The following is a 115,343-nucleotide window of genomic DNA, read 5'->3' on the forward strand; positions in this document are numbered from 1 at the left end:
GCTCCCACAGCTCCCTGTAAGTAGCGCGGTAATTTTGCGTGACCATGACGAGAGCTTCGCGGTCGCCAAACTTTTCTACTGTGTTGCGCAGGCTCTGTCCGATGGTTTCGCCGCGCAGCGGCGTGGTGCTCACGCCATGGCTATAGGAGGGGGTGCTGTTCATGAAATTTTACTTAAATTCTGAAGCGGATTATACCTGATGTGAGATAGAATCCGTGTTTAGACATTTAAGTTACAAATCGCCTTCCATAAAAGCACGTGAAATGTTGCTAATTTACTATAGCTGGATATATAAACGGCCTCTTCTTCTAATAGGAGCTTAATTTGTTGTAGGCATTTATAACCGAACGAAGGTATAGCAAAGCCAATCGGGCTGCACAAAGAATTCTAATCAAGCATAAGCTGCTGTTGTGCATCAGATGAGTATGGGATAGTAAATTAGTTTTTACTATCACGAGTACACATAATATACAACTATTGGAATAATAATTGCTTGTATAGAATATTAACAATACCTTGTATTTAACGTCCCACCTTTAACAAAACTTAAATCATGACAAAACTTTACAGATCTTCCCTAATCCTGGCTGGCTTAACGTTCATGTTCTATAGCTGCAATTCCGACAAAGACGATACAGCTATACCTATCGCGGAAGAAGTAGATTATGTTGTAATAGATGCCAACACCACTGATGTACCTGTCAAACCTAGCAAATACGATGATGTGGATGGGATTTTCAGATACATAGAAAATCATTTCTTTACATCTGGCCCACCTTCTCAATTTACGATTGATAAAGGGTACTTCATGGCCTCGTATCTAGGGAAGGATACAAATGGTCCCCATGTCCCGCTTCAAAGCAGCAAAATAAACGGGCAGCCCATGTGCACCGAGACCTATATTAATAGTATCTGTGACTCCTCCAAACCCTCTACATCCTGGAACTTATACGGGAACCAGCACGAGGTGAGAAATTTAAAATGGGAGTACTTAAATAGTGATAAGAGTAAGGGGTACAGGGTACAGATGACTGATGTTCCAGAAGCTGCTAAATGGCACGCAGCGCCCAAGCGTATTTCATTTGATGAAGAAATTAACTTTCAATTCGAAAGAAATTCTGTAAAAGACAGCATTATAGTCGGTCTGTTAATTGTCCCTAAAGCAGGCATTGGTAAAGTCCTTCCATCGCCCACTATTAATCGGACTCGACAAATCGGCTATTTAGTTAAACCGGGCGAAACATCTTTCACTATAACGAAAGAAAGGCTTGCAAACCTCTCACAATCAGCTTTTGGTATGCCCACAGCTGCTGACTCCATTTTTCTTAATTTAAGAACAACCCGCCACGTCGTCAAGGTTATTGATAACAGAGAAATATTAATTTCCTATATAGTAGATGAATTCAGACCCGTTACGGTAGACTGGTAAGTTGACTATACCTTAGCCTTCACCACCAACCGTTTCACCACCTTGGCCAGCTTCGCCGTCAGTTCACGCCTTGAAAACTGGGCGTGGTTGAGGTAGGGCAGGTCAAGGTTCGGGTTGATGGACCAGGCTTTGCTCATCAGCATCATATGGTCGAGCATGAGCTCGTGAGCGGTATAGTGGAATAATCGGCCGGCGCCGCACTCGTCAATGATACGGTCGGTGTCGGAGTGCACGGGGCCAAGGCAGATGATCGGTTTGTTCGAAGCCAGGTACTCAAACAACTTGCCCGGCACGTTAGAATACACAGCGGGCACATCGGCTATGGCCATGAGCAGCATCGTACTTTCCATCAGGTACTTGATGGCCTCGTTGTGTGGCACGTGCGCCACAAATTCTGTTATACCTTCCAGACCCGCCTTGCTGATGCGCTGCTTCACACCCTCCGATGCCTTTCCTACAAAGCGCAGTTTATACCGGATGTCGCTGTTCACTGATCGCAGTTGTGAAATTACTTTCAGAAACACATCGATGTTATAATTCTCGGTGATCGTGCCTGTGTACGTAATCAGAAACTCGTCCTGCGGTGGGGTAGAAGGGTAGATGAAATCATCCTCGTCATACCCGTTCGGAATCACGTGAATCTTATCGGGATCAATCTTAGCTGGTTTGTTGAGGAAAAGGCGCTTGGTATCTTCACTTGTCACAATAACAGCATCGGCCCGCTCCAGCACCTGCAATTCGTAATTCCGGTCGATGCGTTTGGCAATCGGGGTGTGGTAAAGCTGGTCGTAATAATGTATGTTCGTCCAGGGGTCGCGGAGGTCGACGATCCAGGGCATTTTATACCTTTCTTTCAACTTCAGGCCGATCAGTTGGGTGGAGTGCGGCGGACTGGTCGTCAGGATCGCCTGATATTGGCCACCCTTTAGCAATTCGTCAGCTTTTTTGAGGGCATGCTTGTTCCAGCCTACGCGGGCGTCCGGTATAAACAGGTTGCCGCGCACAAACTTGAATACTTTGTCCAGAAAGCCGGTCTTCGCTTCTTCGTTGGCAAAGCCGCTGTAGGGTATTTCTTTCTTGCCGGAGAGTTTCTTGTAATACTCAAAGGGCTCGGAAGTGGTGGTGCGGTATACGGCTGTACCCTCTGGCACTTCGCTCGCAAAGGTATGGTCGAGCACCGGATAAGAAGCCTGTTTCTCGTCAACGGTGAGCACGCTGGGCTGCACGCCAGCGTGTGGCAGGTATTTGCAGAACTTCAATCCACGCTGCACGCCCGGCCCGCCCGAAGGAGGCCAGTAGTAGGAGATGTATAGTAAATTGATCTGGTCTGTTTTTTCCAAAGCGATCGGCAAAATAACTTCTTTCCCAAAGATAGCAAATGCATATTTAAAATTTGCGCACAGCTGCTCCTCTATTTCAGCCTCAGGTATAGCGCAGGAAGTAAGCAGCGGGACTCCATAACCTACTCGATGACCTGGCTTATTGTTTCACACGTCTATTCTGCATTAATCATTTGTCATTCATCATTACTATAGCAACTATTCCTGATATTCCTTAGTTTTGTAGGTAAATCCAGAATTAGAGAGATGTTTGATAATTTAAGTAACAAACTAGACCGCGCCTTTAAAACCCTCAAAGGCCAGGGAAGCATCACCGAGATCAACGTAGCCGCCACCATCAAAGAGGTACGCCGTGCCCTGGTAGACGCCGACGTAAACTATAAAGTAGCCAAAACGGTAACCGACAAGATTAAAGACGAGGCCATGGGCCGCGATGTACTGATCTCCGTGTCGCCGGGCCAGTTGATGGTGAAGATCGTCTACGAAGAACTGACTGAGCTGATGGGTGGCAAGAAGCAGGACATCAACCTGAAAGGCGAGCCGGCCATCATCCTGATCGCGGGTCTGCAGGGTTCTGGTAAAACCACTTTTACGGGCAAACTGGCCAACTACCTCAAAAAGCAAGGCCGTGGCGTAATGGTAGCTGCCTGCGACGTGTACCGTCCGGCTGCGATCAACCAGCTGCAGGTGCTGGCCGAGCAGGTAGGCGTAGAGGCCTATACCGAACTGGAGAACAAAAACCCGGTTCAGATTGCCCTCAACGCCGTTGCGCACGCTAAAAAGACTAACAAGAAGGTAGTCATCATTGACACCGCCGGTCGTTTGGCCGTGGACGAGGCGATGATGAAAGAAATAGCCGAAATCAAGGCGGCCGTTAAACCAACCGAAACCCTGTTCGTGGTAGACTCCATGACCGGTCAGGATGCGGTGAACACAGCCAAAACCTTCAACGAGCGCATCAACTTCGATGGCGTGGTGCTGACCAAGCTCGACGGTGACTCACGCGGTGGTGCGGCTCTTTCGATTCGTGCGGTGGTTGAGAAGCCGATCAAGTTCATCTCGACTGGTGAGAAGATGGAAGCGCTTGACCTGTTCTACCCGGATCGTATGGCCCAGCGTATCCTCGGCATGGGTGACGTGATCTCCCTAGTGGAGCGCGCGCAGCAGGCATTCGACGAGGACGAAGCGAAGCGCATCAACAAGAAAATCCGAAAAAACCAGTTCAACTTCGACGACTTCCTGACGCAGCTCGAGCAGATCAAGAAGATGGGTGATATCAAAGACCTGGTAGGTATGATACCTGGCGTTGGCAAAGCATTGAAGGATGTCGAGATTGACGAAGGTGCTTTCAAGCCGATCGAAGCGATCATCAAGTCGATGACCCCGCAGGAGCGCGAGAACCCGGATATGATCAGCGGCAGCCGCCGTGCCCGTATCGCGAAAGGCTCCGGTACCGACATCACCCAGGTGAACAACCTGATGAAGCAGTTCAACGACATGCGCAAGATGATGCGCTCCATGAACAAGATGGCCGGCACCAAAGGCGGTATGGCCAACCTTGCCAAAATGATGGGCGGACGTCGCTAAACGATCTCAAGGTATAAGCAGAAAGGCTGAGCAGGTATACGCTCAGCCTTTTTCATTTATGGCAGTATGTGCTTTCAGCTATACCTCTACAGGTTCATCACCAAAGCTGAATCCCGCGCAGTTCTATACCTGCATAATCTCCAGGCTATACCTGAAACAGACTCAGTATACCTGCTTGTCTTCTTTCTTCGCCCATCTTTTAAAAGCTTCCTGTGCTTCCTCCCGCAGCAGTTGCTCCATCGGGATAGAGCGGTCGGGTGCGTCTTTGTCAATTTCATTGTATATGAACTGGTCGTCGAAGCCAGCCTTTGCGGCATCGTCTTTGGAGTTAGCGTAGTATACCCTGCGGGGACGGGCCCAGTAAATGGCACCCAGGCACATGGGGCAGGGTTCGCAACTCGTATAGAGCTCGCAGTCCGTCAGTTGGAAAGTGCCCAGTGCCTGACAGGCTTTGCGGATGGCGTCAACCTCGGCATGGGCAGTGGGGTCGTTGGTGGCCAGCACGTTGTTATACCCGCGGGCTATGATCTCGCCATCTCGCACGATCACCGCACCGAAAGGTCCGCCAAAACCAGCTTCCATTTTCTCAACGGATAGCCTGATGGCCTCCCGCATAAAGTCTTTTTGTTCTTCTGTCATAGGATACGCTTCACGTTGCACCATACGTTATACCGGAAGTGATCGGTTAAGGATTCCATCATGACAAGGGGCAAATTGTGAATGGGAAAATGTAGGAAATCTTAGCCAGAAGCTTATCCAAATCCTGACCAGGTAAGTATATATAATAGCAATAGCTTACACTACACTTGTGCCTTTTAACGCATACTCGTAGTGCAAGCTATTCTAGCTGTTGCTGCGCCCTGAGAGGAGAGCAGCCGATAATTTACTTTTATGTACTATCCGGTAATATGATTAGATAGTTTATAATTGGATTCTAACAACCTTTCAGAATTAATTACGAACCAATTATAGTATTAGTTTTGAATACAGTAAATACGTAGGTATATTTTCTTGTTCAAACTTCGGAAAACGGAAATACTTGATAACAAATGATTAATAGTTGTATGGCTTCAGATTTTCGATTGCGCTTGTCACGATTTTTTAAACTGGCAATGCCGCGCTTCAGGGGTGGCGCTCTAGTACTCTTTTTTCTCCTGTTTGTGAGCGGGTGCACGGCCACGCGCGAGCACGAGATAGAGGGGGACGTAAACGAATTCCGGTCCTGGGTAAATGCTCAGACCAGCAAACTGGAAGAACGGACGGAAGAGGATTGGAAAAAAACGAAAGAAGACTTCAAGCAGCGAACTGAAGAGCTGGATCGTAAGCAAGAGGGTTTTTCAGAAAAGCTGCGAACTGACTATGAGCAGATCAAAGCAGATTTCAAGGCCCGGGAAAAAGAGCGGGACAGCCTGGCAAACCGTGAGGCTGAGATAACGAAATGGGAACGCGATCTGCTGGGGCAGTACGCTAACGGCACTGCATTAACTGCAGCTAATATTGAGCAGGCCTACCAGAACTTTATGAGCAACGTGCGGGCAAGAAACAAAAACTGGGAGCAACAGGACTGGGAGATGGCTGCTGCCGTGCTCGAAGAGTTGAACCAGCGCAAAGAGGCCTTCGACGAACTGCCCGACGAGACCGAAGTCCGCATTAAAACCATCCAGATAGAGTTTGCCGCGCTGAAAGAAAGCGAAACGGCTAAGTAGTAAAATACTTTTTTAACCGCACACACCCTATGTCCGACACGCAGACCTTAACACCCGAGCTATACCTTGTCAAAGCCTTTACAGAGCAACCAAACGGAGGCAACACGGCCGGCGTGGTGCTTTTTGCAGACAGACTTCCACGTGAAAGGCGCCAGAAAATAGCCGCCATGCTGGGGCTTTCCGAAACAGCTTTTGTATCAGATTCAGAAGTAGGGGATGTGAAAGTGGAGTTTTACACACCTCTGAAGCAGATTCCGCACTGCGGGCATGCAACGGTAGCAGCCTTTAGCCTGCTGTGGCAAAAGGGACTGCTGCTAAACGGAAGCGCCGTGAAAGAATCCATAGAAGGCACCCGCCAGATCAGCTTCGAATCGGGTAAGGTATACCAGGCGCAATTGCCACCGCAGTACACACCAATCGAAGCGGCTGGTATTAATCTGCAACTGATTGCTGCAGTGCTTGGGCTTCCGGAAGGTTTTAGCTTTCCTTCAGTACCTGTCATTGCCAGCACGGGTGTTCCTTTTCTATTGGTGCCTGTGCCTGACGAGCGCACCCTGTACAATCTGCAACCTGACCAGGAGCTTATCCGCGCTGTATCAGACAAAGCGGGTCTGGTAGGCTTCTACGCCTTCACGACAACTACAGCTTTGGCCGATGCAAGCGCCCGCATGTTTGCCCCGAGTTACGGCATACCCGAAGAGTCAGCCACCGGCATGGCTGCGGGTCCGCTTGCCTGTTACCTGCACGATCATCTTCAGCAAAGCAAAGCAAATTTTTTGATACACCAGGGCTACCTGATGCGCCATCCGTCCCCAAGCCAGATCGAGGTGATGCTGCAGTTGGACGGAGAAGGTCACATCATGGGCTTGCGCGCAGGAGGAAACGGATTGGTGATCAGGAAAATGGAGTTAGGAGACTTTTAGGGCCCGCTACTGGAGCCACTGCCGACGCAGACGGGTTATCTGCCGTGCATGGTGACTGAAGTGATCCTGCAGGAAATCAAGTGTTTGGCAGATGTTGAGCATACCTGCGTAAGGGTGCCTGAAAACACACTTGTCCAGCTGTTGCTGGGGTAGCTCGGTCAGTGTATCTTCCAGTTGGTAACGGGCCGCGTCCCACTGTATGCGCAGCGAGTTTAAGCTGGCATAAGCGGGTACTTTCGCGACTGCAGCAGGTGCCTTAAACTTCATGCCCGAATGCAGCGCAACACGAAGCAACAGCGACCGGAGGCTGTGCGCCAGCGAGGCAGACTCCAGTTGTTCTTCCTGCACTTTGCGTTGTATGTAGCTGTTGGTTAGTTGCTCCACCTGAATCAGGTGCGCCACCGTTTGGTTGATGGACCACTTGCCAGCATAGGCGGGCCGGTTAAGAAGATCTTCATCTAACCCCTCCAACTCCCCGATCAGCTGGTTACGCGACTCTTCCAGTTTCAGGTATCGGCTTTCAAGCAATGGATTCATCAATTGAAGGTGGCTATAGGTGGTTGTGCTCATAGGTAAACGTAGGTTTAGGTCGATTATTGATTGCCAATCTACATAAATTTCTGATTAGTGCAACGGGTGGTGCTTATTTTTTATACCTAAATAGTTGATAATAAGGTCGGTGATTTAATATGGAGTAAAATATATAATTGGATAAGTTCAAATTTAGTGCAACAAAGGAGGATAATTCTTTTCTTTGCAGAAAATATACAAACAGAATGGAGATGACTAATGACCCTGTAGGGGCTGCTATACAGGACTTTATGGCCGGTAACCGAAAGGCAAAGATTGTGGTGGAGAGCAACCTGACAGAGGATGATGAGATAGAAGTGGCCTACCTGTTCCGGACACCCGAAGAAATGCCGGAGTTGGAACTGCTGGCGCTGGAGCAGTGCCGGGGAAGTGTGTTGGACGTAGGCGCCGGCGCCGGCTGCCATAGCCTGGCCCTGCAGGAGCGCGGAGCGGATGTAACGGCCCTAGATCTTTCGGCCGGTGCAGTGCAGGCCATGCGGGAACAAGGTATAAAACAGGTGCTGCAAGAGGATATCCTTAAACTGAGTGGTCAGCGCTTCGACACGCTGCTGCTGCTCATGAACGGCATAGGTATAGCCGGTGACCTGGAAGGGCTGGAGCGCTTTCTGGAGCATGCCAAAACGCTTCTTAACCCTGGAGGGCAGATCCTGCTCGAGTCCTCGGATATTCTATACATGTTCGAAGAAGAAGATGGCTCTGTTCTGCTTGACCTGAATGCAGGTTATTATGGAGAGGTCATCTATAACATGCGCTTCAAAACACACCAGACAGGCGAGTTCAAATGGCTCTTCATTGATCCAGCTATACTGGAAGACTATGCTACAACGCATGGCTATAACTGTGAGCAGCTGTATGAAGGAGAATACGGCAACTACCTGGCCCGTCTGTCGCTGCCAAAAGCCTAAGCCCGATTTATGCAGGAGGTTATACCTTTAGCAGCTGCTTTGCCGTATGCCTGTAGGGTATAGCAAAAAGGCAAACCTCATGCGGAAAAGGCTTACGACAACCTGGGAACTCACCAAACAGACCTTCAAAAAGTTTATCGATGACAACCCGCTCGACTATGCGGCCATCATCGGGTTCTACACCATTTTCTCCTTGCCGGCCGTGCTCATCATTACCATTCGCATCGCAGGCGCTGCTTTCGGGCAGGAGGCTGTGCGGGGTGAGGTGGTAAAGCAGGTCGGTGGTATTGTGGGGCGCAACAGTGCTGCCCAGGTGCAAAGCATCATCGAAAATGCCAGCCAATCGGAGGCCAGTACGATCGGTACAGTGATTGGGGTGCTCGTGATGGCGTTTAGTGCCACGACGGTGTTTGTGGCGCTGCAGGATTCGCTCAACGCCATCTGGAAGGTGAAAGCCAAGGTAGAAAAAGGCTTCATGAAACTCGTAATCGGGCGCCTGCTGTCGCTGGCCCTGGTGGTAAGTTTTGGCTTTCTACTGCTCGTTTCGCTGTCAATAGACGTAGTGCTCGGACTTGTGTACGATTACCTGCGCCAGGAGCTCTCAGGTATAGCCGTATACCTGGTAACTATTGGCAACATGCTGGTATCCATCGCCATCGCTTCGGTTATTTTCGCTGCTATCTTCAAAGTGCTGCCCGATGCCCGCATTCGGTGGGCCAATGTATGGGTGGGGGCCGTTGTCACAGCCATTCTGTTCACCTTGGGCAAATTCGTACTTAATATCTATTTCCAGCACGACCCGCTCGCCGATACCTACGGGGCTGCCGGTTCGCTGGTGCTCATACTGGTATGGGTGTACTATACCTCTATCATCTTTCTGCTGGGCGCCGAGTTCACACAGGTATACTCAGAGGCACACGACCGCGGCGTCAGGGCCTCTGACACAGCTGTAAAGGTAGAGAAGCAGGAAATAGAGCAGGACCAGGATACTGGCAAAGTGGAAGTGAAGCGTGATTCGGGTCTAAACTGAGGAGCCATACCTTGTTCTAATACCTGCGACAATAAACCCTGTTGGTTATTAATCCAATCAAGAAAGTCTTATGTCAAATGTCATCATCACGCCAGCCAAAGGCAAGGTATAATCCGGCAACATACATATTGTTTTACTTGTTGAGCAGCCGAATTCTTAGGAGGAGGTATACAAATAAAATATATAGCGTATAAAATGTGTTGCATTGCCTGCAGATGTAGTCTATGCTATGTGTGAACAGAAACCGTGATTATTAACCTAAATCCTATACCTTATGAAAAACCTGAAATCCTGGCTGGCTATGTTTGCCATCCTTTCCCTGTTTATGTATAGCTGCGATAGCGGCGGCACCGATGTGGTGGAGTCGGGCACATACCAGGGCAGTGTAAAGAAAGCGGTGCCTGAGAAAACAGAGATCTATGTGCAGACTGATGACAACAAGACCCTGGAACTCTACTTCACTGATGCTACTACGCTCACCCGCAATGGAGAAACCGTGGCTTTTGACCAGCTGAAGGAAGGCAGCAGGGTAGAAGTGCAGGTAGAGAAAGTGGGCCAGCGCCTGGACCCCGTGGCCGTGCGCATTTTGGACTAGACCTATGGAGGAGCTGCTGAGCTGGCGTACTGAGGCCTGGCATCCACTTACGGTGCATTTCCCGGTAGCGCTGTTGCTCTTCGCTACCCTGGCGAAGCTGCTTGCCGTGTTTCTGAAGCCGCAGCCAGCTGCCTTTTGGCACCGCATGGGCGCTTACCTACTCTATGCGGGTACAGTAGGTGCCTGGTTCAGCATCTACACCGGCGACCTGGCCGATGGTATTGTGTCCCGGAAACTGTGCGACCCTACCGTGCTGAAGAGCCACGAGCTGGCTAGTTACAACCTGGCCTACCTGTTTACAGGAGCCACAGTGCTCGATTTGAGTAGTATGTCGGATTGGGTGAAGCGGTATAGTAGGCTGCTGTCGGTAGTAGTGGTACTGCTCATGCTGGCAGGAAGCGGATTTCTGGCGTATACTGGCCACCTCGGTGCAAAGCTAGTATACGAACAAGCCGGAGGCGTGCAGGTCCCGCCATCTGATTGTGCCGGATTTTAAATCAAAACGGCCCCTGGTTCCAAGAACCAGGGGCCGTTTTCTTTATGAATTTCAGTTTAGCTTACGCTTTCTGATAAGTTACTTGCTTTACAGCTTCGATCGTACGCGCTACGTTTGGCAACGATGCTTCAATCAAAGTAGGAGCATACGGCAGCGGCACATCACGGCAGGTTACACGCTTCACTGGAGCATCCATGTAGTCAAACGCGTTGCTCTGGATGTGGTAAGCCAACTCAGCAGAAATAGAGGCCAGTGGCCATGCTTCTTCTACCACCACCATGCGGTTGGTTTTCTTTACAGACTCAATCAGTGTTTTGTAATCAATCGGACGCACGGTGCGCAGGTCGATCACTTCCGCATTGATGCCGTCTTTGGCCAGTTCTTCAGCGGCAGCCAGGGCCACTTTCATCATTTTGCCAAACGACACGATGGTCACGTCCGTACCTTCGCGCTTGATGTCAGCCACACCGATCGGGATCAGGTATTCTTCTTCAGGCACCTCGCCTTTGTCGCCGTACATCTGCTCCGATTCCATGAAAATAACCGGGTCGTTGTCGCGGATGGCCGACTTCATCAGACCTTTGGCATCGTATGGGTTTGACGGAACCACTACTTTAAGACCAGGTGTGTTGGCATACCAGTTTTCGAAGTTCTGGGAGTGTTGCGAAGACAGCATACCGGCGCTGCCAGTTGGTCCGCGGAACACGATGGGGCAGGAGTACTGACCACCTGACATGGACATCATTTTGGCGGCAGAGTTAATTACCTGGTCAATGGCCACCAACGAGAAGTTGAAGGTCATGAACTCAATGATCGGGCGCAGGCCATTCATGGAGGCACCTACGCCAATACCGGCAAAGCCAAGCTCGGCAATAGGAGTGTCAATTACACGCTCCGGACCAAATTCGTCCAGCATGCCCTGGCTCACTTTGTAGGCGCCATTGTATTCGGCTACTTCTTCACCCATCAGGAAAACGCTCTTGTCGCGGCGCATCTCCTCAGACATGGCTTCACGAAGGGCTTCTCTAAACTGTATACTTCGCATAGTAATGTTAAAATCTCTGTTCAGCTGGTAAAATTAAGATAACTCTTTCAATTTGCAATGTATAAGCGTCAACTTATCGTATCATCGCTTCCCGGAAGGCCTGTTTCCCGTGGTAGGCGGCAAATTCCGGGTCGTCGAAGGCGCGCTCCATGTAGCTGCTGTCGCGCTGGATGGCCCGGCGCAGGTGAATGCGCACCATGCCCTCGTTTTGCATGCGGGCACCCAACACGGCTAGTGAGTAATGCGCCAGCGGATCCTCCTCCTTCAATTCCAGGGCCTTTTCATAATACTGGCGGGCCCCTTCGTAGTTTTCCTTGAGCAGGTAGCTCAGGCCCAGGTTCATGTTGGTTTGGTAGTCGTCGCCGGAGTAGGTCAGGCTGTGAATGGCTTCGTCATATAGGCCCATTTCCATTTCCAAAGCTGCCTTGTCGGTAAAGATGCGGTGCAGGAGTTCTTGTTCTCCGCCCAGTTTGATGGCATAGTCATATATCTGCAGGGCTTTCTCTCGCTCGCCACGCAGGTGGTACGCACTCGCCAATGCATAGTTTACCTCGGCAGTCGGGTTGCGGAAGCCGGCAAAGTTCAGGTTGTGAATGGCTTTGTCGAGAAGTGCTTCTTTCGCCTTGGCGCGATATTCCTTGCGGGCCATCTCGGTATATACCACGCCCAGGTTGTAGTAAGCGGGCCATTTGTCAGTGGTCTTTACGGCAGCTTCGTACAGCTTGCGGCGCTCGGCAAGCAGGGGCGTCAACGTAGCGGCATATTGCAGTTCCTCGGCCGTGAGCACTTGCGCACTGATGCTGTCGTCGGCAATCCGGCGGGCCAGTAGGTATAGCTCGTAGTCGGGTTTGCGGGCGCGGTTATAGTCCACCTCCACGCGGGCTAAACGCATCGTTGGATAGATGTATTTGCGTATGTAGTCAAGGGCCGCACTCTGCTGCAGGGCGTCAGCTTTCTGCTTATCCGTCCCCGTGCCCTGTAAGATCGTGGAGACTTCCTGCTTCTGTGCCTTCGGCAGAGCCGATTTGTTTACGCGCTCTAGCAGGGTTTCCCAGTTGGTCGGTTCTGTCTCCGAACTGATCTCAATTTTTTTGCCGGAGTAGTCGAGCAGACTTGCCTTGCTGCGGTAGTAGTCGGCCAGGGCTTTGGCGCGTTTCCGGGCCAGTTCGGTGCCTTTCTCGTTTGGCGCCTGGCTGCCGATCACTCTGATGGTCTGCCGCTTGACCGTGTCCATGGCGTACTGGTCCAGCACCGGCAGGTTCTCACCCAGGTAGCTTTTGGTGGTGAACTGGTTCTCGTCGAAATAAAACAGGATGCTGGCCGGGCCCTCAGCAACGGTTTTGTAGTTGTCGGGCACATAGGTATAATCGTTGCTGCGCACCATCAGCAAGGCGGTGGTGTTCAGACCTGTGGCCACCTGTTCTTCCGGGGTATAGGCTACCCGGTCGCGTTTGCGCTTGTCGATGGCGGTGCCTTGTACCAGCAGTTTACCCTTGTTTTTATGCGGCGCATAGGGGAAAGCGAACTCCTGTGTAATGGTTGGGCGGCGGTTTTCATAGAGGTAGTTGCCTACATCGAAGTTGAGTGCGCCAAGGTGTTCGCGCTGCTGACCGGCGGCTTCGTATACCACATCGATCTTGTAACGGTAGTCCTCGTTCTTCCTGAGCATCTTCTCCGGAAGGGTGGCCTTCAGCTCAAATACCACCTCTTCGCCGTTGGCTACAAGGGGATTAGGCGTCACTTCAATTTCCTGTTTTTCGGCTTGTTTTACCATGCGCTGCAGGGTGCAGCCTGTGTTGACTGATAGCATCGCCACAGCCAGTGGCAGGAACAAAGCAACTTTTTTTTTGTTGTGTTTCATATCAGATTTGGGTAACCAACGTAAGATATAGCTGGTACAGGCGTTATTTAGCTGCTGTACCATGATTTTTGTCGATAATTTTTGACGAAAATCTATTAATTTCCTACTTTTAAATTTAAATCAAACGAAAGTGAAAAGGCTACAATACTTTATCGAATCTCAGGCTTTTGGTGTCTGCGCCATGTTGGGAGAGAAGCTTGGAATAGCCTCTAGCAGCATTCGCCTGTCCTTCATCTACATTTCATTTTTCACACTGGGCTCACCCATCATCCTGTACTTTATAATGGCCTTTTGGATGAACGTAAGCAAGCACCTGCGCCGCGAACGCAGCACTGTCTGGGACCTATAGCTCCTGCACCGTGCGCTGTTGGCGCACAAAGTACTGCCACACAATACTTCCTCTGTAAACGCCTGACATAGCCGGAAAAGTACCTTTCAGCTGCTGTTCTTTTCTGCGCTTGCGCCAATACTTGCTGTTACGCAGCAGATCGGTGTGCGCATTGAGCACCGCCTTGGCGTCAGATGCCTGGCCTGCTACCAGCATACGCAGGGCCGCTAGCCAATCCAGCAGTATGCGTATAACAAGGGTTGAAAACAACTCACCGGCTGGCAGGTTTTTATACAGCAGCGCCATTCCATTCCGGAAGTTCAGGTAGGTTTTGCGCGGATTTGACTTGTGCAGTGTGCCGCCTCCCACATGGTATACCTGGCTGTGCCCATTGTACATCACCTTATAGCCCACGTTCTTGGCGCGCCAGCAGAAATCGATCTCCTCCATGTGCGCGAAAAAAGCAGGCTCGAGCCCACCGAGTCCGTGAAACACGTTGGCCCGCACAAACATGCAAGCGCCTGTTGCCCAGAACACCTCGACTATATCATTATACTGCCCTTTGTCTTCTTCCAATGTCTCAAACATACGTCCACGACAATAAGGGTACCCGAGCGCGTCCAGCATACCTCCGCCCGCACCCGCATACTCGAAAAAGTCAGGGTGCTGCTGCGAAACGATCTTGGGTTGGCAAACGGCGATGTTCTCGTCTGACTCCATCAACTGGATGATCGGTTCCGTCCAGCCCGGTGGCACACCTACATCCGAGTTAAGCAGCACATAATACTTCGCTGCCACCTGGCGCAAGGCAATGTTATAACCTTCGCAGAAACCGTAGTTGTCGTCGTTTTGAATAATGCGCACCTGCGGAAAATGCTCCTGTAAAAAAGGGATGGAGCCATCGGTAGAGGCATTGTCGGCCACGATGACCTCACAGCCCGGACTGTTTTCCACAACCGATGGCAGGAACTCCTGCAGATAGCGGAGTCCGTTCCAGTTAAGTATGACAATAGCCGTGAGGCTGGGATTAGAGGCCAAAGTTTCCTAAATCTAAACCGGGGATGTTAGGTAAAAGGCCTTCGGTGCTCTTCTTCATTTCTTCCTGTGCGCGCTCGCCCGCCGTTAGCATGGCATTGTTCACGGCGGCTACCACCAGGTCGTTCACCATGTCGCGGTCATTGGTGTTCAGAATGGAGTCGTCGATCTCAATTTTGAGGAGCTTGCGCTGCCCGTTTACGGTCGCCTTCACAAGGCCGGCGCCTGATTCAGCGGTTACGGTAATGTGCTGCAGGTTGTCCTGCGCTTCTTTCATTTTGGCTTGGACTTCTTTCATCTTGCCCATCATGCCCATCATATCAAACATAGTCTATCTTCTTTTTGGTGTACTGTTCAGGTATAAACGTCCCCCGGCCGCCGGGGGTATACAAATATACAAGCATATCTTTTAATCGGGAAATAAAGGGAAGAGAAGGTCCTGCCGATAGTCTTGTACCTGAGGAGAATCATGCTGAAGTTATACCTGCCAGGTATGGCAAATATTCAACTCAAAGCTGGTCGATTACCTGGGGCAAGACCAGCGTTCAAGGTATAGCGGCTCAGGTAGAAAAATGACTAATATTTATTGGTGAGAAGGTATTCAAAAGCACCCTGCCCGCCTGTTTGATTAGCACAGCAATGTAAAGGTGCCAATTGCCCTTTTTATGAGCTCTAGCTGTAGTCTTCAATGGAAATGATCTTGTCCTGCTGAAAGCCGAAGATCGTCTTCCCCTTGAGCGTGAGAGTATCGCCTGCTTTCAATTCTTTGGAAATGTCCGTTGCCAGTACCGCCCTGTAAGCAATCGTGACTGCTGCCGCGTTCTCCTGCTCCTGATAGTGAAGCACCACTTGCTCCCGCTCCTTGAACAGCTTTGAAGCTTGCTCGGCCTGTTTCCGAAAGGCCTCTATACCTTGCAGCGATAGGTTGACTTCGCCATTGGAAATGTTTTTAAACTCTACCTCCTCGTGCAGGTACTGCAGCATACCCTGCACATCGAAGCTGTTATAAGCCCTGATGTAGTCTTCGATGATTTCTTTTCTGGTCATAGGCTGATTACTGATTAGCGCAGTAAAGTAATGGTTCCGATGCGTTGCTTTGGCTCCCCGGAGTTACTCACAATATTCACCTCGTAGGCATAGGCCCCGGCTGGCATTGGCTTGCCCTGGTAGGTGCCGTCCCAATTGGTGTTTCGATCGTCAGAGGAAAATACGACCTGCCCCATGTTGCTGTATACCTTGATGCTGAAGGATTTAATGAAGCGTCCTTTTACTTCGAGCACATCATTAAGCCCGTCGCCGTTAGGCGTAAAAGCGTTGGGGATGTGTACCTGCACAGGCTGCCGAATGATTACTGTGTTGGAAAAAGAGCTGGCGCTGCCATTGCCGGAAGTTACCCGGATGCGGTAACGCAGCTCCTGCAGTTCCTCGCTCGGGCTACGCTCCAGGTAGGTGTTTCCTGAAACAGGTATGCTGCGGACAACGCGGTTGTCGGCGTCCAACAGCTCCAGGGTATAGCCGCCCACCCCATCCGGAAAACCCACGTAGCCCATCCAGCCCAACGTGATGTTCGGGTTATTCTCCTGGGGCAGTGCGATCAGGTATACGGGGCAGGTGGTGTTGCTGAGAGTCGAGCTGCGCTCGCAGGGATTGGTATAGCCGGCGTGGTAACACACCGGACTCAAAGGCTGCAATGGGTCTGTAAATACCGTCTGCTCGCTGGTTACCAGATCAGTAAACGGCACTCCGTCAATGCTGCGCTGGTAGCGAACCTGTTGGGCTGTCTGACCATCCGGAATAGTCAGTTTAAGCTGTATCCGGTTGTTCTCATCATAGGTGCTGTAGAGGTAGCCGGCGGGTGGGGTGGTAGTAGAAGTGGCCTGCAGACAGCGGGAAGCAGAGATCGAGCGACTCTGCCCATTATTCAGGATACTATTGATTTGGTAGCAGTAGTTTTGTCCGCAGCTCAGGTTAGGGTCAGTGTATGTGGTCGTGCTGCTGTTCAACTCCGCAGTCTGATTGCCGTCGCGGTATACCTGGTACCCTTGCACAGCTCCTGCTATACTTGACCAACGGAGGTTTGCCAGTTCATTGCCTGCCTGCACACCCAATACGAGGCTGCTGACAGGTGCTGAAAATATCGGCAATTGTTTACCGCAATTATCAGCAGGGCGGATCCGGAACTGTATGGGTTGCCGGGTATCTACGTTGCCGATTCTGTAATCAGCCAAACTGGTTTGCGTAAGGGGTGAGGTTGTGTGGATGGCTTCGAAATTGCCGTTTGCTGTTGCGCGTCGTTCCAGCACATACCGGTAAACTGGCTGCAGATTTACGAACGTAAACAGGATTTCACCGTCTGCTGCCTCCCGCAGAACTTCCAGCTGTGCGATAACTGGTGTGGGAGGAGTCGGCAGGAGTGTAAGCGTGTTTGAACTGCTTGTCTCGCAGGAGCTGCCAGTGTACTTGCCGCGCAACGTGATGGTATAGGATGGCTCGGTACCTGGGTAGGTATAGCGCGGCTGATCCCCGGCTTTTACGTCTTTCACCAGTGTATTATCACCATAATCAATATCGTACAGGTCGTAGCCGATGTCGGAAATCGTTACCTGAACCGATCTGCTGGCGCAGGGCTGCACCGTAAAACTGGGAGCATGAGTTGCTACCACTTCAAACTCCATGGGCTCTATGGTGGTGCTGTTTCCACCTCCCCGGTTAATAATCTGCGTGATGATGTATTTGCCTGGCTCTGTGTAGGTAAACTGAAAACGGCCATCAGCACCACGATTCACTAATTCGCTCTGCTCAAAATTTTGAGGGTCAAATGCCGCGGGACCGGGGTCATAGAAAGTCGTGTACTGAGCGTTCTCATTTGCGTTGCAGTCCTCAAAAAAAACAGGTATACCTGCACAAATCACTTTCACTTCCTGCCCGTTCTGTATTGCCCGAAAACAGCCTTCCTGCCCCAGGACAGGTATAGCAGCCAGCAGAAGTGATATGAACAGCAGCAGTCTCAAATGATAGGTATAGGGTATGCTACGAATATAGGCAAGCAAGAAATAGGAGAAAAGCTTCTGCCTAAATTTCAGGTATAGGAGCGGGGGACTCGGGTTACTTTTTTTTCATTCTGTAATGATTTTGGTAAAGTAGGACTCTCTGCAAGAACATAGGTTTAACCTCCGGTGGAAGTATAGTTCAGCAAAGTTTCTTTGAAAGTGATGAAATGATACGTCTAGGTATAGGCAGGGATAAAAGGCTCCACCTACAAGTTCAACATGCAGGTATAGGTAAATTAAGGAGCTATTAAATGTAAAAGTGAGAATCAATTCTTGCAGGTATAAAATAGAAATCCGCAACAGCCCTAAAGACTATTGCGGATTTTTAGTGGTGTAACTTATAGTTTAAGCCTGAGCTACAGGCAAACGACAGGTTCTGATAAAGTCCACGCTGCGCTCCATGTCCGGATGCATCACGCGGTCGGTACTTACAAAAGGAATCTGCTCCCGGAAATCGGCCACTAGTTGTTCCAACTGAGGGGCGGTACGTAGCGGACGTCTGAATTCCATCGCCTGCGCAGCGTTCATCAGTTCAATGGCCAGCACGCGCTCTACATTCTGCACCACCTTAAACAGCTTCGTTGCCGCATTGGAGCCCATACTCACGTGGTCTTCCTGTCCGTTAGACGATGGGATGGTGTCGATGGAAGCCGGGGTGCAAAGCTGTTTGGTCTGACTTACGATAGATGCGGCCGTATACTGCGTGATCATAAAGCCGGAGTTCAGGCCAGGTTCTGCCACCAGGAAGTCCGGCAAACCGCGGCTGCCGGAAATCAGTTGGTACGTGCGACGCTCTGATATACTGCCCAACTCTGCCAGAGCGATCGCCATAAAATCCAGCGCCAGTGCCAAGGGCTGCCCGTGGAAATTACCGCCTGAAATGATCTCGTCCTCGTCCGGGAAGATGTTCGGGTTGTCGGTCACGGAATTGATTTCGGTCAGAATCACTCCTTCAGCATAGCTGATGGCGTCTTTGGAAGCGCCATGTACCTGCGGAATGCAGCGGAAAGAGTAGGGGTCCTGCACGTGTTGCTTAAACTGGCTGATCAGTTCGCTTCCCTGCAGCAGGTGTCTGAACGTGGCGGCCGTCTCCAGTTGCCCCAGGTGCGGACGCGCCTGGTGGATCAGGTGGTTAAACGGCTCGATGCGTCCATCAAAAGCGTCCAGCGACAAGGCGCCCACCACATCAGCTGTGCGGGACAAACGGCGACCCTGCAGAAGACAATGCACTCCATAGGCACTCATAAACTGGGTGCCGTTCAACAAAGCAAGGCCCTCTTTGGCCTGCAAAGCGACCGGTTCCCAACTGAACATCTCGAGCACATGGCGGCTCTCCAGTCGGTAACCCTGGTAATATACCTCTCCCAAGCCGATCAGCGGCAGGCAAAGGTGCGCCAGCGGAGCCAGGTCGCCACTTGCCCCAAGCGAACCCTGCTGGTACACGATCGGATAAATGTCGCGGTTATAAAAATCGATCAGGCGCTTCACTGTCTGCAGTTGCACCCCACTGTTGCCATAGGCCAGCGACTGTATTTTGAGCAGGAGCATCAGTTTCACCACTTCGGCCGGCACTTCGTCGCCCATCCCGCAGGCATGCGACATTACCAGATTGCGCTGCAGCTGTTCGAGGTTATCGTGCGAGATCTGCTTTTTGTAAAGCGATCCGAAACCGGTATTAATGCCGTAGATGCTCTTATCGGTGCTGGCAATTTTGCGGTGCAGGTAGTTGTAGCAGTGCAGAATGCGCTCCTCCGCCTCCTGCGGCAGGGCCAGGCTATACCTGCGGCTGATGATTTCCTCGATGCGCTCCAGGCTTAGGTGCTGGCTGGAGATATGGTGGATGTCGCTCATGTTGTTGTTTAGTTTGCTTCAGATTTCAGCTGGGCAATGATGTCGTCGATGTAAAGTTCGTCCTGTTCACCGGTCTGCATGTCGCGCAGCTTCAGTTTGCCGGATGCCATCTCTTCGGAACCGATCAGCAGCACAAACGGGATATTTTTCTGGTCAGCATAGCTCATTTGCTTCTTCAGCTTAGCAGTTTCCGGGTATAACTCCGAAGCTATACCAGCGTTGCGCAGTTTCTGAAGCAGCGGCAGGGCGTAGCGCTCCGATTCTTTATCGAATTGCACAATCAGCACCTTCGTACCAACCTCGCTGCTGGCCGGGAAAAGCTGCAGTTCTTCGAGTACATCGTAAATGCGGTCCACGCCAAACGAGAAACCCACACCCGATACGCCCGGCATGCCGAACATGCCCGTCAGGTTATCGTAACGACCACCGCCGCTGATGCTGCCCATGTTGGCATTGTTCACCTTCACCTCGAAGATGCAACCGGTGTAGTAGGAGAGGCCACGGGCCAGTGTAACGTCCAGCTGCAGGCGTGGCTGACCAGACGGGTTCTGTGTTGAGATGGCATCGCTGCCCAGATTGTCCAAGTACTCCCATACCTCCTGTAGGTCTTTCAATCCACGCTGGCCTTCTTCGGTGTTTCCAAGTAGGGTTTGTAATTGGTCTAGTAGTTCTTTGTTTGAGCCTTTCAGATCATAAAGCGGCTCCAACTTGTTCACAGCGTCCTCGGCTATACCTCGTTCCAGCATCTCTTTGCGAACACCTTCTGCCCCGATTTTGTCGAGCTTATCGATGGCCACACAAATATCGCCCTCACGGCCTTTCTCACCAATGGCTTCAGCTATACCTGCCAGTATACCCCGGTGGTTGATCTTGATCGTGAAATCTGTCATACCTAAGCTACCCAACACTTCGTCAATCATCTGCACAATCTCCGCCTCGCATAGAAGTGAATTGGTACCTACCACATCAGCGTCGCACTGGTAAAATTCGCGGTAACGGCCCCGCTGCGGACGGTCGGCACGCCAAACCGGCTGAATCTGGTAACGCTTGAAAGGGAAGCTGATCTCGTTGCGGTTCATCACCACAAAGCGGGCGAAAGGTACCGTCAGGTCGTAGCGGAGTGCTTTTTCGGAGATCTTGCGGGTGATGTGCTTAGAGCCCTGCTCTATGTCAGCGGCAGTGGTTTTGGACAGGAAATCACCTGAGTTCAGGATCTTGAAGATCAATTGGTCGCCTTCGTCGCCGTACTTGCCTGTGAGCACGGAGAGTTGCTCCATGGCGGGAGTCTCAAGTGGCAGGTAGCCGAATTTCTCGAAAGTGCGCTTGATGACGCCAAATATATAGTTGCGCTTGACCACCACGGCGGGGCCAAAGTCGCGTGTTCCTTTAGGTATAGAAGGTTTTTCCTTGCTCATGTTTTCAACTTTGAAGGCGAAGTTACTAAAACAGGAGCAAATGCACGGGCTGATTTTTAAAATGCGTTGTCTTCCCCGCGCACCATATTATACACAGTATAGAAGACAATTTTTAGATCCAGGAAGAAAGACCAGTTCTCAAGATAAAAGATGTCGAGTTTCACGCGGCCGCGGATCTGGTAGTTTGAGCTGGTATCGCCCCGATAACCGCGCACCTGAGACAAGCCCGTTATACCTGGTTTGATGAAATGGCGCACCATGTACTTCTCAGCCACCATGGCGTACTCTTCATTCACCTTGAGCATGTGGGGGCGTGGGCCAACGATCGACATCTGTCCCATGAACACATTGAAGAACTGGGGAAGTTCATCTAGGCTGGTTTTGCGTAGGAATGCCCCTACACGCGTAATTCGGGAGTCGCCACGCCGGGCCAGCAGCGAGTTCGCCTCATTGTTGACATACATGGAGCGGAGCTTCCAGCAGCGAAATGTTTTATAGTTGATACCAGAGCGCTCCTGCCCAAAGAAAATTGGTCCTCGTGAGTCAATCTTGATGAGCAGTGCCAGTAGTGGAATCAACCAGGAGAGAACCAGGATAATCACTACGGAGGAAAAAAGTATGTCAAAGGCGCGCTTAATGACCTTATTGAACGTATCATCGAGCGGGATGGAGCGGAACACCAGCACAGGAAGCATGTCGTGAAAGTCTAGCTTCATGCGGGTATGATGAAAAGTGCCCGGCTCTGGCAAGAACTTCATACGGATAAGGCGGTCGTCGGCATCGTTCATTAATCGGATGATCTGATTACGAGGAAGCTCAAAAGGGGAGCAGTAAATCTCGTCGATATGATTTTCCTCCAGATAACCCGCAATATCAGCTATTGAGCCGAGCACGTCCGGCTCACCTACGGCCTTGTCATCAAAGAAACCCATAAAATGGTAGCCATACTCCGGGTGAACCTCAAAAAAGCGACGAAGCTCTTTGCCGGCTTCTCCCATCCCCACAATCACTACAAACCGTTTGTTATAGCCTTTTCTTCGGAAATGCCGCAGCAGGATAAGCACTACAAAACGGTAGAAGGCTACAAAGCAAGCCAAAAAACCATAGTGGATGAATAGAAACTGGCGAGTTAAGCCCTGGAGGTCAAATAATTGTATGATAGTCTGAAACAGAAGGACATACAGCAATATAACCTGTAGAGCATTCAGCAGGAGTCTATTTATAGACACTGCACGATAAATTTTGAAAGTTCCTAGCAGAAGAGAGCACGTATACCAGGCAAATAGTGCATACAGCAAAAGCTGTATGTAGCCTGAAAATGTCAGTGTAGCAGTTTGCTCTCCTGTTACCTGATAGGCGAGAGCAAAAGATAGCGCGATAGAAACCGCGTCGCCGACCGCATGCAGCGGTCTGATGTATTTATTATATAAGCCGGACATAAAAAGATCGCTACAAATATATCAAAAGAATAATTTATACTCCATGTATGTTTTGTGTGCTTATTACTTATGTCCGTAAATAAGTAGTTTTACTGCATTTACCTGTAGCAAATTAGAAACAGGAGTAGCACTCGTATAATTTAATGTGACAGTTATTCAGCAACTCTAGAGCCTTTAAGTCAATCTAACGCGGGACATTATAAACTGTCCCATTAGTCGACCTATTGAATGCAGTGGCTTTCAGCAAAATGAACAAGAAAAAGCAAAAGAATATAACACCCTGCGCACTAGATAAAACTGATTCCGTGATCGAACAAGCTATGATTAATATAACAAAGCATCCTAACAGCCAACTCCTATTTTTGAGAGCGATAAAGAGGGGAAGCAGGTAGCAGCACAACAATACTGCTAAACCAGGTATGCCAATTGCAACAGCGGTGTCCAGAAATTGATTATGGGGATCGAAACGGTTCTCTGCAGCATAAGTGAAGTTCCTGTTTCGGTAGGCTTCTACTAATTCGTCTTTCACATCACCTGTGCCCACGCCAAACGGGTTTTGCCTGATCACATCAACAGCACATACCCATTTGGCTAGCCGTAGGTTTAACCCGTTCCATTTGGCCTCACTGTCTTCTCCTGAAAAGTGATAAATATCGGCTGTATTGGAGAAATCATAGCTTATGTTGCGCAGGCTCTTGAAACGTGACACCGTCTGGGGAAACACTATAGAAAGTCCAACTATAAATGCCAGTAAGGCTGCGACCATTGCTAGCGTATATTTAAGCCTACCATACCTGACACCAACACCGACCAGACTCGCGAATAGAATGAGAAGCAGGATGCCAAGGGAAGTTCGGGAGGCTAAAAGGAAAAGAAAGAACAGCAAAAATAGTATGACCACCACCGACAAAATCTTCCTCCTCCATCCTATACCTGAAAACTGCTCCCAAAGGTTATGGACGAGTATCAGGATCGAAAAAGCAACATAAATCGCATAGTATGCAGCCTGTTTTCCCATAATGGACACCAGCCCGTCGCTGAAAAAATAATTAAAGTCATTCTTCTCCAGCACGACAAAGGTTTGGTACACAAGTGCCACAAGGCTAAGTACTGCACAGGTATAAGCGAATGTGAGCAGGGACTTATGCAAGTAGTCCTGTCTGATGGTGGCTGAGCCAATCAGCAAAGGGAAAACTAACAATGAGGATCTGGTTTCCAAACTCTTGATACCGACTCCAAAATCCTCTGTGTAAAGAACGCCGACCAGGTATAGTGCGAACAGTGCTATAAATGAAACGGCTACCCGATTTGCAACTAATTTTTGATACTTCGCCTTGCAATTTCCCTCCAGGAGCCACACCAGCGCAAACAGTATGATGGATATGTTAGTAGGGGCCTGCTTTGGAGAAAAGAGCGACACCGCTATCAAAAGCAAGCTGAAGAAATAGCCTCTTTGAATGAGTTTTTCCTTTTTAGATGTCTGGATGAGTGCTTTCATTTAAGGAGTATGACCTTAGCTTTGGATACAAAGCTGTAGGGTAGGGCACGTAAGGTCAGATTTCTGAGCAGGCCAGCAACAAAGTATAAAGAAGGCGTTCTGTTATCTAATAATATTCTTATTTTACTTTTAAGCTGAATGTTTCGCTTCGTGTGTGAAATACCGCCCGGATTGATTTCACAGTACGTCAGCACTTCTTGTATGATATATGTTTTATACCGTTGTATAAACCTGAAAAAGAACGCGTAATCCTCGGCGGCTTTGTAGTTGATAGGGTATGGGCCTATTTCGTTCAGAGCTGCTGCACGGAACATCACAGATGGGTGTATAAAACTGCACTTCAGGTACATGTTTTTAACAATGTCCTTATGCTCGGAAGGGGCCTTGTAGGTATAGACTTTCTTCCCCTCTCCGTCTACAAACTCGACCCATGAGCCGATCAGGTATACCTCAGGATGCGCGTCCAGGTACTGCTTTTGTTTTATAAACCGGTCGGGAGCACAGGTGTCGCCACAGTCAAGCCGGGCAATGTACTGATATGGCATCTTCTCCTGTATATACTTCAGCCCATTGTTAAGCGTCCTTTCTATCCCTTCGTTTACCTTGTTATAAAGGAACGTAATCCTCAGCCTATTCCGGTACAATTGTTGGAGCCGATCTTCATCCGGCTTGGTATGGCTGCCATCATCCACTACCAAGATTTGGATAGGCGTAGGAAAGACTATTGAGTTCAACGAGCTTTCCAATCCTGCCGGATTGTTATAATGCGGAATCAGGACAACGATATCATTGCTCATTGGCAGCCAACTTAATTTTGTTTGTTTCAATCTTTAAAAACAGGCCGATATACAACCAGATCAACGCATCAGTGCCTCTGAACTGAATAAGAGATGCAATAAAATAAACCAGAATGATAATGGCCAAGGGATTACTTAACCGGGACTTGAGAGCCTTGATGCTGATATTATACACCACGATAAGGTATAAAAGCAAGCCAATAATGCCAAACTCGATCAGGAGCTGCATGTACAGGTTATGCAGGTTGTCTTCCTCATAGTCAATTCCTGATATCGACTCTAAGGCGTAAATGCCATTGCCGGCACCATAGCCCATAAATTTGCTATCCCAGAGCGCTGAACCATAATATTGCCACATCGCAAATCGGCCACCCATACCCTTGTCGGTACTGCTGCCGAACTCTGTGAACCGCTGCAGAGCGTATACCTTCTCGGCCAGGTTATCCAAATCAATGAAAAAAATGAAAGCCAGCACTGCCATTAAACCCAGCATAACAATAGCGCGTCGCTCCTGTTTGGAGGTTGTGGCAGATATAAATTTGAAACCGGCTACCAGAATAGCAATCACAACGCCAACTCTGGAGGCATAAATCATGCTAACTGCCAGTGTGACAATTAGCACCAGGTAGAAGAGCCTTTTCCGGTTAATGAAAAGGGCCGTGTTCAGCCCCATCCAGGTTGCTTCCAGGTTTGTGCCCCCTCCATAGAGGGTATAAATGTCTGGGTGACCGTCCGGGGCTTTCATAAAGCGCTTAATCTCCGGGATATGGAAGAAAAGTTTGCCAACAATGATGATGAAAACAAGCAAAGCCGCCTGCTGGAGGACTTTAAAGACTTGCTCTTGAGTAATGGTCCCTGCAATGTAGTAACCAATAACAAAAGCGTACAAGGCGAACAGGTGATTTACCAGAAGCCTGTTGAACGGGTATACCAGAAAAAGCAGCAGGGAAATTAACGTTATACCTGCAAAATACTCAAATACATAGGATGGAATTTTGAGCAGCTCGCTCTTTGGCTTGTAAAAAAGGAAAGGTATAAATAAGAGCGCAAAATAGTGGTAAAGCTTGATTGCTGTGCCCTCAACCAGTATCCAGCCCGTCAAACCCAGGTTCTGCAGGTTGAGAAACAGAAAGAACAGAAATAGATATAAACCGAAGCTGTTTACCGTGAGTCGCATCTTAGTTAATAGGATCAGCGCAATGTGCTGCAAAGTAGCTGACAAAATGTAAAATTAGGAAAATAATGTTCCCAAAAACTAATATTGCTTCTTTATAGGGGAGATACGGGTCCGGTAGAAATGGTTTATAAAAGACAAGGGCGTGTCAGTTAAAGCCTGCGAGATCTTGTACCGCATCATGGTCCAGTAGTAGTAAATCTGATGAGTGATCCTGTTGCCAAATACCTCGTTCTTTGCTCTAAGGACCTCGCGATAACATCCTTCTATATTCGCCGATACGCCGCCTAGCCTCATATTGGTGATAATAAGATCCACGTAAATGAACTTCGTCCCAGCATTGTAAAGGCGTAGTAACAGGTGGTAGTCCATTGCCAGTTTATAGTTGAGGTCAAAGACGCCATACCTGTCGTAGAGGGTCTTGCTGACGAATACAGTGGGATGGTTCAGGCTCATTTCCAGGGGCAGGATGTCCAGATTGGGCCTTGCCTGGTGCGCTTTGCTGCCGTCCTGGTTCCAATACTGCTTGTTGCCGTGCAACACACTTTCCGGCTCATAGTGGGCGACCATATTGGAGATGGCCTCCGGCTCATACCAGTCGTCGGCATTCAGTATACCCACCAAGTCTCCCGTGGCGAGGGTAATTCCTTTATTAAAGGCATCGCTTATACCTTTGTCAGGCTCGCTTTTCCAATAAGCCAGTTGACTGTCGTATTTCCTGATGATATCGAGTGTACCGTCCGTAGACCCACCATCTACTATAATATATTCTATGTTTTTGTAGCTCTGTGAAAGAACGCTTTGGATGGTTTGCTCTAAGTACTTCTCACCATTGTAGACAATGGTGATCACCGACACTAGAACACCCGTTTGCGATCTCGTTTCAGATTTATTTAGGCGGTATCCTCCTGACAACGTGTGGGCCATGGTATAGTAAACTTTGTAAACAGATAAGGCTAAGGCTCTACATCACCTTAATCATGTGGTCTTTACCTGCAATTTGGGCGTACAGGCGCTGGTACTCCTGGGAAACAATACGTATGTCATATTCTTTTTCACTCCATTCCCGGGAGTTTTGTTCCATTTGGCGAAGGTTCTCCCTGTTTTGCATAAGCCACTGTATTTTGCTGATGGCCTCTTCTGCTGTCAGAAAACTGAACCCGTTATAACCATCCTTTACCAGATCTCTGTTTCCCACGCAGTCTGACAGAAGTAGACATTTTCCTAAACTAAGAGCTTCCAGAACTGAAAAAGGCAAGCCTTCCCATAAAGAAGTGGACAGGTATAGGTCACCTGATCTAACGGTGCTCTCTACTTCTTGTTTTGACAGCCAACCCGTAATATCAATATTATCGGCACTCAGAATTTCTCGTTGTACTTTCTCTCCTTCGCCTATCCATACAAATTTTACATCCTGCTGGTTGGCAAAAGCCATGGCTATACGGTTAAACAGTAAAGGATTTTTCTGCTCAGTGATCCGGCCGCAGGTTACGATCGTGAAGGGCTTTCCCGGTTCAGTTGGCTGAACTGGGGTAGACCAGTCTGGTAGAGCAGTACCGTTGTTGATAAAAGACGTTTTGATGCCGATCTCTTCATAACTGTGCGCCTCTGAGGATGAGCAGCATACCACTTGGCCAGAAAGCTTGTTGGCAACTTTCTCCAGGAGGATGTAGAGTGATTTCTTTTTGGGAGAAACATCGGCACGGGCAAAGGGAGCGCCATTCGGGGTATAGATCACCTGCTTTTTACCTAACAGGAAGCAGGCTGCCCTGCCTATAAAACCAGCCTTGGAAGAATGTAGGTGAACAACATCAGCTCCTTCAATGCCTTTCAAAATTTGAATCAGTTCCGTCAAAGCTTTGAGGTCCTGACCAGGCCTGATTTCCCGCTGGGCATTTTTCCAGTGTATGAAACTGACTCCTTTCGGGAATTTAGCTTTAACTGCCTCAGCGCTGGTTTCATCCACCCGCTCTCCATGAATGACAACATGCTCGCAGGAAGTGTACTGTGTCAGCAGGTTAATAAAGTGTGCCGTGCCGGCTGCAAAACACTCAACTACATGGACTACTTTCATGGAAAGGGTGTGGTAAATAAGCTTGAACAGCTACAAAACTAAAGATTGTAAATGAAAGGTACGTTAGAATTGCCAATAAACTCCTTTGGTAAATATATAAGCAAGTTTCGTAACCTATTATGAACCAATGCCTAAAGCTTTTTTATACTGTTCTAAATAAGCCTGGATTACTACACTTACATCAAAAGCGCTCACCGCTTTCTCTCGTGCAGCACGGCCGGTGGTCTCATTGTTTTTATTTGAAAGCACCCAGTCAATTCCTTTTGCCAAATCAGCGGTGCTGTATGGCTCAGCAAGATACCCATTGGCTTTATGATCAACAATATCGAGAAGCCCCGTAGTTCCGAACGCGACAACAGGGGTACCGCAGCTCATGGATTCGGTTGCAGCTTGACCAAAAGCCTCCTGATAACTCGGGACAACCGTAACATCGGCCGCGCTGTATATTATTTGTAATGCGATGTTGTCGTGTATCGTACCCAAGTAGTGAGTTTCTATACCTGTTTCGAAAGGTATAGCTGGCTTGTTGCTACCGATGATCAATAGCTCTACATCTTCAGTTTGAATTCTGTTCAGGCTATCTAATAAAAGGGTGAAGCCCTTATTCTGGTCGCCCAATGCGTTTTTTGCGCCGAATAGTATGAACTGTTTCTTTTCCGGTAGGTTTAATATGTTTCTTGCTACCGACTTAGCAACAGGCGAGAAGGAGCGGGTGTCGAGAGGTATAGGTATAGGAACCACTTTTCTTTCGCCGAGTAACTTACTTGCTGCAGCAGATTCTGCCAGCCATTTACTAGGTGCGGTGATGGAAAAGTTCTTAATTTTGGAATAGGTTCTTTTCTTGCGGTTAAAAACGATACTGCTTAAGTCGCGTTGCCGCCTAGAACCTAGAACAGGGCAGCTACCGCAGCCATCCAAATACCTTTCGCAGCTAAGCCTTACGTGACAACCACCTGTAAATGCCCAGCTGTCATGCAACGTCCAGATTATAGGAGACTTGATCCGTGCGATTTCTTCGATGCTCATCATGCCCTCGCCTATCCAATGCAGATGCACAATATCAGGCTTCAGCGCATTAATTCTGTTAGCTATGCCGCTCATAGGAACCCAGGCAGCCGAAAAGTGGGCTTTTGGACCGTTTTTATAGAAGAGCTTTGGCAACTTGTCCAAAAAAGGTCTAATAATAGCTGCCGCCTTTTGCATAGACGTACCAGGCCCCATTACAGTGCAGTCATCAGTTTCTTTTGACTGCACGAGCATATGGCTGTCTATTCCTGTTTGCAATAGGGCCTTGTGAATTCTGGATGCAGCACGTGCGGCACCCCCTTGCGTTTCAGATGTATTTACATGCACTACCCTCATCCGCTACATCCCCAATACAAGCCTGCGCAATTTGTTGAAAGCCCGCGTTGTGGCAGACTTGCGGTTAAAAGCATGAGTATAAAGCCACTGGTCATACCCATTGTCAACAAATTCACTCAAGTCAACTTCTACTTCATGGGCAGGTATAGCACTATGTGTTGGATCAACGGCTACTAAGTGAGTTGAGTCTTCCCCAAAACCTATATTGGACACCATATTGGTGTTAGGAGAAATGAATTTGGCATTATTCATCAACATCTGAAAAGAAAGTTGGTAATCCCATGTGTTTATTTCTCCAATGGCTGTTTTATGAAAGGATCGCTGAAAGTATCTTCTAGTATCTTCAGGTGCATCTCGCAGCGCAGGGACATCATCAATATTGCCCGTCCAGTTTTTCATCTGTCTATCGTACTTTTCCCAGACACGCCTCCAGGTTGCCCATCCCCAGATCAAAGGAAAACTGACCAAAGATGCTTTGTCGGCAATAGCCTGACTTACAGGAGCCCGGTAATCCCCGGTTATACCATATATGTTTTCGTGGTCTTTGTATTTAATCAAAGCTTCCTCTGCATACCTAAAGAAGCTCTGGCTTGGTAAACAATCATCTTCCAGGATAATGCCGCATTCTTCGTGTTCAAAAAACCAGGAAATTGCGCCACTTACGGCTCTTCCACATCCAAGGTTTGTGAGTCGGAATAGGGTTTTTACCTCACAGTCCCAATCAACATTGTCTGTAATAAATGTTCTTACTGCCTGCACCTTCTCAAGTTCGCCAGCTACATTTTCTCTGGGGCCATCCGAAGCCAGGTATAGCCTGGGCGGTCTTGACTGACGTATAGATTCAAAGACTTTCCGGGTGGTTTCGAGTCGGTTAAAGACAATGAACAGAACTGCGGTATGCAGTGAATTGCCAACAATAGGGTTTTGGGTACTTTCCATCTTAAAATGAGTAGCGCAAAATAGCCTGTGTATTTATGTTAAGAAGCGTCTTTTAGCGCTAAGAATAATATGCAAATGTTAATCTCTATTTCGTGTTTTCTCTCCTGTCCAGCTGCTTGTTTTTATACAACAAGGTATTAGGTGTCTTACAGTAGATCCCATAATTCTTTTCGGTGAGGAACATATGGACAGGCGATTCAAAGATATCCTCCATCGTTGAATGGAGAATTTCAATCAGAACAACAGCAGGTCTGTATTTCACCCAATCGTTTGATTCCAGCACCTCAAGGTCTAAGCCCTCAACGTCTATGGACATAAATGATATTTCCACTCCCGGGGGAATGTAAGTGTCAAGCAACTCGCCAAGCGGGAGAGTCTGTACATCTTTTTTGTCTATAATCTTATAGCTGGTCTTATTGTCCCGTTCCTCAGAGAGTTTTTTGTCGAAGCCATTAAGAGCAGGCTCATCAAACATGTAGTATGTTAATGTTTGCTTTGTTTTAGAGATGCCGAGCTCTAAATTGATGTCATGAGGACGGGTTTCACGAAAGAGCTTCATGCTATCAGGCATTGCATCTATGTTAATACCCCGCCAGCCTTTTTTATAGAATATGTATGTGTTAGAGAACCGTTTGGGATGATGAGCGCCCACATCAACAAAAAAGCCAGTGGGAGCATACTCAAATATCCTGTCAAGCAACAGATCTTCCCCTTCCTGAGAATAAGATACTCTTCCATATCTTAAATCAATGACTTTGTTTATGTAACGCTTAACTCTCTGATACATATTAAATATTGTTTATTTCCCTGGGAGGAAGTATACCTTTAAGGTATAGTAAGTTTATGGATTGTGTGCTTCTGAAAATAAAATTACTTAAAAAAGAAGAAATTGCATAAGAGATCAATGTAGCTATGGCTGCTCCATTAATGCCATAACCTGGTATTAGAATTACATTCAAAATGATGTTTGATGTAAGGCCGAGCACGGTTCTATAAAGCGTTACTTTCGTCTGACCCTCTATCACCAGTTGCTGACTACTTGCCACGCCCAGGAAAATAAAGATAGTAGACCAGACATGGATAGTCAGAACCGGTGTTGCCTCCTGGTACTGCTGCCCATATAACAAAGAAATTATCAAAGGGCTGAGAAAAGTCGTCACGATTGCCAGGATAATACTACTGTAAATCAAAATGCTGTAGAGCTTCACTAACTTTTTGTGATACAGCAATGTGTCTTTGTATGCACTTACTAAGGAGGGAAAAACAGAATTGGTAATGACTACCGGCAAAATAGAGAAAAGCTCAGTGATACGGACAGCTGCTGAGTAATTACCGACAGAAGCAGAGCCTAACATATTCTTTATCATGAGCTGGTCAACCCTCATGTAGGCTATTACGGTTAAAGCTGAAATAATGAGAGGCCAACTCGACTGCATTAGCGATTTAGCAATAGTAGCATCCCACTGCCATGAGCTTAACCTGACTGCTAAACTTTTATAAGAGTAGCCTAGTAAAAACATGGCGGCTAGTCCCATATCTAATAAAATGGCCAGCGCAAAATAGCTTACCGGATAATCATTAAGAAGGAGGTATACTTTAAATAATGAAGATAGAAGTAGCGCTGTGTTCTTGAGTATTACCGAAATTTTTGATCTCAGATGGGCCTGCAAATACAGGTCTACCACATCCACGGATTGAAAAATCAGGCCAAATCCAAGAATCAGTATTATCCCAAAAGATTGCTGGTCTTGAGCATATTCTAATCCGAACGCTGCAGCAATAACGATGATAAGCGCGATGACTGCACCAAAAAGTCTAAGTAAAAAGCCGGTACCAAGGAGCTTGCTTTTCTCATATTCTCCTCTGACAATCTCTCTTACCAGCGTAGTGTCAAGGCCGAGGCTTACAAAAGCGGAGAATATGGCGATAAAAGCTTGCCCATAATTCAGTTTACCAAATTGGTCGGGCCCCAAATGCCTTGCTATCCAAATTCCGATAATAAGTCCAGAACCTATTCTTAGTCCCTTATCAAAAAGTAGCCAGAGGATGTTCGTAGCTATTTTGCTGGAGCCCAGTCTTAAAAATTTATGTACAATGGTAGTCATCAGGCACCTCGGCCTATTTACATCATCTAACATAAGAGTAATGTTGTATGGGCCTTAGCAAAATTATGTTTTCAATATGTCAAGTTAGAGTAAATCAGATGTCTACTAATGCTTGTTGTTCAGTACAGCGCGGAATCTACTAATCTTCGAAGACAGCTGTTTTTAAGTAAGCTCCTGAGGCACAAATAGCAATTTAGATTAGTCCCATTAATGTTTCTGAAGTCGTGATGTCACACTTCTAATTGTAATAAATGCAAAGCTATTAAAAATATTTACCTTTTAATATGGTAAATATTGCATCTGAAATTTTAGCGGTATATTTGGCAAATTTTGATGGTATGCAACAATTCAAAGAGCGTGAGCAAATGCCCAAGGCAAACGATGAGGTAGATCTGATTGTTTTATTTGATTTAATAAGAAGATTTTTCAATAAAGTCTCCAGAGGCATTGCGTTTACTGCTAGGGCTGCGAAAAATAATATAGGATTACTTCTGATTTTCATATTGTTAGGAAGCGGAATCGGGTACGGATTGACTCTAATCACCAAAGCTTACTATACCTCTTCCATGACGCTGATGCTGGCTAACATCCGAAACGAATTTATTGAAGATCAGCTAAATAAGTTGTCTTTGATGGTAGCAGAAGAGAACTACGAAGCAGTAGCTGAGAGGCTGGACATTAACACTGAGGCTGCCCGCCAAATCAAAAAGATGAGTTTCTCAAATCTGGACCAGGATAGGATTCAGGAGGATAGCGTACTGACCGGTTCTCCTTTCCGAATTGAACTGTCCTTATACGACAGGACTCTTTTTGAAACCATGGAGCCTGCTTTCACCAATTACCTGGAGAACAACCGGTATTTTGCTAGGCAGAAGAGAATAAAGCAGCGCCAGGTAGAGAATATGGTGTCTAAACTGAAGGGTGAAATATCTTCTATCGACAGCATGAAAACGAATGTCAGTGAGCCTAGAGGCCCGGTGAATGGATTTGTGTATGGACAGCCAATCGACCCGACCAATTTATACCGAGAGAGTATTACGATGTACAAAGAGCAGGTAAAATTGGAGGCCGATTTGGAAAAGCTCGACAATGTCGAAATTGTAACAGGATTTGTACCGAGATTACGTCCTACAGGACCAAATCTGCTTAGCTACATTGCTATCGGAGCCTTGATTGCATTTGTAATTGGTTGTATAGTGGCACTGAATCGGGAAGCCAAAAAGCAGGCAACTGCTTAATGCTAACTAACTTATTGTTTTAAAGCAGAATTCCCGCTTCTTTAGGAGAAGCGGGAATTCTGCTTTAACAGTATACTATTACTCTTCCTGCCTTAAAACCCAGCTCAGATTATAAAGATCCTTACGGCGGTCTTTCAAGTTTCTTACACTACCGGCTGTATTCAGGTCCTTGAGCAGGTCCAGGTCTAGGTCGGCGATCAGGGTCATCTCGGTGTTCGGAGTAGCTTCGGCTACCACGGCGTCGTGCGGGAAGGCAAAGTCGGAAGGTGAGAAAACAGCTGATTGCGAGTACTGGATGTCCATATTCTCCACTTTGGGTAGGTTGCCTACGCTACCTGTAATAGCCACATAGCACTCATTCTCGATGGCGCGGGCTTGGGCGCAGAGTCGAACCCGGAGGTAGGCGTTCTTGGTGTCCGTCCAGAAAGGCACAAACAGGATCTTCATGTCCATGTCAGAGAGCATGCGGGCCAGTTCCGGGAACTCCACGTCGTAGCAGATCAGGATGCCAATCTTGCCGATGTCCGTGTCGAATATCTTGAGCTTGTGACCACCGCGCATACCCCAGTAATGCGACTCGTCTGGTGTGACGTGTAGCTTGTACTGCTTGTCGTAGGTGCCATCACGGCGACAGAGGTAGCTCACGTTGTAGAGCTTGTTGTCGTAGTACTCCGGCATGCTGCCCGCTATGATGTTGATGTTGTAGGAGAGGGCCATGTGGATCATGCGCTCCCGGATCTCATCCGTGTACTCAGCCATACTCCGGATGGCTTCTGATGGTGACTCCTCGTTGGTCAGGGCCATCAGCGGCGCGTTGAAGAACTCAGGGAAAACCACCATGTCGGACTTGTAGGAGCTGACGGTGTCCACAAAGAACTCCACCTGTTGCATAAAGTCGTCAATGTCTTTGACGGCCCGCATCTGCCACTGCACAATACCTATGCGGACGATGGTCTTCTTACCGCCCAGGAGCTTTTCCTTTTCTTCATAATACACGTTGATCCACTCTAACAGGGTGGCATAGGCGCGCGACTCGGTGTCGTCCGGCAGGTAGCCTTTAAGGATCTTGCGTACGTGGAAATCGTTGCTGAGCTGAAAGGACAGTACCGGGTCTGAGAGCTCCTTATTTCGCACCATCTCGATATACTTGGCCGGCGTCAGTTTGTCGGCGTAGTCCTTGTAGCCAGGTATACGGCCACCGGCTATGATGCCTCGCAGGTTCAGATTTTCGCAGATTTCCTTACGTGCGTCGTAGAGGCGGCGGCCCAGGCGCATGTTGCGATAATCCGGGTGCACGAACACGTCGATGCCGTACAGGGTCTCGCCCTCAGGGTCATGCGACTTGAAAGTGCCTTTGTCAATGATCTGGTCGTAGGTATGCTTATCGCCATACACGCTGTAGTCTACAATCAGGCTGAGCGCCACGGCCACAACCTTGCCTTTGTCTTCTATACAGATCTGCCCTTCTGGGAATTTTTTGAGGAGGTTGGAAAACTCTTTGCGGGTCCAAGCGCCATCGATGTTCGAGTACACCAGATCCATGATCTCTTTTACTTCTTTGTAATCTTTGAGCTCCAGCTGGCGCAATAATAGCCGGTGCTCAGAGTTCGCTTCTATTTTTTCACTCATGTTTCAGGATTGGGGTTGCTTGCTTCAGGTATACGTGAAGCAAGTATCGTTTTGATATGATATTTTAATTGAAATCGGGATTTACCGACCTGAGGCAAATTTAAAAAGAAAAAGCGCAGCTTTGACACTGCGCTTTTTAATATGAGAGGTATAGCTTTCTTAGAGCTGCACTTCTGGAATGTCTCCTTCTACGATCAAGCGTCCTTCGGTTGCCTTTTGAATTTCTTCTACTGTCACACCAGGCGCGCGCTCCAGCAGTTTGAAGCCATCTTCGGTTACTTCGAGCACGGCCAGGTCAGTTACAATTTTCTTGATGCACTTTACGCCCGTGATCGGCAGTGTGCATTCCTTCAGGAGTTTTGACGAGCCGTCGCGGGCGGTATGCTGCATCGCTACAATGATGTTTTTAGCAGAGGCCACCAGGTCCATGGCGCCGCCCATACCTTTCACCATCTTGCCCGGTATCTTCCAGTTGGCTATATCGCCCTGTTCTGACACCTCCATGGCGCCCAGGATAGTCAGGTCCACGTGCTCCCCCCGGATCATGCCAAAACTCTCGGCAGAGCTGAAGATGGAGGAGCCAGGAAGCGTTGTGATGGTCTGCTTGCCAGCGTTGATCAGGTCGGCGTCCACTTTGTCTTCGGTAGGGAAGGGGCCCATGCCCAGCAGCCCGTTCTCTGACTGCAACACCACTTCCACGCCCTCCGGAATGTAGTTGGCCACCAGCGTAGGTATACCAATGCCCAGGTTAACGTACATCCCGTTCTTTACTTCTTTTGCGATTCGTTTCGCTATTTGATTTTTATCAAGTCCCATGTTGCTGTGATTTAAGCAGTTCTAACTGTGCGCTGTTCAATACGCTTCTCGTACTTCTCGCCCTGGAAAATGCGCTGCACGAAGATACCGGGGGTGTGGATCATGTTCGGGTCCAGCTCGCCAGCGGGTACCAGTTCTTCTACTTCCGCCACCGTAATTTTGCCGGCTGTAGCCATCATCGGGTTGAAGTTACGGGCTGTGCCTTTGTAGATCAGGTTGCCGGCCGTGTCGCCTCTCCAGGCCTTCACAAACGAGAAGTCAGCCTTTAGCCATTGCTCCATCAAATACATCTTGCCATTGAACTCACGGCTCTCTTTGCCTTCGCCCACTTCGGTGCCGTAGCCGGCAGGGGTAAAGAAAGCAGGTATACCGGCACCACCGGCACGGATGCGCTCTGCCAGCGTACCTTGTGGAATCAAATCAACTTCCAGTTCACCACTCAATAACTGACGCTCAAACTCGGCATTCTCGCCCACGTAACTGGCAATCATCTTTTTGACCTGTCGCTTTTGCAAAAGCAGCCCAATACCATAGTCGTCCACTCCAGCGTTATTTGAGATACAGGTTATGTCTTTCACGCCCAGGCGTAACAGTTCGTGTATGGCGTTCTCGGGGATGCCGCACAAGCCAAAGCCTCCCAGCATGAAGGTCATGCCATCCTGTACACCCTGCAGGGCTTCCTGTACGTTCTTTACAGTTTTATTTATCATAGTTTATAATGTGCTTACGCCCTGCAAGGTATAGCTATACCTGCATAGGCAGCTGTTAAACGATTGATTCTATAGAAAAGGTAATATAGATAGAAAAAAAGCCATATACAACGTATGGCTTTCCGTTTTTTAGGTGAAATAGGATTTATATAAGGTGAAATACCCTAAGAGACTAACGTGCGCAGACTAGCTTCCTTGTCTTTCGCCAACTGTGCCTTCAGAGCATCCAGACCGTCGAACTTCTGTTCCTGGCGCAGCATTTTTACGAACTCAACAGTTAGGGTTTGGCCATAAAGATTACCCTCAAAATTGATTAGGTGCACTTCCAGGGTAAGGTGTGAACCGTCCACAGTCGGACGAACGCCAATGTTCATCATGCCAGGCAGGCGCTGGTCTTCGTGCCTGACCCAAACGGCATACACACCATGGGCAGGTATAAGCTTGTGCGGCGTAGGTAGGGCGAGGTTGGCGGTCGGGAAACCGATGGTGCGGCCAAGCTTATTGCCTTCCTCCACAGTAGAGGTTAGGGTATAGGTATGGCCCAGGTAGCGGTTGGCAGTCGGTATGTCACCTGATTCGATTGCCTTGCGGATTTTGGTGGAGCTCACGCCAATGTCGTCCACATCCTGACGCGGAATCTCTTCCACCTCAAAACCATATTGCGCGGAACGGGCTTTCAGGTGCTCAAAGCTGCCCTCGCGGTTCTTGCCGAAACGGTGATCGTAGCCGATAACGAGGACTTTGGTATGGATCGCCTTCACCAGCACGTCTTCTATAAAAGTGCGGGAGCTCAGGCGGGAAAATGCTTTGGTGAACGGGATGATCAGCAGGTAATCGATGCCGAAGCTACGTAACTGCTCCACGCGCTCCTCAATGGTGGAAAGTAACCTGAGGTCGTTGTCATCTGGGAAGAGCACCAGGCGCGGATGCGGCCAGTAGGTGATGACCACACTCTGACCGTCGGTCTGGCGGGCGCGTTCCTTCACCCGCTGCAGGATTTTCTGATGGCCCACATGCACACCATCAAAAGTGCCGCTGGTCACCACCGGGAAACTCAGTTTAGGAAAATCAGCTATATCACGAATTACTTCCATTCGCTTCGAGTTGGGCTCTTCTGATCTGCTGTATGTCTTCTATGGTAAGGGCATCTTCCAGCTTATACTCCCCGATACGGGTACGCACGAGCGCCGAGAGGTGTGCGCCTACACCCAGCTTCTGTCCCAGGTCATGCGCCAGGCTACGGATGTAGGTGCCTTTGCTGCAGATCACTTTAAAGGAGATAACTGCACCTTCTATATTCGTGATCTCAAATGCTTTAATCGTAACGGTGCGCGGTTTCATTTCAGCCTCCTTGCCTTTGCGGGCCAGGTCGTAGGCGCGCTTGCCGTCTATCATCACGGCCGAGTAAATAGGAGGGATCTGCTCAATGGTGCCTACAAAGCTATCGGAAGCTGCCTGTATATCGGCTGGGGTAAGGTGGCTGATGTCTTTGCTTTCGCTTACCGGCGTTTCCAGGTCGTAGGAAGGCGTTGTCTGGCCGAGCGTGATAGTGCCGGTATACTCTTTCTCCTGCGCCTGTATCTCGTCAATGCGCTTCGTGAATTTACCGGTGCACAGGATCAGCAGGCCCGAAGCCAGAGGGTCGAGGGTGCCGGCGTGGCCGATCTTTTTTACGCGGAGGGTGTTGCGCACTTTCTTTACCACGTCAAACGAGGTCCAGGTAAGCGGTTTATCAAGTAACAGGATCTCGCCCGTTTCGAAGTTGTAATTCATGTTATACTCTTAAGTCAACACCCATGGCCAGCAGCGCCAGCAACGCTATACCCAGTGCTATACGGTAGTAGCCAAACATCTTGAAACCATACTTGGTCAGAAAGTTGATGAAGAACCTGATCGCGATCATGGCTACAATAAAGGCGACCACATTGCCAATAAGTAACAGCCTAAGGTCATCGCCAGTGATCACGTCGAAGCTGTTCCTGATTTTTACGAGGTCGAAGGTGACGATGTCTGATATTTCCAGCTTCAGCAGGTCTTTGACCAGCTTATAGCCAGCTGCTGCCAGCATGGTGGGCACTGCCAGAAAAAAGGAGAACTCAGCGGCTGCTTTGCGGTTAACGCCCTGCGTCAGGCCACCGATAATAGAAGCCGCCGAACGAGACACCCCCGGAATCATGGCGATGCATTGGAAGAAGCCAATGACTAAGGCATTCTTGTAAGTGATATTGTTTTCCTGGGCATGGGCAAACCACTTGTCCACGAAGAGCAACACCACACCGCCCGCTACTAGCATGACGGCCGTGATGAGCACGCTTCCCAGCATGGCGTCGATCACATCGTTGAGCAGAAAGCCGATGACAGCCGCAGGTATAAATGCTAGGAGCAGCTTCTGGTAAAACGCAAAACTGTTGATAAAGCGCTTCCAATACAGCACCACCACCGACAGGATAGCTCCGAACTGTATGTTCACGGCAAATATTTTGGTGATCGGTAGCTCGTTGATGCCCATCAGGGCCGAAGCGATGATCATGTGCCCTGTAGAGGATACAGGTAAAAATTCGGTAAGTCCTTCAACTATGGCTAAAATAATAGCCTGCCATTCACTCATCTAACTAATCTTCTGTGTTTTCGTGTGTTCTATCTTTTACCATGATCGCAAACAGCTCGATCACAAAGCCGGCCATTACTACAATGGGGCCCAGCGTAATTCCCAGAAAGCCTAGTCCGTACTGTTCCTTATCGAGCGTCATGATAATAAAACCAACGGCCAGCACAACAATGCCAACCAGCATCAGAATGTAGTTTTTTTTGCCAAAGGCAAGCTTGCTCTTATTTTCCATATTAATATAGTTCGTCTAGTGAAAGCCGCAGGTATTTACGTACAGCGCGGTAAGAACTCAGGAAGCCGATCACGGCACCCAGCACAATCAGTGCGATCATGAGCATGTACAGTTGCTCTTCGTCTTTGAGCAGGCTCAGCTCCGTTATCTCGCGGTAGGCGTACTGCATCAGTGCAAATAACAGGACAGAGGCAATTATACCACTGATGATGCCCTGAAAAGCTGCGCGGTTAAGGAAAGGACGCTGTATAAAGAATGAGGTGGCGCCCACCAATTGCATACTCCGGATCAGGAAACGCTGCGAGTATAACGCCAGTTTGATGGTATTGTTGATCAGGATGATCACCACCAGCACCAGTATACCTGCAAAACCAAGCAGCAGGATGCTGATCTTCTGGATGTTACTGTTGATTGATTCGATCAAACTTTCGACATACTGCACCTCGTACACACCCTCAATCCCTTCAATGTCGTTTTTTATACCTTTGAGCTGGGCTGAGCTGGAACTCTCGGCGTTGATCCGGAGCACATAAGTGTCACGTAGCGGGTTGTCTCCCAGAAATGCGGTAAAATCCTCACCTGTTTCTTCCAAGAAGGCCTTGGCGCCCTCTTCTTTTGAGAGGAACCGTACCTGGGCCGTATCGCCCTTGTAAGCGACATATTCTTTCGCGGCCAGGGTTTTCTGCAAACGGTCGAGCTGTACCTGCGTTAGGTTGCGATCCAGGTATACCTGCATCTCGATGCTTTCCTTCACGATATCCGACAGCTTGCCGGCATGAATCAGCAGCGTGCCGAACAGGCCGATCACAAACAAGGCCAGGGAGATGGAGAACACCACCATGGCATGCGGGTAATTTCCGAGCTTCTTCTTCTTAACTGTCCTGGTTGTAGTTGTTGCCATACGATACGCTTCCGTGCAAAAATAGAAATATTATTTAAATATGAGGAGCTTCTGACCAGCTAATGCAAAAAGCCCGGCTGGTGTTCCGGGCTTTACAGATTCATGCGTGGGTCAGAGTCAAGGATGATAGGGACTTTCTGCTGCTCCTGACGGCGTTCGCGGCGCCTTTCCCGGTCCCGGCCAAAGAGCTCCCGCAGATTATCGAAGTGCTTGGTGTGCAGCAAACTGAGTCGCTGTGTGTTGGTAATACGCCCATAGTTGGTCGGCAAAGTGTTGTACTCCAGACGCCCGCGCAACTCGCCGCTCTTTGTAATATAGTACTCGACAGACCAACTACCCTGATAGGCGTTGCGGTAGGTGCCACCTGCCTGCCCGGCTTGTGGTGTCGTATTAGACCCCAAACCTGTCTGGCTGCTGACACGCAAACGTCCCTGGAAGAAAGAATAGCTTAGCCTTAGCTGCAGGGCCGTGAGGTCAGCCTGGCTGATGTCACCCAAACCGATGTCTATCTCCAGGTTGCTGTCGATAGAGTTGAGGAAACCGCTCAGCTGGCCGGTGAGTAAACTGCCCAAGCTGCCACCCACTGCCGCAGCCCCTGGGTTCTCACCGAAGAAAGTGCCGGGCGGAGCCAGCCTGCGGAGCACCAGCAGGCTGAATACCTGCCTGTTCAGTTCATTTTCATCGTTCCTTATACCTAGCAGGATCGGCTCAAGGGCCAATCTTGCATTGGCAGGCAGGTTTTCGAAATCAAGGTTCAGTCGTATGTCCGGCATCAAAATGGGGCCTTTCAGGTCAACGATGGCTGTTACCGGATAGCTACCCTGTATGTTGGCTGCTTGAGAGCCATTCTGCATCAGGTTATCTATTCGGGTGTTTTGAACGTAGGTGGCCCGGATGTCCATGACCCCGTCGAGCGGGTCGCCGTTCCAGGAGAGCGTACCGCCCGGTGTTACCTGGAATTCGCGTGACACCACGCCCTCCAGCAGGTTGAGGTTATAGGCGCCGTTGGCGATCACGAAGTTGCCAAACATGTTAAACTCACCCCGGGTATCAATGGTCATTTGAATCTGCCCGCTGCCTGAACCCCGGATCACATCCCCAGTTTGCCGGTCGATGATGATCTCAAAATAAGCGTCGTCGGTCACGTCGAGGTCAAAGTTCATGTTGATGCCTGACAAATCTACCTTTTGTTCTTCTACAGCCACGGCTACACCGGTTGAGTCGCTTATGTTGCGGTTCACGAATCGGATGAAATCTTTTCGGGCCAGGTCAGTCTGGTTGTCAAGCGGCACTACAATGCGCGTGTTGGCATTGCTCCGGGCATTCACGTCTATTTTGAGGTTGTCTACTGGACCCAGTACAGTAGCGGTACCTGTACCGAAGGCGGTGCCGTAATAGAGTTCGTTCTGCTCGTAAGTCGTGTTCAGGATCATCAGGTTCCGGAAGCGGGCGTTCAGGTCGAGCACCATGTTCTGGAAACCATCGTGGGCGATGCCGCCGGTCACGTAGCCCACGTTACCGTAGAGGTCACGCAGCTGCGCATTGCGGAAGCTGATGCTGTTGGCCCCAAAGTATACGCGGTCGGAGAAGCGGTAGGTGGTGCCGAGGTAATCGAAGCGGAACTGCCCGCCGGTCACCATTACCGAACCGGTCAGCACCGGCGCTGACAGCCTGCCAAGTACCCGGATGCGCCCTTCCATGGTGCCTTCCATCTCTGACATGATCGGTTTGAGGATCGGCTCCACAATCTTGAGCTGGGTCTCGTCCAGCACGGCTAACATATCCAACTGTTCTTCTTCGGCGCGGGGATAGTAGTTGCCGGTAAGTGTCAGCACCTTCTTATTATTACGGTCTATGTCTACATCCACCACCATTTGCTGCTGGGCGTTGATCCAATCTCCTTTGCCCTGTATGTCACCGATCAGCACATCGTCCAGGTAAAAAGAGTCTACACGCATACCTGCATTCAGGATGGCATTGTTATAAATATCTTGGGCTGTGAGCTCGGCATTAAGCGTGCCCCGGATCTGCTCGGGCATTAGCGGATTGAAGTTGCGCAGGTCGAAGTTCTTGATGCTGGCTACCAGCGTACTGCCCGGGTCACGCCCGACAGCCCCGTCTACCCGTATGATCTGGTTCTCGTTAGAAAGAATCAACTCCTCGAAATCCAGCCGCTTTCCGTTTTCGCTGATGTAAATCATACTGCCGGGCTGGAAGGCCCAGGGGGTTTCACGGAGCGTGATGTTCGACCTGCCAAATACAACTTGCAGGCGGTCCTGCAGGAAATTCACATCGCCCACCACGGTCGCCTGGTTATTGTAGGCTGGCTGAAGAAGGTTAGTATAAAACCCGATGGTGCGCTCGCTCCAGATGGCTTCCAGCAGCAACCGTTCTGTTTCCCCAACAGAGGGCAGCAACTGCTTGTCAGAAGTGAACTGGGCACTGGCCAGTACATCCGGACTATTCTGCAGCTTGGAAGTGCTAAGTTCTATGTCATTTTGGTAGAGCGTGACGTCGTCATATAATATCGTGTCCACTCGCGCATAGGAAGTCAGGATGACCGTGTTGCCATGCCGGAAGGTGCCTTCCATTTTAGAGAAGTCGGAAATGGTGAGCTCCGGCACAAATAACTGGAGCAGCGGATTGACCCGCCTCAGGTATAGGTCATAGTCAAGACTGTACTCGGGCTGGGTATCCGGGCGCTTCCGTCTGTAATAAGCTGCCGTGGCGGCATCATTACTCTCAAAATTCAGTTTGTATTCCTGTACCAGTTGTTTTAGGTCGTCAATCAGGGCTGAATAGTTGAAGTCGCCGCTCACGCGTAAAGCCAGGGGAGTAGAGCGCAGGGTCAGGCTGCGTATACCTTCGCCAATGTACGACTGCACCCGGATCGTGTCAAGCGCGATGCGTTGGCCTTCGTAGGTAACGGAAGCACTATCGAAAAAGGCGGTGCCCTGGAAGTCGTCCAGTCGGAGGCCCTGGAAGTTGAGATCGGCATTCGCCTGCACGATAACAGACTTATCCGTAATGCGGAGGGCTTTCAGGTCGGCTTTGTTTAGGTCAGCTCTCAGGTTAAAAGCCTGGTTGTTGTTTGCCAGGTTCACCTCTCCGTTGGCCGTAAAGGCCAGGTTCGGATCATTAATGGCAAAGCGGCCTTCGTAACGCTGATGACTGAAGGTGCCATCGGTGCGGATATTGCGGTAATTGTAATCCAGCACATGGAGTTGGGCAATGTCGGCATTGATCTGCAGGCGGGCATCCTTCATCGTAAAGCCGGAACCGACCACGCGGCCATCCATGGTGATCGTTTTAATGGCATCGGCCTCACCAATCAGGCGACCTATGTGGAAGTTCTGTGTTTTGAGGCGACCACGGTAAGATGAGGTATTGGTAGCCCGGTTGATCTTCATGTTGATATCCGACTGCACATTGCCCAGGGCCGTAACAAAACTGCCGTTGGCCACGAAGTCGTTGTAAAAACCCAGGAAGCGCCCGTCAATTTTCACGGTACCCAGCCGGGAGGCGATGGTATAGGCATCGGCAGGCAGAAACTGTTTAATATCTTCCGCATTCAGAGTCGAGGGCTGCAGACGTATGTTGGCAAAAGTTTCCCCCCAGTTGGGTAGCCCGTCCACGTTCATGGTGCCTACAATGTGCGTGTTCTGTCCATACTTTATATCCAGGTTCGACGCCATGAACTCCGCCACGCGGCCTTCGACTTCGGCAGAGGCGATGTAGGCATTCTCATCGTAGTTCCGGAGAGGGGGAGCAAACAAGGCGATATCGCGGGAGTAAAGGTGAGAGTCCTTGATGCGACCAGTCACGGTTACGCTGTCCATGAAGTAGGAGAAGTTGCCGAAGCGCCTGTAGTCGAAGCGGATGTACTCCTGCACATTGCTGTCGTTCACCCGCAGGTCGAGTTCGTCCCATTCCCAATAAGTGGAGGCGTAGGTCATCAGCACATCGAGGTTGTGCAGGCGTATACCTGACGGACGTTCGCGAGCGGTCAGATCCGAAACCCTTACCTTCAGCGTATCACCGGGCTCAAACTCCGTGAAGCGTGCCGAAATGCTGTCGATGGCCAGGTGAAAGTAATCAATGCCGTAGTCGGTGCGGGGGCGGTTAAAATCATCGTAGGTAAAGGCACCATTCTTAATAACCAGTTCATCAATTGAAAACTCAAAAGGCTGCGAGGCTTTAGTGGTATCTTTGGTGATCAGGTCGCCAAGCGATTTCAGGAAGGTGGACAGGTTAAGGGAGTCGGTGCCCTCATACATTGCCAGGTTAGCCCGCGGCTCTTGTAGTTCCAGGGTAGAGATGCCGAGGGTATTTGGCTGGAAAATGGAAAACAGGCTGACGTCTGCTTCGGCACGACCTACGTAAAACAGTTCCTTACCCCGGTAGTCGAGCACCTTCACCTGCTCCAGGATCACATTGCTGAAAAACTCAATATCTACCCGCCCGATGGTGACCTCATGATCGATGGTGCGGGAGATATACTCGGCCGCCTTCTGGGCAACCCTGGTTTGCACGCCCGGGTAGCGAATGGCCACAAAAACTACCGCAAATGCCACCAAAAGCAACAGGATTACCGCCAAAACTATTTTTAGAATAGCTTTTCCTATAACTTTGAAGAGATTTATGGACTGTTCTTTTTCCAAAAGATGACCGAACCTACAATATTAGCGATTGAATCTTCGTGCGACGAAACGTCTGCTGCGGTTATACGTGGCGGCAAGGTTTTGTCGAATGTTATTGCTACTCAGGCCGTTCATGAAAAATATGGCGGCGTTGTGCCAGAGCTTGCTTCGAGAGCGCACCAACAAAACATCATTCCGGTAGTGGCGCAGGCTCTGAGTGTAGCAAATGTAAACAAATCTGACTTAAATGCAGTGGCTTTTACCCGCGGTCCGGGCTTGCTCGGCGCTTTGCTGGTTGGCAGCTCTTTTGCCAAGTCATTTGCGCTGGGCCTCAATATCCCGCTTATCGACGTGAACCACATGCAGGCGCATATCCTGGCACACTTCATCGACGATCCAAAACCCAACTTCCCATTCCTGTGCCTGACCGTGAGTGGCGGCCATACCCAGATCGTACTTGTAAAAGACCACCTAGACATGGAGATCATCGGACAAACCACGGATGATGCCGTAGGAGAGGCCTTCGACAAGACGGCCAAAATGCTAGGGCTCCCATACCCAGGCGGACCGATGCTCGACAAAACGGCGGCACAGGGCAATCCGAAGGCTTTTCCATTTCCGGTAGGCAACATGCCTGGCTACGACTTTTCGTTCAGCGGTATCAAGACTTCGGTGCTCTACTTCCTGAAAGATAAAACGAAAGATAACCCGAACTTCGTACAGGAGAATCTAGCTGATATCTGCGCCAGCGTGCAGTATACCCTGATCAAGACCCTGCTGAAGAAAGTGGTGCAGGCAACCAAGGACTTAGGTATAAAGGAAGTGGCTATTGCCGGTGGGGTTTCTGCTAATTCAGGCCTGCGGCAGACCTTGCAGGACTACGCCAAAAAGTACGATTGGAAGGTATACATTCCGGCTTTTCAGTATTGTACCGATAATGCAGGTATGATAGCTATAACAGCTCATTACCAATACCTTAAAGGTGACTTCGCTGACCAGTACGTGAGCCCGGAACCGCGGATGAAACTTTAGTTTATTTAGTGATTGAGTGGTGGAGCGAATGAGTGATTTTCAGGATATAGCTATAGGGACAGGTCGCGACATGTCCGAATTGTGTACAGGTAATCATACATGGACATCCATCAACAATTCATTAAATCACTCATTCACTAACTCGCTTAATCACTCATTCACAAAATCACTCAATCCAAAATGAACCACCCCTTCCAAATCGGCGACACCAAGGTATACCACAAAACGGTAACGGCGGCGGACTTTGCCCGTTTTGATGATGGGTTGGTGCATGCGGTTTGCTCTACCTTTTCGTTGGCGCAGGCGGCTGAATGGGCTGGCAGGTTGTTTGTGCTGGAGATGAAAGAAAAAGATGAAGAAGGTATAGGTACCTTTCTGACTATCAATCATAAAAGTCCAGCATTTGAGGGTGATACTATTGAAATAATTGCTCAGCTGAAATCGCAGGAAGGTAATAATGTAATTTGTAGCTTTGAGGCCCGGGTGGGGGATAGGCTGGTGGCTGACGGGGAGACCGGGCAGAAGATTTTAAAGAAAGAAAAACTGGCCAGCGTGCTGGCTCCAACAAAATAGCATGACGAAAGCAAAAGATAAAGAAAGAATCAAGAAGCACGTCAATATCCAGAACCGCAGGGCCTCTTTTGAGTTTCAGTTCCTGGACAAGTATACGGCAGGCATCATGCTCAAAGGCACGGAGATCAAATCGATCCGTGAGGGGCAGGTGAACCTGCAGGACGGCTATTGCGTGCTGCACAACGGCGAGCTATACCTGCACAACGTGCACATTTCTACCTACACCGAAGGCACGCACTACAACCATGAGCCTATGCGCACAAGAAAACTCCTGGTGAACAAGAGTGAACTCCGAAAGCTGGAGAAGGGGGTGCAGGAGCAAGGAGTAACGATTATACCTACACGGATGTTTATAAGCGAACGCGGTTTTGCTAAAGTAGAGGTTGCACTGGCACGCGGTAAGAAGTTGCACGACAAGAGGGAAGACATCAAAGCAAAAGATATCAAACGCGAGCTGGACAGAAGCGGGTATTAAGGATTTAGCGATTGAGTGGATGAGTGATTTAGTGATTGGTTAAATGGTTAATGGTTGTTTGTGCATGAATACTTGTGCACGATTCGGACAGGTCGCGATCTATCCCTATACCAATACCCTTCTTATTTATATATTCACTTAATCACTCATTCACTCCATCACTCATTCAAAAAATCAAAAGAATGGACTACGGAATATGCATGCTCAGTCTGGTGCCGATGCGCGCTGAGGCTTCTGATAAAGCGGAAATGGTAACGCAGGTGCTCTTTGGGGAGTGCTTGGAGGTGCTCAGCAAGCAGGGCAACTGGGTGCAAGTAAGGTTAGCTTCGGACGATTACACTGGCTGGATCGACTACAAGCAGTACGTTCCTGTGTCGACGGGCTATTACCAAGAGTGGAAGGCGGCGCAGCACCCGCGGGCACTCGACATTGTGCAGGTGGTGAGCAATGCCGATATGCGGATACCGGTAGGTATAGGCGCTTATTTGCCATTTTTCGATGGTATGAGCCTGCGCATCGACGGCCAAAGCTTCCAGTACAGTGGCCGTGCCACAAACCCTGCTGTACCGGTTACGACGGCCCAGCTCGCAAAACTGGCCCTGGGCTTCCTGAAAGCGCCTTATCTGTGGGGTGGCAAGTCCATGTTCGGGATCGATTGTTCGGGATTTACGCAGCAGGTATACGGCCTTTGCGGCTACCAATTGCCCCGCGATGCCAGTCAGCAGGTGGCAGTGGGGGATGAGGTGCACTTTGCTACCCAGACCCAGCCAGGCGATCTGGCCTATTTTGCCAACGAAGAGGGCCGTATTACCCACGTAGGCCTCATGCTGGAAGGGCAGCAGATCATGCACGCTCACGGCGAGGTGCGTATCGACACCCTCGACCACAATGGCATCTACAATGCCGAGCGCAAGCGTTATTCCCATAAGCTCCGTATCATCAAGCGTATTTTTTTCTGATTTTCAGCGTTTTTCTTTGAACATAGGCTATAACGAGTTAGTTAATTCTCGTAGAAGCTATAGCATAAGTTCAAAGCAAGGCCATGAGAGACAAAGTGCTGATATTAAACCAGGACTTCAGCGCGATCGCCGTCTGCACGGTGACCAGGGCCTTTTTGCTCGTGTATCTCGAGAAAGCGGAGCTCATCTCCAAAGCCAACGGCGCTGTTCTGCGCACTGTCAGCACTTCTTATCCTGTTCCCTCCGTCATCCGGCTGCAACGCTATGTGAAGGTGCCTTACTATGGTATAGCGCTCAGCAGGCACAATGTGCTGCGGCGCGATAACTTCCTCTGTCAGTACTGCGGCACCAACCGCAACCTGACCCTGGACCACCTGCTGCCCCGTTCCAGGGGAGGGGAGACCAGCTGGCACAACATCGTGACGGCTTGCTCCAGGTGTAACTCCCGCAAAGGTGATCGCACCCCTGAAGAAGCCGGCCTGAAACTGCACCGCACCCCCTCTCGTCCATCCCTCTATACCTTCCTGCAACAGCACTTGAACGACTCGAATGAGGACTGGCAAACCTACCTCAAAGTAGCTAAAAAGTAGGAATATATGATTGCTAATATATTTAGCCATGTGTTTTTAGTGTGTTGGTATTCAGTTGTTACTGGTAGTTGACTTATAGTGAAGATGTGACTTGGTTTTTGACTTTTAGTGTCTGGGGCATGAAAGCCACTTCGCTGCTCTTGCGGTTGGTTTGAGACCTGCTTTTCAGGGAGGGTTGCAGAAATTTCAGCTATAGATTAGGTGTCAGATATGGCTGTTTGAGGAGTGGTTACTGCCGTGCGAGACCATATATCTTTAGGCTCTTTTTTGCCAGAGGGTATTATGCCTAGAGGGGACTACGGGCTGAAGTAGTGGTTGTGTATACCGGTTGGAGATTGTCTTCTCCTTGGCCTTACCTTTAAATAGGGTCCCTACCACTGGAGGGAAATCCCTGCAGAGGTCAGTTTACAGGTATAGTAGCTCCGGCAGTTTCTTTGCAGAACCGGGTCCAATCACCCCTAATCCCTCCTTTGCTAAGGTAGGGAATCTGAAGTTGCCGTTTCATAGGTATAGGCGTCGTAGTTGATTACTCCATCCCGGCCTTCCCCTAAGAACAGGGGAAGGAGAGGTGCACGATTGACATCCCCCTGCCCCCTTCGAAGGGGGACTTTTCGACCACTACTACTTTATAGGTATAAGCTTCGTGGCACCTATTACAGACCACTGGCAGGTATAGCAAGACTAACTTGCCCCGGAAGCTATGAAACAGAAAGCCTTAGCCCGGTGCACTTTTCGGCGCTCCACTGTTCGAGCGTTCAGCGAGTTTGGAGCGTCTTGATTTTTTTGCCCCAAAAGCTTTCGGGATGTTCCACTTACTTTTTTCATCAAGTCGAAGATCCCGAACTTGATTCGGGAGAAAAAAGTGAGGCCCGCCTGGCCAAGGCAAGCTATAAAACAATACTGTTTGATATACCTGAAACAAGCTGTCACTACTAAGCAAGGAATGCTATACCTATACCTAGGCGAGAGGCACCGCTATAGCAAACGCGAACAAAGACGCTCTCGCTACCCCAAGCCCCGCCGGCCAGGAAAAGGTATAGACTATACCTTTAGAATGAAGCCTCTGCGACTCACGCGTTTCAAAAGCAATACATCCCCGTGGCAATCCCCTCTACTACAGTAACTTAATCACAAGACTTCCTGTTGGAACTTATCCTATAAATATTAGCTTGTTTTCTAAGTATTTCTTACTTTTGCCCCTTCATTCGAGTGAATGGCCCCAACAACACGTTTGGGGAAATGTAAAACCAAACCAAACCGGCCTATTGCTCTAAGCCGGTGGCTTCTCCAGAGCAGTAAAACATTATGAGTAATTCTCCAGACAATTTCGATTGGGACAAATTTGAGACCCAAGGTTTCGGTGGCGGCTACAGCAAAGACGAGCGCGCTGAAATGGAAAAAATGTATGACGACACCCTGACTACTGTTCAGGAGCAGGAGGTTGTTAAAGGAATCGTGGTAGGCATCACTGAGCGTGACGTGATCCTGAACATCGGTTTCAAGTCTGACGGCCTGGTGCCGGTATCTGAATTCAGAGACCTGCCTGAGCTGAAAGTGGGCGACGAGGTTGAGGTGTTCATCGAAGACCAGGAAGACCCCAACGGCCAGTTGATCCTTTCCCGCAAGAAAGCGAAGATCGTTAGCGCTTGGGCTAAGATCTATGACGCGCTTGAGAACGACAACGTTCTGGAAGGTGTAGTGAAGAGAAGAACCAAAGGTGGTCTGATCATGGACCTCTACGGTGTTGAAGCCTTCTTGCCAGGTTCTCAGATCGACGTGAAGCCGATCCGTGACTTCGACGTGTTCGTTGGTAAGAAAATGGAAGTGAAAGTTGTGAAAATCAACGCCGCTTTCGACAACGTGGTTGTATCTCACAAAGTACTTATCGAGAAAGACCTGGAGCAGCAGCGTGCAGCCATCCTGAACAACCTTGAAAAAGGTCAGGTGCTGGAAGGCGTTATCAAGAACATGACAAACTTCGGTGTGTTCATCGACCTTGGTGGCGTAGACGGTCTGCTTCACATCACAGATATCTCTTGGGGACGTATTAATCACCCAGAAGAAGTATTGAACCTTGACCAGAAGGTGAACGTGGTAGTGCTTGACTTCGATGATGACAAGAAGCGTATTTCTCTTGGCATGAAGCAGCTTACTCCTCACCCATGGGACGCATTGCCAGCTGAAATTGAAGTTGGCTCACGCGTGAAGGGTAGAATTGTTAACGTGGCTGATTACGGCGCTTTCCTGGAGCTTATGCCAGGTGTTGAAGGCCTGATCCACGTTTCTGAAATGAGCTGGTCACAGCACCTGCGCAACCCACAAGACTTCATCAAGCAGAACGACGAAGTTGAGGCAGTTGTGTTGACGCTTGACCGCGAAGAGCGCAAAATGTCTCTGGGCATTAAGCAGCTTACTGAAGATCCTTGGACAAAAGAAGACGTTATCACGAAGTATGCAGTTGGCACGAAGCACACTGGCGTAGTTCGTAACCTGACTAACTTCGGTCTGTTCCTGGAGCTGGAAGAAGGTGTTGACGGTCTGGTACACGTATCTGACCTGTCTTGGACCAAGAAGATCAAGCACCCATCTGAGTTCGTGAAAGTTGGTGAAAACCTGGACGTAGTTGTTCTGGAGCTGGATGTAGCTAACAGAAGACTGGCCCTTGGTCACAAGCAGTTGGAGGAGAACCCTTGGGATACGTTCGAGTCTGTATTCAACATCGGTTCTGTACACAAAGCTACAGTTCTTGAGAAGTCAGACAGAGGCGCTACACTGGAGCTGCCATATGGCATCGAAGGTTTCTCATTCCCGAAAGGTCTTGCTAAAGAAGACGGTTCTCAGGTAGAGGCAGGCGAAACGCTTGACTTCCGCGTAACTGAATTCTCTAAGGATGACCGTAAGATCATCCTTTCGCACACTGCCACTTACTCTGAGGCTGACAACGCGCGTATCGCGAAGGCCACTAAGAAAGCTGCACCTGCAGCTGCTGGTGAGAAGAAGGAGAAGGCTCCAAAAGTTCAGAAAGAAGTAGAGAACAAGTCTACTCTTGGGGACCTAGATGCCCTTTCTGCTCTGAAAGAGAAGATGCTGGACAACGAGAAAGAAGCTGGCGTGAAGAAATTGGAAGCTGCTGCTGCTAAAAAGGCAAAAGGTTCTGATGACGAAGCGTCTGCTGAAGAAGAGAACAACGCTTAGTACTAAGCTTGTCCTATAAAAAAAGGCCCCGGAGCAATCCGGGGCCTTTTTTTATTATCTATAATAATATATATTTATATAGAAATTGATTTATGCTTTAAAGAAACTCCAAGCTATGCGCCTCAAGCAAGCTCTCGCAATTCTCTTCATGATTGGTCTCCTTGCTTGTAAAAAGGACGATGACTTACAGATACGGAAGGACCTTCCTCAACTTCATATAGAGGAAATCATTAATATAGCGAAAAGAGAAGCTGTATACCGACACCAGATCGATTGGGAGGATCTCGAAAAAAAAGTGAAGGCAAAGGCAGCTAACGCTAAAACAATAGAGGAAACCTATCCAGCGATTGAGCTGGCCTTAACACTTCTGCAGGAATTTCACAGTATGTACGTAAGCCCAATCGGAGAGACTGTGCATAATCCAGATAGAGGTTGCAATGAAGCTTTTCCTAATCCTGTGCCTAGGGATGAGGCAATTGGGTACATTAAAATAAATAGCATGGCTGGAACTGATCCGAGAGCATTAAACGCTTATGTCAAAGCTATGCATGATTCCATTCAAATTGCTGATGAACGCGAGGTAAAGGGTTGGATAGTCGATTTAAGAGGTAATAGAGGTGGTAATATGGCACCTATGCTATTAGGGGTTGGCCCTATCTTGGGAAATGGAATTGCAGGTTATTTTGTAGATACTGATGATGTGTGGAAGTGCTGGCAGTATGACGATATCGGCCGACTCTCCGTTTGCTCGACTAGCAAAGAAAACGGAGGACGCATGGTACAAAAAGAGGCATATAGACTAATAAGGACTAACCTTAACCCTTATCCTAAAGTAGCATTACTGGTTGATGGTGAGGTTGCCAGTTCAGGAGAAATAGTATTTATATCGTTTATAGGCAGGCCAAACGCCCGTAGTTTTGGAAGCCCAAGCTGCGGCGCATCTACTGAGTTAAGGTCGTACCGCCTTAACAATGGTGCACGTTTAAATTTAGCCAGAGCTCTATTTGCTGATAGAAACCTTAAAACGTATGGTAAAGAAGTACTCCCGGATGAAATATTACCTGATAAAGAGGCTGTAGCACGCGCCATAGAGTGGATTAAGGAATAGATATAGGAAAATAGGAATCTCTCCAAACTATGCGAAAAGTAATCTTAGACCTGGCCGTAACCCTCGACGGATTCATTGAAGGGCCGAATGGGGAAGTGGATTGGTGTATCCTAGATGATGACATGGACTTTAAGGGCTTCCTTTCAGGTATAGACACCATACTCTATGGACGGGTAAGTTATGAAATGTGGGGTAACTTCGAGCCAGAACCTAGCGCAAACGAAACTGAAAAGACTATCTGGTCGGCTGTACACGCTAAGGAGAAGATTGTTTTCTCCAGCCAGGAGCGGCAGGATAGGAAGGCCACTTTTATTTCCTCCGCTATACCTGAAAAGGTGGCTGAGATGAAACAGCGGGACGGTAAAGACATTTGGTTGTATGGGGGATCAAAACTCATCACAACTTTTATCCACCATGGGCTGATTGACATTTACCGCATTTCCGTACACCCAACCGTGTTAGGAGCAGGCAAGCCGCTGTTTCAAGAACTGAAGCAAAGGATAAATCTCAACCTGATAGAGGTGAACAAGTTTAGATCCGGGGTGGTGCAGCTGATTTACGAGCATAAGGGCTGAATAACAAACTGTTAGATAGGTATACCTGGCGTATTCGCCAGCGCGTTAATTATTTAATCAGGTATAAGATGAAAAGCTCTAGTTGAGTTCTATATCCAAATTAAAGAATCCCTCAAAAATCAGAATAACTCCATGAACCCATACCTGGAAATTCTTCCCGAAGTGCAGCAGGCCCTGACCGATGGTAAGCCCGTTGTAGCGCTGGAGTCGACGATTATCGCACATGGCATGCCTTTTCCGCAGAACGTGCAGACGGCTTTAGAGGTAGAGGCAGTGGTGCGGGAAGCGGGCGCTATACCTGCCACCATCGCCATCCTGAACGGCAAGTGCTGTGTGGGCCTTACGCAGCAGCAGATCGAGCACCTGGGGCAGGCAACAGATGTCTGGAAAGTGAGTTTGGTAGATATGCCCTATGTCATTAGTCAGCGACTGGATGGCGCTACGACGGTGGCAACGACCATGCGCATTGCTGCCATGGCAGGTATACGGGTATTTGTAACGGGCGGAACCGGAGGCGTGCACCGGGGCGCTGAGACGACGATGGACATCTCGGCGGATCTGACCGAAATGGCGCACACTTCCGTCGCGGTGGTGTCGGCAGGAGTCAAGTCGATTCTGGATATTGGGCTGACGCTGGAGTACCTCGAAACACAAGGTATACCGGTTGTTACGTATGGGCAGGATGCCTTCCCTAGCTTTTACTCCCGCCAAAGTGGATTTGCCTCTCCCTTGCGACTGAATTCTCCCCGTGAAATAGCAGATCTGTTACGTATTAAATGGGAGCTGGGACTGAACGGAGCTGTGCTAATTGCCAATCCTATACCTGAAAAGTTCGAGGTGCCGGCTCCGGAAATGGAATGGTACATCACCCAGGCCCTGCATGCCGCCGCGCAGCAGCACATCAAAGGAAAAGCCGTTACTCCTTTTCTCTTAAAGTATATCGCAGAGCACAGCCACGGCGAAAGTCTCGAAGCCAATATTGCCCTGATCAAACACAATGCCCGACTGGGAGCGGAGCTGGCCGCTGCTTATACCCAGGTTAAGTTATAGTTTGAGCCCTGCTATACCTATTTGGTTGGGACAGTCTCCGGCTTGGCAAAACCACTGACAGGTGTTTTCTTCTCCTGTGGCAGAGCATGGCCAGACCGCTGCTTATACCAAGTCTTGAGATGGCTCACAGCCGGTTTTTCAATATAGGTTGTGATCAGCCAGGCTGCAGTGAGCGAAATGGCTAGCGGCGGCACAATCACCAGCAGGCTGTCGCCAAATAAGTGACGGGTTTCGTTGATGATCACGTAACCAATAAACTGGTGAATCAGGTATAGCGCGTAGGAAATGCTCCCTAAAAAGAGCAGTACCTTGTTCACCAGAAAATCCATTTTGCCCTGCAGCCCCAAGTAGAAGACAGCGAAGAAAGAGATTACCACCAGGGTATGTGGCAGTCCCTCTGGCAGGTATAGCGCTACAATGGCAGCGATGCTGAACAGCAGATGTCCGAGGATATTTTTTTTCTTTTCAGGTTGCTTCATGAGCAGGTAGAAGAGGATGCCCGCATAAAAGAAGACACCGTGATAGAGGTTGAGCAGCGCACCAACCGGACCAAAGCTGAACGCATACTTGTGCACCAGACTCAGTAGCACCCAAACCGGCCCAACCCACAAAATGCGCTTCAGGTTGTTGGTCATGAACAAACCGAGCATCATCAGATAAAACATCCACTCCGAGAAGAGCGACCAGTATACCCCGTCCACATCCGGCACCTGGGCCAGCTTCTGGAACATGGTCAGGTTCACGAGCATGTCTGTAAAGTTGGTCTCGAAGCCGGGCAGTCCGAAGGTCTGCACCACCACAAAGGTCGTGATCATGCTGAACCAATACGTTGGGTATAAACGGATGCCACGGTTAAAGAGAAATTCGCTGCCGCTCTTGATTCTGTCGAAACTGAAGAAGATCACAAAGCCGGAGATCATAAAGAAAAGCTCTACCCCGAACAAGCCATAGTCGAAGTCGAAGGAAGGAGAGAAGCGGTGGCCGTACAGGCTGCGATAAACGGAAGTATAGTGGAAGAGGGCCACTGAGAGTGCGGCAATGCCCCTTAATGCGTCAAGGAATAGAAGTCTGTTCATAAAGGTAATCGTTACGGGCTCTGAAGGTATAGGGCCGTAGCCTGGTTCCTTCCGCACCGCTAACTGGCTGATACGGCCAGAATTTATAGAGTGTTATTGTTAAGGGTAACAGCCCAAACAAGCCTGGGTACGGCTGCCTGGCCGTGTCTGTTTCGGACTATGCCGGATGTGCATAGCGGTTTTTCAGAATATACCGGGAAAGAAGCGATAAAGTTATGGCAGGCGCCAAGAGTTTTTAAGCAGGCGGAATTGACCGTATGTCGGATGGGTTTTGGTTTTGCGGCACCTTTTTGGTAGCTTGTCGGTTGTAACAAAAGCGCCATGGTCTGCCAAAAGGATGGCAGGGGCAGAAGGCTGCACAATTTTTAATTCATTGCATGAAAACTACCGTTAATGTACTGCTGGCTGCTGCCCTGATTGGTTTTAGCGCTTGCTCAGAAGACAATAAGACAACCAGCACAGCTGCCAGCCAGTCAACCACTGTACCAACAAGCAGTAACGCTGCTACAGCTGCACCAGCAGGCAACGTAGCCCTGAATCCGGAGCACGGTCAGCCGGGCCACCGCTGCGACATCGAAGTGGGCGCACCGCTAAACCTGCCAGCACAGCCCAGACTGACGGCACCACAGCCTGCTTTCCAGCCGCAGGTATCTGGTTCTGTTGCCGCCGGCACCAACCCGCCTCACGGCCAGCCTGGTCATGACTGCGCTGTACCTGTAGGAGCTCCGCTTCCTAAATAATTTTGCGCATTCTATTTAAAAAATAAGGGGCTTATACTTAGCGCTATACCTGATGGCGCTTAAAAAATATAGCCTGATTGTTTGATAAGCATACATCTCTGCTTATATTTGCACTCCAATCAGGGTAACGTGGCCGAGTGGCTAGGCTCAGCTCTGCAAAAGCTGCTACAGCGGTTCGAATCCGCTCGTTACCTCTTCTTCGCCCGGTCGGTATTCCTGACCGGGCGATTTTTTTTCCTTTCAGTTCAAATTCCACTTTACTTAGCGTCATAAGCTATGGCGCGAGCGTCTACGCTCGTGACAGGTTTAGTGGGGCCTCTGGCCCAGGTATAGGTATAGCTTGCTTATGCAGGTATAGGAACCGATGTTGTTTTATAGCTTGCCCTGGCCGGGCAGGCCTTACTTTTTTCCTTGATGAAAAGAAAGAGGGCCCCTACCCCCAGTAAGCAAAAAAATCAAGACGATTTTAAACTCGCTGACCGCTCAAACACAAAATCGTCGCTGGTGCACTTGGCACCATTGTCTGCTCAGTTGCTTCAGGGCAAGTATGTATTGCTATACCTGCGAGTGAATTGTGACATAAACAACAAGGCTTATACATATAAATCGGGAATGGCGGGAAGTCCCCCTTTGAAGGGGGCAGGGGGATGTTAATCGAGCACAATCCTTCCCCTGTTTTGGGGGTAGGGGCCCTCGATAAAAGGGGAAGGTTGGGGTGGGGTTAATTTCCTACAAAACCTATACCTGAAGAATTGGTAGCAGTAGCTGAAAATCCCCCTGCTGTTTTGGGGATTGGACCCTTTACAAAAAGAGGGGCAGGGGAGGTAATCCCATTACAAAACTATACCTGCCACAAGTCTCAATCTCTTCACCCAATCCATCTATGAGGCCTTTCTATACCTAAGTAATTATCACCCAATAACTTCAATTCGGTTGTGCTGTTTTTTCTAAACGGGCTATATCCTTTGTCAAAGTATAACGTATTGCAAGCAGGCAATTTCACGGTTGCCGTGTATCTCAATACCTACAACATATCTGACAGGCAAAACAAGCTGCTTACCCATTCCCATGAAGATTACAGACTTGCGCATCATGCGCGGACCAAATTACTGGTCTGTTAAACATCCCAAAATTATCGTACTGAAGCTGGACCTGGAAGAACTGGCTGATACCCTTACCCACGAAGTACCCGGCTTCGCTGTTCGATTACAGCGAATGTTTCCCGAGATGTACAATCATCGCGCCTCCGAAGGTGTGGCTGGCGGCTTCTTTAAGTCCGTGGAGGAAGGGACTACCTTTGGCCACGTGCTGCAACACATCGCCCTGGAACTGCAAACATTGGCAGGTATGGAGAGCGGCTACGGGCGATGTTACATGGCGCACGAACAGGGTACGCACTTCATCATCTTCTCATACCAGGAGGAGCGCGCCGGAGAGTATGCTGCTCGTGCTGCACTCCGCATCACCGAAGCCCTGATCAAAGGCGAGAGGTATAAACTCGACGAAGACATTGATCGGCTGCATCAGATCAGGGAAGATGAGTACTTCGGACCGAGCACTTACTCTATAGTATCAGAAGCGCAGAGTCGCGGTATACCTTACATCCGCCTCAACCGGCACTCGCTCATACAACTTGGCTATGGCGTCAACCAGAAGCGTATTCAAGCTACCATGACCTGTGGCACTGCCTGCTTTGCCGTGGAGATAGCTGGCGATAAGAACGCCACCAAGGAACTGCTCGACGAAGCCGGTATACCTGTTCCCAAAGGCACTACTGTGTATGATCAGGAGGAACTGAAGCAAGCGGTTGACCGGCTGGGCTACCCGCTGGTGCTTAAACCGCTCGACGGCAACCACGGCAAAGGAGCCACCATCAACATTACCAACTGGAAAGATGCGCTCAAAGGACTGGCTTCAGCACAGCAATTCTCAGAGGGTGTGATCGTCGAGCGCTACATTCAGGGTTTCGACTTCCGCTTGCTGGTCATCAACAAGAAGTTTGTGGCGGCTGCCAAGCGCACCCCGGCCATGGTCACCGGCGACGGTGTTTCCACAATAAAGCAGCTGGTGGATCGTGAGAACAAAGATCCGAGAAGGGGTGTGGGGCACGAAAAGGCGCTGACCCGCATTAAAATTGATCAGCAAACCAAAAATATTTTAAAGGCCAAAGAGCTTACTATTCAATCGGTTCTGCCCGAAGGTGAGGTGCTATACCTGAAAAGTACGGCGAACATAAGTACTGGAGGCACTGCAACTGACGTTACTGACTTAGTAGATCCTTACAACATCTTGATGGCCGAGCGAATTGCCGGTCTGGTGGGGCTGGATATCTGCGGCATCGACGTGATGACAACTGACATTGCCATCCCGCTGAACGAAGCAGGTGGTGCGGTACTGGAGGTGAATGCAGCGCCTGGTTTCAGGATGCACATTTCGCCAACATACGGGTTGCCACGCAATGTGGCTGAACCGGTCATTGACATGCTTTTTCCGCATACCAAACCGGCCCGTATCCCGATTGTGGCGGTAACAGGCACCAACGGGAAGACAACCACAACGCGCCTGATCGCGCACATGGTCAAGAGCAAGGGCTACCAGGTAGGGTATACGACTACCGAGGGCATCTACATACAGGACAAACTGCTCGAGAAAGGCGACACCACCGGGGCTTACAGTGCTCAGTTTGTGCTCAAGGACCCGACTGTAAATTTTGCAGTGCTGGAGTGTGCCCGTGGCGGCTTGTTGCGCTCAGGGCTGGGCTTCGATCAGTGCGACATCGGCATCGTGACCAATGTAAGCTCCGATCACCTGGGTCTGCGCGACATCCATACCCTGGAGGACCTGGCTAATGTGAAGTCGGTAATCCCGAAAAGCGTGAGCAAGGACGGATACGCCATCCTGAACGCAGATGATGACCTGGTATACGCCATGGCGGAGGACCTGAAGTGCAAGGTGGCTTTCTTCAGTATGGACGAGAACAACCCGCGCATACTCAAGCACATTGCGAAAGGCGGATTGGCGGCGGTTTTTGAAAACGGTTACATCTCGATCTTCAAAAACAGTTACAAGATCAGGATTGATCGGGTGGGGGATGTGCCGCTGACCTTCGGAGGAAAAGCGAAATTTAATATAGAGAACATACTGGCCGCCGCGTTGGCCGGCTACGTATCGCACTTTGACATAGAAGATATTAAGCGTGCCCTGCGCACTTTTATCCCTTCACCGGATAAAACGCCAGGTCGCATGAACCTGTTCCAGTTCCCGAACTTCGAGGTGCTGGTGGACTACGCGCACAACGTGGGTGGTCTGAAGGCCATAGGCGGCTTTATGGAAGACCTGGACGTGTCGCGCAAGGTTGGCATAATAGCCGGTGTTGGTGACCGCAGAACGCAGGATTTCTACGAGTTAGGCCAGGTGGCAGGGGAGATCTTTGACGAGATCATCATTCGTCTCGACAACGACCTGCGCGGAAAGACAGCCGAGGAGATTACTTTGCCAATGCTGCAAGGTATAGAGGATGTGGCGCCGCACAAGCAGGTGAAGGTGATACCGGAGGAAATGCGGGCAATCGCCTATGCGCTGGAAAATGCCGAACCGGACTCCTTTGTAGCGATCTTCACTGAAGATGTGCACGAATCGGTGAAGATGGTGGAGAGCTTTAAAGTAATACAACACCGCAGCAGTATGCTGGTGGAATAAAGATTTTCTTGTTGATTAAATTCTAACGCCTGCGTTAGAGAATTTCATGTGAACGATGGACTAAAACCCTTTCCTCAGGATAGGGTTTTTTTTATGGCTATACCTATCTGAGGCTTGGGCACAAAAAAAGCCCCGGCCAAACAGACCGGGGCTTTCAGACTTAAGGGCTTAAATGTTATTTCAGTACGAAGCTGGTTGTTCCGATCAGGTAACCGTCAGCGTAAAGTTCAATGGTATGCTGGCCTTTTTTGTACTCGGCGTTTTTGCTGTACACAAAGCTCACCTGCTGTTGCGTGTTATCAAACACGATGTCGCGCTTGGCAGTGTAGTACATGTCTTGTCCATCGATATCGAAGGAACCTGAACCAGTAGACAGGTTATACAAGGCTGCTCCGTCCGGTTCGATCAGACGCATGTAGATTGTCTTCGGTTCGCGTGGTGCCACATCGTTTTTGCCCAGGTTAAAGGCCACACGAATCTTCTCCACGTTTCTGATTCTGAACTCGTTGTCTTTGTCATCCAGCTCTTTGCCGCGCTTGTTTACCACCTGCACATTCATACGCTGTGCTTCGAGTCTGGAAGCTACTTTTACTTTTTCCACCAGATTATCGTTGGTCGACTTCATAGTGGTCAGGCTGTCGCTCAGGCGGTTTTGCGTTGTTTTGAGCGATGTGTTTTCCGTGAAGAGCACTTCGTTGTCCTGTTTGAGCGTAGCAATCTCCTGGTCTTTCTGCTTCAGTTGCTGCTCAAAGGCCGTTGCACGGTCGCGGAAACGGCGCTGGTCAGCTAAACTGTAGCTGCTTTTGCGGAAGCCGCGCAGTTGAGTCAGGTCAGACGAAATAGAGGCGATCTGAGCTTCCAGTGAGTCATTTTCAAGTCCCATCGCCTGAAGTTCCTGGCTTTGGCGCTCGAAATCGGCCTTCAGGGCTTCGTAAACTTTTATCTGGTTCTCCAGTTCTTTATCTTTCACACGGATCACCTCGGCCTGCTCCTCGTTTTTTTCTTTTTTCTGATAATTCATGTAAAGCAGGATGCCATTGATACTGATCAGGATGACAAGGAGGCCACTAATCAAAAGTTTGCGGTTGCTTCGTTTTTCAGAAGGGTTCATGGGCTGATGTTCGTTTTGGGTGTCTTTTTTTTCCAGCGTACTCATAAGTTAAGCTTTTAATGTCTGGAATGGTGCGTATGCGAGTTTCAAATTTAAGACTTTTGTGCTATTATCATACAACATGAAACAAGAATTTAATGCCGACTACTGGCAAAACCGCTACCAACTGGGCCAGACGGGTTGGGATGTTGGGGCTATAACGCCGCCACTCCGCGAATATTTTGATCAGATGCCTAACACTGGCCAACACATACTGGTTCCGGGCTGCGGCAATGCCTACGAAGCAGAGTATTTATTCCGGAAAGGCTTTGTGCATACCTATGTAGCCGATGTTGCCGAGGCGCCCCTGCAACGTTTTTCCGAACGGGTGCCGGACTTCCCTAAAGATCAGTTGCTTCTGCAGGACTTTTTTAAACTCGAAGGCAAATTCGACCTGATCGTCGAGCAAACCTTCTTTTGCGCGATCGACCCGAAGCTCCGAGCCGATTATGCACGAAAGTGTGCTGATCTGCTTGTGCCAGGAGGAAAATTAGTTGGACTGCTCTTCGATACGACGTTTGAGCACGCAGGCCCACCTTTCGGCGGCAGCCGCGAAGAGTACCGTACCTATTTTGAGCCCTACTTCGAGTTCCTGCATTTCGAAACTGCCTACAACTCCATTCCGCCGCGGCAGGGGAGGGAGCTGTTTGTAGAGTTGAGGGGTTCGAGAGATTAACCTGTAGGGACAGGTCACGACCTGTCCGAATCGTGCACTGGTATAATTTGTCAGAATCAGGATTCACTCATTCACACAATCACCAATTCACTCATTTCTTTATTCCCCCGCATCTGACTAAATTTGCAGACCGAAAGGTATAAACCAAGCAATTAACCATGTTCGAAATACCAAAATTAAAACATACTGGCTCCGGCAACTTCTTCCTGATGGCTGGACCTTGCGCTATTGAAGGCGAAGAAATGGCCCTGCAGATCGCCGAGCGTCTTGTTACGATCACAGATAAACTGGAGATTCCGCTGATCTTTAAGGGCTCTTACCGCAAAGCCAACCGCTCCCGGCTAGATTCTTTTACAGGTATAGGCGACGAGAAAGCGCTGCGCATCCTCCAGAAAGTAAGCCAGACCTTTGACATCCCTACCGTTACCGACATTCATGAAAGCACCGAGGCAGCCATGGCGGCTGAGTATGTGGATGTGTTACAGATCCCGGCTTTCCTGTGTCGCCAGACCGATTTGCTCGTAGCAGCTGCCAAAACAGGCAAGGTGGTGAACATCAAAAAAGGACAGTTCCTCTCCGGTGAGGCCATGCGCTTTGCGGTGGACAAGGTACGCGAGTCAGGCAATGACAAAGTGATCCTGACTGACCGTGGCAACAGTTTTGGCTATTCTGATATGGTCGTGGACTTCCGTAACCTGCCCGAAATGCAGACGAATGGCGTGCCAGTAGTGATGGACGTGACCCATTCGCTGCAGCAGCCGAACCAAAGCTCCGGTGTGACAGGCGGAAAACCTGCCCTGATCGAAACCATTGCCAAAGCCGCCATTGCTGTTGGGGCTGACGGTCTGTTCATCGAAACGCATCCGCAGCCATCTGTTGCCAAGTCAGACGGTGCCAACATGCTGCCGCTGGACCAACTCGAAGATCTGCTCACCAAACTGGTACGCATCCGCCAGGCTATTCGCTAAAAAGCTGATAAACGTATAAGAGGAGAGCATTGACTGTGGTTGATGCTCTTCTTGCTTCTTTAGATTATACCTATGACCATACCTGCCCATACTCCCGAGTGGGAAGTTTATTTCTGTGATATTAACGAGCGTCCGGCCTGTGTGAGCATCGATCTGGCTTTCGAAAACCTGGCTCCTATACCTGATAAAGACCGTGCTTTTGAACTGGTTGTCGCGTTGCAGCAACCTGACGAAGACGGCTTTCCGGAAGATGAAGCCGAGTGGAAGCAGCTGGAGGCGATAGAAGAAGCGCTGGTGGAGGAGTTTCAGAACTCGTTGCAGGCCGCTTTTGTGGGCAAACTGCTGCACGATGGCAAACGCAGCTTTTATTTCTACAGCGGACAGGAAGCTTTGCCGGAGGTGATCGCCACCAACATCATGCAGCAGTTTCCGGCCTATACCTTCGCTTCCAACACCCTCCATGACCCGGATTGGGGCCTATACCTGGACTTCCTGTTTCCGGAGCCCGCTGATATGCAAACCATCAAGAACAGCCGCATTTTGCGCATGATGGAGGAGCAGGGAGATGAACACTACATTCCCCGCCCTGTATCGCACTTCATAAGTTTCGCGACGGAAAGGGATCGTGCGGCCTTCAAAAACGCGGTAGAAGGTGCGGGCTATACCTTGGTGCAGGAGGGTGAGAACCAAAATGAGACTGAAGTTCCGTTCAGCGTCGTGATAGCAAAAGTGCAGGCTGTTACCGAAGAAGAAATTCACACAACTACCTTAAGGCTTTGGCAATTAGCTGAGGAGTTTAAGGGCGTGTACGGCGGCTGGCAGGCGCAGGTGGTGAAGGAGAACGATTAATAGAGTAGCGTAAAATGCTCTTTCGGCTGCGTTTTACGGAAGAAAACCAGCCCGATGTAGAACAAGTCGATGGTTTGGCATACCTGCGGGTGCTTTTTGATTTCCTGCCAGGCCTGCTTCATTTCAGCTGACCAGTATAGATCATCCACTACAAACACGGTATGCTCATGGTGCTTGCTGAGGCAATCTTCGAAATAGCGCATGGTGGGTTCGTAGCGGTGGTTTCCGTCAAAAAAGGCAAAGTCCAGCTGCTCCACTTGCTGCAGTTGCTGTGGTAGTGTATCATCCAGGTTTCCAATCACCTGCTGCACGTGCTGCAAACCCAACTTATCAAAGTTCGTTTTCGCTTCCGAAGCGATGGACGGACAGCCCTCAAAGGTATAGACATTCGCCTCTCTGTTCCCCATCGCCAGGTATGAGGTAGTAATGCCAAGGGAAGTACCCAGGTCAAAAATAGTGGTAGGTTGAAAATGTGCTACCAGCCTGAAAAGGAGCTGCGCATATTTAGCAGGTTTCGCCGAAGTGCGGGCAATGTAGCTGATCGTGCGGTTTTTCTTCAGTCCGGCCTTAGGGCCCGCTCCAAAATCTGTGACAGGTATAGCGCGATCTTCCAGAAGCAGTGCACCACGTAATTCCTCAATTAGGGCATAAGAATAGTAATCACCTTCGTGCAGAATCACGTTTTGGTAAAGATCAAAAACGAAAGGGGAGTGAACGCCGTGCAGCTTAAAAGCCCTGAGGCGGTAGAGCAGGTAATTTGCCGCAAGGTGGAAGGGGAGCAATTTTTGAATTGTTAAATTGTTGATGGTTGAATTGTAGTTTCACTATGTAAGCAATCCTTCAGTGAGAACCACAGATTGTGAGAAACTACAAATTTACAGGTATAGCCGAATTATCAATGAAACAATTAATTCAGGTATAGAGGATTCAACAATTAAACAATTAGCAATTAATTCAGGTATAGCGAGATCAACGATTAAATAGGTATAGCGAAAACAACAATCTAACAGTTCAGCAATACAACCATCAGTTCAGCTTATAAGGAACAATGAGCGAAAACTCAGGAATAGTCACATGAAATTTTTTGCCGTCGACCATGCGCTCCATCAGGTAAGTTCCGCGCATTTTGCCCATACCTGTCTTCAGGTTGCAGCCTGACACATATTCATGCGACTCGCCGGGCTCCAGCACGGGCTGCTGGCCAACCACACCTTCTCCTTCCACTTCACGCATCGTGCCGGTGGCGTCGTGTATGTACCAGTGGCGGCGCAAAAGCTTCACCGTGAACTCACTGTTATTCTCTATACTGATCTTATAAGCAAATACGAAGTGCTGCTGTACCGGACTGGAGTAATCGGGCAGGTAGTTGGTCGTGACCGTTACTTTTACTCCTTCTGTAGTTTTTGTATCCATGTTACAGAGTTTTTTGTATAATTAGAATCTGTTTCAGGTATAGCCTTCTGGGGCCCGTTACCTGTTACCAGGCAAACCCCATACCCCTACAGACTAGCATGAATGTAAAGATAGAAGAAAGCTGGCAGAAAATTCTGCAAGATGAGTTTGAAAAGCCTTATTTCAAAAACCTTGTGTCATTTGTTAAAGACGAGTACACCTCACAAAAAGTTTACCCGCCCGGTAACCAGATCTTTAATGCTTTTGAACACTGCCCCTTTGATCAGGTAAAAGTAGTTATTTTAGGACAAGACCCCTATCATGGACCTAATCAGGCAAACGGATTGGCTTTTTCGGTGAAGGACGGCGTACGTATACCTCCCTCGCTGGTCAACGTTTTCAAGGAGATCAAAAACGACCTTGGTAAAGACCTGCCCACTACCGGAAATCTCGAACGCTGGGCGGAGCAAGGTGTTCTATTACTCAACGCTACCCTGACAGTGCGTGCCGGCGATGCAGGTTCGCACCAGAAAAAGGGTTGGGAAGAGTTTACCGATGCCGTGGTCCGCAAAGTGAATGACCTGAAAACCGGTATCGTGTTCATGCTGTGGGGAGCATATGCACAGAAAAAAGGCGCTTTTATTGACGATAGCAAGCACCTGGTACTCAAAGCAGCCCACCCATCACCCTTCGCCGCCGACCGGGGTTTCTTCGGCACGCATCACTTCAGCAAAGCCAACGAGTACCTGAAAGCGCAGGGCAAAGAACCGATTGACTGGTAAAAGCTGTTTATACTTAGTTCGTTTAAGGTATTAAACCACATTTTGTCATCTCGACGGTAGGAGAGATCTGGATAATTGTAGAATGCTACATGTGATTCAGATTTCTCACTTTGCTCGAAATGACAATAAAGCCAAACATAAAGTAAAAGGGGCTACAGGCCCCTCTATACCTGGTCACGAGCGATGACGCTCGTGGCGTATACCTTACTTCCAGTTCGCAGTCGAGAACTGATCAGGTTCAAACCAGCTAGGATTTACTTTTTCGGGGAAGGAGATATTGAAGTACTCCTCCCGCAGAAACAACTGGCCGTTGTTTTTGAACACAATCTCCGTCGCCACCATATTGCCCTCGATTTCCTGGTACTTGTTCATCTCCACATCGCGTGCTACACCATTGCTGTTCGTTAAAATACGCACCACATAAAGGTGTTCTTTGTCTACCCAAAACTGACTACGGCTTTGATCATTCGGGTCGGTTGTGCCTACCACATAAGTATCGCGGCCCTGCCAGGTAGCTTCCGTAAACTGGCTTAGGTCGAAGTTCAATTCCTGCGCCTTGCTGATGGTAGTGGCAGGATCGTAGAAATACACATCGAAGCTCAACAATACGAGCGGGTGGATGGAGTATTGCTTGTTCACCATCTTGCCTTGCTTAAAGGTATAAACCGTGTCCTGGTTGTAGATCACGCCGTTGCCCGTCTCAAAGCCATCAAAGCGGATGTGCAGGTTGGCGGGATAGCTGTAAATTTCCTGCCAGATCTCTTCACGGCTCACCTGATCATCTTTATAGAAAATAGCCCGCTGATCGAAAGCAAAGTTCGGATACCACTTGTTTTCCCAGTGTCGGTACATAGCCTCGATCACTTGCTGTCCGGTTTGGGGTTTAGTGGCGGTTGTTGTCATTTTTTGGGTGCAAGCTAGAGTGAGCAAGGGGAGAAGCAGGTGTAGGATGCGGGAGATTAGGTTTATTTTCACGGTTTTATCGGGTTTAATCAGTGAGTTTTTAAGCGGTTCTCAGAATTTTATCCATTTTTTTACCTTTTGCCAACTCGTCCACCAACTTGTCTAAATACCTGACTTGTTTTGTCAGCGTGTTTTCAATTTCTTCGATACGGTAACCACAGATCACTCCCGTTATGAGGTGAGCATTTGGATTCAATTCTGCCCTCGTAAAGAATGTTTCAAACGTCGCTTTTTCGTCGATCAGTTTCTGTAGTTTATTATCATCAAAGCCTGTCAGCCACTTTATCGCCTGATGCAGCTCCTCTTTTGTTCTGCCTTTCTTCTCAACTTTTGTGATGTAATGCGGATAAACCGACGCAAAAGTCATCTTGGCCATGCGTTCATTGTGCTCAGGTGTTGTCTTCATCTTTTGTGTTGTAATTGCTGATTGAACAGTTAAGCCCGTAATTTAAAAATTGGGAGGTTGATAGAGTTATAATCGACTGATTAATAGAGCGCGCTTAAAAGTAAATCTCTTTTGACTGATCGTAATGGGCTGCATGTCGACAGTAAGTAATTATTGCTCTATTCTTTTTTTAGTTTTTGATAGGATTGAATTCCCAAATTTCTCTTAATGAACTAGAATATTTAGTGAAGCCGGATAACAAATACCCTTTGCCGTTTATTCCAAAACTTGTATTAACAGCCATGCTTGTAGGACAATTTTGAAATTGTATCCAACTATCATTGAGTTGATCATATTTCCAAATTTTATTAGAAACATAACCATCTCCCCATTCAAAATTACTTCCAAGTCCCACATAAGCAGCACCATCAATTACCATACATGCATAAGAATTATATGCATCAGACGGGAGTGGCTTTTTTCTTTCCCATGAATCTGAGAGAGCATCGTACTTCCAGAAAGTATTAAATGCAAATGCCGTTTGACTGATTCCCAGATAACCTGAGTTCTCAATTGCAAACGAAAAATTTCCCCATACTGGGCTAGTTGTTTTGGTAAAATCTTCCGGGAAATCTGCTTTTCGAATCCATGTATCACTATTCGGAAGGTATGACCATAATTTTTGATTTCTGTAGCATGACCCTATAAATCCCATTTGATCAAAACTGAAGGTGAAGGCGTAGTCATCACGCTCAATTTTATCCGGAAAATCTGCCTTCTGAATCCAAACCTCGCTGTTCGGATTGTATTCATAAAAACCATTTTCTAGTAAGACATAGCCTTTGTTAGAAATGGTAAATGCTTTGGGATATCGGCCTGTACTGTGTGGTAAATATAATGTTTGCCAGGTTTTATTTGTTGAGTTAAACTTCAACCCAGTTGATGAGTTTGGATTAAGAATATAGGCATTATCACCAATGGTGAATGTTGTCGAAGCAGGATTTATGTCATGTGTAAAATTTAGCTTCAACCAAGGGAAATATAGATCAAATTTATCCTTAGAATTTGCAGGCATACCAGCAGTTATAACTGTGATGTCTACTTTTTCGGGTTCCGTAACTTTAGGTACTTTGACATATATTTTTGTAGCTGTAGCCGAATCAACTTTTGCAACATGTCGACCAAATAATACAGTGTTGCTTTTAGCTGAGAATCCAAAATTTATTCCAGTAATTTCAACGCTTGTACCTGTTGAACCGAACTTAGGATGGAAATCATGAACTTCAGGTGGTTTACTTCCCTCGCTCGTAAAGGACAACTCTGAACCGTAGACAAGCATGCTTTCAGTTCGGATGAATGGCCGAACATAATAAGTTTGACCCTTCACTAAGCCGGAGTTAATTTCCAGCGCAAATTTCCCAGTTACTAATTCTGTAGAAATATTTTTAAAATCATCAACATCTATACTTAGGTTTGGATGACTTCCCCATACAAAACCATGAGATAAAGCCTTTTCGTTACCTAGGCTTTTTACATTAGCGGAGAACTTTGCACCAGACTCAGAAGCGCTTACTTCTTCCATTAAAACAATCGGGTATTCCTTTGGTGCGATCTCTGCATCCTGGCATCTTACCAGAAAAATGAGTCCAAGGAATAATATAGTAAGCCCGCTTACTGGAGTTTTCATTATCAAAAGGAAAAGCTAGCTATAATTTCTAATTGTGTTTTTTGAAATGTAATGTCATTTCCAGGAAATTGATTAAACCTAAGCTCTCCCGCAGCAATTTTTCTATAATCTAAATTGCGTTGCAATCCTATTCCCAGAGAATAGCCGACCATACTTGTAGAGATTAGTGGCTGCTGATCAACCTTGTTGATTGTAATTACTTTTTGATCAATAGAAGATCTGTATACACTGCTCTTATTTGTCAAGTGATATAAATAAGAGCCTCCGGCATTAATAAATGGTCTCCAGGCCAAAGGTGGCAGCGTATAACGCAACAATACCGGTACATTTAAGGAAGTCGTGTTAATGACAACATCTACCTCAGATTGAGGAGAAGCTGAATTAACTGAAAAGCCGTTTTTTGTAATATTAACTCCAGTATTTAAAGAAAAGTAACTTCGTTCTATAGGGAGATCGGCAAAAACTCCAAATAAGGCCGACGCACCAGGAACGAAAGAAATTTCATTGAGGTGTTCTTTCGACATACCTGCAGGTACATTCAATGACGTTCTGCCGTACCCTACAATTACACCAAATCGTGGATAAGGCAATGGACGATTATGACCGTTGTTATACATCGAAATAAGTTGGGAAAGCGATTTCCTATTGTATTTGACCAGTCGCACCTGCTTACCTTTCCATCTATAGTCACTTGTATGTTCTAGTAGATGCTTTCGAAAATCTTCCTTAGATATTTCAACAAAAACAGTACTATCCTTTTCCAGAAAATATGTTTTAATGCCTTCTCCGATAAAGTAGTAGAGCGTAATTTTTCCATGTTCAAGTCGTTCTAGAAAGACCCTTTTATTCAGTCCGGAAACCGAAATATTCTTAGATAAATATACTGTGCCATTTTTGAACCCATATTCTATCAATTCTTCAGCAGAATAACTTATTTCACTATCTCCCTTTTTCATTCGTACAAATTGCGCATTCTCTTTGGGCGTTCCTGCTTTCAATTTAATTCCAACACTTACTAAAGTATCAGTCATGATGTAATCACTTTTCTGGGAGTGTGCACAATGAATCGATAAAATAAGGATTGCAGTAATCAACCAGCTCTTCATTTTTCTCATCTAATTCTTCGTTCTGAAAGTGATCGTGTGTAACGGGGTACTAGGGAGGTATACCTTTACTATTGAATAAACCCCCATACCAAATATACAGTATTCAAGATATAAAAATCATCAACCCTAAAAACAAAAACCGCCAGCTCTTCTCAGAACTGGCGGTTTCATTTCGTATACCTATACCTTACTCAATCGTCTTAAACAGTCGGCTCCATCTGATCTTGTCAAGGAAGCCGCCGTATGGGTCGGTGGACATCCAGATCATAACGGCCTTGCCTACAATGTGGTCGGCGGGTACAAAGCCCCAGTAGCGGGAGTCGAGGGAATTGTGGCGGTTATCGCCCATCATAAAGTAGTAGTCCTGCTTGAAAGTATAGCTCGTGGCTTCGGCACCGTTAAGGTATAGCTTACCGTCGCGCACCTCGGCGTTTTCGTTGCGTTCGTAACCCACGATCACCTTTTCGTAGAAAGGCAGTGTTTCAGGCGTAATGGCTACCGTGGCGCCTTCTTTCGGGATGTACAGCGGGCCAAAGTTGTCTTTGTTCCATTCGTACTTGCTCGGTACATGCGGGAAAACCTCGGCATCACCTTTACCCGACTCATCCATCAGGAGCGTAGCGTCTTTAATGAAATCGAGCTGGGCGAGGGCCTTTGCTTTCTCAGGAGATGTATCTACAATATAACCACCCTGCCACTGGATCACGTCCGTGATATCACGCTCTAGGAAAAACTTCTCTGCCAGGCGCTGCTCCGTAGAGAGGAAGTACTTATACTGTATCTTCTCCGGATTCTCAGCAGCTTGGCCGTTGATGTATACCTGCATGTTGCGCAATTCAATGGAGTCGCCGGCAATACCGATGCAGCGCTTAATGTAGTTAGTGCGCAGGTCATCCGGATGATGCTCCTCCGGTGGGTAGTTGAACACGACCACATCGTTGCGCTTCACTTCAGAGAAACCAGGCAGTCGGTATGACTTCAGCTGAATGGCGTCAGAGTAGGAGGGGATGTTGGTGCCCCAGATGGTCTGGTGCGTGAGCGGCACCTGCAGCGGCGTGATCGGAGTGCGCGGACCGTAGTGCAGCTTGCTTACAAACAGGAAGTCCCCTACCAACAGGGTTTTCTCCATAGAAGGTGTCGGGATGGTGTAGGCCTCGAAAGTAGCCCAGCGAATTAAACTGGCCGCTATAACGGCAAACAGGATGGCATCACCCCACTCACGTGCAAAGCTCTTTTTCTTTTTAGGCTCCTTACTAACGGGCTTCTTCTCCCAAAACTTTACTTTCATTTATAAAGTGTTTTGTTTCTACAGGTTGAGCATGTCTTTCATGCCGTAAACTCCCTGGCGGTCTTTGAGCCATTTGGCTGCCATCAGGGCACCTTCGGCAAAACCGGCACGGCTATGGGCAATGTGGCCCAGTTCTATTTTGTCTACTTCTGATGCATAAGTCACAATGTGGGTACCTACCACATCCGGCTCACGCTCCGAAATAATGTTAAGCTTCGACTTATCTGAATCATCGTCAGCCGCCCAGCCTTGCAGGGCAGGGTAGTTGGCCAGTATACCTTCGGCGGTAGTAATACCTGTGCCGCTCGGTTTATCGACCTTCTGGAGGTGGTGAATCTCACGGATTGACACCTGGTATTCCTTATAGGCCTGCATTTTACTGGCAATATATTCGTTAAAATGGAAAAACAAATTAACGCCCACGCTATAATTAGATGCATAGAAGAAAGCGCCTTTGTTTTCCTGGCACAAAGATACAGCTTCGCTATACCTGTCGAGCCAGCCAGTAGAGCCCGAAACCACAGGTATACCTTGTTTCAGACAGTAAGCGATATTGCCGAAAGCAGCTTCCGGGTGGGTGAATTCAATGGCAACATCGGTATTTCCCGAGCTGTATTGCTGCAGCGTTTCAGTGTTGGTATGGTCGATGGTGCCGGCTATCTGGTGGCCTTTGGCAAGGGCCATCTGCTCAATGGTTTTCCCCATCTTGCCATAGCCTATCAACAGGATTCTCATTTAGTTCGCGTGTATAAAGTAAGGGTAAGGCCGGGCGTAACGCCGTTGGAGGCTGGCGTGCGGAATACATCGGGCTGTACACGCAAGCTCAGATTGTCACTCACGTCAAATTCGCGTAGGTGGCCGTGCACATACGCTTCTGCTATCTGCATGCCGTAGGCCAGCACCGATATAATAATGGTCAGGTCGCGGTTACGGCGGTAAAAGTCGCGGCTCGAACGCAGGTTCTTAGTTCCGACGGGCACATCGGCACCGTATATTCTGTCAAAATAATACGCGTCATATACCTGAACGAATTGGTCGCTGCGCCCTGTCCGTATGTTCAGAGCCGTCCGGAAGTCCTGGTACTTGTTGTTGTTATCGATGATAAAGTAGCCGAGCACCCCGCCCGTAGCGTAAATGATGGGCACTTTCCACCAGGCACCGTTGTATACCTGGCCTGCGCCTGGTATGATGGCAGAGAAAAGCGCTGCACGGCCCGGCCGGCCCAGGTTTTTGAAACCACTCAGGAAAAACTGCTTCTGCTGCGCGGTATCCGCTTCGGAGGTTATGACCAACACAGAGTCCGGGCCGGATGTGACCACCTGCGCCCTGGCCTGCGACGGCAGCAGCTGCGAAAAGAGCAATCCCACCAATAAAGCTATACCTGGCGCTAACCTCATGCTATTCTCTTAGTAGTTCAGAATCTCCAGAATACGGTTCAACTCCTCTACCGATACAAACGGGATCTTGATCTCTCCTTTGCCATCGTTGTTGGCCTTCACTAGTATTTTGGTGCCAAATTGCGAAGAAAGCTTTTTCTCCACGCCCTTCAACTCATCATCATACTTGTTGAAGACCAGTTTTTGTTGCGGATCGGGTTTTTTACTAGCATTCTGAACGTTTCGTACCAGTTCCTCCACCTTGCGTACCGACAGCTCTTCCGCCACTACTTTGCGGAAGATCTCCAGCTGCTTGTCGATGGTATCGATGTTGATCAGGGCTCTGGCATGGCCCATGCTGATCACGTTGTCGCGCAGTGCGATCTGGATATCCGGCGGCAACTTGAGCAGGCGCAGGTAGTTGGTCACAGTTGTACGTTTCTTACCTACGCGGTCGCCCAATTCTTCCTGCTTCAAACTGCACTCGGTCAGAAGACGCTGGTAGGAGAGGGCAATCTCGATCGCGTTCAGGTTTTCACGCTGAATATTCTCGATGAGGGCCATCTCCAGCATCTGCTGGTCGTCGGCCTTGCGGATGTAAGCTGGAATCTCGGTCAAACCAGCCATTTTGGCGGCCTGGTAACGGCGTTCACCCGATATCAGCTGGTACGTGCTCTGGTCAAGCTGACGAACGGTGATGGGCTGGATGATACCCTGTATGCGGATAGACTCAGCCAATTCTTCCAGTGCCGTCTGGTCAAAATGTGTACGGGGCTGGAAGGGGTTCGTCTGTATCTGGTCAATGGCTATATCTGCGATGGTATTGACTTCGTTAATGGTGGTAGATTCGGCAGTTTTGCCGGTGTATTTGTTACCCTCCAGAAGAGAGCCAAGGCCCCGGCCGAGACCGCCTTTGCGTACTGCTGCTTGTTTCTTGTTGTCTGACATGTAATCGTAAGGTTATTTCGCCAGCGCAACGCTGTTCTTCTCTGCTATCTCACGGGCGAGGTTCAGGTAGCTCATCGCCCCCTTGCTTTCTGCATCGTGCAACAGGGCAGGTATACCAAAGCTGGGCGACTCACTCAACTTCACGTTTCTAGGTATAATGGTGTCGAATACCATCTGCTGGAAATGCGTTTGCACTTCTTCCACTACCTGGTTGCTCAGGCGAAGGCGCACGTCATACATCGTCAGCAAAATGCCTTCTATGGCCAACTCCGTGTTCAGGCGCGACTGAATTATCTTAATAGTATTCAGGAGTTTACCCAAACCTTCCAAGGCAAAATACTCGCACTGCACCGGTATGATCACCGAGTCCGCAGCCGTCAAGGAGTTCACCGTGATCAGGCCCAGCGAAGGTGAGCAGTCGATGATGATGAAGTCGTATACCTCCTTGAGCGGAGCCAGCGCCTCGCGCATTTTCTCCTCCCGGTTGGGCACGTTGATCATCTCCACCTCAGCGCCCACCAGGTCGATGTGCGACGGGATCAGGTCCAGAAACTCGATGTTCGGTGAGTTCAGAATAATGTCCTGAATCGTTACATCCTCCACCATGCATTCGTAAATGCTGGTGGTAATACTGGCAGGGTCGAAGCCGAGTCCCGATGTGGCGTTAGCCTGTGGGTCTGCGTCAACCAGCAATGTCTTATATTCGAGGGCTGCCAGGCTCGCAGCCAGGTTTATGGCTGTGGTGGTCTTGCCTACGCCACCTTTTTGGTTTGCAACCGCTATTATTTTTCCCATCTAAAAATTATAGGTTTATAGTCTGACCTATCTCCATCAATATTAGTTCCTTGCCGGCCATCTGCGCCACTTCCTTCACTTCCTGGTGGTCTATCTGAATGTAAGGGAAGGTGTCGTAGTGCATGCCGATCACCTTGTCTACTTGCACAAAGTCAGCCGCCACCAGGGCATCATGAATATCCATGGTGAAGTTATCGCCGATTGGCAGTAAAGCAAAATCCAAGTCAAACTGTTCCGGGATCAGCTTCATATCGTAGGTAAGGGCCGTATCGCCGGCAAAATAAAATGTCTGATTTTCTGTTTCCACCACAAATCCACCTGCTATACCTGCATAAGTGCCATCCGGCAAAGAGCTGGAGTGCACGGCGTTCACCATTTTCACGGTGCCAAACGGCAGGGTCACCTTGCCGCCTGTGTTCATCGGGTGGGTCTTTTCTATACCTTTCTCCTCATACCAGCTCACGATCTCAAAATTGGCTACAATGGTAGCATCGTTGTTTTTAGCAATGCGCTCTGCATCATGCACGTGGTCCTGGTGACCGTGCGAAAGCAGGATGTAATCCGCCTTGATGCTGTCTACGTCAATGTCCTTGGCTAATTCGTTCGGAGAGATGAACGGGTCGAATAGAATGCGGTGCTCACCGATCTTGAAAAGAAAGCAGGACTGTCCGTAATACGTTATTTCCATCGTTTGCAATTTTTAATCTGTTAGCCCATTCCGGGTATAGAACTTTTACAAAGATACTGTTTTTTGTACAGAACGTATGATGTTCCACGCACGGAAGTATATATTTTTATCCACGATTTTGGGTGTTATCCACATTCCAAGCCGGGCTGCCGGAAAAGGGCTTGGTCAGGGAATAGGCGCATTTTAAGCGATATAAACGCAAGCGGGTCCGACTGCCTGGTAAGCTGCCGGACCCGCTCGCTTCTTGGGTTCGATTCATCCATAACGTTCCGTGGAACTATATATTTTAATCCGCTCCGATTAATGAGAGGAGCGTTCCGGTCCTTCCGGGCTGCTTCTCTTCCGCTCGACGCGTATTTCTTCCCGCAGCAGCTCTACGTGCTCGGTATTATGCTCTTCGGTACGTCTTTTGGTCACATGAATTTCTTCCACCACAAGCAGACGCTTCTCTACGACTAGCACTTCCTTAAGCACAGGTATAATCATTTTATCGCCTTCGTAACGCACCGGTGGAGGAGCCACATCCACATACTGGTTTATTTCAACGCGCTCAATTTCCGCTTCTTCGTGTATGATGGGCAGGTCCAGATCCACATTTTCGCTGTACACTTCCTTGGCAATATGTACGCTGCCTGTTTCTCTTACTTCTTTATCCACCCGCACCTGCTCTTCTATTACTGGTATGGTCTTGTTGTATTCAATGTCGACATCCAGTTTTTCCCGATCCTCCGGTGTATCCCCATTTTGTATGTCACGTCCTTCCAGGGGGGTGGACTGGTCTTGGCGCAGTTTCTCGTCAAATTCCGATTTAAGTTTGTCTGTTTTCTTGTTCATAGTGTATGGGACCTAGTTTCATCAATTTACTACGGGCGTGGCAAGGTATAGTTCCTGACTTTCTGCTTGTTAATAGCCAACGTCACTTCTATAAAAAAACAAGAGGCAGCCACATGATGACTGCCTCTTGCCTTAACTACAAAACTTATCCCTAAATATTCCGAGGGCTACCGGGTTTGTTACCCGGGGTGCGAAGGTTCTGATCTCTATCCCGATCTTGTTTATCTATTTCCACATCGGTTTTGCGTACGGTACCTCTTACGGTTTCGTCCCGCTCTTCTGTGTGCTTGCTGATCTTCACCTCTTCTACTACACGGGCCTCCTTGTTCACAACAGGTACCTCAGCGCGTTCTGTGATATTGATCTCTCCTTCCTTGAAATTCTGGAAGTCACGGTCGGTAGCTGGTCGGTTCACTTTGTTGCGTTCAATGTCAAGGTGCTCCTCCCGCAAACGCAGGTGCTCTTCTACCGGGCGCTCTACGATGCGGCTTCTCATGTGCACGCCACCACGCTCTACTTCGCGTTTTCCCACATTCAGGCGCTCTTCCATAATCGGAATCGTCTGATTTAAATCCCCGGTCGGTTCGGTGTGTGATGTGCCCTGTGGCGGTCTGTTCAAACCCGCTTGCGGACTCGTATGCTCGTCCACGTCCACGGCACCACAAGAATCCAGTACTTCGGCTGCTCGCTCCGCTTCCTGGCGTGAATCGGCATGTACCGTAACTACCCAACCTTTGCGGGCTGCCTGTGTATGTTTGTTGGCGTCATCGTTTTGGCCAAATAATGATCCGAAGAAACCACTTACGCCGTCATTGTCTCTATTTGTTGTACTACCGCCCACATGCTTCGCTGAAGCGGAGGCAGGGTTTGCTATATCTACTTTATCACGGCCTATATGGTGCGTGCTTTCTAACTTCTGCACCGCAGCCTGTGCGTCTATACCTTCTTTGAAAATACCAATCACGGTTTGTCGTTCCATAGTTCTGTGTGTTAAATTGTACATTGAAGTAATTTGCTTTGAAAAGCCGGGATACTTCACAACCCCAATATGATCATCTGCTGGAAAATCTATTTTCCTTGTTTCGATTTAAGATCTAAGCTACTACTGAGCCTTGTGCCTGAAGAGCAAGCCAAGTGTCCCAACAAAATGTTGTGCTATCATTTTGTTAAATTCAGAATCTCGAAGAGAGCTATTTCATACTTATATAGCTTATTTTGAATTAAAACTTATCGTAGTCAATTATTTGAAAATTTAAATATATAGCATAAATAAATATTAATTTTCAAATAGGGCTCTTTGTCTTGATGCTGTATTTTTTTACGGCCTTTATAGGGTTTGGTTATTGATTTCTCAAAACAACAACACGAGTTTGTCCTATATTTAAATCTAGTGTTATTAAGATACAGCGGGTAAAAATGGGGCTGCCGCGGTATCAGGCAACCATTCGGGACTTGATGGCTGCAAGAACAGGGGGATGAGAAAAAAATGGGATGGTGGGAGATGTTTTTATTTCTCAGCAATTATCGGATGGGAAGCTTTCTCTTTGCTTCTGCATCAGCTAAGCCCATAATCAGGGTATGGACTTTCTCCTGGAAGTCCAGCAGGAGTTTCGGTCCTCCTTCTTCCTGCTTCACCCGCTTAATCTCCTTGCCCGCCTTGTAAAAAGTTGTGATCGTGGAAGGCATGTCGCTCCAATTGGTAAGGTAAGTATCTTTAAGCGAGGTATAATTTAATTCCGCTATCTTCTGGCGGAGCTCTTCCAGTTGTTGTTTCGAGAGTGTAAAAACAACGGTGTCGATGACCGGAACATCGCTATACCCCGTGTAGCGGATGCTGCCATTCTCCAGAATGGTTGCCTCGTAGGAGGGGCAGGTGCCGAGGCAGGGCGTTTTCTGGAAGTGCAGCAAAGGGGTGTCCGTTGATTGCATATTACTGTTCTGAGCAGCACTGCAGCCAGTCGCCAATATCAGTCCCAGGCCAAGCCCCAGTTTCAGCAGGTATAGCAGTGTGTGCATAGCAGTAAATTCGGTTATTGCCCCTGGGGTAGTTTACGGAATTTACCCGCCTCTAGCACATAAGCTGCTGGTTCGCAGTAGGGGCACTCTACGTAATTGTGGGACGAATCCGGTGGATTGACGATAAAGATCCGACTATCCGGACTAAACTGCGCACCCGTGCTACTCTGTAACTTGTCGAGCACTTTACCGTCCTGGCGGTCTACCACATAATGTTCCTGGCAAGTGGGGCCACATTCCATCGTGACCACCGTATACCTGCCGGCAAAGTTTACACCTTGTTTCAGGCCCTCCTGCAGGGCTTCGCGGAACTGGCGGGCGTCTGTAAGGCTGGCTTCATCCAAAGGAGCCAGGCGCCCCCGATACGCCTCCTGCACCCGAAATGCCTCGTCGCTCTGGTAGGCATCCATCCGCAGGCGGTAGCGCTCGTATATTTCCGGATTTTGTTCTAGGGTGTCTGCCCCTCGCAGGGAGTCACGTTGCAGGCGCTCCTCCAGTTTCGGGTGCGTGCTGGCAATGGTCTTTTCTTCCTCTGTCTGCTGCTGACAGCCTGCTCCCAAAATCGCCACAAAGGAGAGGGGCAGCAGGAGGTGGGGTAGTGGGTTCTTTCGCATGGTATCAATATAGGTATAGGCCTATACGCAATACGGCAAATATGGTCAAACAAAAAAGCCCCGAACTGTTTCGGGGCTTTTTTGTCAGGTATAGCACAGAGGTGCTTATTTCTTCAGTTTCGGGTTGTTGCGGCGCTCCTGCTCTTTTTCAGAGGCGGCACGCATGGCTTCCTGCATACGCTCGGTAAACGACGGGCCTCCCGTTTTCTTCTTGTCTTTGCGCTTGTCGCGGTTCTCTTCCAGTTTTGCTCTGATCTTGTCCTCGTCCACAAACTTACGCATCAAAGCCATTTGACCAAAGGTCACCATGTTCGACACAAAGTAGTAGAAAGAAAGCCCTGCCGGGAAGGAGTTAAGCACGAACATGAAGATGATCGGCATCATGTACATGTAGTACTTCATCGGGCCCTGCATCGACACATTCATCTGGTTGTTCGACCAGGTATAGAGAATCGTGGAAGCCGTCATCAGCAGCGTGAACATACTCACGTGGTCGCCATAGAACGGAATGGTAAATGGCAGGTTCACGAACACGTCATACGTCGACAGGTCATCGGCCCACAGGAAAGCCTCCTGACGCAACTCGATCGAGTTCGGGAAGAAGTTGAACATCGCAAACAGGATCGGGATCTGCAGCACCATCGGTATACAGCCGCTGAGCGGGTTTACGCCCATCTCGCCGTACAACTTCATGGTTTCCATCTGTGTCTTCTGCATGTCGCCGTCGTTGCGCTCTTTTATGGCGTCAATCTCCGGCTTCAGCACCTTCATCTTCGCCATCGACATGTGCGACTTGTAGGTAAGCGGCAGCAGGATCAGCTTAATGTAGAGCACCAGCAGGATGATGATGATACCGTAGTTACCGATGTAGTTCTCCAGGAAGTCGAATGCCGGGATAATGATCCACTTGTTCACATATGAGAAGATACCCCAACCCAAGTCCAAGTTCCTGTTGAACTCGTTGCCCATGTGCTTCAGGATCTTGTAATCGTTGGGGCCGAAGTAGAAGGTAAACTCGCCTTTGCCGCTCAGCAGGTCAGCCGTCGGGATCAGAATCTGGGAGTTCAGCGCTTTTACTACCAAAGAATCAGCCGGATCGGTCACGGACTCCAGTTTAGCGCCAGCAAAGGTGTTGGTGGCGATAATGCCCGCGGTAAAGAAGTTTTGCTTATTGGCTACCCACTTCATCGGCTCCGAAATGGTTTCCGTCTCAGTGCCTTCCGAAATAGACAGGTGATCGAAGCTCTCGTCAGCTGTGTAATAATTGATAGTAGACTTGGCCCTGTTCTGAGGCATGTCTTTTTCCAACTGCTTCAACTGGTCGTTCCAGGTCAGGGTCACGTTCTCACCGCTGATCTGGTTGTTGAGGCCTTTGAAATCCAGTTTGTAGCCTACCTCAAAGCTATTGTCTAACAAGGTATAGATTTGGTCGATGGTCTGGCCATTGCCCAGGTCGGCGCGATAGGTGATGGTTTTGGCAGGCACATCGCCCACGTTAACCGTCTGCACTTCCGATGGCGAAAAAAACAGGTCAGACAGGCGGATGTTCTTGCCGTCATTGGTGGTGAACTGCACATCGGTCTTGCTGCTTTCCTTGTCAAAAAGTACCAGCGTATTGCCTCTGTAATCTTTGTAATTCTTCAGAACCACTTCCTCTACCTGGCCGCCTTTGCTGTTAAAAGAAACAGTTATGTTCTGGTTTTCGAGTGTGGTGGTGCTGGCTTCGCCGGTTCCGGCTGCGCTGAAAGTTCCCAGGGCGGCTGCACGGCGCACCTGCGCCAGCGAGTCGTCCTCGACAACAGCAGGCCCCACCTGCACCTGCTCTACCTTGGCTGTCTGGTCAAATGCCGGAGTGTTGGCTTCTTCGTTCGTACCCGCGAAGAAGAAGGAGTAAGCCAGCAGGAGCACGGCAATCAATCCAAAGCCAATAGCTTGATTTCTATCCATCTAATGAAAATAAATAATGTGTTTAGGTTAATGCTTACTTCGATTTAGTGTAATTCATGGCCGCTTTCACAAACTTAACAAAAAGTGGGTGCGGATTAACCACAGTGCTCTTTAATTCCGGATGGTATTGTGCTGCCACAAACCAAGGGTGATTTTGTAATTCAATTATCTCTACCAAACCTGTTTCCGGGTTTATACCGGTCGCCATCATGCCAGCCTTCTCATAATCCGCTAAGTACTTGTTGTTGAACTCGTAACGGTGACGGTGGCGCTCTGAGATTTTAGCTTTACCGTATATTGAAAATGCTTTTGAGCCCTTCTTTAGTTCACAGGTATAGGCGCCCAGTCGCATGGTGCCACCCATTTGGGTAATGTTTTTCTGGTCCTCCATCATGTCGATCACCGGGAATGGAGTTTCCGGCTCCATTTCGGTGGAAGCGGCTCCCTGCAGGCCCAACACGTTGCGGGCAAATTCTACGGCGGCGCACTGCATGCCCAGGCAGATGCCCAGGAACGGTATACCTGCCTCCCGCACAAAGCGGATGGCCTCCAGTTTGCCTTTAAAGCCGCGTTCGCCAAAGCCAGGGGCTACCAGCACCCCGTCCATACCTTGCAGCAGGCTGGCCACATTCTCGTCCGTGATGTTCTCAGACTGGAACCACTTGATGTTCACTTTGCACTCGTTGGCCGCACCAGCATGCACAAACGACTCTACAATCGACTTATAAGCGTCCGGCAGCTCTACATACTTGCCTACCAGGCCAATTTTAACTTCTGCTGTCGGATTTTTGAGGCGTCCCAAAAACTCTTTCCATCTTTCGAGTTCCGGCTCACCGCGCTGCGGCAGTTTCAGTTTGGCAATCACACGCTCGTCGAGCTTTTCTTTGCGCATCAGTAGCGGCACATCGTATATCGTTTCCGCGTCAATTGACTCGATCACGGAGTTTTGATTAACGTTACAGAACAGCGCAATTTTTTTGCGCAGGTCGACAGGGATATGGTACTCCGAGCGGCAAACCAGGATATCGGGTTGCACGCCAGCCTCTGACAGGTCGCGCACGGAGTGCTGTGTAGGTTTGGTTTTCAACTCACCGGCTGCTTTCAGGTATGGCACCAGGGTGAGGTGGATCACACAGGTTTCGTGTACACCCAGTTCCCAGCGCAGCTGACGCACGGCTTCAATGAACGGCAGGGATTCGATATCGCCCACACAACCACCTATTTCCGTGATCACGATGTCAAATTCGCCTGATTCGCCCAAAAGCAGCATGCGTCGCTTGATCTCGTCAGTGATGTGGGGGATAACCTGCACCGTTTTGCCCAGGTAGGCACCTTCACGCTCCTGTGTGATCACATGGTAATAAATGCGGCCGGTAGTCACATTATTCGCCTGTGAGGTAGGCACATTCAGGAAACGCTCGTAGTGTCCCAGGTCGAGGTCGGTTTCGGCGCCGTCTTCCGTCACGAAGCATTCGCCATGCTCGTAGGGGTTGAGCGTGCCCGGGTCGATGTTGATATAGGGGTCGAATTTCTGGATTGTTACAGAGAAGCCCCTTGCCTGCAGCAACTTAGCAAGTGAAGCGGAGATGATACCTTTACCAAGTGAGGAGGTAACGCCCCCTGTAACAAAAATATATTTAGCAGCCATAAGTTAGGTTAAACTTTATGGGCTACAAAGGTACAAGATATATTTGATTTTACGGTACGGTACCCCATTGTTCTGTTTTTTGCATAGGATATCTTAGTTAATATTCAACAGAAAGGACAAATAAAAAGCCCCAGCCAATCTGGCCGGGGCTTTCTCTATCATAAAACAGGAAAATCAACTTTTTGGGTTCAGGATGTTGTCGATCCGTGCCAGTGCGTCCTGCAAATGGTACTTCGTCATGCTATCCTTCGTCTTTGGCAAAGTGGCCTTGATCTGGTTGCGCAGAGTGGTCAGTTCGCCACGCACCATCGGACGGATGTCTGATTGGGAAACCTTCACCGTCGTAACTCCTGCAAAAGCGCGCGCGCTGGCCGGAACAGATGGTTGCTCTTCTTTCATCAGGAACTCCATGCGATCCAGGTAGCCGCGCTGCAGGTTGCGGCGGTACATGTCTACGTTCTTGCCGCTTCCGATCTCTGACCACACGCCATTGCGCAGGTCTGCCATCATCTCCGGCAAGGTATAGGTTTTGTTGCCCAGTGCCGCCTGCGATTCCAGCAAACGCTGCATACGGCCCGGCTCCAGTACGTTGTTCAGGATATTCACCTGCGCCGTACGAATTCGCTCCACTGCACCAACTGACTCGATCTTACGCAGGATGTTCTGATCTAGCATCCAGGTTGGTGTAGCGAGGCCCTGCTCGTTGAGGAACTTCATGGCGCGCTGCTGCTTCTCTTTCGGTACGGCTGCATATACGTCGCCTTTCTGGTCGTAAGTCTTGTAATTTTCGTACACCCCGCCAATGTTAGCCGTTACGTGGCCCATGTAGCGGTTCCACTGGCCCAGCACCTGGCTGTACATCTCCTGCAGGTCGTCGTAGTTCTTGTTTTCCTCCTTCGTCCACTCCATCAGGTTTGGCATGATGCGCTTCAGGTTCAGGATGCCGTAGTGACTGGCCAGCATGGCGTCATCACCCAGGTCTTCAGTCTGCGAAGAAGGGTCCACGGTGTTGCCTTGCTGACGGCCGAAGCGGTACATCGGATCGTCTCCCTTTTCCAGTATCCACTGCGACAGTTTGGCTACGTTGTCATAACCGTTCATCTCCGGGAAGTAAGTGTATCCCCATTTAACGGAATGCTTGTCATACACGCCTATACCAGGCATCAGAGCCACGCCTTTGTCCTCTGGCTGTGCCACGTAGTTGAAACGGGCATAGTCCATGATGGAAGGGGCGGTACCCATTTCTTTGGTAAACTTGGCATCACGCAGTTTTTCTACTGGGAAGGCAGCACTGGAGCCCATGTTGTGCGGCAGACCCAGGGTATGGCCTACTTCGTGCGCAGATACAAAACGGATCAGCTCACCCATCACTTCATCTTTAAACTTGATGCTACGGGCATCCGGGTTTACGGCAGCTGTCTGTACAAAGTACCAGTTGCGGAGCAGGTTCATCACGTTGTGGTACCAGCCGATGTGGCTTTCCAGAATCTCGCCGGAGCGCGGGTCGTGCACGTTTGGTCCGTAAGCGTTCTGTGTTTCAGAAGAGAAGTAACGGATTACCGAGTAACGCGCATCTTCAGTGCTAAACTCCGGATCTTCTTCCGGGGTAGGCGCATCTTTGGCGATAATTGCATTTTTAAAACCGGCAGCTTCAAACGCTTTGTTCCAGTCCTCTACGCCCTGCTTCAGGTATGGGCGCCACTTCATTGGCGTAGCCGGGTCGATGTAGTAAACAATTGGCTTGATCGGCTCTACCAGTTCGCCGCGGGCATAAGCGTCTTTATCTTTTGGCTCCAGTCTCCAGCGTACAATGTAGCGGCGCTTGGCTGCACGCTGTTCATCGGTGCCATAGTCCGTCTGCGAAAGCGTAAAGTAACCCACGCGCTCGTCAAAGCGACGGGCTGGCATTGGCACTTTCGGTAGCAGGAGCATAGAGTGGTTCAACTCTACGGTAATGGTACCGGCATTGGAGTTTGCTGGTGGATCAGTCGCTTCGTAGGTCATTAACGAGCGCGCCTCGATGTTGAGGGGGAAGCTCTTGATGCCCTCTACAAAAGAGCGTTTGTCATCCAGTCGCTTCACTTTATAAGAATCACGCTGGCGCTTGTTCAGACCAAGGGCCTGCACGTCTTTCGAGAAGAAATCGGTCACCTCTACAACAGAAGCACCGTTGTTGAAGGCTTTTACATCGAAGGCCTGGATAACAGGAGCCAGGTTGGAGTTCTGTACCGAGTGGAAGATTTCCAGCGTGTCGCTGGCCACGTTCTGGTAAGAGATCAGGCGCAGCAAAATGCGATTGCCTTTCTTCTCCCAACGCAGCATCTGGCGGTTGAGCTCCTCACCACCGTAGCCGAGGTTGGTAGCTGTTTTCGCGATACGGCTCACCATCAGCATGTCGCGGTTCAGGAGCGTATCCGGAATTTCGTAGAAGTACTTCTCGTCGATGCGGTGCACCTTGAAAAGTCCTTCGTCCGTCACAGCGTTGGGGGTGATGACACTGGCATAAGGTTTTACTCCGTTGTCGTCTTTTTTAACTGCCGGGGCAGCCTGTGTTGTGGTGGCTTCCTGCTTGGCTTTTTTCTTCTTCTTTTTTTCCTTGCTTTGGGCGAAGGTAGGAGGTGCTATAAGCGCACCAGCCAGAAGCAGTGTAGCCAGCCGGGCATAGCGTACATTTTTGCTCATAATGGGGTGAAAGATTAGGTAAGTTTTGGATTAGTATTTCGCAATATACCTGTTTACAGGTATAGCATAAAAGACTAAGCTACTGCAGAATGGTTTAATTAGGTATGCGGGTATAACTTGATTTCCCTATTTTCATCAGAACAATGCTATAATACATGAACATATTACAGCAAAACGAGTAAGAAATTAAGATAGGCTATACCTTACGTATACCTTGCCCGAACCCTTCCTATTAAGCATTACACAGCTTAATTTCGACGTGTATCGTCCTTGCTTCTGACACTCATTCTTTCCAAAATTACACACTAACAGCATGCGAACATCACTTGTTATAGCCATCGTGTGGTGCATTGTCTTTGCTATACCTAGCCATAAAGCAACCGCACAGGGACATGCCACCAAGCACGGCACCGTGAATTTGAAAACCTCTTGTAGCGAGCAGGCGCAAAAGCGTTTTGACAATGGCCTGGCGCTCATGCACCACATGATGTATGAGGAGGCAGAACAGGAATTTGCCTCTGCTGCAAAAGTCGCCCCGGATTGCGGCATGGCGCAATGGGGCGTTGCTATGAGTTACATCCACCCGCTGTGGGGCGAGCGCCCTACCGATGAAAACCTGGCGAAAGGAAAAGCAGCCGTGGAGAAAGCACAGCTGCAACAGCAGTTGACAGATAAAGAGAAAGCGTACATCAAGGCAGTATCTCTTTTTTATGATAACTGGGAGAAAACCAGTTATGCAGACCAACTGAAAGCCTTTGAACAGGGGTATAAGGAAGTGCATGAAGCGTACCCGGATGAAGTGGAGGCGGCCGCTTTTTATGCCTTAGGTCAGCTGGGTACGGCCCCGAAGACAGATAAGACTTTTGCTAAACAGAAAGAAGCCGGAGCACTTCTGGAGCAACTGCACACCAAAAACCCAGACCATCCGGGATTATTCCATTACATTATCCATGCCTATGACAACCCCTTGTTGGCCAACAAAGCCGTTAAAGTGTCGCGGGAATATGAGCGTATAGCCCCGGATGTGCCACATGCCCTGCACATGCCGAGCCATATCTTTGTCCGTTTGGGTCAGTGGACGGACGCCGTGGACTGGAACATCCGCTCAGCCGATGCCGCGCTCCGGCAGTCGCCTAAAGAGGCGATGTCTACGCATTACCCACATGCCCTGGATTATATGGCGTATGGCTACCTGCAACAGGGGCGTGACAAGAAAGCACAGGAGGTGGTAGACAAAATGAAGGCTGTCCCTGGCTATACCCCAACCTTCGCGACGGCCTATGCGCTTGCCGCTATACCTGCCCGCCAGGCGCTGGAAAGGGGCAAATGGGCGGAAGCCGCTGCCTTGCCTGTTCGATCGCCCGAAAGCTTTGCCTGGGACAAATATCCTGCCGCCGAAGCCATTACGCACTTTGCCAGAGGTATAGGAGGCGCCCGTTCCGGTAACGCAGCGGTGGCGGAAGAGGCGATTGCAGCACTAGGCAAATTGCGGACGCAGTTGAGCGGGGCAGGCGACACCTATTGGGCAGCACAGGCCGAAGCCCAGCAAATGACAGTGAGCGCATGGCTGGAGTATCAACGTGGGGATAAGAACAAAGCGCTGGCTATGATGCGGGAAGCAGCTGACAAGGAAGATGCCCTGGACAAACATCCGGTAACACCGGGAGCCGTACTGCCTGCCAGAGAATTGCTCGGGGATATGCTTTTGCTGAACAAAAAACCAGCAGAAGCCATGGTAGCTTATGAAGCAAGCCTGAAGGTATCGCCCAAACGGTATAACAGTCTCTACGGTGCGGCTATTTCCGCTGAAAGAGCCAAAGACAAGGAGAAAGCCAGGGCTTATTATTTGGAATTACTGAAAATTTCTCCGGAGGCCGATGGGAACCGGCCAAAAAGTTCGCAAGCAAGAAATAAGGCAAACTAAAACTCCAGCGTCAGCTGGTAGCCTTCCATTTTGTCGTGCTGGTAGAGGAGGGAGGAGGCCGTTATACCTAACAGCCGCACCGGGTATGCCGGCAACTGGGGCGTACGCAGCAAGTCACGGGCGATAGTAAAGATGGCGTCAGCCGATTTGATCTCGCCCAGAAAAGTCTTGCTGCGGGTAGTCTGGTTGAAGTCGAAGTATTTGATCTTGACCGTGATGGTTTTGGCCGTGGTTTGCAATCGATCCATGTCATGCGCTACTTCCTTGGCCAGCCTTTCCAACTCTGGCAGCATCACTTCCTCTTCGGTCAGGTCCACCTCAAAGGTGCGCTCAGAGCCGATGGACTTGCGGATGCGGTGCGGCTGCACCTCCCGGTCGTCCTGTGCGCGGGCGATGCGGTAGTAGTAGCGCCCCGTTTTACCGAAGTGTCGCACCAGTTCTTCTTCGCTTCGTTCACGCAGGTCGGCGCCGGTGAGGATGCCCATACTCTGCAATTTGGCCGCTGTTACTTTCCCGATGCCATAGAATTTCTCGATAGCCAGCGCAGCCACTACGTCCTCGGCTTTGTCCGGCGTAATCAGGGTGAAGCCGTTGGGCTTGTTCATGTCCGAGGCGATCTTGGCCAGAAACTTATTGTAAGAAACCCCAGCAGAGGCGGTCAGGCCGGTTTCTTCCTGAATTTTGGCCCGGATCTCGTTCGCGATAATGGTGGCGGAAGGCATACCGATCTTGTTTTCGGTCACGTCGAGGTAGGCTTCGTCCAGCGAGAGGGGCTCCACCAGATCGGTATAGGAGTAAAAGATTTCACGGATCTGCCGTGACACGGCGCTGTATACCTCAAAACGGGGCTTCACAAAAATCAATTGCGGACAACGCTGCGCCGCGATCTTGGAGGCGAGGGCAGAGTGCACGCCATACCGGCGGGCCTCGTAACTGGCAGCAGCCACCACACCCCGTGCTCGCGAACCACCCACCGCCACGGGTTTACCGCGCAGTTCCGGGTTGTCGCGCTGCTCTACTGAGGCAAAAAAAGCGTCCATGTCGATGTGGATGATCTTGCGGATAGGTGTATGCATTAGGATGGGTACAAAGATAATAGTTTAGGAGTTGAAGAGTTTGAGAGTTTAGGAGTTTATTGTGATTTAAGAATGATATGTCCTATACCTGTGCAGATCTTTTACCGGGTTTTATGCCTGCTTCACGACACGATGGTTCCAATTCTAAGGTTGAACACGTACTAGGTATACAGATGCAAAAAAGACAAATATGACGACACACACGCTGCTGGATTTTATCGGCAACACGCCTTTGGTGGAATTGCAACACATCTCACCAAACCCGAAGGTAAAACTACTGGCCAAACTGGAGGGCAATAACCCCGGCGGTAGCGTGAAGGACCGCGCCGCTTATGGCATGATCAAAGGGGCGCTGGACAGGGGCGAACTCACCAAAGGTACTCGTCTGATCGAGGCCACCAGCGGCAACACTGGTATAGCACTGGCCATGATCGCACAGCTGTTCGGGGTTGAAATAGAACTGGTGATGCCTGCCAGCGCGACACCCGAACGTGTAAAAACCATGGAGGCTTACGGGGCGAAAGTAACCTTAACTCCAGCTGAGGGCTCTATGGAGGCGGCCATCGACTATGTGCGGGAGAAAGAGGCGAAAGGAGGTTACCTGGTGCTCAACCAGTTCGGCAACCCGGACAACTACGCCGCCCATTACCGCAGCACAGGCCCCGAGATCTGGTGCGACACCGAAGGAGCCGTCACACATTTTGTGTCGGCCATGGGGACAACCGGTACCATTATGGGGGTGTCGCGCTACCTGAAAGAGCAAAATCCAGCTGTGCAGATCATCGGCACCCAGCCCACGGAAGGTTCTCAGATTCCCGGCATACGGCGCTGGCCGGAAGCATACCTGCCCAAAATTTTCGAACGGGAGCGGGTTGACGGCATACTGGACGTGTCGCAGCAGGAGGCTACCGCCATGAGCCGCCGGCTGGCCCGGGAAGAGGGGGTGTTTGCCGGTATGAGCAGCGGCGGGGCTGTAGCAGCGGCCATCCGACTGGTCTCTGAGCTCGATAAAGGCGTGGTGGTATGCATCATCTGTGATCGGGGAGACCGTTACCTATCCTCACAACTGTTTAGCTAAAACATTGTCCAACTAAATCTGGTTAAAGAGAATGACTCAAGCATCATGTAAACAGCAAGAACTATGAAAGTATTATTTGTATTGACATCACACGACCAATTAGGCGATACCGGCAAGAAAACCGGTTTCTGGGTAGAGGAGTTTGCCGCCCCTTACTATACCCTGGCTGACGCTGGGGTGAAAGTGGAGCTTGCCTCTCCGAAAGGAGGTCAGCCACCGATCGACCCGAAAAGCACCGAGAAAGATGCCCAAACCGAGGCGACCAGGCGCTTTTACGAGGACGACGACCTGCAGCACAAACTTTCCCGTACCAAGAAACTGAGCGAAGTGCGCGCTGACGATTATGATGCCATTTTCTTTCCGGGCGGCCACGGACCGCTCTGGGACCTTTCCAACGACAGAGATTCCATCCGCCTGATCGAAGACTTTGCAAAGCAGCAAAAGCCAGTAGCAGCGGTTTGTCACGGACCGGCTGCCCTGATGCAGGCCAAAGGCCCGGATGGCGAACCCCTGGTAAAGGGCAAAAAAGTGGCTGGCTTTACCAACACTGAGGAGGAGGCTGTGCAATTGACCGAAGTGGTGCCATTTCTGGTGGAGGACCGCTATCAGGAACTGGGCGGCATCTACTCTAAGGCTGATGACTGGCAGCCATACGTGGTGACTGACGGATTGCTGATCACAGGGCAAAATCCGGCTTCTTCGGAGCCAGCTGCAGAAGCTTTGCTTAAAATGCTCAAAAAAGAGAAGGCGGCTTAAGCTCCCAGATTTCCGTATACCTGACTATCAGTGTAGCGTGAAAATCCCACCCAATCCGATTTGAAACGGTGGGATTTTTATGTTAAGTACAGTGTCTAAAGCGTATACCTGTCGTTGACTTTAGTTCTTACGGTATGTTTAGCAGTCTCCTAATTTGAAACAAAGGAGGAGATTTTGGGTAATTGATGTATATACATTAATTTGCAAGTGAACTAGAATTAGCCTTATGCGAAAGATAAAGAAATTACATAAAGCAGTGCATGCGCCCATGGGGGACCTGGTAACCTACCGCGCTATACCTACGCACGAAGTAGAGTACATCGACCCGTTCCTTTTTCTTAACCACCACGGTCCTCAGGTATACAAGCCGGGCAACAGGGGACTGCCTTTTGGTCCGCACCCGCACCGTGGCTTCGAAACACTGACTTTTATTCTGGATGGCGACATTATGCACCAGGACACAGGCGGCGGAAAGGATGTTATCGAGGCGGGTGGCGTGCAATGGATGACGGCCGGCAGCGGTTTGATCCATGCGGAAATTTCGTCTGATAAATTCAAGCAGGAGGGCGGGCCTTTGGAGATTCTGCAACTGTGGTTCAACCTGCCTGCTCAACACAAAATGGCAGCCCCTAAGTACATTGGCCTCCAAAAAGATAAGATTCCGGTGGTAGAGCTCGATAATGGGAAGGTACGGGTCAATGTGATTTCCGGCAGTTGGGGAGAAGTGCAGGCACCTATCCAGAATCTGAGCGACATTCATATGGTGAGCATTGAGCTGCAGAAAGGCGGTGAATTCATTTACAACATACCTTCAGAGCGCAACATCTTCTTCTACGTGGTGCGGGGAGCTGTCAAGGTAAACGGCGAGACGGCTGAAAAACTCACCTTGGTGGAATTTGCCAACGAAGGAAAGGAAGTGAAAGTCGAAGCGACCGAGGACGCCTACATTCTCTTCGGCCATGCCCATCCCTACAATGAGCCCGTCGTATCGCACGGGCCATTTGTAATGAACACCGAAGAGGAGATTCGGGAGGCCTTCCGCGATTACCAACTGGGTAAAATGGGAACCTGGGAAGGGTAGGAGTTAGATAGTTGAATAATTTAACGCTGCGGTTGTAGGGACAGGTCGTGTCTTATCCAAACGTGCACCAAATTCACATTAGCAAAACACTTCAATAAAAAGCTCTCTTCCCGGTCAGGAAAGAGAGCTTTTCAGGTATAGTATCAGCTAAATTTTGAGCAATTGGTCTTATCTGCCTCGCTTCGGACCACCTTTGGGTGCATCTCCTCGCTTGCCGCCGCTTTTCGGAGCCGCACTTCTGCCAGGCGCTGATTTAGGTGCCGCTTTAAAGCTACCGCCTCGTGAGCTCGGGTTCCTGCCCGGGCTGCCGGCGCCGTCTCTGGCAGTGCTTGTCCTTCTGGTATCGCTACTGGCTCTGCTGGTGCCGGGTCTTTTCGCTCCTTCACTTCCTTTAGCCGATGCTCCGGGTCTGCTGCCTCTGGCAGGACCTTTGTCCGCGCCACTTCTGGAGGGCGCACCTGAGGCACCGCCTTTTGAAGAGCCACTGCCACTTCTCGTACCGGACCGCTCGCCACGGACAGGTCGGTCGTAGGTGCTTTCCGATGTTTTCCGGCTGCTCGTTCCCTTAGCACCGGGCACGAGGCTGGTCAGGCTGTTTACTTCCTGCGGTGTGAGCACACGCCAGTGGCCCGAAGGCAACTTGGCCAGTGAAAACTCACCGAAACGTACGCGCTGCAAATGTACTACCTTATATCCCAGGCTTTCGCACATGCGCTTCAGGTAGTGGTCGGTGCCCGGCTTTAATATAATGCGGAATCGTGTTTGGGTTTCTTTCGATACGGAATTGTTTACCCGCTCTTCACCAGGTATAGGAGCGCCGCCACCGCTCATCTTCTGCAGAAAATCAGCCGTGATCATTTTGTCCACGGTTACGATATACTCTTTTTCAAACTTGTTGTCGGCGCGCTTCACGCCGCGCACAAAGTCACCGTCGTTGCTCAGGAAAATGATGCCCTCCGCCTCACGTTCCAGCATGGCGGTTGGTTCCAGCGTAGCAGGGAAGTTGATGGCACGCACCACATTGTCGCGCACGGCCATATCGGAGGTGGCCGACATGTTGGCCGGTTTGTTGAAGATCAGGTATACGGGCTTCTCCTGTTTCACACGCAGCATCTCGTCGTCGATGCGTACCTTGTCTTTCGGCGTTACTTTCATGCCGGAGTCGGTCGGAATTTTCCCGTTCACCGTCACACGGCCCTGTTCTATGAGTTCGTCTGCATCGCGACGGGAGCAAAAGCCCGAGTCGCTGATGAATTTATTCAGTCTTTTTGGTTCCATGTTGTTCGAGGCGTCTGTGAACTTTTTATCAGCACACTTATTTACGCCAATCCTTTAAGAAGAAGCAAAATTACGGGAAAATATAGGTTTACCTACTTCTTTGGATCAACCAAAAGATTTCCAGCCGCCCAGTACAGGCAGACTATTCGTTTTCGAGGGCGTAGGGAGCCTGTCTCATGGAAACAACAAAGCCGATCATACCACCAACCAAAGCCGGGATAACCCAGCCCATACCAAGACTGTAGAAGGGCAGGTACCGGAGGAATACATCACTGATGCCCAACTCAAATCCTGCAGCGCTCAAACCTTCTACGATGCTCACAACACTCGTCAGCAGTACCGACCAGGTATAGACGGCGTGTCTGTTGCGGAGTACTGAGCCGAATAAAGTCAGTATGATCAGGACGATTACGATCGGATAAATGGCCACCAGCACAGGTATAGAGAAGGAGATGATCTGCGTCAGGCCTACATTCGATATGAGGGCACTCACCAGGGTAAGAATCAGCACATAGTTTCTGTAGGATATAGAAGGGCGCAACTTATGGAAAAAGCTGGCACAGGCCACTACAAGTCCGATGCTGGTAGTAAGACAGGCAAAGATTATGGCAATACTTAGGATCATGCTTCCGGATACCCCGAACTGCAGATCAGATATCCGGCTGATGATGAGCCCTCCATTTTCAAGATGGCCGAGTGCCTGCACGCTCGTGGCACCTGAGTAGGCCAGACCCACATACACCAGAGCCAAACCGACTGCCGCAATCAAGCCCGCAGTGGTACATACTTTCGCAATTTGCCTCGTACTATCGATACCCTTGGAGCGGATAGCGTTGATTACGATCAGGCCAAATATGAAGGATCCGATGGTATCCATGGTCAGGTAGCCTTCCTGAAAGCCTTTGAAGAAGGGAGCTGCTTCGTAGGACGCTAACGGAGCCTCAATCTCACCTAGCGGGGAGATAATGTTTATGGCCAGCAGAAGGGCCAGGATAATGAGTAGGACCGGTGTGAGAATTTTACCGATCGTGTCTACAACTTTGCCAGGGTTCAATGCCAGTAGGTAGGTTACCGCAAAGAAAATGATAGAATAGAGCACCATGCCCCAGGAAGAAGTTCTCAGACCCTCAGACAGGAATGGGGCGATGCCGATCTCGTACGACACTGTACCGGTTCGGGGAACTGCAAAAAGGGGGCCTATGGTGAGGTAGATCACAACCGGGAAAATAAGTCCAAAAAGCGGATGTACCTTCGAGGAAATAGACTGTACGTCTTCGTTTTTGGACATGCCGATGGCAATGACGCCCAACAAGGGAAGCCCTACACCGGTCATCAAAAATCCGATAATGGCAGGTATAAGTTCAGTGCCAGCTGCCTGGCCCAGTGACAATGGAAAAATAAGGTTGCCAGCGCCGAAGAAAATAGCGAATAGCATCAAGCCAATAAAAAATGTTTCTTTAAACGAGATTGTTCCTGCTTTCACTATATTTTATGATCGGTGGGAGGATATATTTAACTGTACTGCAAGTAAATATCCAATCCGGCAAAATCCTACATTTATCTTGTGTTTAGTGTCAACAGCAATAATTTCAGTGCTAATTATCACCTTGGCGTTTAGGTTTATAACGAATACGCAGCCTTCGACCGATGCCCCAACTTTCCAGTCTCTGTGTGCTCTGATAGGAATAGGTGTGCTTATTTGATGAAGTCGGAATGAGCGTTTTCGGCGCACTTATGAAGGAAAAGCCGGTAGGTGCAACCTTCTCTTATTGAATGAAAGCTGGTAGGGCTTGTCTCCATGCAGCATTAAAAATTAAGGAATCATTATATTTCTTAATATTGAGTGCAAACCGTAGGCTGCATATTTTGCCCCGGATCGGATCTCAAAACCTGTATATAAATAGACTTATACGATCATCCGCTAAAAGCTCCAAGTGATTTACTCGGCGCATATTTTATTTAGAAGATGAACTTATTGATAATGTGGTGCTTAATTTTCTTCAGAGGCCAACACCTATACCTGCGGAGTTCAGGTTTGAAACCATTTTAGCCCGCTCAGGCTTATATATGCAATTACCCGAAGCAACCACCCATTATGCTGGAATATTCCATGTTCGAAAGGCTCCCTTACCGGAGCCAGCGCGAAGCCCTTAAAAGAGAAGGCACGCTCATAGCGCGACGCCAGGTAAACGGGTATACAATCCTGCTTTACATTTTGGAACACACTTTTGTGGAGGTATGGACGGGCACGGAGGCCGAAGTGGTGACTACCTTTAAGAAATCCTCAAACGCAATGGCAGTTTTAGAGCCCTACATTGAGGCAATGGAGTCGGTAGATTGGTTAGGAGAGAACGAAGTTTGACCACGCCAGATGTAAAAAGCACTTGTTTAAAAAAGAAGGGAAGGCCTGTAGCCTTCCCTTCTTTGTTTCAGCATGCGGTATACCTCAAGCTATACTTGCTCCATCACCGGAACTTCCTGCATGTATCGCTCGAAGCTGTCGTCCATTTCGTCGAGCCAGCGGGTATGGTGTCTGGCAGCCTCCGTGCCCGTCATCACCGAAGTGTAGGTCTTATCGCGGTAGCGAAGAATGTCCTCTTCCTTGTCCAGGAGCCATTGCTTGAAAAGGGAGGCCACTTTGTCCAGGTCAATCTCCGGATAGTCGGTCATGTTCATCAGTTCGCGCACGTACTCCGTCTGGAAGTCAATCTCATCATCGTGGTTGCAGTTCGCCGCGGCTTTGTTCAGCCACAGGTTGATATCTTTCTGTCTTTCCTCCTTTTCTGGCAGCTGAATCTTGCCCTGGATCACGTCGCGCGCATACCAGGCCTGCACATCAAACATATTGAAGGTATAGTACTGGTCCTGCATGCCCAGGTAGATGAGCTGCGGCAGCTCGTTGAAAAATACGCCTTTGTAGATTTTGTCCGGGTAGAGGCAGTTTTTTGTTTTCAGGCGCAGTTCGTCTGGCAGGTAGGGGAATTTATGCTGGTAGCCGGTGCACATCACCACGGCATCGTAGCGCTCCTGTGTGCCGTCGCTGAAGTGGGCTATATCACCCTCAAAATGGGTGAGAAGTGGTACTTCCTTCATACCTTCGGGCCAGTCCATACCGATGGGGTTGCTGCGGTAGCTCAGGGTTACCGAGTTCGCACCATGCTTAAAGCTCTGTACCCCAATGTCCTCAGCCGAGTAGCTGCTACCGATGAGCAACACATCCTTATCCTTGAAAATATCTGCACCACGGAAGTCGTGCGCGTGCATGATCAGGCCGGGAAATTCCTCAATGCCTTCGAAATAGGGCATGTTTGGGGTGGAGAAATGGCCGGAGGCAACGATCAGATAATCAAACTCCTCGGTATAGGTCTTGTTATGGGCCAGGTCCTCGAGCACCACCGAAAACTGCTGCGTGTCTTCCTTATACTCCACCCAGCGGGCGGTGGTGTTGAAGCGGATGTAGTCGCGCACGTTGCACTTGTCTACGCGGCCCTGGATGTAGTCAAAGAGCACCGGTCGGGGCGGGTAAGAAGAGATAGGCCTGCCAAAGTGCTCATCGAAGGTATAATCGGCAAATTCGAGGCACTCTTTCGGCCCGTTGGACCAGAGGTAGCGGTACATGCTGCCGTGGATCGGCTCGCCATACTTGCCCACTCCGGTGCGCCAGGTATAGTTCCAGAGACCACCCCAGTCCGCCTGCTTCTCAAAGCAAACGATTTCAGGTATGGTCTCGCCTTTCATTTCTGCTGATTTAAACGCGCGTAGCTGCGCTAAGCCGCTTGGACCGGCTCCGATGATTCCTACTCTTAACTTCATGTATACTTTAAAATGGTGAATGCAAAATGCAATATTCTGCCTCGAGATATGTTTCAAAGATTGTTGTTTTTGTGATCGAAAAAATCACAATTCCGGTTTTCTGCGCGAGGTCAACACCTTCAGGGCTGAAAACAGAAAGGGGGCAGGAAGTATAAAAAAAGAGGCGTTGAAAAGGATGCCTTACAAAAGAAGCCGGCTGGCCTGAACTATACTAACAAAGTGCCCTTCTGAATATTCATATCTCTATATGTCAGAATGCCTGTTTTACAAAGATACAAAATGTAAAGGAATAATTATAATCTGACTTTCAGATTATTGACTGTAGGTATAGCTCGAACTAGAATGAAGTATGTGGAAAATTCGGAATGTACAATTACTTCCGTTGCTCGATCTGTTGGACTTTTGCCATTATCCGCTCTTAAGGTTGAAACGCATAATAAGTTGCTGTTAGTTAGTATAATAGGTTTGTAACCAGGGCTTTATAAGGAAGTTGAGTTGAAGTTGGAAGAGCCATTATCGGCTTGTATTAAAAGGCAAAACCTGAGAGCCAGGCGTATGCAGTTTATAAGGCCTTTCAAAAATTTTAAAAAGCGAGCAAAAAAGATGGATAGGTAGAGGTACAAAAGTCAATAGTCTCGCTACAGTTTGAATATACAATAAAAACAAACCCGCCCCCCCAAAGCGAAAGGGCGGTTTGCCTATACCTAAACTTTAGGATTTACTCACATCCAATATACTCTCCACTGCCGATCGGAGCACCAGGAGGCAGACTGAGTACTTTAGCCGGCTTCACTTCCTCCGGTTTATCCATGCGTGCCAGCGCGAAATCCAGATGTGCTTTGTAGCCGGTATCGCGTGTGCGCTTGGCCTGACTGGTAGCATGCTGCTTGATGTCGGCAAGTGCACTTGTGGCAATGGCGCGTGCCTGGTAAGAGGCGTTCTCGTCCTGTGCCAGGGCCATCAGGTGGGTAAGCACCACCTGCTCGGTTTGCAGTTGCACCTGTGCGGCCAGTCCGTTCTGGCGCCTGCTTTTCCAGGTGTTCTCTATAAGTTGGCTGGTGACATCCTGCAGACTGAGGGTATTATAACGGGCGCCAAACTCTACCAACCGCGTGGCACGCTGCGGGTGCAGCAAAAAGGAAAGCGAGAACTCAGCAGAGGCCTGTGCGGCTGCCAAGGGATCGAAGGTGAGGCCCGTTCTTTTCGTGAATAGCTCCCGGTTGTTGCCCAGACCCGGCGCACGCGGCGGTATCAGCGCAATAATGTTTTCGGGTAGGGTGAGCACTTCCGGTGAAATTGTATGAAGCATGGCATCGAGGGCTTTCTGCTGCTCTCTTTTATCGAGCACTTCGGTTACTAATTGCTTATCGCCACGCAGGGCGTAGGTATAGCGCATGCCGCCGATCAGCTTGGCTGCCGCCTCGGTCTGGTAACGGTGGAAGTTATAGATTGGTACCAGTACATCCTCTAGCATACTCATCGGCGCATTGGTTTTTATGTTCTTTTCAGAGAAATTCTGAAGGGCTTTGCGGCGTACATCGAGCACACGCATCAGTTCATCGCTTGCATTCGTGCCGTTGTCCCAAAGGTGGGCGGTGGGGTGAGCGCCACCGGGAGCGCGGGCATCCGTGTCCGAAATAAAAGTCAATCCCTGCGCGCGGCCCTGTGCCAGCAGTTCATCCAGTGCTTTCTTCTCGTCAGTTCCTTTCGGGAAGTGCTGATAACCATAAATGACGGCCAGCTTGTCCCACTCACCGATGTTGATGCCATAGGCATTGCTAATGTTGATCTTGCCGGCTCTGTCCAGCTGCACCTGCGGGTGCGGGTAGTCCATCACGGAGGCATTGTTGTTAGCGTCGTAGTTGTGCATGATGCCCAGCGTATGGCCCAGTTCGTGTGCCGATAACTGCCTGATGCGTGCCAGTGCCATCTCCATCATAGCTTTGTTCTCCGGTTTTCCATCTTCATAAGGCGCCAGCAAGCCCTCCGCGATCAGGTAATCCTGACGTACGCGCAAAGAGCCCAGCGACACGTGTCCTTTGATGATCTCACCGGTGCGCGGGTCTATAACAGAAGCGCCGTACGACCAACCGCGGGTGCTGCGGTGCACCCACTGAATCATGTTGTAGCGCACGTCCATCGGGTCTGCTGTGTCAGGCAACACCTCCACCCGGAAGGCATCCTTATACCCGGCCGCCTCAAAAGCCTGGTTCCACCAGCGGGCTCCATCCAGCAGGGCAGAGCGGATCTGCTCCGGCGCCCCATTGTCTACATAATACACGATCGGCTTCACCGCTTCCGATACCTTGGCCGAAGGGTTCTTTTTCTGCAGACGATGGCGGGCAATGTAACGCTTTTCAATGTTTTCGTTTACCGGCGTGGCATAGTCGAAGTAGGAGATGCCAAAGTAGCCGGCTCGCGGATCGGCCTCACGTGGAGTATAATTGTTGTCGGGCAGTTCGATGAAAGAATGATGCTGGCGCAGGGTGACGGCCTGCGGGTTGGGAGCTACGCTGCGCACAATAAAGCCACCATTGTCGCTTGTGAAAGTCAGAGTAGACTCGAACTCGGTGTTTTTGGGGAAGTTTTTGATGCGTGGCAGGTATAGCGCCGAGCGGCTGGCGTCGAGGCGGTAGGTGCCCTGGCCCGCTCGCTTGATGCTACCGATGACATCGTGGGCATCTTGCAACAGAAAGTCAGTTGCGTCTACCAGCACACGTTTTCCATCTGCTGCCTCCGCCTTAAAACCCCATAAAACCGATTGCGCAAAAGATTCTTCCACGGCGCGTGCTTCGTTTTGATTGTCGGTGATGGCTCTATAGCGCAGGTTCGGCTGCACGAGCAGCACTTTAGGACCAACTTTTTTGAAGGACACAATGCGCTCGCCTCCCAATTGCCCGCGGTCGAGGCCTATGTCGTTGGAGCCTAGCCCGCCCGGCAGTGAGTTCACATACAGAAAATCATAGTCGAGCTTGTCAATCTCGAGCCATACCTTACCGCTTTGCTCATCCCAGTAAAAAGGGAAAAAGCCATTGAATTTTTTCATCCCCGCGGTTTTGGAGGCAATGCTGGGCAGGGTTTGCGCTGTAGTGCTGCCCAAAGCCAAAAGCGGGAGGAGCAGGAGGAGAATCAGATTTTTGCAAGTCAATGTCATAGAGTCAGGTATAGGGTGATGTCGTGTAAGCAGGCTTAAGTTACACATTTAGAGCATAGGATACCGAAAATATAGTGTAAATTGCATTAAACGATAACCTGATCTGAAACATAAAACTTTAAGAGCTCAGGTCAGTACATATTCTCTAAGTGCTCTTTGAGTAAAACCAGTACAAACAAATAATTATCCCTATGAAAAAGATTCTGATGGCCATCTCAGCCTTCGCGCTTCTGTCAGCCTGTGGCAACGAACAGAAGTCAGAGTATGAACGCTACTACGACAGTGATTACCAGCCCGACACTACAGCCGTAGCCTCACGTCCGCAACCGCCGCGACCGGCCACGACGCCACCTGCTGGAGGCGCCACGCAGGACGTGCAGACAACTCCGGCCGGCACACCGACCGGACCGGAAACCACCGCAACAGCAGAGCAGCCAAAAGAGGCACTTGCCGGAGACTTTGCGAAAGGCGAAAAACTGATTGCCGGATCTGACTGCCTGGCTTGCCACAAAGTAGACCAGAAAGTAGTAGGCCCTTCGTATGAAGAAGTGGCGCAGAAGTATGAGGCTAACGATAAAAACTTAAGTTACCTGGCTGGCAAGATCATTAAGGGTGGTGCCGGTGTTTGGGGACAAATCCCGATGCCTCCGCATCCGAACCTGAGCGAAGGCGATGCCAAGGAGATGTCGCGCTACATCCTTTCACTCCGCAAATAACCTGACTGTATGAAGCTGTCCCGGTACCTGAGAAGGTATAGGGACAGCTTTTTTTATACCTATACCTAATCAAGCCAACACGCCATGAGCAGAGCCAAAAATTACAGTGAATTGGAAGCAGAACTGGTGCTCGACGCGAAGGCGACGCTGGGGGAAGGGGCCATCTGGCATCCGTCTGAGAAACGCCTTTACTGGGTGGATATAGAAGGCCGTGAGCTGCATCTGTTTGACCCCACTACCGACGAAAACAAGGCCTGGCCGGTTGGAGAGCGGGTCGGTACAGTAGTGCCGGTGGTCAATGGCGGGGCTTTGGTGGCCCTGCAGAATGGCGTGCATTTCATCAATACCGAAACAGGCGAGCTTTCATTTGTAGCCAATCCCCTTGAGCGAGATGATATCCGGTTCAATGACGGGAAATGTGACCCGGCCGGCAGATTTTGGGTAGGCACCATGGCGCTCGATTCACGGGAAGGAGCCGCTGCGCTCTACCTGATGGAGCATGACGGGCAGATGACCCAGGTGCTGGAAAACCTGAGCGTTTCGAATGGCCTCGTTTGGACGGCAGACAAGCAACACATGTACTTGATTGACACACCCACCCGCAAGGTCCAGCGGTATACTTACGACCATGAGGCAGGAACCATCCGGAAGGAGCGGGATGCGATTGCTATACCTGAGCACGAAGGAAAACCCGATGGGATGACCATCGATGAAAAAGGGCGGCTGTGGATCGCGCTCTATGGAGGCGGTGGCGTAGGCTGCTGGGATCCGGAAACCGGCGAAATGCTCCTGAAAGTGACAGTACCTGCCCCGCATACCACCTCCTGTGCCTTCGGCGGTGAGCGGCTCGACACTCTCTACATCACCACCGCCCGCGACGGCCTGGACAATGAACAACTTCACCAATACCCGTTAAGCGGCGGTGTATTTGCCCTTAGACCTGATGCCAAAGGCGTACCTGCAAACTTTTTCCTGAGTCGTTTGTAAGGTATAGTGTGTATTCAGGTCTGTCTGCGAAACGATTGGATTGAGTCGCTGCTACCTTAGTAATGTTCACCAAAGCTTCACATGTTATACCTATACCTGATCGCGCTCGGATAATAGCCATGCAGATCTTTCAATTCAAAACGCATAACTCAAAACTAAAATAAACTATGATTTCAGCAAAAGCATATGCCGCATTCGATCCTACCAGTCCGCTCAGGCCCTTCAGCCTGGAGCGGCGTGAAGTAGGGGAGCATGACGTGCTGATCGATATCAAATACTGTGGCGTGTGCCACTCCGACCTGCACCAGGTGCGCGACGAGTGGGGCGGCGCCATGTATCCCCTCGTACCTGGCCACGAAATTGTGGGCGTGGTGACAAAAGTGGGAGCCTCTGTAAAGAAGTTCAAAGAAGGCGACCTGGCTGGGGTGGGCTGTTTTGTGGACTCCTGCCGTACCTGCGACAGCTGCAAAGAGGGTTTGGAGCAGTACTGCGAAGTGCAGAACGTGGGCACCTACAACAGCCTGGAGCGCGACGGCAAAACCATTACCTACGGTGGCTACTCCAGTCAGATTGTGGTGGACGAGAACTATACCTTGAAAGTGCCGGAGAATCTGGATCTGGCCCGCACCGCACCTTTGCTTTGCGCCGGCATTACGACCTATTCGCCCATCATGGAGTGGAAGATCGGGAAAGGACACCGCGTGGGTATCGTGGGCCTCGGCGGACTGGGCCACATGGCAGTGAAAATTGCCGCTGCCAAAGGCGCTGATGTGACGGTGCTGAGTACTTCTCCTAATAAAAAGCAGGACGCAATGGACCTGGGAGCGCACAATTTTGCCGTTACAAAAGACGAAGCTACGCTCAAGCAATTGCGCAATTCTTTCGATTTTATCATCGATACTGTATCAGCGCCGCACGACTACAACCTATACCTGTCCATGCTCAAACGAGACGGTACCATAATCCTGCTGGGAGCGCCGCCAGAGCCTTCTACCGTAGCTGGTTTCAGTCTGATTGCCCGTCGCAAGCGACTGGTTGGTTCCATGATCGGTGGTATACCTGAAACACAGGAAATGCTGGACTTCTGCGCCGAGCACAACATCATGTCCGACATCGAGCTAATCAAAATGGAAGACATCAACGAAGCCTACGAACGTATGCTTCGCAGCGATGTGAAGTACCGTTTTGTGATCGATATGGCGAGTTTGTAAATTACAATTAGTTTATGGCGCGAGCGTCCTCGCTCGTGTCTATTATAGTGAGGCCTTTAGCCGTTACTTATTTCGGAACCGGGCCACAGGCTTTATTATAGCAAGTCACAAACGAGGAAGTTCGCACCATTAAAAAAGGCCCCATCTATTAATAGATGGGGCCTTTTTTAATGCTTTATTGTTCTAACTCCCGCTGAAGATTCGCTTTTGCCTTATCCTCCAATGCCGCCTGAAAAGCGGGTGTTTTATAGATCTGTTTTTGAGAAAGGAAGTGTTGCAGCACCTTGCGTCTGCCGGGTTTGTAAATCAGGTCAGGATAAATGCTGTACTCTTTCCGCACGCCTTGGCTATACCTGTCATAACGCGCTTCGTCTGCTCCCAAAATAGCGAGGTCTAAGTCAAGTAGCAGGTTGATGAGATTATTCTCTTGTGTCAGGTGCGTCTTGGTGGCGATGATCATTTCTTTCACTTTTATCAGATCGGCTTCAGGTATACCGAGCCGATGCAGGCGCGCTTCTGCGACCAGGGCACTCTGAGCTTCATTGTCAGAACGGGTCGCCTTGTACACGATGTCGTGGTAGAAAATGGCAAAAAGTAACAAGTCGAACTGCTGACTATCAACTTTATACCTGTCTGTCAGTTCCAGCATGTAGGCGATGTGGTCGAGGTTATGATAGTGCCTGTCCTTTGCAGTATAAGCCTTTTCCAGTTCATACCACAGTTGCCCGATCAGCTCATCATCTGAGCTATACCTGCGGCACAGCGCTTTCCATTCTGTTTTTACAAAGTCCTCCATCCGGTTTTATTTTTCTGGTCTGAAGCGTACGACAATTCTCACCTCTTGATTGATTTTCTGGCCATCCTGCGTGGCTGCTTGCCATTTTGGTCCCTGTGCTACCAACCGCATAGCCTCATCGTCGCAGGGCTTGCAAAGGCTCCGGACTACTTCCAGATTTTCGAGTGAACCGCTTGTCGTAACCATTGCCCGCACCACGACACGGCCTCTCATCATGTTGGAGGAATAGCGCAGGTTTTCTGCCAAGTACTGACGGTAAGCTTTATGGCCCGCAGCAGGTCTGGCCGACACAACAGGAGTTGGATTAGTAGGTTGGCGTGTTACGACCACCTCGCTCAAGGCTCGGTTGTCCACCTGCAGATCCATGGTGATGGGTCCTGAGTTGACATCTACACCTTTTTCTCTGGTTTGGTAGCCGATATACCGGAAAGCAAGGGTTGCTTTTTCATCTGGTAAGGTCAATACAAAATTGCCCTGTGCATCGGTAGCTACTCCCTGGGTAGTGCCCTTCACCACAACCGACACGCCGGGCAGCGGCGTACCATCCTGATCGACCACCTGCCCCTGTACCTGGTTCTGGCCGATTTGTTCATTTCGCTGCACCTGCACACCAGCTATCCGTCCTATTAGCGCTTTGGCAACAGCGGTACTTTCCGGCGTCATTGTGTTTCGCAGCGCAGGTGGCGGCACTGTCACTTCGGCCAGCTTTTGAGACTGAGCAGTTACAACTCGCTCAGGTATAGACTCTGTCAGATCAGCCACAATTATTTCAACTTCAACTTCTTCAATGTCATCAGCTAAAAGTGCTTCTTCCCGAACAGCCTGACTGCTCGTGCGAGCCCGCGGCGTACGAAGTGGAGCCGGCTTGGAAATGGCTGCTATGTGGCGCGGGCGCACCGTATCGGGCTTGGCATCTGCCACGGTTTCAGGTATAGCCGGAGCCTGCTCTTCGCTAAAGTCCATCGCTTCCTGAATCGCCTTCTCCTGCTGTACGGCTATACCTTGCTGCTCGCGTACCTGCTGGTAGTTATAATAGAAAACCACCACCGTGGAGAGCAGCACCATGGCCACGGCAGCGGCAACGCGCCAATCGGTCAGGTATAGCGGCACCGGCATACGACTCTGGCGGCGACTTTTAACTTCAATATGGGAGTTGATGTCTTCTACCTGGCTTTCTGTCTGGGCAGCATCTGACACAGACAGTCCTTCCAGCACATCCGAGCACAGGTCGCAGTCCAGCAAGTGGCGCTCCAGCTGGTGGTGCAGGGCATCGGGCAAAGTGCCTGCCTGGTACTGCTCCAGCAGTTCCACGGAAGGGTGGTCGCCCCTGTCCCAAAGTATATGTCGCTTATCTGGCTGCATGGTTTTTCTCCATGATGATTTTCAGGTTTCGCTTTCCGTTCTGGATGTAGCTTTTCACTTTATTCAGGTCGCATCCCGTGAGGGCGCTGATCTCTTTATAACTCTTCTGCTGCAAATAAAACAGCTCCACACACTCCCGCTGCTGAGGTGGCAGCTCCTTTAAGGCCGCATGCAAAGCCTGTTCCAGTTGCTCAGATTCTTCCGCGTGAGTAGGATGCAGTGGTTCTGCAGTTTCCATAAAAGGTGACGTATTATCGGAGAGCGGCACCGTGCTTTTGTGCTTGCTTGCCCTAAGTTGCATCAGGCAGTAGTTTCGGGTGGTCACGTGCAGCCAGCTTTTAAAGTTGCTGACCTCGTGCTGTAGCAGCGCTTTCGAAACATGCTCGAACAGCTGCATGGTGGCGTCTTTACTTTCCTCGGGGTCCTGCAGGTATTTCTGGCAGACCAGGTATACGAGTTTGGAATGGCGCTGAAACAATTCTCCCAGATGCTCCAGATCGCCCGTCTCCTTATACAGCCGCACCAGCTCCTGATCGTCGGGAGGCGGCTTGGCGTTGGTGAAGAGCTTGATGAAAAAAGGGAGCATGTGCCGGAATTGTTTTCTAAAGAAAAGAAAAATATTCTGAAAATTTTATGGAAAGCCTGTGGAGGTGGCATCATGTCGGAAACCAAAACATAATAGCCATGAAAAAGAACCTCTTCCTGCTCTTCGCCCTTATGCTGTTCGGGCTGACTGCAACCGCTCAAAATCGCACCATCACCGGCACTGTAACCGACTTGAGTGGCGGCAATCCGCTGCCCGGCGTGAGCATTACCATTAAAGGCACATCTAAGGGTGCCGCTACCGACAAGCACGGCAAGTACAGCCTGGCTATACCTGGTGATGATGCCACGCTGGTATTTCGCTATATCGGTTACATGACCCAGGAAGCAAAGGTGGGCAAGCGGAATGTAGTGGATATAAAATTACAGTTGGATACCCATACACTGCATGAAGTGGTTGTGACCGAACAAAGCATACCCCGGGCGCTGGCAGGAAAGGTAGCAGGCGTTTTTTCAAGGAGAGATGCTGCAGAAAATATGACCTATGCACCAGCACACGTACCTCTGCACGATGCCGCTCCGATCGTGCACAACACCGAGAACTATGCTTTCATCAAAGAGAATGCCTTCCTGGATGCGCAGAAAAACCCGCTTTCCACTTTTTCCATCGATGTAGACAATGCTTCTTACAGCAATGTGCGCCGCTTCCTGAATCAAGGGCAGCGCCCACCTGCCGATGCGGTGCGCATCGAGGAAATGGTCAACTACTTCAACTACGACTACCCGCAGCCTACTGGTGATGCTCCCTTCTCTATAACAACCGAGCTGTCGGCCAGCCCCTGGAACAAAAACAACCAGCTATTGCACATCGGTTTGCAAGGCAAGCGTGTCGCCACGGATCAACTGCCGGCATCCAACCTGGTTTTCCTAATCGACGTGTCCGGTTCGATGTTCTCGCCGGATAAACTGCAGCTCGTGAAAGCCGGCCTGAAACTGCTGGTGGACGAGCTTCGTCCGCAGGACATGGTGTCGATGGTGGTGTATGCGGGGGCGGCAGGATTGGTGCTGCCCTCCACCTCCGGAAAAGAAAAGAAGAAGATAATAGAAGCATTAGATAAGCTCGAAGCAGGCGGTTCGACAGCCGGTGGCGCAGGCATCAATCTGGCTTATAAAGTCGCTGAAGAGAGCTTTGTAAAAGGAGGCAACAATCGCGTGATTTTGGCATCTGACGGTGACTTTAACGTGGGCGTGAGCAGCGACAGCGAACTACAGCGCCTAATCGAGAAGAAGCGTGAGACAGGTGTGTTCCTGACCGTATTGGGTTTCGGAACTGGCAATTATAAAGACTCCCGCATGGAGCAACTGGCCAACAAAGGCAACGGTAACTACGCTTACATCGATAACATCCGGGAAGCGCAGAAAGTGTTTGTGAACGAGTTCGGCGGCACGCTCTTCACCATCGCCAAAGACGTAAAACTGCAACTCGAATTTAACCCCGCCAAAGTTAAAGCCTACCGCCTGATCGGCTACGAAAACCGTGCACTGGCCAATGAAGAATTCAACGACGATAAGAAAGACGCCGGCGATATGGGTTCAGGCCATACTGTCACCGCACTTTATGAAATCGTACCAGCAGGGTCTTCATCCGAATCATTGGCAGGTAATGTCGATCCACTCAAGTATCAGAAAACAAGCCTCGACCCGAAAGCCAAACGAACCGACGAAATGCTCACGATGAAGCTTCGCTACAAAGAACCTGACGGCGAGACCAGCAGGTTGATGACCACCACGGTAACTAGTCAGGCTATACCTGTTGAGCAAACCTCCGATAATCTCCGTTTCTCAGCCGCAGTAGCTGCCTGTGGAATGCTGCTCCGCGATTCCGAGCACAAAGGTAATGCCTCGTACCCGATGGTGCTGGAACTGGCGAAGAATGCCCGTGGTAAGGATGAAGAGGGGTATCGGATTGAGTTTGTCAATCTGGTGAAGTCGATGGGATTGTTGAGTGATGGGAGGTAAGTAAATTATTGACTTGTTGTAAAGAGGAAGGAGCGGGGTGCTCCTTCCTCTTTTTGCTAATGGTATAGCCTCTATGGCGCGAGCGTCTACGCTCGTGACAGGTATAGGTATAGCTTGCTTTGTGGCTAATGCTTTCGCAGGTATACGAACCTATGTTGTTTTATAGCTTGCCCTGGCCGGGCGGGCCTTACTTTTTTCCTTGATGAAAAGAAAGAGGGCCCCTACCCCCAGTAAGCAAAAAAATCAAGACGATTCTAAACTCGCTGACCGCTCAAACACAAAATCGTCGCTGGTGCACTTGGCACCATTGTCTGCTCAGTTGCTTCAGGGCAAGTATGTATTGCTATACCTGCGAGTGAATTGTGACATAAACAACAAGGCTTATACATATAAATCGGGAATGGCGGGAAGTCCCCCTTCAAAGGGGGCAGGGGGATATCAATCGAGCACGAGAATCCTGTCAATTCTTTAATCCGTGGGGGTAGGGACCCTCTTGAATCCTGATTCAGACGGCTTTCCGCACCACCCAAGTTGTCATTGCCCGATCCTGTTCTACCAGCACCGTCTTCAACGGCTCCAGTCGCTCGGCGCCTAATTCCCTCTCCATCGCAATCACCAAATTTTCATCCGCCAGAAACCAGACCGGACCGTGTGCCATCCGGTAAAAACGACCCTCCATCTGTTGCAGTTTTCCTTCCAGTCCGATGGTGGTGCTGAAGCGGGCGAAAAGCATACCGCCCGGTTTGATGGTACGCCAGAGTTCCTGCACGATCCCTTTGAAATGTTCCTCGCTTCGGGCAAAATGCAACACCGCGCTGCAGAGTACAACGTCAAATTTTTCATCGGCAAATGGCAGCTCATCCAGATCAGCGACTACAAAATTTTTGCTTGGTAGCGTTGGGGCCATTTCTGTTGCCAGTTTCCTCACTTTTTCGATGGCTTCTGCTGAAATATCAGCTCCGTATACCTGCACACCGGCTTGCATCAGGTAAGCTATATTTCGACCGGCTCCGCAACCAGCGTCGAGTAATTGCATACCTTTCTGAATGCGGCCTTTCAGCAACTGGTCGAACAGGTAGATGTCGATATCGCCGAACTGGGCGCGGAGGGAAGCAAGAGGGATGTGAAACATAAGCACTGTTGTTCAGACAATGATGTAATAATGTGTACGAGGATGAAATTAAGCATGATTTCTCTATCCTTTGTCCTTTATTTTTAAGAATATTGAACAGAAATAATTGACCGAAGCCCCTATGAATAACGTAACTGCAACCGAAACTGTGAAGCGATCTGGCCTGTCTGTGAGCGAATTTATCCAGAAATACGCCAACCATCCGACTTATATTCCACCAACCGGCCCCGAACTGAACGCCAAAAACTGGCAGTGTGAGGCGGCCCTGCGCATGTTCCTCAACAACCTTACCGACGAAGTAGCCGAAGATCCTTCCCGTCTTGTTGTTTACGGTGGTATCGGGCAGGCAGCGCGCACTGTAAAAGATGCGCAGAAGATTATTGAAGTGCTGTTGAATCTGGAGGAAGACGAGAGTTTGCTCGTGCAATCGGGTAAGCCGGTGGGCAAGGTGCGCACGCATGCCGAGGCGCCGCGTGTGCTCATCGCCAACTCAAACCTGGTGCCGCATTGGGCGACGTGGGAGCATTTCAACGAACTCCGTGCCCGTGGCCTGATGATGTACGGCCAGATGACGGCCGGTAGCTGGATTTACATCGGTACGCAGGGCATTCTGCAGGGTACTTACGAAACGTTTGCGGCCTGCGGCAGAATCCACTTCAACGATGACCTACGCCACAAACTGCTCGTAACAGGCGGATTGGGTGGCATGGGCGGCGCACAGCCCCTGGCTGCTACAATTGCGGGCGCCACTTTCCTGGGCGTTGACATCGATCCGGAGCGCATCAAAAAACGCCTCGAAACCCGCTACATCGATAAAATGACCTACGACTACGAGGAGGCGAAACGCTGGGCACTGGAAGCCAAGGATAAAGGAGAGGCGATCTCGATTGGTCTGGTAGGTGACATAGGCGATGTGCTGCAGAAGCTGATTCAAGACAATATCACCCCGGAGATTCTGACTGACCAGACTTCCGCACACGACCCGATCAACGGCTATGTGCCAAATGGAATGACCCTGCAGGAAGCATTGGCGCTGCGCGAAAGTGATCCGCAGGAGTACAAAGCCCGCTCCCTCAAGAGCATGGCCCGCCACGTGGGCTTTATGCTGGAGTTGCAGCAGCGCGGCAGCCGTACTTTCGACTATGGCAACAACCTGCGCGAGTTTGCGCAGCAGGGCGGCGAGCCGAATGCCTTTAATATACCGGGCTTTGTGCCGGAATACATGCGTCCGCTCTTCTGCGAAGGCAAAGGACCTTTCCGCTGGGCGGCTCTTTCCGGCGATCCGGAGGATATCCGCGTGACGGACGAAGCACTGAAGGAGCTTTTCCCGGAGAATACGCACATGATCAAATGGCTGGACGAAGCCGAAGAAAAAGTTGCGTTCCAAGGATTACCGTGCCGCATTTGCTGGCTGGGTATGGGCGAGCGTGAAAAAGCCGGTCTGATGTTCAATCAACTCGTGCGCGATGGCAAAGTAAAAGCCCCGATCGTGATCGGTCGCGACCACCTCGATTGCGGCTCGGTAGCGTCACCTTACCGCGAAACCGAAGGTATGCTGGACGGCTCGGATGCCGTATCTGACTGGCCGCTACTCAACCTCATGTCCAACACGGCGGGCGGTGCTACCTGGGTATCGTTTCACCACGGTGGTGGCGTAGGTATAGGCTACTCGCAGCACGCGGGTATGGTGATTCTGGCAGACGGTACCGAACGCGCCGATCGTTGCCTAAACCGTGTACTGCACAACGACCCGGCGATGGGCATCTTCCGCCACGCCGACGCCGGTTACGAAACCGCGCAGGCTAATGCCGAGAAATTTGGCTTGAACTTGTAAGCTTAAATTTGCCCTCGCCTCGTAACAGGTGAGGGCAAATTTTTAGCTACTATACCAAATAGTTTGAATTACAATGTCAGTAATATGTATATGGTAGATGGGCAGAACGCTTAATTAAAAATTAGGAAGATAGCGACATTGAGCAATAACAACTAATACCCTTATGAGACATGTCTTAAAAATAGTTGTCAGCTTGGTTTTGCTTTCAGCCATTGTAGCTTGCACAAAAGAAGATATCGGTCCTCAAACGGTGTTAAAGGGACGTGTTTCGGATGACATTAGAGGTGTAAATATTGAAGGCTACAAAATCGTATTAGTTAAAAACTGGAGAAGCTGCGAGAATTTTATGTGTGGTTTGAATTCTGAAGAAGTAGCCACAGCTTATACTGATAGAAATGGGGAGTATTCAATTACGTTCAATTATAAGTTAAACGAAGGCGAAAGATACACGCTGTCAGAGCAATACTACGGAGCACCCTATTACCCTGAATATTCAGAGCAAATAGAAATTGTGTCAGGCAAGACCAATACAGTAGACATAAATGCCTGGAAGCCTGTAGAATTAAACTTGAATGTGACAGTTTTAAATAACGATAGTCCACCCTTGATGATAAGAAATGAAATTGATGCCAGTAACAGTGCATTTCTTAACATAGTCAATATCTATGAAGAAAACATTACCAAAACATACACTTTAAGGTCTAAGCCCAATACTGATATCAAAATTATTTTCTGGTATTACACAGGTGATAACTCTTCTGGGACTTTGCACCAAAAAGAATTTTCTTATCGCACAACTTTAGAAGATGTAACTACGCTGAGCTATAAGATTGATTGTTCCACTTTTTAAGGAAGTTAAAGGTAGCATTACTTTACCTAACACATCAAAAAAGGCTCATAGCCCAACACACGCATAATAAAACTATGAAACAGGATAACAACCATACCTTAATCGGTCCCTTCAAGCAGGTCGTTACAATGGCTAGCTTGCCGCAGGCGGGCCCGATTGTGGATGAAGAATTGGAGGTGCTCGATAACGCCGGCGTACTGGTCAATGATGGTCATATCGTGCTGGTCGGGAGGTATGATCAACTGTTGAAAATTGCGCAGGAAGAAGGCTATACCTTGCAGAAAGTTGCTGAGCCTATGGTGCTCCTGCCCGGCCTGATCGATGCGCATACACACATCTGCTTTGCCGGCTCCCGCGCCAACGACTATGCCATGCGCGTCGCCGGTAAATCATACCTGGAGATTGCCCGCAGTGGGGGCGGTATATTGGATAGCGTCCGTAAAACCCGCGAAGCCAGTCTGGTAGAGTTGGTGGAACTGCTCAGGAAGCGCTGCGACCGTCATGTGGCAGAAGGAGTGACCACCTGCGAGGTAAAAAGCGGCTACGGCCTGACCACTGAGGAGGAATTGAAAATGCTCGAGGCGATTCAACTCGTCAACAATCACCATGTGCTGGAGCTTATACCTACTTGTCTGGCTGCCCACATGCGTCCCCCGGAGCACACCGACTCGCGGCTATACCTGCAGGAAGTTGTAACGCAGCTTTTGCCGCAGATTAAAGAACAAGGGCTTGCTAACCGGGTGGATATTTTCATCGAAGACACAGCTTTTAATGAAGAAGATTCGCTGGAGTACCTACATGCGGCCAGAGAAATGGGCTTCGAGATAACGGTGCACGCCGACCAATTCAGCACAGGTGGCAGCCGTATTGCGGCCGAAGCCGGGGCTGTCAGCGCTGACCATCTGGAGGCCAGTGGTGACGCAGAAATCGCTTTGATGCGGGAGGCCGGTGTGGTGGCCACGGTATTGCCGGGTGCGTCATTGGGGCTGGGTATGCACTACGCGCCGGCCCGCAAAATGCTCGACGGCGGTCTGTGCCTTGCCATTGCTACCGACTGGAATCCGGGTTCTGCGCCAATGGGTGATCTTTTGATGCAGGCCGCACTGCTGGGCGCAGCCGAAAAACTCACCAGCGCCGAAACGCTTGCAGGTATAACCGTTCGCGCCGCAAAAGCGCTGAATTTGTCTGATCGGGGCACAATTGAGAAAGGGCAGTTGGCGGACCTGATCGCCTTCCCAACTGACAACTACAAGGAAATCCTGTACCAACAAGGCAAACTAAAGCCGACTAAGGTATGGAAGCGAGGTATAGAGTTATAGCATCTGTTGCTGCCTAAATGGGCATTAGAACCCATCGGGAGGTATAGCTTTAAGTTATAACGCACCCCTGCCACTCATTAGGCAGGGCCGTTTCATTCTAAAAGCATGCTCTTAAGACTTATTGTCATTCTGTAAAGAAACTTGGTTGAAGGGAGGTTAAGCCTATACTACATGCTACCAAGATCCTTACAGGATGACAAAAAAGAGAATGAAACGGACCAGCCTTCGAAGGGGACAGGGGGATAACAATCATTCCCAAACAACAATTTAACCATCAACAATTCAACCAATAAATACATGTACAAACCTACAGCACCTGGCACCTGGAAAGGCAGAGTAGACGCTACTGATGGCGAGGAAGGAAAGCGTTGGCACCAAGGTATACAGTTGCTCAATTTGAGTGAAGCGACTGAACCGGCCGAAGCTGAACAGGCGATTGCTTTTCTGGGTTTCTGCTGCGATGAGGGAGTACGGCGGAATCAGGGGAGGGAAGGAGCGGTGCAGGGACCACCAGCGCTGCGGCAGGCCATGGCTTCGTTTGCCTGGCACCTGGAGGAAGGCACTGCTTTGCTAGACGCCGGGGATGTATACTGCACCAACCAGAACCTGGAAGAGGCCCAGAATCAACTCGGCAAAAAGGTACACGCGCTGCTGACAAACACCTATAAAACGATCATCCTTGGAGGAGGGCACGAAACAGCTTACGGACACTTCCTGGGGATAAAACAGGCGCTGCCTGCAGACAAGCAACTTGGCATTATCAACTTCGATGCTCACTTCGATCTGCGGAGCTACGAGAAACAGTCAAGTTCCGGCACGCCCTTTCTGCAAATGGCCGACGATTTGATAAACAGCAACCAGGAGTTCAATTACTTATGCCTGGGTATACAGCAATATGGCAACACGCAAAAACTCTTCAACACAGCCAGGGAGCATGGCGCTGATTACGTGTTCGCACCCGCCATGCAGGTATACAATTATGAAGTGCTGCGCGAGAAACTACAGCAATTTATGGCGCTGGTGGATGTGCTGTATGTGAGCATTGACCTGGATGTATTTGCAGCGGCCTATGCTCCCGGCGTGAGCGCCCCGGCTGCCCTGGGTATACATCCGGAAATTGCCCTGATCCTGCTACAGGAGATCATCAGCAGCGGCAAACTGCTCACCCTGGATGTGGTAGAACTTAACCCGACGCTCGACCTCGATAATCGCACCGCCAAACTCGCGGCCTCGCTACTCTACCATGTGGTGCAGCAATGGATTCAGGTATAGGCTCCTTTCATCTTATGCAGTAAACACAAGCGCCCCGCCACAGAATCTGCAGCGGGGCGCTTGTGTTTACTGTAAAATACTAACGACCGACCTTGAACTTAGTCCAGTAAGTCGTGTCAGGTGTGATCACTTCTACCTGATAGGTGTCCGGCCGCAACTTGCCCAGATCAAAGCGCCAGGCGGTTTCTTTTTTAGCTACGCTGACAGGCTTCTTATAGACAAGTCTACCCGCCTTGTTTTTCACTTCCAATCGTGCGTTTTCAGTTAGCACCTGGTTGAAGTCCAGCACAAAAGTGCCTTTCTTGGTAGGGTTCAGAAATATACCCGACAACGTTTCCATGCGGGTGATAGTGTCCTTTTTAGCTACCTTGAGTTGGTCCTGCTCCACGGGTGGGAGTTGGGTTGAGGTTCCCTGCGCCATGGCGCTGAAACCGGCCAGTAGCACTGCACCAGCCAGTAAGTACGTTTGTTTCATCTTCATATTTTATCTCCAGCACTTTAGGTATACCGGACCTATACATAATTTAAGCCAGATTTTTCCTGTATTAGAAAATTTCTTTAAAAACAGTGCAATTTTTTTAGAATGTTACCCGGTAAGCGATCACGCGGTTGTCGAAAAAGGTGGGAACATAAAGCAGGCCCTGCTCTTCGGAGTAGTAAACATCCGCAGCGTTAATTTTCTTGTTCTTTGTATCCTGTATTTTCCAGTTGCGGCCATTCGTGTCGACGTAGTAGAGTTCACCGTTCCAATTCGACACCACATAGCCATCCGCACTGACGCGGGCTATCCCATCTGCCGACGGAATCTTATCGGTCCAGTCCGTGAATTCTTTTTGTTCCGTATCCAGGAAGCGGACTTTGCCTGTGTTGAAGGACGCCACGATCAGGCGGTTATTGTCATACAGCAACCCGTTCGGGCGCTCACGTTTGGTGTCGAGCCAGTGACTCACGCGGCCATTTCGGAACAGATAAATGGCACCACGCTGTGAATCTGACACATATACATTGCCGGCATCGTCCACTGTCACGTCATTGAGCATCTGGGCTTTGTCAGCTTTGTGGCGGGCCAGCACAGCACCAGTCTGGGTGGCGATGGCGACGATCTCGTCCATGTCCGCTACATAGAGAATGTTGTTGTGCAGTGCCAGTCCCTTAGGGTCGTTCAATCCTGAAACCCAGTACAGCTGCTCTACATCGCCATTGGGACTAAGTCGGGAGATAAAGCCGTCACCATCTTTGCGGTCTTTGCTGGATTCGTTGATGTTAGAGACGTAGAGCACATTGCGCTCCCGGTCAAAGACCACAGATTCAGGGGAGCGCAGGGTGTTGTCTGTGGCCCAGACTTCGGTTAACGTTACCGGGCCTTTGGAGGAAAAGAGTCCGCCACTGCAGCCCTGAAGGGAAAGTGCGGTCAGTAAGATCAGACTAAGGAATGAGAATGGTCGCATAGTAAGGAGTTTTGTTTTACCCTACTACGCGATAGCGTCCTACCTGTTCTAGTCAGTTTCCAGCCCCAGCTTCTGCATGGTGCGTAGGCGGGATACTTTGCCGGTGGCTGTCTCAGAGAAAGTGGGACTATAGTACACCTCTTTCGGCATTTCGAACTTGTGCAGAAGGTTGCGCATTTTATCCATTACCTGCTGCTCAGCTTCTTCAGGCAGTGGTTTGCCTTCCAGTACCAGAATTACTTTTTCACCCAGCAGTTCGTCGGGCTGGGAGGCCACAAAGAAGCGTGGCGCCTGCTCCAACTCGGCAAGTGCTTCTGAAACGGCTACTTCCACTACTTCCGTTTGCACTTTTACACCACCAGTGTTGATGGTATTGTCCGCGCGGCCAATCCAGCGGAAGCGGGTTGGGGTGAGGATCTCGACAATGTCATTGGTCACCAGCATTTCGTTTGCGGTGAGGTCTCCTGTAATTGTAAGGC

102 protein-coding genes and 1 tRNA gene (2 of these 103 cut by a window edge) are annotated in these 115,343 nt (G+C 49.6%); 39 read left to right on the forward strand and 64 right to left on the reverse strand.

Features of this window, described 5'->3' with window-relative positions; genetic code table 11:
• A protein-coding gene (locus L1278_RS10375) for an AMP-binding protein (protein WP_253403608.1) crosses the window boundary here: on the reverse strand, positions 1 to 163 show its beginning. Its footprint begins 1,463 nt before the window's first position; the window shows 163 of its 1,626 coding nt (coding positions 1-163); its start codon is at positions 161 to 163; its stop codon lies off the left edge, out of view.
• Positions 164 to 553: 390 nt separating this feature from the next.
• Between L1278_RS10375 and L1278_RS10380 the strand changes: the two genes are divergently transcribed.
• Positions 554 to 1,429, forward strand: a complete 876-nt coding sequence (locus tag L1278_RS10380) for a hypothetical protein (protein WP_253403610.1) — start codon at positions 554 to 556, stop codon at positions 1,427 to 1,429.
• 5 nt (positions 1,430 to 1,434) lie between these two features.
• Here L1278_RS10380 and L1278_RS10385 read toward each other — a convergent pair whose 3' ends face one another.
• On the reverse strand, positions 1,435 to 2,769 hold the full coding sequence (locus L1278_RS10385) for a glycosyltransferase family 4 protein (RefSeq protein WP_253403613.1): 1,335 nt from the start codon (positions 2,767 to 2,769) through the stop codon (positions 1,435 to 1,437).
• Positions 2,770 to 3,015: 246 nt separating this feature from the next.
• Here L1278_RS10385 and ffh point away from each other — a divergent pair, with 246 nt between their 5' ends.
• Complete coding sequence (gene ffh / locus L1278_RS10390; protein WP_253403615.1) at positions 3,016 to 4,356, forward strand: signal recognition particle protein; 1,341 nt, start codon at positions 3,016 to 3,018, stop codon at positions 4,354 to 4,356.
• A gap of 162 nt (positions 4,357 to 4,518) precedes the next feature.
• Here the strand turns inward: ffh and L1278_RS10395 are convergent, their stop codons facing one another.
• The gene (locus L1278_RS10395; protein WP_253403617.1) at positions 4,519 to 4,995 is read right to left on the reverse strand and encodes a nucleoside deaminase; all 477 of its coding nucleotides are present in this window, start codon (positions 4,993 to 4,995) and stop codon (positions 4,519 to 4,521) included.
• Between the two features lie 449 nt (positions 4,996 to 5,444).
• On the opposite strand from L1278_RS10395, the gene L1278_RS10400 reads away from it, so the two are divergent.
• A complete protein-coding gene (locus L1278_RS10400; protein ID WP_253403619.1) occupies positions 5,445 to 6,062 on the forward strand; it encodes a hypothetical protein in 618 nt (205 codons plus the stop codon).
• Between the two features lie 29 nt (positions 6,063 to 6,091).
• Positions 6,092 to 6,985 (forward strand): PhzF family phenazine biosynthesis protein, encoded by an 894-nt coding sequence (locus L1278_RS10405; RefSeq protein ID WP_253403621.1) that lies wholly within the window; start codon positions 6,092 to 6,094, stop codon positions 6,983 to 6,985.
• A gap of 6 nt (positions 6,986 to 6,991) precedes the next feature.
• On the opposite strand, the gene L1278_RS10410 is transcribed toward L1278_RS10405, so the two are convergent.
• Positions 6,992 to 7,555 (reverse strand): DinB family protein, encoded by a 564-nt coding sequence (locus L1278_RS10410; protein WP_253403628.1) that lies wholly within the window; start codon positions 7,553 to 7,555, stop codon positions 6,992 to 6,994.
• Between the two features lie 206 nt (positions 7,556 to 7,761).
• On the opposite strand from L1278_RS10410, the gene L1278_RS10415 reads away from it, so the two are divergent.
• The 4 genes from L1278_RS10415 to L1278_RS10430 all read left to right on the forward strand — a co-directional run bounded on the left by L1278_RS10415 (position 7,762) and on the right by L1278_RS10430 (position 10,602).
• Entirely contained in the window at positions 7,762 to 8,481 is a 720-nt protein-coding gene (locus tag L1278_RS10415) for a bifunctional 2-polyprenyl-6-hydroxyphenol methylase/3-demethylubiquinol 3-O-methyltransferase UbiG (protein WP_253403630.1), read from the forward strand.
• Positions 8,482 to 8,560: 79 nt separating this feature from the next.
• A complete protein-coding gene (locus L1278_RS10420; protein ID WP_253403632.1) occupies positions 8,561 to 9,511 on the forward strand; it encodes a YihY/virulence factor BrkB family protein in 951 nt (316 codons plus the stop codon).
• A gap of 274 nt (positions 9,512 to 9,785) precedes the next feature.
• A complete protein-coding gene (locus L1278_RS10425; protein ID WP_253403634.1) occupies positions 9,786 to 10,106 on the forward strand; it encodes a hypothetical protein in 321 nt (106 codons plus the stop codon).
• A gap of 4 nt (positions 10,107 to 10,110) precedes the next feature.
• Positions 10,111 to 10,602, forward strand: a complete 492-nt coding sequence (locus L1278_RS10430; protein ID WP_253403636.1) for a DUF2231 domain-containing protein — start codon at positions 10,111 to 10,113, stop codon at positions 10,600 to 10,602.
• 61 nt (positions 10,603 to 10,663) lie between these two features.
• Here L1278_RS10430 and L1278_RS10435 read toward each other — a convergent pair whose 3' ends face one another.
• Together L1278_RS10435 and L1278_RS10440 are read right to left on the reverse strand one after the other, a co-directional pair.
• Positions 10,664 to 11,647 carry a pyruvate dehydrogenase complex E1 component subunit beta gene (locus L1278_RS10435; protein WP_253403638.1) on the reverse strand — a complete coding sequence of 328 codons (984 nt, stop codon included), beginning with the start codon at positions 11,645 to 11,647 and terminating at the stop codon, positions 10,664 to 10,666.
• Positions 11,648 to 11,720: 73 nt separating this feature from the next.
• On the reverse strand, positions 11,721 to 13,508 hold the full coding sequence (locus L1278_RS10440; protein WP_253403640.1) for a tetratricopeptide repeat protein: 1,788 nt from the start codon (positions 13,506 to 13,508) through the stop codon (positions 11,721 to 11,723).
• A 130-nt stretch (positions 13,509 to 13,638) separates the two neighbouring features.
• On the opposite strand from L1278_RS10440, the gene L1278_RS10445 reads away from it, so the two are divergent.
• On the forward strand, positions 13,639 to 13,857 hold the full coding sequence (locus L1278_RS10445) for a PspC domain-containing protein (protein WP_007654962.1): 219 nt from the start codon (positions 13,639 to 13,641) through the stop codon (positions 13,855 to 13,857).
• Here L1278_RS10445 and L1278_RS10450 read toward each other — a convergent pair.
• The 16 genes from L1278_RS10450 to L1278_RS10525 all read right to left on the reverse strand — a co-directional run bounded on the left by L1278_RS10450 (position 13,852) and on the right by L1278_RS10525 (position 32,575).
• Positions 13,852 to 14,874 carry a glycosyltransferase family 2 protein gene (locus tag L1278_RS10450; RefSeq protein WP_253403642.1) on the reverse strand — a complete coding sequence of 341 codons (1,023 nt, stop codon included), beginning with the start codon at positions 14,872 to 14,874 and terminating at the stop codon, positions 13,852 to 13,854. The genes L1278_RS10445 and L1278_RS10450 overlap by 6 nt on opposite strands.
• Positions 14,864 to 15,199, reverse strand: a complete 336-nt coding sequence (locus L1278_RS10455; protein ID WP_116544553.1) for a YbaB/EbfC family nucleoid-associated protein — start codon at positions 15,197 to 15,199, stop codon at positions 14,864 to 14,866. Before L1278_RS10455 ends, L1278_RS10450 begins: the two co-directional genes overlap by 11 nt.
• Positions 15,200 to 15,543: 344 nt before the next feature.
• The gene (locus tag L1278_RS10460) at positions 15,544 to 15,918 is read right to left on the reverse strand and encodes a nuclear transport factor 2 family protein (RefSeq protein WP_253403644.1); all 375 of its coding nucleotides are present in this window, start codon (positions 15,916 to 15,918) and stop codon (positions 15,544 to 15,546) included.
• Positions 15,919 to 15,932: 14 nt separating this feature from the next.
• Positions 15,933 to 17,882, reverse strand: coding sequence for a gliding motility-associated C-terminal domain-containing protein (locus L1278_RS10465; protein WP_253403645.1), 1,950 nt, complete (start codon positions 17,880 to 17,882; stop codon positions 15,933 to 15,935).
• Positions 17,883 to 18,266: 384 nt separating this feature from the next.
• Positions 18,267 to 19,772: a histidine ammonia-lyase gene (gene hutH, locus L1278_RS10470; protein ID WP_253403647.1), complete on the reverse strand. Its 1,506-nt coding sequence runs from the start codon at positions 19,770 to 19,772 to the stop codon at positions 18,267 to 18,269.
• Between the two features lie 8 nt (positions 19,773 to 19,780).
• Positions 19,781 to 21,187, reverse strand: a complete 1,407-nt coding sequence (gene hisS, locus L1278_RS10475) for a histidine--tRNA ligase (protein ID WP_253403649.1) — start codon at positions 21,185 to 21,187, stop codon at positions 19,781 to 19,783.
• 56 nt (positions 21,188 to 21,243) lie between these two features.
• Positions 21,244 to 22,626, reverse strand: coding sequence for an undecaprenyl-phosphate glucose phosphotransferase (locus tag L1278_RS10480; RefSeq protein WP_253403651.1), 1,383 nt, complete (start codon positions 22,624 to 22,626; stop codon positions 21,244 to 21,246).
• 184 nt (positions 22,627 to 22,810) lie between these two features.
• Complete coding sequence (locus L1278_RS10485) at positions 22,811 to 24,124, reverse strand: O-antigen ligase (RefSeq protein ID WP_253403653.1); 1,314 nt, start codon at positions 24,122 to 24,124, stop codon at positions 22,811 to 22,813.
• Positions 24,121 to 24,921 (reverse strand): glycosyltransferase, encoded by an 801-nt coding sequence (locus L1278_RS10490; protein WP_253403655.1) that lies wholly within the window; start codon positions 24,919 to 24,921, stop codon positions 24,121 to 24,123. Before L1278_RS10490 ends, L1278_RS10485 begins: the two co-directional genes overlap by 4 nt.
• A complete protein-coding gene (locus L1278_RS10495; protein ID WP_253403657.1) occupies positions 24,911 to 26,098 on the reverse strand; it encodes an O-antigen ligase in 1,188 nt (395 codons plus the stop codon). The genes L1278_RS10490 and L1278_RS10495 overlap by 11 nt, the downstream gene beginning before the upstream one ends.
• Before the next feature lie 78 nt (positions 26,099 to 26,176).
• The gene (locus tag L1278_RS10500; RefSeq protein ID WP_253403664.1) at positions 26,177 to 27,022 is read right to left on the reverse strand and encodes a glycosyltransferase family 2 protein; all 846 of its coding nucleotides are present in this window, start codon (positions 27,020 to 27,022) and stop codon (positions 26,177 to 26,179) included.
• A 37-nt stretch (positions 27,023 to 27,059) separates the two neighbouring features.
• Positions 27,060 to 28,169, reverse strand: a complete 1,110-nt coding sequence (locus L1278_RS10505) for a glycosyltransferase (RefSeq protein ID WP_253403666.1) — start codon at positions 28,167 to 28,169, stop codon at positions 27,060 to 27,062.
• Between the two features lie 117 nt (positions 28,170 to 28,286).
• Positions 28,287 to 29,531 carry a glycosyltransferase family 4 protein gene (locus L1278_RS10510; RefSeq protein ID WP_256488582.1) on the reverse strand — a complete coding sequence of 415 codons (1,245 nt, stop codon included), beginning with the start codon at positions 29,529 to 29,531 and terminating at the stop codon, positions 28,287 to 28,289.
• Positions 29,532 to 29,534: 3 nt separating this feature from the next.
• On the reverse strand, positions 29,535 to 30,470 hold the full coding sequence (locus L1278_RS10515; RefSeq protein WP_253403670.1) for a nucleotide-diphospho-sugar transferase: 936 nt from the start codon (positions 30,468 to 30,470) through the stop codon (positions 29,535 to 29,537).
• An 85-nt stretch (positions 30,471 to 30,555) separates the two neighbouring features.
• Positions 30,556 to 31,257 (reverse strand): FkbM family methyltransferase, encoded by a 702-nt coding sequence (locus L1278_RS10520; RefSeq protein ID WP_253403672.1) that lies wholly within the window; start codon positions 31,255 to 31,257, stop codon positions 30,556 to 30,558.
• A 1-nt stretch (position 31,258) separates the two neighbouring features.
• Entirely contained in the window at positions 31,259 to 32,575 is a 1,317-nt protein-coding gene (locus tag L1278_RS10525) for a flippase (protein ID WP_253403674.1), read from the reverse strand.
• Positions 32,576 to 32,859: 284 nt separating this feature from the next.
• Between L1278_RS10525 and L1278_RS10530 the strand changes: the two genes are divergently transcribed.
• Positions 32,860 to 33,813 carry a chain length determinant protein gene (locus L1278_RS10530; RefSeq protein ID WP_253403676.1) on the forward strand — a complete coding sequence of 318 codons (954 nt, stop codon included), beginning with the start codon at positions 32,860 to 32,862 and terminating at the stop codon, positions 33,811 to 33,813.
• Positions 33,814 to 33,891: 78 nt separating this feature from the next.
• Here the strand turns inward: L1278_RS10530 and L1278_RS10535 are convergent, their stop codons facing one another.
• The 9 genes from L1278_RS10535 to L1278_RS10575 form a co-directional block, all read right to left on the reverse strand.
• Positions 33,892 to 35,442: a bifunctional GNAT family N-acetyltransferase/carbon-nitrogen hydrolase family protein gene (locus L1278_RS10535; protein ID WP_253403678.1), complete on the reverse strand. Its 1,551-nt coding sequence runs from the start codon at positions 35,440 to 35,442 to the stop codon at positions 33,892 to 33,894.
• Between the two features lie 159 nt (positions 35,443 to 35,601).
• Positions 35,602 to 36,258, reverse strand: a complete 657-nt coding sequence (locus L1278_RS10540; RefSeq protein WP_253403680.1) for a CoA transferase subunit B — start codon at positions 36,256 to 36,258, stop codon at positions 35,602 to 35,604.
• Between the two features lie 11 nt (positions 36,259 to 36,269).
• Positions 36,270 to 36,968, reverse strand: a complete 699-nt coding sequence (locus L1278_RS10545; RefSeq protein ID WP_253403682.1) for a CoA transferase subunit A — start codon at positions 36,966 to 36,968, stop codon at positions 36,270 to 36,272.
• Between the two features lie 164 nt (positions 36,969 to 37,132).
• A complete protein-coding gene (locus L1278_RS10550; protein ID WP_253403685.1) occupies positions 37,133 to 38,062 on the reverse strand; it encodes a bifunctional riboflavin kinase/FAD synthetase in 930 nt (309 codons plus the stop codon).
• Positions 38,046 to 38,741, reverse strand: a complete 696-nt coding sequence (truB, locus tag L1278_RS10555) for a tRNA pseudouridine(55) synthase TruB (protein ID WP_253403687.1) — start codon at positions 38,739 to 38,741, stop codon at positions 38,046 to 38,048. The genes L1278_RS10550 and truB overlap by 17 nt, the downstream gene beginning before the upstream one ends.
• 1 nt (position 38,742) lies before the next feature.
• On the reverse strand, positions 38,743 to 39,576 hold the full coding sequence (locus L1278_RS10560; protein ID WP_253403689.1) for an undecaprenyl-diphosphate phosphatase: 834 nt from the start codon (positions 39,574 to 39,576) through the stop codon (positions 38,743 to 38,745).
• Between the two features lie 4 nt (positions 39,577 to 39,580).
• Positions 39,581 to 39,808, reverse strand: a complete 228-nt coding sequence (locus tag L1278_RS10565) for a DUF3098 domain-containing protein (RefSeq protein WP_188502653.1) — start codon at positions 39,806 to 39,808, stop codon at positions 39,581 to 39,583.
• 1 nt (position 39,809) lies between these two features.
• On the reverse strand, positions 39,810 to 40,709 hold the full coding sequence (locus L1278_RS10570; protein WP_253403697.1) for an ABC transporter permease: 900 nt from the start codon (positions 40,707 to 40,709) through the stop codon (positions 39,810 to 39,812).
• A 92-nt stretch (positions 40,710 to 40,801) separates the two neighbouring features.
• Entirely contained in the window at positions 40,802 to 45,370 is a 4,569-nt protein-coding gene (locus tag L1278_RS10575) for a translocation/assembly module TamB domain-containing protein (RefSeq protein WP_256488585.1), read from the reverse strand.
• A gap of 3 nt (positions 45,371 to 45,373) precedes the next feature.
• Between L1278_RS10575 and tsaD the strand changes: the two genes are divergently transcribed.
• The 9 genes from tsaD (at position 45,374) to L1278_RS10620 (ending at position 54,906) form a co-directional block, all read left to right on the forward strand.
• Positions 45,374 to 46,381, forward strand: coding sequence for a tRNA (adenosine(37)-N6)-threonylcarbamoyltransferase complex transferase subunit TsaD (gene tsaD / locus L1278_RS10580; RefSeq protein ID WP_253403701.1), 1,008 nt, complete (start codon positions 45,374 to 45,376; stop codon positions 46,379 to 46,381).
• 180 nt (positions 46,382 to 46,561) lie between these two features.
• Positions 46,562 to 46,954, forward strand: coding sequence for a thioesterase family protein (locus L1278_RS10585; RefSeq protein ID WP_253403703.1), 393 nt, complete (start codon positions 46,562 to 46,564; stop codon positions 46,952 to 46,954).
• A gap of 1 nt (position 46,955) precedes the next feature.
• Positions 46,956 to 47,429: an SsrA-binding protein SmpB gene (gene smpB / locus L1278_RS10590; protein ID WP_253403705.1), complete on the forward strand. Its 474-nt coding sequence runs from the start codon at positions 46,956 to 46,958 to the stop codon at positions 47,427 to 47,429.
• Positions 47,430 to 47,611: 182 nt separating this feature from the next.
• Positions 47,612 to 48,388 carry a C40 family peptidase gene (locus tag L1278_RS10595; RefSeq protein ID WP_253403714.1) on the forward strand — a complete coding sequence of 259 codons (777 nt, stop codon included), beginning with the start codon at positions 47,612 to 47,614 and terminating at the stop codon, positions 48,386 to 48,388.
• Positions 48,389 to 48,471: 83 nt separating this feature from the next.
• A complete protein-coding gene (locus L1278_RS10600) occupies positions 48,472 to 48,978 on the forward strand; it encodes an HNH endonuclease (RefSeq protein ID WP_253403715.1) in 507 nt (168 codons plus the stop codon).
• Positions 48,979 to 50,283: 1,305 nt separating this feature from the next.
• Positions 50,284 to 52,173, forward strand: coding sequence for a 30S ribosomal protein S1 (rpsA, locus tag L1278_RS10605; RefSeq protein WP_253403717.1), 1,890 nt, complete (start codon positions 50,284 to 50,286; stop codon positions 52,171 to 52,173).
• Between the two features lie 115 nt (positions 52,174 to 52,288).
• On the forward strand, positions 52,289 to 53,281 hold the full coding sequence (locus tag L1278_RS10610; RefSeq protein WP_253403719.1) for a S41 family peptidase: 993 nt from the start codon (positions 52,289 to 52,291) through the stop codon (positions 53,279 to 53,281).
• Positions 53,282 to 53,310: 29 nt separating this feature from the next.
• Positions 53,311 to 53,856, forward strand: a complete 546-nt coding sequence (locus L1278_RS10615) for a dihydrofolate reductase family protein (protein WP_253403721.1) — start codon at positions 53,311 to 53,313, stop codon at positions 53,854 to 53,856.
• Positions 53,857 to 53,988: 132 nt separating this feature from the next.
• On the forward strand, positions 53,989 to 54,906 hold the full coding sequence (locus tag L1278_RS10620; RefSeq protein WP_253403723.1) for a pseudouridine-5'-phosphate glycosidase: 918 nt from the start codon (positions 53,989 to 53,991) through the stop codon (positions 54,904 to 54,906).
• 17 nt (positions 54,907 to 54,923) lie between these two features.
• Here L1278_RS10620 and L1278_RS10625 read toward each other — a convergent pair whose 3' ends face one another.
• Complete coding sequence (locus tag L1278_RS10625) at positions 54,924 to 55,982, reverse strand: acyltransferase (RefSeq protein ID WP_253403725.1); 1,059 nt, start codon at positions 55,980 to 55,982, stop codon at positions 54,924 to 54,926.
• A gap of 377 nt (positions 55,983 to 56,359) precedes the next feature.
• On the opposite strand from L1278_RS10625, the gene L1278_RS10630 reads away from it, so the two are divergent.
• The 3 genes from L1278_RS10630 to cphA all read left to right on the forward strand — a co-directional run bounded on the left by L1278_RS10630 (position 56,360) and on the right by cphA (position 60,421).
• The gene (locus L1278_RS10630) at positions 56,360 to 56,722 is read left to right on the forward strand and encodes a hypothetical protein (RefSeq protein WP_253403727.1); all 363 of its coding nucleotides are present in this window, start codon (positions 56,360 to 56,362) and stop codon (positions 56,720 to 56,722) included.
• Between the two features lie 123 nt (positions 56,723 to 56,845).
• Positions 56,846 to 56,916: transfer RNA gene (locus L1278_RS10635), tRNA-Cys, on the forward strand.
• 874 nt (positions 56,917 to 57,790) lie between these two features.
• Complete coding sequence (gene cphA / locus L1278_RS10640; protein WP_253403729.1) at positions 57,791 to 60,421, forward strand: cyanophycin synthetase; 2,631 nt, start codon at positions 57,791 to 57,793, stop codon at positions 60,419 to 60,421.
• Positions 60,422 to 60,596: 175 nt separating this feature from the next.
• Here cphA and L1278_RS10645 read toward each other — a convergent pair whose 3' ends face one another.
• The gene (locus tag L1278_RS10645; RefSeq protein ID WP_253403731.1) at positions 60,597 to 61,577 is read right to left on the reverse strand and encodes a hypothetical protein; all 981 of its coding nucleotides are present in this window, start codon (positions 61,575 to 61,577) and stop codon (positions 60,597 to 60,599) included.
• A 76-nt stretch (positions 61,578 to 61,653) separates the two neighbouring features.
• Between L1278_RS10645 and L1278_RS10650 the strand changes: the two genes are divergently transcribed.
• From L1278_RS10650 to L1278_RS10660, 3 genes are all read left to right on the forward strand, one after another.
• Entirely contained in the window at positions 61,654 to 62,247 is a 594-nt protein-coding gene (locus tag L1278_RS10650) for a methyltransferase domain-containing protein (protein WP_253403733.1), read from the forward strand.
• Between the two features lie 158 nt (positions 62,248 to 62,405).
• Entirely contained in the window at positions 62,406 to 63,215 is an 810-nt protein-coding gene (gene kdsA / locus L1278_RS10655) for a 3-deoxy-8-phosphooctulonate synthase (protein WP_253403735.1), read from the forward strand.
• Positions 63,216 to 63,287: 72 nt separating this feature from the next.
• Positions 63,288 to 64,064: a DUF695 domain-containing protein gene (locus tag L1278_RS10660; protein WP_253403737.1), complete on the forward strand. Its 777-nt coding sequence runs from the start codon at positions 63,288 to 63,290 to the stop codon at positions 64,062 to 64,064.
• Here L1278_RS10660 and L1278_RS10665 read toward each other — a convergent pair.
• Both L1278_RS10665 and apaG read right to left on the reverse strand, forming a co-directional pair.
• The gene (locus L1278_RS10665; RefSeq protein WP_253403750.1) at positions 64,061 to 64,846 is read right to left on the reverse strand and encodes an O-methyltransferase; all 786 of its coding nucleotides are present in this window, start codon (positions 64,844 to 64,846) and stop codon (positions 64,061 to 64,063) included. The genes L1278_RS10660 and L1278_RS10665 overlap by 4 nt on opposite strands.
• A 244-nt stretch (positions 64,847 to 65,090) precedes the next feature.
• Positions 65,091 to 65,477 carry a Co2+/Mg2+ efflux protein ApaG gene (gene apaG, locus L1278_RS10670; RefSeq protein WP_220624232.1) on the reverse strand — a complete coding sequence of 129 codons (387 nt, stop codon included), beginning with the start codon at positions 65,475 to 65,477 and terminating at the stop codon, positions 65,091 to 65,093.
• Between the two features lie 98 nt (positions 65,478 to 65,575).
• Here apaG and ung point away from each other — a divergent pair, with 98 nt between their 5' ends.
• Entirely contained in the window at positions 65,576 to 66,238 is a 663-nt protein-coding gene (ung, locus tag L1278_RS10675; RefSeq protein ID WP_253403751.1) for a uracil-DNA glycosylase, read from the forward strand.
• Positions 66,239 to 66,442: 204 nt separating this feature from the next.
• On the opposite strand, the gene L1278_RS10680 is transcribed toward ung, so the two are convergent.
• The 17 genes from L1278_RS10680 to L1278_RS10760 form a co-directional block, all read right to left on the reverse strand.
• Complete coding sequence (locus tag L1278_RS10680) at positions 66,443 to 67,213, reverse strand: outer membrane lipoprotein-sorting protein (protein ID WP_253403753.1); 771 nt, start codon at positions 67,211 to 67,213, stop codon at positions 66,443 to 66,445.
• A 28-nt stretch (positions 67,214 to 67,241) separates the two neighbouring features.
• Entirely contained in the window at positions 67,242 to 67,607 is a 366-nt protein-coding gene (locus L1278_RS10685; protein ID WP_253403755.1) for a DUF2200 domain-containing protein, read from the reverse strand.
• 169 nt (positions 67,608 to 67,776) lie between these two features.
• Positions 67,777 to 69,273, reverse strand: coding sequence for an IPT/TIG domain-containing protein (locus tag L1278_RS10690; protein ID WP_253403757.1), 1,497 nt, complete (start codon positions 69,271 to 69,273; stop codon positions 67,777 to 67,779).
• Between the two features lie 2 nt (positions 69,274 to 69,275).
• Positions 69,276 to 70,388: an outer membrane beta-barrel protein gene (locus L1278_RS10695; protein WP_253403759.1), complete on the reverse strand. Its 1,113-nt coding sequence runs from the start codon at positions 70,386 to 70,388 to the stop codon at positions 69,276 to 69,278.
• A gap of 178 nt (positions 70,389 to 70,566) precedes the next feature.
• On the reverse strand, positions 70,567 to 71,667 hold the full coding sequence (gene lepB, locus L1278_RS10700) for a signal peptidase I (protein ID WP_253403767.1): 1,101 nt from the start codon (positions 71,665 to 71,667) through the stop codon (positions 70,567 to 70,569).
• 18 nt (positions 71,668 to 71,685) lie between these two features.
• Positions 71,686 to 72,402 (reverse strand): 4-hydroxy-tetrahydrodipicolinate reductase, encoded by a 717-nt coding sequence (gene dapB, locus L1278_RS10705; protein WP_253403772.1) that lies wholly within the window; start codon positions 72,400 to 72,402, stop codon positions 71,686 to 71,688.
• On the reverse strand, positions 72,399 to 73,064 hold the full coding sequence (locus L1278_RS10710) for a DUF5683 domain-containing protein (RefSeq protein ID WP_253403774.1): 666 nt from the start codon (positions 73,062 to 73,064) through the stop codon (positions 72,399 to 72,401). Before L1278_RS10710 ends, dapB begins: the two co-directional genes overlap by 4 nt.
• A 9-nt stretch (positions 73,065 to 73,073) precedes the next feature.
• Positions 73,074 to 73,991, reverse strand: coding sequence for a ParB/RepB/Spo0J family partition protein (locus L1278_RS10715; protein ID WP_253403776.1), 918 nt, complete (start codon positions 73,989 to 73,991; stop codon positions 73,074 to 73,076).
• 12 nt (positions 73,992 to 74,003) lie between these two features.
• Complete coding sequence (locus L1278_RS10720) at positions 74,004 to 74,786, reverse strand: ParA family protein (protein WP_188502623.1); 783 nt, start codon at positions 74,784 to 74,786, stop codon at positions 74,004 to 74,006.
• Between the two features lie 7 nt (positions 74,787 to 74,793).
• Complete coding sequence (locus L1278_RS10725; RefSeq protein ID WP_253403778.1) at positions 74,794 to 75,474, reverse strand: metal-dependent hydrolase; 681 nt, start codon at positions 75,472 to 75,474, stop codon at positions 74,794 to 74,796.
• Positions 75,475 to 75,774: 300 nt separating this feature from the next.
• Positions 75,775 to 76,308, reverse strand: a complete 534-nt coding sequence (locus L1278_RS10730; protein WP_253403779.1) for a YsnF/AvaK domain-containing protein — start codon at positions 76,306 to 76,308, stop codon at positions 75,775 to 75,777.
• A gap of 151 nt (positions 76,309 to 76,459) precedes the next feature.
• Positions 76,460 to 77,287, reverse strand: coding sequence for a YsnF/AvaK domain-containing protein (locus tag L1278_RS10735; protein WP_253403781.1), 828 nt, complete (start codon positions 77,285 to 77,287; stop codon positions 76,460 to 76,462).
• A gap of 542 nt (positions 77,288 to 77,829) precedes the next feature.
• The gene (locus L1278_RS10740; protein ID WP_253403783.1) at positions 77,830 to 78,324 is read right to left on the reverse strand and encodes a DUF6438 domain-containing protein; all 495 of its coding nucleotides are present in this window, start codon (positions 78,322 to 78,324) and stop codon (positions 77,830 to 77,832) included.
• Between the two features lie 14 nt (positions 78,325 to 78,338).
• Positions 78,339 to 78,938, reverse strand: coding sequence for a hypothetical protein (locus L1278_RS10745; protein WP_253403785.1), 600 nt, complete (start codon positions 78,936 to 78,938; stop codon positions 78,339 to 78,341).
• Positions 78,939 to 79,043: 105 nt separating this feature from the next.
• Complete coding sequence (gene yidC / locus L1278_RS10750; RefSeq protein ID WP_253403787.1) at positions 79,044 to 80,885, reverse strand: membrane protein insertase YidC; 1,842 nt, start codon at positions 80,883 to 80,885, stop codon at positions 79,044 to 79,046.
• A gap of 34 nt (positions 80,886 to 80,919) precedes the next feature.
• A complete protein-coding gene (locus tag L1278_RS10755) occupies positions 80,920 to 82,533 on the reverse strand; it encodes a CTP synthase (RefSeq protein WP_253403789.1) in 1,614 nt (537 codons plus the stop codon).
• 174 nt (positions 82,534 to 82,707) lie between these two features.
• Positions 82,708 to 85,215: a zinc-dependent metalloprotease gene (locus L1278_RS10760; RefSeq protein ID WP_253403791.1), complete on the reverse strand. Its 2,508-nt coding sequence runs from the start codon at positions 85,213 to 85,215 to the stop codon at positions 82,708 to 82,710.
• A gap of 313 nt (positions 85,216 to 85,528) precedes the next feature.
• Between L1278_RS10760 and L1278_RS10765 the strand changes: the two genes are divergently transcribed.
• Positions 85,529 to 87,139, forward strand: coding sequence for a hypothetical protein (locus tag L1278_RS10765; protein WP_253403792.1), 1,611 nt, complete (start codon positions 85,529 to 85,531; stop codon positions 87,137 to 87,139).
• On the opposite strand, the gene dinB is transcribed toward L1278_RS10765, so the two are convergent.
• Positions 87,136 to 88,215, reverse strand: a complete 1,080-nt coding sequence (dinB, locus tag L1278_RS10770; RefSeq protein WP_253403806.1) for a DNA polymerase IV — start codon at positions 88,213 to 88,215, stop codon at positions 87,136 to 87,138. The genes L1278_RS10765 and dinB overlap by 4 nt on opposite strands.
• 190 nt (positions 88,216 to 88,405) lie before the next feature.
• On the opposite strand from dinB, the gene cysM reads away from it, so the two are divergent.
• The 3 genes from cysM (at position 88,406) to L1278_RS10785 (ending at position 91,130) form a co-directional block, all read left to right on the forward strand.
• A complete protein-coding gene (gene cysM / locus L1278_RS10775) occupies positions 88,406 to 89,293 on the forward strand; it encodes a cysteine synthase CysM (protein WP_253403808.1) in 888 nt (295 codons plus the stop codon).
• A gap of 63 nt (positions 89,294 to 89,356) precedes the next feature.
• On the forward strand, positions 89,357 to 90,049 hold the full coding sequence (locus tag L1278_RS10780) for a type 1 glutamine amidotransferase domain-containing protein (protein WP_253403810.1): 693 nt from the start codon (positions 89,357 to 89,359) through the stop codon (positions 90,047 to 90,049).
• 226 nt (positions 90,050 to 90,275) lie between these two features.
• On the forward strand, positions 90,276 to 91,130 hold the full coding sequence (locus tag L1278_RS10785; protein WP_253403812.1) for a pirin family protein: 855 nt from the start codon (positions 90,276 to 90,278) through the stop codon (positions 91,128 to 91,130).
• Between the two features lie 168 nt (positions 91,131 to 91,298).
• On the opposite strand, the gene L1278_RS10790 is transcribed toward L1278_RS10785, so the two are convergent.
• Entirely contained in the window at positions 91,299 to 92,408 is a 1,110-nt protein-coding gene (locus L1278_RS10790) for a pseudouridine synthase (protein WP_253403821.1), read from the reverse strand.
• A gap of 142 nt (positions 92,409 to 92,550) precedes the next feature.
• Positions 92,551 to 93,891 (reverse strand): branched-chain amino acid transport system II carrier protein, encoded by a 1,341-nt coding sequence (brnQ, locus tag L1278_RS10795; protein ID WP_253403823.1) that lies wholly within the window; start codon positions 93,889 to 93,891, stop codon positions 92,551 to 92,553.
• A 612-nt stretch (positions 93,892 to 94,503) separates the two neighbouring features.
• Between brnQ and L1278_RS10800 the strand changes: the two genes are divergently transcribed.
• Complete coding sequence (locus L1278_RS10800) at positions 94,504 to 94,770, forward strand: hypothetical protein (RefSeq protein ID WP_253403825.1); 267 nt, start codon at positions 94,504 to 94,506, stop codon at positions 94,768 to 94,770.
• Positions 94,771 to 94,859: 89 nt separating this feature from the next.
• Here L1278_RS10800 and L1278_RS10805 read toward each other — a convergent pair whose 3' ends face one another.
• Both L1278_RS10805 and L1278_RS10810 read right to left on the reverse strand, forming a co-directional pair.
• On the reverse strand, positions 94,860 to 96,221 hold the full coding sequence (locus L1278_RS10805) for an NAD(P)-binding domain-containing protein (RefSeq protein WP_253403827.1): 1,362 nt from the start codon (positions 96,219 to 96,221) through the stop codon (positions 94,860 to 94,862).
• A 718-nt stretch (positions 96,222 to 96,939) separates the two neighbouring features.
• Positions 96,940 to 99,375, reverse strand: a complete 2,436-nt coding sequence (locus L1278_RS10810) for a zinc-dependent metalloprotease (RefSeq protein WP_253403829.1) — start codon at positions 99,373 to 99,375, stop codon at positions 96,940 to 96,942.
• Positions 99,376 to 99,566: 191 nt separating this feature from the next.
• Here L1278_RS10810 and L1278_RS10815 point away from each other — a divergent pair, with 191 nt between their 5' ends.
• From L1278_RS10815 to L1278_RS10825, 3 genes are all read left to right on the forward strand, one after another.
• Positions 99,567 to 100,091 carry a c-type cytochrome gene (locus tag L1278_RS10815; RefSeq protein ID WP_253403831.1) on the forward strand — a complete coding sequence of 175 codons (525 nt, stop codon included), beginning with the start codon at positions 99,567 to 99,569 and terminating at the stop codon, positions 100,089 to 100,091.
• An 84-nt stretch (positions 100,092 to 100,175) separates the two neighbouring features.
• Positions 100,176 to 101,078 (forward strand): SMP-30/gluconolactonase/LRE family protein, encoded by a 903-nt coding sequence (locus tag L1278_RS10820; RefSeq protein WP_253403833.1) that lies wholly within the window; start codon positions 100,176 to 100,178, stop codon positions 101,076 to 101,078.
• A 167-nt stretch (positions 101,079 to 101,245) separates the two neighbouring features.
• Positions 101,246 to 102,289, forward strand: a complete 1,044-nt coding sequence (locus tag L1278_RS10825; RefSeq protein ID WP_253403834.1) for an NAD(P)-dependent alcohol dehydrogenase — start codon at positions 101,246 to 101,248, stop codon at positions 102,287 to 102,289.
• A 175-nt stretch (positions 102,290 to 102,464) separates the two neighbouring features.
• Here the strand turns inward: L1278_RS10825 and L1278_RS10830 are convergent, their stop codons facing one another.
• The 3 genes from L1278_RS10830 to L1278_RS10840 are packed head-to-tail and all read right to left on the reverse strand — an operon-like array spanning position 102,465 to position 105,033.
• The gene (locus L1278_RS10830; RefSeq protein WP_253403836.1) at positions 102,465 to 103,085 is read right to left on the reverse strand and encodes a hypothetical protein; all 621 of its coding nucleotides are present in this window, start codon (positions 103,083 to 103,085) and stop codon (positions 102,465 to 102,467) included.
• Positions 103,086 to 103,091: 6 nt separating this feature from the next.
• On the reverse strand, positions 103,092 to 104,447 hold the full coding sequence (locus tag L1278_RS10835; protein WP_253403838.1) for a TonB family protein: 1,356 nt from the start codon (positions 104,445 to 104,447) through the stop codon (positions 103,092 to 103,094).
• Positions 104,434 to 105,033 (reverse strand): RNA polymerase sigma factor, encoded by a 600-nt coding sequence (locus L1278_RS10840; protein ID WP_253403840.1) that lies wholly within the window; start codon positions 105,031 to 105,033, stop codon positions 104,434 to 104,436. The genes L1278_RS10835 and L1278_RS10840 overlap by 14 nt, the downstream gene beginning before the upstream one ends.
• Positions 105,034 to 105,131: 98 nt before the next feature.
• Here L1278_RS10840 and L1278_RS10845 point away from each other — a divergent pair, with 98 nt between their 5' ends.
• Entirely contained in the window at positions 105,132 to 107,009 is a 1,878-nt protein-coding gene (locus tag L1278_RS10845; RefSeq protein WP_253403842.1) for a von Willebrand factor type A domain-containing protein, read from the forward strand.
• 505 nt (positions 107,010 to 107,514) lie between these two features.
• Here the strand turns inward: L1278_RS10845 and L1278_RS10850 are convergent.
• Positions 107,515 to 108,141 carry a bifunctional 2-polyprenyl-6-hydroxyphenol methylase/3-demethylubiquinol 3-O-methyltransferase UbiG gene (locus tag L1278_RS10850; RefSeq protein WP_253403844.1) on the reverse strand — a complete coding sequence of 209 codons (627 nt, stop codon included), beginning with the start codon at positions 108,139 to 108,141 and terminating at the stop codon, positions 107,515 to 107,517.
• A 121-nt stretch (positions 108,142 to 108,262) separates the two neighbouring features.
• Here L1278_RS10850 and hutU point away from each other — a divergent pair, with 121 nt between their 5' ends.
• The 4 genes from hutU (at position 108,263) to hutG (ending at position 113,416) form a co-directional block, all read left to right on the forward strand.
• Entirely contained in the window at positions 108,263 to 109,975 is a 1,713-nt protein-coding gene (gene hutU / locus L1278_RS10855) for a urocanate hydratase (RefSeq protein ID WP_253403846.1), read from the forward strand.
• 163 nt (positions 109,976 to 110,138) lie between these two features.
• The gene (locus L1278_RS10860) at positions 110,139 to 110,825 is read left to right on the forward strand and encodes a carboxypeptidase-like regulatory domain-containing protein (protein ID WP_253403855.1); all 687 of its coding nucleotides are present in this window, start codon (positions 110,139 to 110,141) and stop codon (positions 110,823 to 110,825) included.
• 74 nt (positions 110,826 to 110,899) lie between these two features.
• Complete coding sequence (gene hutI, locus L1278_RS10865) at positions 110,900 to 112,144, forward strand: imidazolonepropionase (protein WP_253403863.1); 1,245 nt, start codon at positions 110,900 to 110,902, stop codon at positions 112,142 to 112,144.
• A gap of 297 nt (positions 112,145 to 112,441) precedes the next feature.
• Entirely contained in the window at positions 112,442 to 113,416 is a 975-nt protein-coding gene (gene hutG / locus L1278_RS10870) for a formimidoylglutamase (protein WP_253403865.1), read from the forward strand.
• A 79-nt stretch (positions 113,417 to 113,495) separates the two neighbouring features.
• On the opposite strand, the gene L1278_RS10875 is transcribed toward hutG, so the two are convergent.
• The 3 genes from L1278_RS10875 to L1278_RS10885 form a co-directional block, all read right to left on the reverse strand.
• Positions 113,496 to 113,891: a hypothetical protein gene (locus L1278_RS10875; RefSeq protein ID WP_253403872.1), complete on the reverse strand. Its 396-nt coding sequence runs from the start codon at positions 113,889 to 113,891 to the stop codon at positions 113,496 to 113,498.
• Between the two features lie 103 nt (positions 113,892 to 113,994).
• Positions 113,995 to 114,864, reverse strand: coding sequence for an SMP-30/gluconolactonase/LRE family protein (locus L1278_RS10880; protein ID WP_253403874.1), 870 nt, complete (start codon positions 114,862 to 114,864; stop codon positions 113,995 to 113,997).
• Between the two features lie 48 nt (positions 114,865 to 114,912).
• Positions 114,913 to 115,343, reverse strand: partial view of an AMP-binding protein gene (locus L1278_RS10885; protein ID WP_253403876.1) — the 3' end only. 682 nt of this gene lie beyond the right edge of the window; 431 of the gene's 1,113 nt are visible here — the last part of the coding sequence; its start codon lies off the right edge, out of view; it ends in the stop codon at positions 114,913 to 114,915.

Origin of the sequence: Pontibacter sp. HSC-36F09, assembly GCF_024171605.1 — a bacterium.
In the GTDB taxonomy this organism is placed as follows: Bacteria; Bacteroidota; Bacteroidia; order Cytophagales; family Hymenobacteraceae; genus Pontibacter.

Coding starts and splice junctions, on each gene's coding strand:
- L1278_RS10380 (WP_253403610.1), top strand. CDS start 554: ATGACAAAACTTTACAGATCTTCCCTAATCCTGGCTGGCTTAACGTTC.
- ffh (WP_253403615.1), top strand. CDS start 3,016: ATGTTTGATAATTTAAGTAACAAACTAGACCGCGCCTTTAAAACCCTC.
- L1278_RS10395 (WP_253403617.1), bottom strand. CDS start 4,995: ATGACAGAAGAACAAAAAGACTTTATGCGGGAGGCCATCAGGCTATCC.
- L1278_RS10405 (WP_253403621.1), top strand. CDS start 6,092: ATGTCCGACACGCAGACCTTAACACCCGAGCTATACCTTGTCAAAGCC.
- L1278_RS10410 (WP_253403628.1), bottom strand. CDS start 7,555: ATGAGCACAACCACCTATAGCCACCTTCAATTGATGAATCCATTGCTT.
- L1278_RS10415 (WP_253403630.1), top strand. CDS start 7,762: ATGGAGATGACTAATGACCCTGTAGGGGCTGCTATACAGGACTTTATG.
- L1278_RS10420 (WP_253403632.1), top strand. CDS start 8,561: ATGCGGAAAAGGCTTACGACAACCTGGGAACTCACCAAACAGACCTTC.
- L1278_RS10425 (WP_253403634.1), top strand. CDS start 9,786: ATGAAAAACCTGAAATCCTGGCTGGCTATGTTTGCCATCCTTTCCCTG.
- L1278_RS10430 (WP_253403636.1), top strand. CDS start 10,111: ATGGAGGAGCTGCTGAGCTGGCGTACTGAGGCCTGGCATCCACTTACG.
- L1278_RS10435 (WP_253403638.1), bottom strand. CDS start 11,647: ATGCGAAGTATACAGTTTAGAGAAGCCCTTCGTGAAGCCATGTCTGAG.
- L1278_RS10440 (WP_253403640.1), bottom strand. CDS start 13,508: ATGAAACACAACAAAAAAAAAGTTGCTTTGTTCCTGCCACTGGCTGTG.
- L1278_RS10455 (WP_116544553.1), bottom strand. CDS start 15,199: ATGTTTGATATGATGGGCATGATGGGCAAGATGAAAGAAGTCCAAGCC.
- L1278_RS10460 (WP_253403644.1), bottom strand. CDS start 15,918: ATGACCAGAAAAGAAATCATCGAAGACTACATCAGGGCTTATAACAGC.
- hutH (WP_253403647.1), bottom strand. CDS start 19,772: ATGAGCGACATCCACCATATCTCCAGCCAGCACCTAAGCCTGGAGCGC.
- hisS (WP_253403649.1), bottom strand. CDS start 21,187: ATGAGCAAGGAAAAACCTTCTATACCTAAAGGAACACGCGACTTTGGC.
- L1278_RS10480 (WP_253403651.1), bottom strand. CDS start 22,626: ATGTCCGGCTTATATAATAAATACATCAGACCGCTGCATGCGGTCGGC.
- L1278_RS10485 (WP_253403653.1), bottom strand. CDS start 24,124: ATGAAAGCACTCATCCAGACATCTAAAAAGGAAAAACTCATTCAAAGA.
- L1278_RS10490 (WP_253403655.1), bottom strand. CDS start 24,921: ATGAGCAATGATATCGTTGTCCTGATTCCGCATTATAACAATCCGGCA.
- L1278_RS10495 (WP_253403657.1), bottom strand. CDS start 26,098: ATGCGACTCACGGTAAACAGCTTCGGTTTATATCTATTTCTGTTCTTT.
- L1278_RS10500 (WP_253403664.1), bottom strand. CDS start 27,022: ATGGCCCACACGTTGTCAGGAGGATACCGCCTAAATAAATCTGAAACG.
- L1278_RS10505 (WP_253403666.1), bottom strand. CDS start 28,169: ATGAAAGTAGTCCATGTAGTTGAGTGTTTTGCAGCCGGCACGGCACAC.
- L1278_RS10510 (WP_256488582.1), bottom strand. CDS start 29,531: ATGAGGGTAGTGCATGTAAATACATCTGAAACGCAAGGGGGTGCCGCA.
- L1278_RS10515 (WP_253403670.1), bottom strand. CDS start 30,470: ATGGAAAGTACCCAAAACCCTATTGTTGGCAATTCACTGCATACCGCA.
- L1278_RS10520 (WP_253403672.1), bottom strand. CDS start 31,257: ATGTATCAGAGAGTTAAGCGTTACATAAACAAAGTCATTGATTTAAGA.
- L1278_RS10525 (WP_253403674.1), bottom strand. CDS start 32,575: ATGACTACCATTGTACATAAATTTTTAAGACTGGGCTCCAGCAAAATA.
- L1278_RS10530 (WP_253403676.1), top strand. CDS start 32,860: ATGGTAAATATTGCATCTGAAATTTTAGCGGTATATTTGGCAAATTTT.
- L1278_RS10535 (WP_253403678.1), bottom strand. CDS start 35,442: ATGAGTGAAAAAATAGAAGCGAACTCTGAGCACCGGCTATTATTGCGC.
- L1278_RS10540 (WP_253403680.1), bottom strand. CDS start 36,258: ATGGGACTTGATAAAAATCAAATAGCGAAACGAATCGCAAAAGAAGTA.
- L1278_RS10545 (WP_253403682.1), bottom strand. CDS start 36,968: ATGATAAATAAAACTGTAAAGAACGTACAGGAAGCCCTGCAGGGTGTA.
- L1278_RS10550 (WP_253403685.1), bottom strand. CDS start 38,062: ATGGAAGTAATTCGTGATATAGCTGATTTTCCTAAACTGAGTTTCCCG.
- truB (WP_253403687.1), bottom strand. CDS start 38,741: ATGAATTACAACTTCGAAACGGGCGAGATCCTGTTACTTGATAAACCG.
- L1278_RS10560 (WP_253403689.1), bottom strand. CDS start 39,576: ATGAGTGAATGGCAGGCTATTATTTTAGCCATAGTTGAAGGACTTACC.
- L1278_RS10565 (WP_188502653.1), bottom strand. CDS start 39,808: ATGGAAAATAAGAGCAAGCTTGCCTTTGGCAAAAAAAACTACATTCTG.
- L1278_RS10570 (WP_253403697.1), bottom strand. CDS start 40,709: ATGGCAACAACTACAACCAGGACAGTTAAGAAGAAGAAGCTCGGAAAT.
- tsaD (WP_253403701.1), top strand. CDS start 45,374: ATGACCGAACCTACAATATTAGCGATTGAATCTTCGTGCGACGAAACG.
- L1278_RS10585 (WP_253403703.1), top strand. CDS start 46,562: ATGAACCACCCCTTCCAAATCGGCGACACCAAGGTATACCACAAAACG.
- smpB (WP_253403705.1), top strand. CDS start 46,956: ATGACGAAAGCAAAAGATAAAGAAAGAATCAAGAAGCACGTCAATATC.
- L1278_RS10595 (WP_253403714.1), top strand. CDS start 47,612: ATGGACTACGGAATATGCATGCTCAGTCTGGTGCCGATGCGCGCTGAG.
- L1278_RS10600 (WP_253403715.1), top strand. CDS start 48,472: ATGAGAGACAAAGTGCTGATATTAAACCAGGACTTCAGCGCGATCGCC.
- rpsA (WP_253403717.1), top strand. CDS start 50,284: ATGAGTAATTCTCCAGACAATTTCGATTGGGACAAATTTGAGACCCAA.
- L1278_RS10610 (WP_253403719.1), top strand. CDS start 52,289: ATGCGCCTCAAGCAAGCTCTCGCAATTCTCTTCATGATTGGTCTCCTT.
- L1278_RS10615 (WP_253403721.1), top strand. CDS start 53,311: ATGCGAAAAGTAATCTTAGACCTGGCCGTAACCCTCGACGGATTCATT.
- L1278_RS10620 (WP_253403723.1), top strand. CDS start 53,989: ATGAACCCATACCTGGAAATTCTTCCCGAAGTGCAGCAGGCCCTGACC.
- L1278_RS10625 (WP_253403725.1), bottom strand. CDS start 55,982: ATGAACAGACTTCTATTCCTTGACGCATTAAGGGGCATTGCCGCACTC.
- L1278_RS10630 (WP_253403727.1), top strand. CDS start 56,360: ATGAAAACTACCGTTAATGTACTGCTGGCTGCTGCCCTGATTGGTTTT.
- cphA (WP_253403729.1), top strand. CDS start 57,791: ATGAAGATTACAGACTTGCGCATCATGCGCGGACCAAATTACTGGTCT.
- L1278_RS10645 (WP_253403731.1), bottom strand. CDS start 61,577: ATGAGTACGCTGGAAAAAAAAGACACCCAAAACGAACATCAGCCCATG.
- L1278_RS10650 (WP_253403733.1), top strand. CDS start 61,654: ATGAAACAAGAATTTAATGCCGACTACTGGCAAAACCGCTACCAACTG.
- kdsA (WP_253403735.1), top strand. CDS start 62,406: ATGTTCGAAATACCAAAATTAAAACATACTGGCTCCGGCAACTTCTTC.
- L1278_RS10660 (WP_253403737.1), top strand. CDS start 63,288: ATGACCATACCTGCCCATACTCCCGAGTGGGAAGTTTATTTCTGTGAT.
- apaG (WP_220624232.1), bottom strand. CDS start 65,477: ATGGATACAAAAACTACAGAAGGAGTAAAAGTAACGGTCACGACCAAC.
- ung (WP_253403751.1), top strand. CDS start 65,576: ATGAATGTAAAGATAGAAGAAAGCTGGCAGAAAATTCTGCAAGATGAG.
- L1278_RS10685 (WP_253403755.1), bottom strand. CDS start 67,607: ATGAAGACAACACCTGAGCACAATGAACGCATGGCCAAGATGACTTTT.
- L1278_RS10690 (WP_253403757.1), bottom strand. CDS start 69,273: ATGAAAACTCCAGTAAGCGGGCTTACTATATTATTCCTTGGACTCATT.
- L1278_RS10695 (WP_253403759.1), bottom strand. CDS start 70,388: ATGAGAAAAATGAAGAGCTGGTTGATTACTGCAATCCTTATTTTATCG.
- lepB (WP_253403767.1), bottom strand. CDS start 71,667: ATGAAAGTAAAGTTTTGGGAGAAGAAGCCCGTTAGTAAGGAGCCTAAA.
- dapB (WP_253403772.1), bottom strand. CDS start 72,402: ATGAGAATCCTGTTGATAGGCTATGGCAAGATGGGGAAAACCATTGAG.
- L1278_RS10710 (WP_253403774.1), bottom strand. CDS start 73,064: ATGAGGTTAGCGCCAGGTATAGCTTTATTGGTGGGATTGCTCTTTTCG.
- L1278_RS10715 (WP_253403776.1), bottom strand. CDS start 73,991: ATGTCAGACAACAAGAAACAAGCAGCAGTACGCAAAGGCGGTCTCGGC.
- L1278_RS10720 (WP_188502623.1), bottom strand. CDS start 74,786: ATGGGAAAAATAATAGCGGTTGCAAACCAAAAAGGTGGCGTAGGCAAG.
- L1278_RS10725 (WP_253403778.1), bottom strand. CDS start 75,474: ATGGAAATAACGTATTACGGACAGTCCTGCTTTCTTTTCAAGATCGGT.
- L1278_RS10730 (WP_253403779.1), bottom strand. CDS start 76,308: ATGAACAAGAAAACAGACAAACTTAAATCGGAATTTGACGAGAAACTG.
- L1278_RS10735 (WP_253403781.1), bottom strand. CDS start 77,287: ATGGAACGACAAACCGTGATTGGTATTTTCAAAGAAGGTATAGACGCA.
- L1278_RS10740 (WP_253403783.1), bottom strand. CDS start 78,324: ATGCACACACTGCTATACCTGCTGAAACTGGGGCTTGGCCTGGGACTG.
- L1278_RS10745 (WP_253403785.1), bottom strand. CDS start 78,938: ATGCGAAAGAACCCACTACCCCACCTCCTGCTGCCCCTCTCCTTTGTG.
- yidC (WP_253403787.1), bottom strand. CDS start 80,885: ATGGATAGAAATCAAGCTATTGGCTTTGGATTGATTGCCGTGCTCCTG.
- L1278_RS10755 (WP_253403789.1), bottom strand. CDS start 82,533: ATGGCTGCTAAATATATTTTTGTTACAGGGGGCGTTACCTCCTCACTT.
- L1278_RS10760 (WP_253403791.1), bottom strand. CDS start 85,215: ATGAGCAAAAATGTACGCTATGCCCGGCTGGCTACACTGCTTCTGGCT.
- L1278_RS10765 (WP_253403792.1), top strand. CDS start 85,529: ATGCGAACATCACTTGTTATAGCCATCGTGTGGTGCATTGTCTTTGCT.
- dinB (WP_253403806.1), bottom strand. CDS start 88,215: ATGCATACACCTATCCGCAAGATCATCCACATCGACATGGACGCTTTT.
- cysM (WP_253403808.1), top strand. CDS start 88,406: ATGACGACACACACGCTGCTGGATTTTATCGGCAACACGCCTTTGGTG.
- L1278_RS10780 (WP_253403810.1), top strand. CDS start 89,357: ATGAAAGTATTATTTGTATTGACATCACACGACCAATTAGGCGATACC.
- L1278_RS10785 (WP_253403812.1), top strand. CDS start 90,276: ATGCGAAAGATAAAGAAATTACATAAAGCAGTGCATGCGCCCATGGGG.
- L1278_RS10790 (WP_253403821.1), bottom strand. CDS start 92,408: ATGGAACCAAAAAGACTGAATAAATTCATCAGCGACTCGGGCTTTTGC.
- L1278_RS10800 (WP_253403825.1), top strand. CDS start 94,504: ATGCTGGAATATTCCATGTTCGAAAGGCTCCCTTACCGGAGCCAGCGC.
- L1278_RS10805 (WP_253403827.1), bottom strand. CDS start 96,221: ATGAAGTTAAGAGTAGGAATCATCGGAGCCGGTCCAAGCGGCTTAGCG.
- L1278_RS10810 (WP_253403829.1), bottom strand. CDS start 99,375: ATGACATTGACTTGCAAAAATCTGATTCTCCTCCTGCTCCTCCCGCTT.
- L1278_RS10815 (WP_253403831.1), top strand. CDS start 99,567: ATGAAAAAGATTCTGATGGCCATCTCAGCCTTCGCGCTTCTGTCAGCC.
- L1278_RS10820 (WP_253403833.1), top strand. CDS start 100,176: ATGAGCAGAGCCAAAAATTACAGTGAATTGGAAGCAGAACTGGTGCTC.
- L1278_RS10825 (WP_253403834.1), top strand. CDS start 101,246: ATGATTTCAGCAAAAGCATATGCCGCATTCGATCCTACCAGTCCGCTC.
- L1278_RS10830 (WP_253403836.1), bottom strand. CDS start 103,085: ATGGAGGACTTTGTAAAAACAGAATGGAAAGCGCTGTGCCGCAGGTAT.
- L1278_RS10835 (WP_253403838.1), bottom strand. CDS start 104,447: ATGCAGCCAGATAAGCGACATATACTTTGGGACAGGGGCGACCACCCT.
- L1278_RS10840 (WP_253403840.1), bottom strand. CDS start 105,033: ATGCTCCCTTTTTTCATCAAGCTCTTCACCAACGCCAAGCCGCCTCCC.
- L1278_RS10845 (WP_253403842.1), top strand. CDS start 105,132: ATGAAAAAGAACCTCTTCCTGCTCTTCGCCCTTATGCTGTTCGGGCTG.
- L1278_RS10850 (WP_253403844.1), bottom strand. CDS start 108,141: ATGTTTCACATCCCTCTTGCTTCCCTCCGCGCCCAGTTCGGCGATATC.
- hutU (WP_253403846.1), top strand. CDS start 108,263: ATGAATAACGTAACTGCAACCGAAACTGTGAAGCGATCTGGCCTGTCT.
- L1278_RS10860 (WP_253403855.1), top strand. CDS start 110,139: ATGAGACATGTCTTAAAAATAGTTGTCAGCTTGGTTTTGCTTTCAGCC.
- hutI (WP_253403863.1), top strand. CDS start 110,900: ATGAAACAGGATAACAACCATACCTTAATCGGTCCCTTCAAGCAGGTC.
- hutG (WP_253403865.1), top strand. CDS start 112,442: ATGTACAAACCTACAGCACCTGGCACCTGGAAAGGCAGAGTAGACGCT.
- L1278_RS10875 (WP_253403872.1), bottom strand. CDS start 113,891: ATGAAACAAACGTACTTACTGGCTGGTGCAGTGCTACTGGCCGGTTTC.
- L1278_RS10880 (WP_253403874.1), bottom strand. CDS start 114,864: ATGCGACCATTCTCATTCCTTAGTCTGATCTTACTGACCGCACTTTCC.